We start from the raw sequence: 115343 nt of genomic DNA, 5'->3' as shown, positions 1-115343 counted from the left end.
GTGAATGTTCCTATTCTTGGTCTGGTGGAAAATATGGCTTGGTTCACTCCGGCAGAACTTCCGGAGAACAAGTATTATCTTTTCGGGAAAGAAGGTGCCAAGAAGCTGGCTGAAGAGATGAATGTTCCGTTGTTGGGACAGATTCCGATTGTACAGAGTATCTGCGAGGGCGGCGATAACGGTACCCCTGTTGCTTTGGATGAGAATACGGTTACCGGCCGTGCATTTCTTTCGTTGGCTGCCAGTGTAGTACGACAGGTGGACAAACGGAATGTGGAAATGGCTCCCACGAAGATTGTAGAGTTGCATAAGTAACGATAAGCGCTTTTAAATGATGAACGATCGGTTCCTTGTCCCATAGGCAGGAGCCGATCGTTCTTTGTTTATTGTTTGTTGTCCGGAGGGTTAATCATATACTTTCATCAATTCCTCTTTTATTTGGGCTACACCCGGGAATCCTGTCTTTTGGTGTTTGACATTTCCTTCCCGATCGATGATGAGATAGGTAGGTACGCCCCTTATGTCGAATTTATCACCTAAGAAACTCCATTGGGCATCCGTTAAACGGAAATGCTCACCGTGGATATCCGGAATCATGTTCTCCCATGTTTTCAGGGGTGAAGTTTCGCCGGTAATGTAAAGGTAAACGATATCCTTTCCTTTCAACTCTTCCTTTAGCGGCAGCATTGCTTTATTGGCCATGCGACACGGGCCACACCAGGTTGCCCAGAAATCGGCCAGGATTACTTTACCCCGGAATTTAGAGATAATGGATGTAAACAGGTTTTCATCACTGACTTCTCCTACTTCATGAATAGTATATCCGGTTTTCTTTTTATTGGCTTCAATGGTTTTCAGAAGTTGTTCATTGCCCTCCCGCAGTTCATTTTGGCAAGCGGGTGGAAGAGTGGCAAGCAGGACTTCCTGTTCGGCGGTCAGGGGTGTAAAGTCTTTGATAGATGAATAGAGTTCGTTTGCTTTATTAATATCGAAATAAACTCCTTTGTCGGTTCCCCATGCTTTAACCAGTTCATCTCTCCAATGACGCAGGTAATACGGAACCAGTTCGGTCAACCGGGGATTGTAAAGTAATGCCATGGTGTTGAGGGAGCCAAGTGGTCTGAAAGCATCCGCGTAATAGTTTTCAGGCAGTTTTATTTGAGTCGTTTTAAAGTATTCCCTAACTTCTTCGTTTTTCATTTTATGCTCCATGGCATAAGCCTGCTTGATGGCCATTTCCGTTAAAGAGATAGCCTGGGCAGTACCGGCGTCTACCTGATTGATTAATACCGTTTTGAGTGCTTGACTGATTGAGGCTTTCTGTATGGATTCAAGAATAGTAGCCCGTTTGCCATAAATAAAGTCTTTATAGGCTTGGGCGTCCATTCCTGCTATGTCACGGAATAGTTGACGGTAATTATCCATAACGGAAGGATTTAGGTTACATTTAAAAGATTCCTGTGACAGCCCGGCTAATGCGCCGCCAAAGTAAACAGCTTCGCCATAAGGTTTGTCGTCCTTATGGAACTTGGATTGTTGCCGGCATAGTTCGCGGGTATTGATAATGATACTGCTCTCTTCACCCGGTACCACGTAGGAAGAAATCATTTTACCGAAAATACGGAGGGCGACCGGAGTAGTGGCAGGTACTTTTATTTGAGTGGCAAATGTGCCGTCATTGTTTATTTTTACTTCCGCTCCTTCGTAGGCACCCTTTACCGGGTCAAATACAATCGGTGCTATTTTGGAGATGAGCCCCGGGCGATAATCCAGAATCTTTCCTTTGAAAGTGGCTTCCTTGTATTCGAATTTCGGTTCGGGCAATGTATTATTTATATCTACTTTCTGCACAATGGCTTCTTGGGGTAACAAAAGTTCGGGAAGAGCTTTTCCTTTAAGTTGAATGCCCCATATCTTGAATGCCCCTTGAACATTGTCCCCTTCGGAGAAATCGATAGAAGTGGCTGAGGCCGGTACTGGCGGAAAAACTAAACGGAATTCTGCTTCACCGGATTCGGGCATCCAGAATTCCGTGTCGGGTTTAATACCGATCCCCGAACGTAGAACGTAGGTTTCCCCGTTATTGTCTTTCAGGAAACTTTGTCCGGAAATCCGGATCCATTGTTTGGGTTGATAGAATGCTTTGATATAAAGTACTGTAGCCGTGTCGCTGAGGACGACTTTTTCTACTTGAATCGAGGTACTGCTCCAAGCTATGAATGGCGGCTGTTCTATGACTTTTTCTTTGGCCTTTGCAAGGTTGCAGATGCACAACAAGAGAATGGCAATAAATGTGATTTTTCTCATACTATTTTTATTAAAGTGATTTTCAGGTTGGGAGTACGGTTAGGTCAGACGGAACCGGATGGGGAGTGTGAATCGGGTCGCTACGTTCTTGCCTTTTTGTTTCCCGGGTATCCATTTGGGCATACCGCTTACTATGCGGAGTGCCTCGGCATTCAGTTCCGGCGATACTCCCCGCACTATTTTGGGGTCTCTTATATGCCCGTCTTTATCGACAATCATCTGTATGACAACCTGCCCTTGTATGCCCGCTTCCTGTGCAGCTGTAGGATATTTTATATTTTTGTACATATATGCTAAACAAGCTTTCATTCCACCGGGGAATTCCGTAGCCTGTTCAACTACATCAAAAATTTTATTTTCAAGATTCTTATCGGAAGTACTTGCCGGATCGGGCGCCTCATCTATCAGGTGAAACCGTACCGGGACGGTCATTCTGGTGGCTACAGCTATTCCTCTTTGTCTTCCGGGACGCCACTTAGGCATTTCTTTTATTACACGTAATGCTTCGGCGTCCAGTATTGGATGTACACTTTTTGCTACTGTACAGTCGGTAATCGTTCCGTCTGCCCGGATTATGAATTGGGTAACGACTTGCCCATGTATTCCGTTTTCCTGAGCGATAGCGGGGTAGCGGAGGTGACTGCTGATGAACCTTTTCATTTCTGTCACTCCTCCCGGAAATTCCGGCATTTGCTCAACTACTTCAAAGACAGTTTGTTCTTTTGGTTTTTGGGAGGTTGTTTGTCCGGCTGTATTGTCCGTTTGAGGTTGCGAAGCATCTGCCGTATGGGATGGGGTATTTTCTTCAGCCGGAACTTTCTGTTCAATCTGCTCTTCCACTGTTTGCATCATTTCTTTTGCGATGTTTTTAGTAGTACGTGCCACGGCTTCAATGTTGCTTACTATCATTAGGGCAAGAGCCAGCGGGAGAAATAACAGATATTTGGTCCGTCCTATCTCTTTGGTTCTTTTTTTATTCATCATTGTGATGCGATTCTTCAGTGGCAACACATTGAAACTGTTGGAGAGAGTGATTGTACTTTTTTGATGGGCCAATCCCAATAAGTGATACTGATAAGATTTTGAATCATGCCCGGCTTCCAGTACACGGTTGTCGGCCATATACTCCAGGTTGTTCCGTACTTCCCGTTTCATCAACCATGCAAACGGGTTGAACCAACAGGCGATACACATCAGTTCGCTGATGATAACATCTATGGAGTGCTTTTGTCGGGCATGCGTTCCTTCGTGAGTAAGGATTTCGCTTAACTCATTGTGCGGATGTGCTTGCGGATGAATGAAGATCCAATGGAAAAAAGAGAACGGACCACTTTCTTTGTCAAGCAAATAGACAGGAATTCCTTCTATCTGATCTTTCTGACAATGAAAACGCAACCGCAAAATACTGGCAAACTGGGCAACGAAGCGTATTAAAAGTAATACGACTCCTGCCCAATAGATGATATTTACTGTAGATAAAATAATGTTTTGCCAATCCGTAGTCGCAACTTCAGGAGTTATTTCAATTTCGGGCAATACAATGGTTGCGTATAAATCGGCCATTGCTACCATAGGTTCGTGCGATCTGATCCACTCCTGAATATTCAACACCGGGTAGAGTGGAGAAATGACAAAGAAGCAAAGCAATACAGTCCGTCGCCACTGAAAAAAGGTGTCTTTGTAGAAAAACAACCGATAGAAGGCGTAGAATAAAGCAATTGCTATATTTATCTTCAGGAAGTATGCCAGTTCGGGAGTCATGTTTTTCAGGGTATTAGCGATTAGTTTTCTTTTCCTTTCTCGATCATGTCGATGATTTCTTTCAGGTCGTTGGTCGATATCTTCTGGTCTTTTGCGAAGAAAGAAACCATTTCTTTGTAAGAGTTCTCAAAGTAGTTCCTTACGACTCCACTCATGAAACTTCGTTTATATTCGCTTTCTTTAATAGCCGGAGTGTACAGGTACGTATTTCCTACGCGCTGTGCCTTTACATATTTTTTCCGTTCGAGATTCTTCACGATGGAGGCCACCGTAGTGTAAGGAGGTACGGGTTGCTCAAATTTGGCAACGATGTCTTTCACGTAGCAACTTTCCAGTTCCCAGATGTAAATCATCACTTCTTCTTCTTGCATTGTCAACTTTTCCATGGAGTATGTTTAATTACGTTTATATCACAAAGCTACGAAACGGTCGTAACTAAACAAAGCGAAGTGTGTTAAATGATGTAAACTATGTATACTATGTTAATGTCTTGCGCATATAGTTTACTTATGCAAATACTCAATAAAAGGCAGAAGGAGACAAATGACTTCATGATTTTAATTTCAATGGTTAGCGTATCGTTTTGTTTATGGCTTGCTGGATTAGCTTTTCCATCACGCCGTACCCTTCAGAAGTAGGGTGTACTCCATCTTTGGTATAGGCGGGATTCAGAGCTTTGTCATTACCGCTTACCATCGATGAATAATAGTCTACAAACGGAATCTTGTTTGCTTTGGCGTATGCTTTCAGGCGTGCATTGAGTGAGGCTATCTTTTGTGGTGCATCTTTGATGGACGGATTCCAGCCAAAGCCAGCAGCCGGTAAAGTGGTAGTCAATATCACTTTTATATGGTTGGCTTTTGCCAGTTCCACCATCGAAACGATATTGCCAAAAGTCCGGTCTTCATGGTACGTTCCTGTATTCTCGGCAATGTCGTTGGTGGCGGCATTGATCACTACTAATGCGGGGGATAAATTGATCACATCTTCTCTGAAACGTACCAGGAACTGGTAAGAAGTCTGTCCACCGATGCCCCGGCCGATATAACCGTTGTTTTTGAAGAAATCAGGATGTGTGTTAACCCATCCTTCCGTGATGGAATTGCCTATGAAGACTACTCTCTTTTCATTTTTCTCCGGCTTGGGGAGTTCGGCATTTTGTTGCGCATAGCGTTGCAGGCTGGCCCAGTCTTTTTCTTGGGCATTGATTCCTATAAATGATGCTCCGAGGCAGAAGACAGCCATCAGCATCCAGCGGTGTATTATTTGTTTTTTCATTTTTGTAATATGCTATATCACTACAGAGTGACACAGAGTCCCACAGAGAAACTTTTTTCATAAATATTCCATTAGCAAGAGATGAAGACTCTGTGTGTTCTGTGGTGAACTTGATTTATATTCTATTTCATTTTAATTGTTCCGGCCCATCCCCCGTTGCGTACCATTTTCAATGTCATGCGGGTTTGATTGTTCACGGTAGACTCTTTTTTCTTGTAATCCATTGCTTGACGGTCAGCGTTAATGCCATCTTCAAATGAGGTTAACGTGAATGATTGTTCTGCCGGAAGGAATCCAAGGTCGATCTTGATGTTTTGTGGTTGATTGCCGGTGATACCTCCGATGAACCACTGTTCTCCTTTTCGTTTGGCTACGACGACTGCTTCACCTACTTTAGCATAAAGGACCTTGGTTTCATCCCAGGTGACGGGAACACTTGCGATAAATTCGGTACAGGGAAGTTCCCTGTAATAGTAAACCGGGTTGTCGGCTAACATTTGCAGACCACTTTCGAAGATGATGAAAAGAGCCATTTGGAAAGCACGTGTTCCTGAGCCCATGGCGTTGGCGCGGGTAGAACGGTTGTCTTCCGGCTGAGCGGAAATCATTGACCCCGGAGTGAAGTCCATCGGACCCACAGCATTACGCATAAAGGGTAAATAGATACTGTTTTCGGGTTTGCAGTTGCCACCTTGTTCCATGCCCAATACACCTTCGTAAGAGAGTACGTTCGGGTATTTCCGTTCCAGTCCCGCAGGCTTGAAGGCACCATGGAAATCCACAAATAGTTTATGTTTAGCTGCTTCTTGGGCTACACGTTCGTAGTAGTTTACCATCCACTGATCGCTGCGGTCCATAAAGTCTATCTTTACTCCCGCGATGCCCCAGTCGGCAAAAGTCTTAAAGAGATCGAAGTGATTCTCGACGGTAAGCCATGGTAGCCAGAGTACGATTTTCACGTTTCGTTCTTTTCCGTACTGAATTAACTCAGGGAGGTTGATAGTAGAATTGGGAGTAAACGGATCACGTGTGTTTTTGGCCCAGCCTTCATCCATGATGATGTAGGGGATGCCGAATCTGGAAGCAAAGTCAATGTAGTATTTATACGAATCCATGTTGTAGCCGGAACGGAAATCTACCCCATAGAGACGTGCATCGTGCCACCACTCCCAGCTCACCTGCCCCGGTTTGATCCAACTGTAGTCTTCAAGGACACAAGGAGTGGAAAGGTTATATACCATTTCGTTTTCAATAATCTCTTTGTCTTCTTTTGAGATTACCATCATTCGCCAGGGGAATGAACGCTTTCCGGTTGTTTTGGCAATATAATCAGCTTCTTTAGTGATCTTGAGGCTACGGTCACCATCTTCGCCAAATGCCAAAGGTGCTTTTGGGAAAAGAGATTGCATCCCATTCTTGCCGGTGCCTTTGAGGAACATACAAGGATAATCGAATAGGTCAGCTTCGGATATCAGGATTTTATATGCTTTGTCCGTTTCTATCAGTACGGGCAGGTAACTCATACGATCGGTGGCAGCATAGTTTTCCGTATCTATATGAGTATATGGATATTCGTAAGAGGTTTTAAAACCATCCGGTTGTGATAAGTGGGCTTTGTAGTTGGCAGGAAAATTAATTGCGAAATCTTCTCCCATTACAATGTTATCCTCTTTTTTGTCTGTAACAAAACGGTAAGCCATACCGTTATCGAATACCCGGAACTCAACGGCATAGTTTCCGCTGAAGTTCATCCTCAGCGTGTTACAGTGGTTCTTTACAATAGCATTTTTAAAAGGTATCTCACGTTTCACACTTTCGTCAATGGTTCCACGTTTCGTGCTCCGCAGCCTGGGATTGTCCCCCAGTGTTTCATTTTGCAGTTGGAGGTTGAGATAACAATCCTTTAATAGTTGGTTGTTATCATAAGACACTGAATAGTAGATTCGGTCCTTGATATCTACCGATACTTTAATGGCTCCGTTGGGAGACATTATGTCAATCACTTTAGCGTACACGCTATTTCCGCTTATTACTGCCAATGCGAGCAAAAGGGACATCATTTTTCTTTTCATAACATGTGTTTTATTATTGTATGTGTTGTGTTTACATCTTCCACTTGAAAATATAAACGCCTCGAATGTACTAATTATCTTTGTTTCAGACAATAGCTGTCCGATATATTTTCGGGTTGAATTGCAATAGCAGGTATTTCCGGATAAATCCGGAATAAATATGTGTATGTGATTATGAAAGAATAGGTTTTCCTTTGCCTTTCATTTCTTTGTATTTATCAATGACATGCTTACGGCTCTTGATGATCTGCCAGCGATATACCCAACAGGTAGTCAGGAAGTAGAATCCCGTTTGTATCCATAATGCTTTATATTCAAATGGGATCTCACTCAGTGTCGCCCCCATGTTATTGATCCGCACAAATCCGTTAATGCCGAAAGTAGACGGGAATATATAAGAGAAATATTTCCAGAACGGCGGTATGGCTGCTCCCGGCCAGGAGATTCCCGAAATAAACAGTAACGGAACAGACGTGAAGACGAATATCAGCATGCACGTTTCCCGGTTACGGATGGCAATGGACGCAGTCATGGCAAAGAAGATGCAAGCCATCAGATAGGGAAGGATAAATAACGCTAATGTACCCGGTTGTCCGATCTGGTTGAGGCTGAACATGCGGGGAACCGCACAAAGTACGTAAACAGATACGAGCGAATAGACCATGAAATAGCTTAGTCCTTTACCTATTACAATACGCAGCGTGCCGTTGTAATGCCGGTTGATGGGCACCAGATCTTTGAAGCGGTTGTTTTCGCGGGCGGTGCCGGCAGAAAGTCCGATACCCAACAGTAAAGTCTGCTGAATAATCAGGATTAGTACTGCCGGTATCAGAAAAGCGGCAAAACCGTTAGTCGGATTGAACATTGCCACGTCTTCATATTCGATGGGGTAGGCTGTGATCTCATCCTGGCGGTCGGTGGTATTGCCCGAACGGGTTATTTTGATATCTTCGTTCATGTCTAAAGATACGGCTGTGTTAGCCAGAAGCATACTTTTGTAATATAGCAGTCCGCTCATATCACAATAAATACTTACCTGAGTCTGTTTACCTTGTGCTATGTTATCACTAAATTCTTTCGGAATATAAATGATGCCATAAGCCAGACGGTCTTTCAGCATTTGTTTGGCTTCTTCCATATCGGCACAATACGCTACGATTTCTATATCGGGAGTGGCGTCCACTTTGCGCAGATATTCGCGGCTGAGTGAAGAGCGTGAATCGTCTACTACCACTGCGGGCACTTCGCGCACCACTTCGTTGGTATAGATGAAGCTATAAATCAACGGATATACCAATGGCACGAGTACGAAGAAAATCAATACTCCCTGGTCACGGAAGGTGGTTCCAAACTCCCGTTTCCAGATATAAAACAGGTCGTTGACTCCTTGTGCTATTTTATCTTTTAATTTTATATCTTTCATTAGGGCATGTATTTATAGTATATCAAAGCTTCCTTCAACCGGTGAACCACGAAGAAAGGAAGTAACATAAAAATCAATAACGCCATATAATTGGACCAGGAATAAGCCATACTGTATCCGTTGAGTGCCTGGTCTACGTAAATGAGAAAGTAATGCCGTAGTGGGAACAGGTTGCTCAATGCCTGCAATACCGGATTCATAGCCATTACCGGGAAAGAGAACCCCGATATGGAGAAAGAGATGACTCCCCATAATGATGCAAAACTCAATCCGAGGCGGAGTGTAGGCAAAGTGCCTATCATCACGATGCCACAACATTGTGAAGCCAGTACAAGGCACAAAGTGGCCAGCAGCATAGGGAGGATGCCACTGTTGCATGGAAAATGCAGGAATCCGTACAGGTATACATTATAAAATATACCCATGATGAAGAACACTACCGTTTGTGGAAAAAGTTTACCTGCCAATGCGATATAAATGGAGTTATTGCTCAGCCGCAACCACTCACGTGCGGTACGGTCTTTGATTTCCACGCCGATGGAGAATACCGTTACCATGAATATCATCAGCATAAGTACTCCCGGTACAAGGGTGTTGCACAAGTAGACCGAGTAGTTCAACCATGGATTCTGTATCGGGTGTGTATCGATGACTATTGGTTGGAGGTATCCCATGGCTTGGTCCTCTGTTGCACCTTTAGCGTACAGTACCGAACGGCTGACTGCCCCTGATGCAAGCTCGGACATCATCTTCATGTCTTTGAAAAGCAGTGAGCCGGCAATCAGGTACGAGTTGTTGGTATAGAAAGATATTTTGGGTTGTCGTTGGCTTTGAGCATCGGCCGACAACCCTTTGGGAATATAGAAGAACCCATAAATTTTGCCTTCCTGCATTGCAGTGCGGGCTTCATTCACACTTCCATAACGGGCCACGATAGCCGTTTGCCCGAAGGCATCCAAATTGCGGAGGATATTTCTCGAACTGGTTGAGTTGTCCAGATCGACAGCGCCGACAGGCATGTCGGTGGGTAGCCCCGAGTCCATCAGCGTGGTGAAGAAAATATAGCAGAATAACGGGGCTATCACCATGCAGAAGAGATAGAGCGGACGGGACACAAGACGGCGACATTCGCGCTTCATGACCAGCCAGAGGGCTATATATTTCTTTTCTCTTTCTTTCATTTTTTAAGGATGACTGACATTCCCGGACGCAGATTGTCTACTTTTTCAACCGGAGTAGCTTTTACTTCGAAAGTTTTCAGATCGAACTGTCCTGTAGTTTTAGTTGCTTTCCAGGCAGCGTAAGTACCCAGATCCTTCATGTAGTATACTTTCAGGCGAATCGTTTTGTTGTCCAGTGCGGGCACGATAGCGTCAAATTCAGATCCCATTGTCAGGTTCTTCAATAAATCCTCGCGCACATTGAATGTCACCCACATGTCATCCATCACTGCAATGTTCATAATCGGTGCGCCTGTGCCTACCAACTCGCCCACTTTGGGAAATATCTCAGAAACCTCTCCGGCTGTCTGAGCAATCAAATAAGTCTCTTTGATGTACGATTCCACTTCGGCAACAGCTCCTTTGGCACGGTCTACCAAAGCGGCGGCAGCCATTTTGTCCTCACGTTCGGCACCGTTCTTAGCCATGGTATATTGGGCCTTTGCTGCTTTTTCTGTGGCGATGGCTGCATTACGTTGCGCAGTGACTTCGTCCAGCTTTTGCGCAGGCATGACTCCCTGGTCGAACAGATTTTTAACACGCTTGTATGATTTCTCTGCTATATCGACACCGGCTATCGCCTTTTGCCACATTTCATAAGCTGCCTGGATCTGTTCCTGACGTGCCCCTTTGATTGCTTTTTCGTTTTGTGCCTGAGCAGCGGCTTCAGCTGCACGTGCCTGTTCCATTTTTGCCATTACGTCCGGAGCTTCCAGTATGGCGAGAGTGTCTCCCGCTTGTACTGTTTGTCCCTCTTTCACACGGAATTCCAGAATGCGTCCGGGAACTTTGCTCGAAACGCGGTATTCGGTCACCTCGGCCTGTCCCTGAATAATTTCCGGACCTTTGCGGAGCATGAAGAAACCGACAACTGCAACCAGTACAATAACTCCCAGCAGAGTGAGGAATGCAAGCAGCATATTGCTGTTCTGTGATTTTTGTGATGTCATCTTATTTACGATTTTACGATTTACGATTGAGATTGGCTTTCTCTAAATTTACTTATTCATTTTATTTCAGTGTTCCCAATGACTTCTGCAGGTAGATCTCTGTTAACTTCACATCAATCTGTGCATCGATCTTTTCCGATTGGGCCGACAACCAGGCAGTATGGGCTTCAAGTACGTTGCTTGGAGCAATTACTCCTTCTTCGAATCCAAGGGTGGCGTAGCGCAGGTTTTCGTCAGCTTTCTCAAGGTTCTTTTTCGCCATGGTCAGTTTCTTTGCTGCCTCGTTCACTTTGAAAGCCGATTGGTTGACCTGCAACTCTATTTTTTCTTTGGCATCTTCCAGTTGATACTGGGCGATGCGTGCTTCTGCTTTGGCTGCCTTTACTTTATAGAGGCCCTCTCCCCAGTGCCAGATGGGTAATTGGAGCATGATGCCTACATTCCACATTCCTTTGAATTTATTTTCAAAGCTGTTGAATACGGAAGGGTTAGTAACCATATAGTTTCCCATCAGTGCTAAAGACGGAAGATGCTCGGAGCGGGTTACGTTTATTTTTTGTTGATAAATTTTGGTTGCCAGTTCCAGGCTCCGTATTTCAGGCCGGTTGGCATAGGCTGTTTCAACCTCAAAGTCGGTAGTAACAGGCATTAAAGGAATGTCGTCGATGTCTTCGTCGGCCAATACGACGGGGGTACTCAGGTCGATGCCGCACAGTTGGCACAGTAGCATCCGCGAAAGGCTTAGCCCGTCTTCAACCTTTGTCAGTGTCATTTCGGCTTCGTTTACCTTCACCCGAACCGAGAGTCCGTCCGCTTTAGTGGCTACCCCTTCGGCAATCATCTTTTCTACATCACTGTCCAGTTTCTGCAATAGCTTCAGGTAGCTTTCCGCGAGTTTTTTCTTGTTGACCAACGAGATAACCTGCCAATAGGCCTGATCCGTGCTGAGAATCACCTCTTGCATACCCGAATTGTGCTGTTGGCGAGCCAACTCTTCAGCGTATTTAGTGATTTTGTTGTATGCCCGGATTTTGCCGCCCATGTATAATGGCTGTGTCAGGGTGATGACTCCTGCATATACATTGCGGGTATCGGTACGGAATGCGTCTATAATAGAACTTCCGGCTTCGTTCAAGGCCGGTACGATAGCCCCTCCCAGTTGCGACAAAGCCGGGGCCAGTTCAGGATGGAGCTGTCCGATGACTTGTGCAGCCTGCTGCAGTGGTCCGCTTATACTGTTTCCTAAGCCCGATAGGGCAGCTTTCTGATCACTGTTGAGCAGCGAGAATTCTTTTTGGTTACGCATATAGGCCCCTGTAGCAGAGAAGTTGGGTAAGTAGTTCGTAAAAGCTGCTTTGTTTTGATAGTGTGCAGCATTTATTTTCTCTCCGCTTATCAACAACTCTTTGTTGTTGGCAATGGCCAATGCACGGCAACTATCTAAGGATAGGATTCCCTGTGATTTCAGAGAGAAAGTAGTTGTCAGGAGAAAAAACAGAAACAGGATTTTTTTCATCGCATCTTATACATTATAAAGGTAATACTTCATTTTAAAGAACAATGCTTGCGGGTTGTTTGTTTATCCGGTTTTGTTCTTGTTATCCTTGTTAGGACAAGAAACAATAATTGCATAAACAACGATGCAAATATAAAGGGTTAATCTTAAAAAGCAAAACGATTTAATTTTTTTTGTTATTTAGGCCTGATGTTTGAATACCGGGCGATGTATTCTCGCTTTTTCAATTAACATTGTTAATCGCATTCTGGGGCTTCTTCTTTTCCAAATGCAAATAACAAGCCTTTTGCATTTAAATGACTTGTTATTTGAATCTAAAGAGCAAGCTTTAACACTGTGTTAAAGCAAGTCTTTTCCCAGCAAGAGTTTAGTGCTTTGAATGTCTTGTCTTTCATCTGTTTAAGTATCATCGTGTCTTTTTCTATCCAATAAGACTTAGCAGGCTGAAAGCCTGTATACTTGCTTATTTATCAACTATGGATTGATCCTGTCTTCCCGAATCATTTTTTTTCGTAATATTGTGTACCCGATTGCATACTTTAGTTGTAGTATAATAAACAACTATTGCGAATTGGTATTTAGCTTACTGGTTCAAAAGCCTTATTTAAGGTTTCTGTTTTTCAATAACACGAACAGAGAAGCAGAAAGGAAAGTTTCGTGGCAATAGTAGACAATAACCTTTTTATTCTTATATCTGGAGATTTCCAGATTGCGTTTTGAGCATCTTCGCATAACTGGGCCGGGAGCAACCCAATAGGGGGTATTTACCCGATTTACTGATATGGTTCGGATCAAAAGTGGCAGTAGCACGAATATTTAATTAAAAGGAGCAGAGGAATTATTTATTCTCTGCTCCTTCAATACCTATTCTTAATTGCTCCCTCCTTCTTTATTACTTTTGGAAAAAAGAGCCCTTGCTTTTTTCTGAACGATAGTACATTCCATCACCAAAAGTAAGATAATTATCTCCCACTGTTTGTCTGAATGCACCATTGATTATAATTTCATTACCTTCCTTTACATAGTTAAATGTGTTCAAAAGTTTTAATGCTTTGTAGTCTTTATCAAGGCTATACTTTTCAATTGTTTTTGCTCCGAAGAAAAGTCCTACTGCTTTTACACCACCTTCTACCCGTTCTTCAGCTTGAAATTGATGTATCCAGATTGAATTATTTAAAGAATAATCTGCTTCCTTATGACAAGACGACAAAGTCAACAAAATAATTGTGCAGATAAAGAAAGTTACTTGTTTTTTCATCTTTTAAATCGTTTAAATGTAAAGAAACTATTCATGCTTCTAAGATTGTAGAGAAAAAAGAAATAAAAATAAATCGATTTTCACTTTTTCATGTTTGTTTTTTTTGTTTATAATATTTTTTTTATCATAATTACTCTTCTGTTTTTTTTAATTAGAATCTATCAAAAATTAATAGTTCATGTTACATATAATACAATCCATATTAAAACCCTACTCAACTCGAAACACGAAAAAGAAGTTAATATATTATCATTCTTTCAATATATATGAAGCAGGCTTAACATTGATTTATTATAGAGACAGTTTTTTTACGTAAATTCCCTATTGAGCCAAAGCAATATCATTTAAACAAATGACTTCGTTCCCTATCAAATGAAAAATGTGCCTTGGGTAAATTCTTTTTCATTAACCCAGTGCCGGAAAGTGTATAAATGGATGTATCTAATTTATAAGACTTCGGGAGTAACTTCATCAATAAGATAGAATTGAAGTAATAAAAAAGAGGATGTGCCAGAAGCCGGTTACTTAGTAACCATTCTGGCGCATCCTCTTTTAAAGTATATGGTTTTAAAGTTTTAGTCCAATGTGAACTTCTGCGATCCAATCATCGTTCCGTCAGCAAAGATGTCTACCCGATAGTCGCCGGCATACAGAAACTCTTCCACATCCCAGAATACGTTAATAGTTTGTTCTTCCCCATTGTATTCGATGTACTTTTTGATAGAGTAGCCTAACGTGCGGTTTTCATAAGGGAAAGTATTTGACGGGCTTTTGGTCAATACATCGTTATCCGGTTTCGTTATCCGGATGTAGAGTGTCCGTTCTCCGGTTTCGGCAGTGATATTTTTGACAATCGTAAAACCGATGGCCAGTTTTACGATATCCTTTACTTTTTTAGCTTTTTTGCCACGTTTGTTGCGAGGTTCAATCCAGATATTGGTTGCATCCAACTGAGCAGCTAATGTAACTTTTTGATTAAGGTTCTTCTTTTCTTCAGACAAATTATTGATCTGGCGTGAAGCCGCATTGTATTTCTGCGTTACTTCTGCTATTACTTGTTTTTGCTGGGCGGTCAGTTTATTCAGCGAGTCAATCTGATTGATGTAACCGATCATTACTTTTCTCAGTGTTGCCAATTCTTTTTTCAGGCGTCTTATCTCTGTGGCGTTACTGCTCTTTACCGTACGGAGTTCTTCAAGCAGGCGTTGCGTCTTGACCTGCTCCTGAGCCAGCAAGTCTGCCAAAGAGTCGTTCGATACAGTCAGTTTCAGTTCGTCATATTGCTGTGCAAAGCGAGTGTACTCATTTTCAAGATCTTCTTTATCCAATTGGAATTCCTGAACCAGTTCACGGTTAGTCTGTTTTTCGGAGAATAACAGATAAGTAAGACCGATGAGCGCGAGCACCAGAACAGATACGGCAATGATCAGCAGATTCTTTTTATTCATATTCTATAAGGTTGAATGATAAAACGCTGCAAAAGTAATCATTTCAATACAGAGTAACACAGTCTATTCACTTTTCTTTAACTAAAATTATTATGGAAAAATTTCTTTAATTTCGATTATCGTTGTACTTTTGCCGTCACGAAAACGATACGAACTAATTATCAACTTTATTAAAATATAAGTATTATGTCAAAAGTAACCGTAGTAGGCGCAGGTAACGTAGGTGCTACATGTGCAAATGTACTGGCCTTCAATGAAGTGGCAGACGAAGTAGTAATGCTGGACGTAAAAGAAGGCGTTTCAGAAGGTAAAGCAATGGATATGATGCAGACTGCTCAGTTGTTGGGTTTCGACACAACAATCGTTGGTTGCACAAATGATTATGCTCAGACTGCTAACTCTGACGTGGTTGTGATCACTTCTGGTATTCCTCGTAAACCGGGCATGACTCGTGAAGAACTGATCGGGGTAAATGCCGGTATCGTGAAATCAGTAGCAGAAAATCTTTTGAAATACTCTCCGAATGCTATTATCGTAGTTATCTCTAACCCGATGGATACAATGACTTATCTGGCATTGAAATCACTCGGATTGCCGAAAAACCGTGTTATCGGTATGGGCGGTGCTTTGGATAGCTCACGTTTTAAATATTTCTTGTCTCAGGCTTTGGGTTGCAATGCAAACGAAGTAGAAGGTATGGTGATCGGTGGTCATGGTGACACTACTATGATTCCGTTGGCTCGTCTGGCCACTTACAAAGGACAGCCGGTCAGCACACTGCTGAGCGAAGAAAAGCTGAACGAAGTAGTTGCTTCTACTATGGTAGGTGGTGCTACTCTGACTAAGTTGCTGGGCACTTCTGCATGGTATGCACCGGGTGCAGCAGGAGCTTATGTCGTAGAATCTATCATCCACAACCAGAAGAAGATGATTCCTTGCTCAGTAATGCTTGAAGGTGAATACGGTGAATCTGATCTTTGTATCGGTGTTCCTGTAATCTTGGGTAAGAACGGTATCGAGAAAATCGTTGAACTGGAATTGACTGCTGACGAAAAAGCAAAATTTGCGGCAAGCGCAAAGGCTGTTCACGGAACTAACGCAGCTCTGAAAGAAGTTGGTGCTCTCTAATTTGAATGCCGGATTCTTAATCTGAAAATAGAATATGCGGACCTCACAACTCTTTTCAAAAGGGCTGTGAGGTTTGCTTTTTAATATACTTAAATAATACATTATGAGAAAACTCTTCATGAGTGCTGCGGCTCTTTTGTTTGCCGGAGCACTTTGGGCACAAGAGGGTCCGTTGTGGATGCGTCATTGTGCTATCTCTCCCGATGGAACTACCATTGCTTTCACCTATAAAGGTGATATTTTCACAGTACCGGTGTCCGGTGGCAAAGCTACACAGATCACTACCAATCCGGCTTTTGATACAACCCCGATTTGGAGTCCCGATAGTAAACAGATTGCATTTGCGTCCGACCGTATGGGAAGTCTGGATGTATTCATTGTGTCGAAAGAAGGAGGCGAGCCTCGCCGCCTGACCACTTTCTCGGGCAGCGAAACTCCGGTAGCTTTCAGTGATGCGGGACAGCTCTTATTTACTGCCGACATCATGCCTTCTGCCGAAGATGCTGGTTTTCCTTCGAATGGACAATTCCAGCAGATATATCAGATTCCGGTTACGGGAGGACGTCCTGTGATGTTTTCATCTATGCCGATGGAGTGCATCTCCATTAATAAGGAAGGGGCTATTCTTTATCAAGATAAAAAAGGATATGAGGATTACTGGCGTAAGCACCAGAAGTCACCGATTGCCCGTGATATATGGATGCTTCAGCCTGGACAGACTCCACGCTATGAAAAACAAACCACTTTCATCGGTGAAGACCGTGAACCGGTATGGGCACCGGACGGAAAGTCGTTCTACTATTTGAGTGAAGAGAATGGTTCGTTCAATATCTACCAGCGTATTCCGGGATCGAATGCATCCAAGCAGGTGACGCATCACACGCAGCATCCGGTACGTTTCCTCAGTATGGCTTCCAATGGTAATCTTTGTTATGGTTTTGATGGTGAGATTTATACGTTGACTCCCGGTGGTAAGTCGCAGAAAGTATCTGTGAAAATTCTGTCAGACAGAAATGATAAAGATTTGATTCGCCAGATAAAGACCAGTGGGGCTACTGAAATGGCTGTATCTCCTGATGGTAAAGAGGTTGCTTTCATTTTGAGAGGAGATGTGTATGTGACTTCGGTAGAATATAAAACGACAAAACAGATAACGAACACTCCTTGCCAGGAACGTGGAATCGATTTTGCACCCGACGGGCGTAGCTTGGTGTATGCTTCGGAACGTGGCGGACTCTGGCAGCTCTATACTTCAAGTATCGTGCGGAAAGATGAGAAACAGTTCACGTATGCTACAGAGTTAAAAGAAGAACGTCTGACCAATTCGGATATAGCTTCGTTCAATCCGAAGTATAGCCCGGACGGAAAAGAAGTTGCTTTCCTTGAAAACCGTACGGCAATTCGCGTCATCAATCTCAAAACTAAGAAGGTACGTACGGTAATGGATGCCCAGTATCAGTATTCGTACAGTGATGGTGATCAGTCGTTTGAGTGGAGTCCGGATAGTAAATGGATTCTTTCCGAATTTATTGGTATCGGTGGCTGGAACAATAAAGATATTGTGCTGCTGAACGCCGACGGTAAGGGAGAAATGCATAATCTGACCGAAAGCGGTTACTCAGACGGAAATGCGAAATGGGTTCTGGGTGGCAAAGCAATGGTCTGGTTCAGTGACCGTGCCGGATACCGTAGTCATGGCAGCTGGGGTGCTCAATATGACGCTTACATCATGTTTTTTGATGTAGATGCTTACGATCGTTTCCGCATGAATAAGGAAGACCTTGCTTTGCTTGAAGAAGCCGAGAAAGCGGAAAAGGCTGAGAAAGAAAAAGCTGAGAAGAAAAAGAAAGAAGATAAAAAAGGTGATAAGAAAAAAGACGCCAAAGGTAAGAAGGATGGAGAGGAAGAAAAGAAGGAGGAAGTGAAGCCACTGAAATTCGATCTTGATAATCGATTCGATCGTATTGTGCGTCTGACTGTCAACTCTTCTTTCATGGGTGATGCTGTTTTGACTCCGAAAGGTGATAAGCTCTATTATCTGGCAGCGTTTGAAAGCGGTTATGATTTGTGGGAACACGATTTGAAAGAGAATTCAACAAAGATTCTGTTGAAAGGTGTCGGAGGCGGTTCGCTGTTGCCCGATAAGAAAGGTGAGAATATCTTTATGTGTACCGGTGGAGGTATGAAGAAAATTGAAATAGCCGGTAGCAAGACAACGCCTATTGCATTTGAATCTTTCTTCGACTATCAGCCGGGTGGTGAACGTGCTTACATTTTTGATCATGTTTGGCAGCAGGTAGACGATAAGTTCTATGTGAAGGATTTGCAGGGAGTAGACTGGCCTTTGTATAAGAAGACTTATGAAAAGTTCCTGCCACATATCAACAATAATTATGACTTTGCCGAACTGCTGAGCGAGATGCTCGGAGAGTTGAATGCTTCACATACCGGAGCTCGGTACTCTGGTGTAGGAGGGGCGTTACCTACAGCTTCATTGGGGGTATTTTATGACGATACTTATACCGGTGACGGGTTGAAAATAAAGGAAATCATAGAGCAGAGTCCTTTCACTTTGAAGAAAACAGATGTAAAGCCGGGTTGTATCATTGAAAAAGTAGATGGTACTCCAATCAAAAAAGGAGAAGATTATTTCCCGTTATTTGAAGGAAAAGTAGGGCGTAAAGTGCTGCTTTCTGTTTACGATCCTGCTACAAAAAAGCATTTTGAAGAGACAGTGAAGGCGATTAGTTACGGTGCGCAGCGCGAATTGCTGTATAAACGATGGGTAGAGCGCAATCGCAAGAAAGTAGAAGAGTTATCAGGCGGTCGTTTGGGATATGTACATATCAAGGGCATGGATAGTCAGAGTTTCCGTAAGATGTACTCCGAACTGTTGGGGCGCTACCGTAACAAAGAAGCCGTAGTTGTAGACGTTCGCCACAATGGTGGTGGTTGGTTGCACGACGATGTGGTGACTCTCCTTAGTGGCAAAGAATATCAGCGTTTTGTTCCTCGCGGACAATATATAGGTAGCGATCCGTTCAATAAGTGGCTGAAGCCCTCATGTATGCTTGTTTGTGAAGACAATTACAGTAATGCGCATGGTACTCCTTATGTATATAAGACATTAGGTATCGGTAAACTGGTAGGTACTCCTGTAGCCGGAACTATGACAGCTGTATGGTGGGAACGCCAGATTGATCCGAGTCTTGTATTTGGTATTCCGCAGGTAGGCTGCATGGATATGCAGGGTAACTATCTGGAAAATCAGACACTCGAACCGGATGTGCTGATTTATAATGAACCTTCTGCTTCGTTGAAGGGAGAAGATGCACAATTGAAAGCTGCGGTAGATTGCTTGTTGAAGGAGCTGCCGAAGAAATGATGGGGTAATTGCGTTTTATGCTCGATTAAAATGGAGAGGTCACCTTTGTTTAAAGGTGGCCTTTTCTTATTATGTGGATAAAATGATCTATTTATTGTTAAATACTTGCTTTTTAATGTGAAATACTATAAATATAGTTTTGTGTCTATATTTATAGTTATATATTTGTGCCATTCCATTCAGGTTGTATCCCAAATACTTGATGAATAGAAGTATAATCTAAAATTACTTGGTATGAGTGAACAGAAAGAATTGACAAAAGCAGAACTCCAGATCATGCAGGTGCTTTGGCGGAAAGAAAATGCTTTTGTGAATGAAATCTTACAGGATTTGGAAGAGCCGCGTCCGGCGTATAATACAGTGTCTACCGTACTGCGTGTATTGCAAAACAAAGGCTTTGTAGCTTATCGTAGTTTCGGAAAGAATTATCAGTATTATCCGTTGGTTTCAAAAGAGAGCTATACGAATCGTTTTATGAACCGGGTCGTAGATAACTTTTTCAGTGGTTCGGTGAAGGCGATGGTTTCGTTCTTTACCAAAAAAGAAAAGATGTCGGTACAGGAGATCGACGAACTGATTGAAATGTTGAAGGAAAACAAAAAGGAATAAGGTATGATCGATATTGATTGTAACGAATGGGCTATTCTTCGTTTCATAGGAGCTTCATTTGTGTTATGGCTGTGCTATTACTTGTTGTTCGATCGAAAAGCCCCGTTTAACCAGTGCCGGAATTATTTGCTTTTTTCGGTACTGCTGGCCGGAGCTGTATCGGTGGTACGCATCCCGGTTTATCCGGTGGAGGTGGTGCGGCCGATAAAGATGGAACGGGTGGTTGTAAAGCAAGAAATACAAATGGATAAGACTTCATTGGTACAAGTAGAAAATGATGGGATACAACCGGATACGCTCGCAGCAGTGCAGGCGGAGGTTAGTGAAGCAATTGTACCCCGAGTGGAAGAAGAAATAGCGGAAGAACCTTTTTATGCTTCGTGGGATTACTGGCAAATAGTCTGGATTGTATATGGATTGGGAGTATTTGTCCTTTTGATGCATTTATTGGTCGAAATGGCACGTATCTGGCGTTTGAAGCGTTGGGGAAGTTGTACGATGGAGGCTGATGGGATTTGTATCGTGCGTAACAATGAAGTCGTTTCACCATTCTCGTTTTACCGGATGATCTTTATCAATCGGAAGTTAGAAGGAGAAGTGTTGCGTATAGTTCTGCTCCATGAAAAGGCACATATTCGTAATCATCATTATCGGGACACTTTATTTATTGAAGGTTTATCCATCTTATGTTGGTTTAATCCGTTTGTCTGGCTGGTAAAGCGTGAACTGCGGGCTCTCCATGAATTTCAAGTGGACCGTTGTTTGCTTTCCGGTGAGATTGAATTATTTGAATATCAAAGCATCTTATTCGAAGAGTTGATGGGATACAGCCCGAAGGTTGCAAATGGTTTTCATAATTCATTAATTAAAAAACGATTTATCATGATGAAACATCAATATAAAGAACGTTTCGCCGGAGTGCGCAAAATAGCGTTGCTTCCTTTGTGTGCGGGTGTATTGGCTTTATTTTCTTTTACGGAAAAGCCGGTTCTGATTGAACCTGTATTGCCGATGGTATCTGTTTCGATGAAAGCAGAAACTCCCGAAGTCGTATCTAACGAAAAAAAGATGGATAGCGTAGGTGATGAAGAGTGTTTTCTGCTTTTGGACTCCCCAAAGATAGTTCATTACATACAGTCGGGAGAGGCGCATTTAGTTAAATCCGGATCCAGTCAACTACTTGCTAAGGTTACAACTCCTGTATCGAAAATGCTGGATACGCTCTCGGAGGAGAAACCGAATCAGACTTCTCTGCACGGAAAAGAGGCTGATTATACTGTTGGCGTCGATTTACCTGCAGATCAGGTTGTATTGTCGCGTGCACCGTATAAACGAAGTATATATGTACGCTTTATTGAACGGACGAAAGAAGATACACGCGTTACTTTGGCCATACCGATATATTATGACCGGCACTGGTTACAGTTCGAAAAGGGATTGTCCATAGTAGACGAAGATACGAAAGATGTTTATAAGATTCGTTCACTTACCCGCGGAATTGAACTAAATCAGACTTATTGGGTTGTGGGACAAGAAAAGCAAATGCTGGAATTTACACTGGTCTTTCCTCCTCTTGACCGAAAGGTAAAAAAGATTAGTATCCGCGATTGTTTCCCGGAAGAAAGGGGATTGACACCTCCCAATGGCAGTTCATGGAGGTTGGAGAATCTGAAAGTTGACGATTTCCTTCCGACTGCCGCCCGAATAGCTGAGTATGATAGAGAGGGGCGTCCACTGCGTTCCGATAAATTGGAAGAAGTAACTCTTAATGCAAGTCAATTAGCCGTTTCTTCACGCCGGGGTGACGGAAGGTCTCGAATTCAGAAAATTGAAACTTTACCGGAGAAGACGTTGGTTGTCTTGAATATACCTATTCATTTTGACCGTCATTGGTTGGTCATAGGTAAGGGATTGTGTCTTGTTGATTCCAGAACAGGTGATGAATATCCGATTCTGGAAGAGGCGCATGGCATTGCAATGAATAAATTACTGTGGGTAGAAGGCTGTGAAGGACGTTCTGTGTTGTTGACACTCGTTTTCCCGAAGTTGCCAAAGAAAGTAAAAACAATCGATCTTTATAATAAATATCCGGATGCCGGAGTTATTTCACCAAGCAATGGAAGCAGCTGGGATTGGCGGAAAGTAAAGATTAAAGATTATCAGAAGGAACCCTATAAACGCATTATATTGTAGCCTGCTCTACAGTATTGATCTATTTTAGGCACGGATGTGGCAGATAAACAGATACTCTTGATTCTGTGGAATCTGCACGATCCGTGCTTATCATTTTATTCAACCTCAAAGACGGTAAGTACCGCTGCATGGTCTGATGCCCACACATAATCTATCTCGGGAGCCGTACGTACTATTTTGGATGATAATACTTTCAGCCCTCCTTTATAATAGATGAAATCGATACGGGACATTTGCATTTGCCCGTAGATGGCGGCAACAGTGCCTCCCTGATATGCAACTTCGTCCGGATTCTTCTCACGGAAACTATCTTTGAAACCATTTTCCAACATATAGCGGGAAGCGGGGAAAGCCACCGGACCGTATCCGTGATGCAATGGTTTGGCTCGTTCTGTCCAGTCAAGATGGCTACACGAGTTGAAGTCACCGGTGATAATGACCGGCATGTCTGTTTCCTGGTTCGGTACAATATCCTTTGTATAGATATTGCGGATATCGGGCAGTGCCAATATGGAATCTTCAGCGACCCAGACAGAAGGATCCAGTCCTTTCTCAGCGTAACCACTTGTATATTCCGGGCGGTAGGCATAACGAAGCCAACAGTCTACAAGCATTATCCGCTTACCGTTTGGTAAGGTTATTTTGGCTGGGTTCGATTTGAAGGGTTCCCGCCATGCTATGGGTTCCAACGGAAAGCGGCTGTACATGGCCAGGTTGTCTTTAAGAGAATGGGTTTTGAGATGATACCCTAATGAATCTGCCAGCATTTGTTGGATGCCATATGCTTCTTGCATCATGATCACGTCTGCATGGGTGCTTCGGATCAGGTCGAATACTCGCTGCTGCCCCTCGTTACCCAGATGAATACCTCCATGCCAGATGTTCCATTGAAGCACTTTTACTATATTGGAATGTGTTTGGTTGTTGCAAGTCACTTGTTTACGGACCTCTTCGGTAGCTGTTTCGGGAATATACTGTTTTCCGTTTAGGCGGAAAGAAGGTACGGAGGCATATAATGTATGTCCGGGAGTTGCCTCTTTTCTGACGTCGAATGTAAGAAGGAAATAGTTGATCCCCGGTTGTAACAGGATCTCTTCTCCCTGCTCCGGGCAGAGAGTCATTGACTGTTCGGGGGTATGCCCGTTGCCAAACAGTTCTTTGCGTTGCACGGATCGTGCCTCACTCCCGGTAGAATAAATATGGATTTGCTCAATATCTGCAAGAGTGGTCGTGCCGGTGAAATCGAGTTTCAGCTCTGTCAGTTTCAGCGGTTTCCGGGAACCTTGTACGGCTATTCTCAGTTTTAGTGCCTGGTCGTCTTTGCTTCCTTGATCCACATCCCATTCACTTTGGATGACTACGGCATTGAATAACTGTTGTTTTCCGTCATACTCTTTAAATGCGGTATTATCGTTAGAGACTGCATAAGCCAGCGGAGCTTTTCCATTGTATTTGTTGCGCCCATTGCGGATATGGTAAGCCTGATGTCCTTTGCCTACCCAATTGATGGATGTTTCTTCTTTCAGGTCGTCGAAGTTATAATATCCCCACAAGGATTTAAAAGCGGGATGACTGGCTTCTACGGGGCGATTCATCCATTGACGGATCGTTTGTTCCGGTAAAGCTTTGCGCCAAATGCGTACTTCATCAATCAATCCGCCGAAAGTATAATATACATCGTGAACTCCGATAGCACCGGGAAGGATGGAAATTGCCGTATCGGCTTTGGCCACTTGTTTTCCATCAAGATAAAGTATGGTCTGCTTTCCGTCACAAGCCAGTGCCACATGGTGCCATTGGTCATCCAATGCTTCCGGTGCCGAAAGATTGGCACGGGTAGAGTGAAGTTTGCCTTCTTTTACGACCAAAGGCAGATAGTCCACCCAGTTCAATTCACTGTATTCACCTCCTCCGATGATAACTTCAAGACTGTCCCATTTACAGTCGTTACCTTTAATCCAGGACTCCAAGGTCCACGAAGGTTCCAGAATTCCCATACCTGTCCGTACGTTATTGTCTTTCCCGTCGAGGCAGAGGGCGAGATTAGACTTCCCGCCTTTTGAGGCAGGAAGTTTACCCTGCATCTGCAGGGAGCAGCAGATGCAGAGGATGAATATTATTACATATTTCATTATGAATTTATTTGGTTTTGAAAGTCACGGTCCATGGTTTTGAACGTTTACCACTGGCCGAAATTACAGTAAACTCTTTGCTCAGTCCACTCCAGTCCTGATAGCCTCCGAGTGAAGGAGACAGGGTGGCTCCGGAAGAGAGTGTGCAGGTGGCAAAGACATTGGACAGGTCAGTGCCGTTTTCTACGGTAATGGAGACGATACCTTCATCCGAAAGAATAACAGGGGTACCGATCTCTTCTTTATCCTGGTTATACACTTTAAAAGTCAATATTTCCGTTTTGTCATAATTCGGTACGTCCGGTATGTCGGGTTGTTCACACGAGACAAAGAGGCAGCCGGCAACAAAGCAGCAAATCAGTATAGAAATTATTTTATTCATAATCATGCTATATTTAAAATGTGATGAAATCAATCGTTAATATCCCGGGTTTTGTGTCAGTACGCTGGAGCGGACAATCTCGTCGTGAGGAATCGGTGTCAGGTACAAACGGTCATTCCAGGTACGGATGTCTGTTTTGGTTATCTTAAATTCCGTCGGTGAGACAAAGCGCACTCCATGCAGGGTCGTTTGGGTTTCGGGACCGACTTTCCAGCGGCGTACGTCGTAGAAACGTTGTTCCTCGAAAGCAAACTCGATGCGGCGCTCTTTCCGAATCAGTTCACGCAATTTTGCCGGATCGGATTCCGTAAGCGCAGGTAAGCCTACTCGTTGACGAATCACATTGACAGCTTTCCGGGCACCTTCTACATCACCGGTTTCAAGGCGCGCTTCTGCATCATTCAGATAAATCTCTGCGTAACGGAGGATGATCCAGTTGGTACTGAAGTCCGGACTGCTGGCGCCTGCGTACGGATAGTTATAGTTATCATAATCGATCCATTTCCAAACATTGTATCCGGTAAGTGAACCATCGCCTTTATCAGGAGTATCCATCAGATAGCGGTCTACAGTTACAGCACCCTTATCTGCATTGAAGAAAATCTGGGAACCATGGAAAACGATGTTGGCATAGAATCTTGGTTCACGTCCTTCATAGATGCCACAAGTATTGATGTCGAATACCTGATCGGCGGGAGCCTGTGAGTATTGCGTGGCAGGTGAGCCATCTGCCATTTCAAATGCGTCAACCAGTTCTTGGGTCGGGCCGAGGCCACCCCATCCGCGATCACCATATTTATCGTTGATATACGTCACCATGTTGCACACCATCATGTTGTTGTAGACATCCGGGCTTTTGTATTGGATGTCGAAGATGATTTCTTTGTTATCTTTGTTGGTAGTCCACCAGATAGAGCGGTATTTTTCCGGAGTAGTGCCATCTACCAGTTCATATCCCAGTTTGTATACTTCGGCACAACTCTTGATCACGTCTTCGTAGCGTTTGTCATACAGTTCCACTCTTGATTTCAGTGCATAAGCAGCACCTTTGGTGGCACGTCCCTTTTCTCTTGAACCATAAGACGCCGGCAACATTTCGGTTGCCTTTTTGAGGTCGTCCAGAATGAAGTCATAACATTCTTTCTCGGACGAACGGGGAATTTCCCAGTTATCCTCCATGGTGAGTACTTTATCCAGTAGAATGACACCGCCATATCGCTTTACCATTTCGAAATAGAACATGGCACGCAAGAAGTGAACTTCTCCCGTAAGTCTTGACTTCTCGCTTTCTTCGATGGTAGACGTACCGATTCGTTCGAAAAAACGGTTGCATTTACGTACCTTTACGTAATAATCTTCCCATACATCGTCATCCTGAGGGTCGGAAGCGCTGACCATATCATAGTTGAATTTGAAATAGCTTGCACGCCATTTATCCCGTTGTGCTGAGACAGAATTGTCACTTCGGTTTTCCTGTAATTGCTGTCCGTCTACGGAAATTTCACTATATAGATCGTTCACGTAATATTTCACCAGTGTTTCGTCCGACCAGAAAGAATCGTCGGCGATTTCGTCCAGTGGAGCTTTGTTCAATACATCGCACGAACAGAAGAGCAATACAAATATGCAGAACAGGGCTGTATTTATCTTTTTCATAATCACGTTTCAATTTTTAAGTTTAGAATGTAATGTTAGCACCAAACACAAAGGTTTTCATTTGAGGATAAGCACTTCCGTCAGTAGAGCGCAACTCAGGATCGAAATATTTTATTTGCGACCAGGTCAGCAGGTTAGAACCGCTGAAGTAAAGACGCAATCCTTGAATTTCGGATACCTTGGACAGTAGCAGTTTCTTGAAGTCGTAACCTATTTCTACATTCTTCAGGCGGAGGTATGAACCATTACGCATCCAGAAGGAAGAAAACAACTGGTTATTGGCGTTGCCTCCGTAATACAGGCGTGGAAATTCCGCTTTCGGATTCTCTGGTGTCCAGGTGTTACCGATGTGATGTTCAAGCAAAGCTCCTCCGCGTCCCTCTATGTATGGGAAGGCCAGGTAACCATTGTAGTAAAAGTCTGCCAACGCTGCCCCCTGGAAGAAGAAGGTTACATCAAAACCTTTCCATTCGGCATTCAGGTTTAGTCCGTATACCAATTCCGGATAATTGCTGCGTCCGATAGCTATTTTATCTTCTGCGTCGATGATGCCATCTCCGTTTTGGTCTTTGTATTTAATGTCGCCTGCCTTGGCTTTGCCGAATTGCGGTTGAGGCCAGTTATTGGCTTCCTCGTCAGATTGGAACAGTCCCAGTGCTTCGTAACCGAAGTACTGACTCATGGAGTGTCCGGTACTGCGCTGTCTCGGGTTGTTTTTCTCTCCGGCAGGTTCCAGCAGGTCAATCACTTTGTTTCTGGCCCAGGTCAGGTTACCTGCAACGGAATAATTGAAATCGCGCAGATGATTGCGATGCGTAATGTTCAGGTCGATACCTCTGTTGTCTACTTTACCTACATTGGCAGCCGGTAATTTATATCCCAGGATAGCCGGCATATCTGTACGTTCACGCAGGATGTCGTTTGTCTTTTTATAGAACCAATCCGCTTCCAGATTGAGTTTTCCGTTGAAGAACGAGGCATCTATACCGATATTGAACATTTCAGAAGTTTCCCATGTAATGTTAGGATTCGGGAAACGGGTCTCAGTATATCCCGGAGCGATTTCCGGATTCTGACCGCCGAATACGGCATCGCCGCCTGTACCATAAGCAGACATATATTGGAACTGTCCGATGTTGTCTGTGCCGGCACGTCCCCATGAAGTTCTTAGTTTCAGATTGCTAAGCACTTCCGAGAAGGGTTCCATAAAAGGTTCTGCCGATATACGCCAGGCAGCCGATACAGAAGGGAAGAAGCCATAACGTTTGTTTTTCGGGAATTTTTCCGAACCATCGAGGCGTCCGTTCGCTTCCAGCATATATTTCTCTTTATAGTTGTAGGTCAGACGGAATACCGAACCGATCTTACCGGTTTCGGAAGCACTGCCGCTATTATCCTTGTCTTTGTCTGGTCCGGCAAACAGTTGCTGGATGGAATAAATACGATATTTGGTACGTGAGGCCCAGAAGTTTTCGTCGGCTCCTTCCGAACGTGAGAATACAAATAATGCTCCCAATTGATGATCCTGCGCAATGGTTTTATTATAGGCTGCTTGGAACTCAAACGTCATGGCCTGACTTGTAGAGTACGTTTGTTTCAGTTCCGCACCTTCGCGGTTCGGTGAGTGTCCGTCATATTCTCCTGTAATTTTGTTCCACACATAGAAGTCTACCGGAGTGGTCCATCTCTTGATGCTGTTGAATATTTTGTCATAGGAGAAAATACCCTTCAGATTCAGGCCTTCGAGTCCCGGGACATTGAAATCCAACATGAAGCGTGTGTTTAATACACTTTTACGATCTTTGACCCAACCTCCTTCGGTAGCCAGGCCGATAGGATTGACACCCAGTGACACTTTACCTAAGTTGCCGTCCGGAAAGCGTCCCGGATCTGTCTGCGGGTTACGGTGCATATTATTGAATACATCGGAAGTACTACCGGCAATACTGTTTCTGTCTTCCTGGCGATAGGCCATATCTGCCGATAGATTCAGGTATTTGTCCACAATGTTGGCGTCTATATTCACACGTGCGTTATATCGGTTGAAACCGGAGGTCGATTCATTGGTACGTGTGTCACCATAGAGGGCATCCTGTTTCACATAGCCGAATCCTGCAAAATATTTCACCTTATCAGAACCGCCGCTTGCCGTCAGGCTGTGCATCTGTTGCCAGGCGCGAGGGAGCAATACCTCTTTGTTCCAGTCCGTGTTAGGATAACCGTAGGGGTCGGAACCATCTCTGAACTTCTGTAACTCCTCTTCATTATAAATGCCATACATACCCGGGTCTTCGCCCAAATCCATTTCTTTGTTGCGCCAAGCCTCATTCATGAAGCGTGCATGATCATAAGAACTGGCAATCTCAGGCATACGGGTGGGGGTACCGAAACCTACTTTGAAGTTATAGTCTACTTGTGCTTTGCCACTTTTACCACGCTTTGTAGTGATAAGGATTACACCGTTTGCTCCGCGTGCACCGTAAGGGGCTACGGCAGAGGCGTCCTTTAATACCGTCATGCTCTCGATTTCACTGGGGTCGAGTTGAGCCATACTGCGTCCGATGATACCATCCACTACAATCAAGGGAGAAGAGGAGGTAGGTGAGCTGGAACCACGGATAATGATGGTCGGGTCATCGTATCCGGCTTCACCGCCGGTTTGCTGGATCAACACCCCGCTGACACGTCCTCCGAGTGAGGAGGCCAGATTGGCAGTAGGTACATTCTTGAGCGAAGATACCTTTAGCGTAGAGGCTGAAGCAGTCACAGTCTGTTTTTTCTGTGAGCCATAGCCTACTACCACTACTTCGTCCAGGGTTTTAGTGTCTTCTTTCATTTGGATATTGAAAGACGATTTGCCATTCACCGGTATTTCCTGAGTCAGGTAGCCGATGTATGAAATCACTAATACTGATTTCTCTGGCACTTCCAGCGTGAAGTTTCCTTCAATGTTTGTAATATCTCCTGTTCCCGGTTGCCCTTTCAGCGAAATGTTGGCTCCGATAATCGGGTCACCGATCTGATCGATCACCACACCTTTGATTTTGATTCTGCGCTCTTGCTGGGTGATTGTCGTTTCGGACGCTTTTTCTTTGTCTACATACAGAGAAATGTAGTTATTGGAGAACTTATACGTCAGTTTTTTGTTTCTGAGTGCCGTTTTCAGGATTTCCGTTACAGTGGCATGGGTGTTTTTTACCTCGACTTCCTGTGAAAGGTCAATTTCGGCATCACGATACATGAACAGATAATTAGTCTGTTTCTCGATTTCACGCATTAACTCACCGAAAGTCAGACTACTCTTGGAGAGAGTTACACGAGCCTCCTGCGATTTTACGTTACCAGCCTGGAGCTGAAAGAGAAAAACGAATATAAAGAACACGGACAGTTTCATAATTCGTATAATATGTGTTAATTCAAGTTGTTGATGGACATACCATTGCTGCAACAAGTTTTTTTTCATAACTTTGTCGTACGTTTAAAGATTAATACTATAGGTCTATTTCGAGATGGATAAAAGATAGTATTGACTCTTTCGGGGGTGAGTGTTGGTAGCGCTCACCCTTTTTTGTCACACTATCCATTGTTGGGGTGAAAAATATCTAAGTCATAGTGCTGATTTGTTTTTAAAGGTTAGACATTGGTATTTAATAAATCTCATAATGCTCGTCATCTGTTTTTTTGAATTTGAAGTGGTATACTCCTTGCAGGGCTATCAGGATATTGTCCACATCCTCGCTTTGCCGGATTTTACCGGAGATTCGTTCATCCAGCTTCACATCTCCGGTGAATTTGAACTGTACGTTGTACCACAGGGTCAGGTAATTCAGAATCTCTCCGAAGGGTTTTGAACGGAAACTAAAGATGCCGCTTTTCAGGTATTCTTCATTATCGAAGTTAGAGGTCGACACTACCATGCGGTTGTTTACCAACGATACTTTCTCGTGAGGATTGAGGTATACCTTCTCGTTCCTGTTGGTTTTGTTATAGACCAACACACGGCCTTCTACGAGGCAGGTCTCAAACTTATTCTCTTTTCCGGCATAAGCGAATACGTTGAATCGGGTACCCAATACTTGTATGTTGAACCGTTGCGTTTTTACGATAAAAGGTTTTTTGGCATTTTTGGTCACCTCAAAATACCCTTCGCCATTTAGCTCTACCGTACGGCTCTTCCGGTTGAATGCATTGGGGATTTTGATTTTACTCTGAGGGCTTAGCCATACGGAAGTACCGTCCGGAAGAGTCATGTTGACTCGCTGCCCTTTAGGGACATTGATTTCTGTATATAAGTCTTTTTGTCCGATCTGTGCATATCTGTTGCTAATAAACCAGGTAGTGGTGACCAGCAGACAGATTGCGGCTGCATACTTTAAAAGCCCGATACGGAAGCGGCGTATAGAACGTCGTTTCAGTCGTTTGTCGAATTCAGCTATACCTGTTGCGGTCTTTTCCCGGTCTCCTTCCTGTGATGTTAGTCCGGAGATGGCCCATACAGCTTTCATGCGTGCAAATTCTTTTTTAGCTTCCGGATTATTCCGGAGTCTATTCAAAAATTCCGCTTTTTCGGCGGCTGACATGGCACCTGTGAAGTATTTTTTTAGTTCATCATTCATGGTTCCTTGAGTGGTTTTACAGTAAAGACAATCGGGGATGCATTTACCACCAAAGGAAATATAAAAAAATCTTCTAAATAATAAAAACAAGTAAGGGAAGATAGTCTTTAAGTTCTGATCTGAGTTTACGCAATGCGATAGATATTTGATTTTCAACAGTATTGACGGATATGTTCAGACGCTCGGCTATCTCTTTATATTTTAATCCTTCTATCCGGCTGAGGAGAAAAATTTCTCTGCAACGTTCAGGTAACTTTTGCATTGTCTGGCTTAATAGATTTTCTACTTCCGGAATGGAGGAGACAGCTTCGTCGAACTGTTCCAAAGCATATAGGTTCAGTTGATATTCCAACTCTTCGTCTGCTTTCAGTGAACAGGTTTTAGCCTGAATATACGACTGGTGTTTCAGAAAGTTTAAACATCTGTTTTTGATCAGTGTGAAAAGAAAGGCATCCAGATGTTCTATGTCTTTCAGTAGGTCCAGATGTTCCCACAGATAAAGAAAGGTATCCTGCACTATGTTTTCTGCATCCTCTTCTGCAATGACATAGGTTTGTGAGAAGCGGAGCATTCTTACATAATATATAGAATATATGTCTGAAAAGCTTTTCTGTGTTTCCAGTAGATGATTAGGCTGCATTCTTTTTAGCGGACTTATTTCTTTTGTCTATAGTATAAGATATGTTTAGATTGCAAATCTAACTAAATAGTTTGCAATGTAGGAGAGTAGTTTTAATTTTTATTTTGCTTATTGTGAAGCATCTTTCTTTAATATGTTTTTTCGGAAAATGCTCTTTTTTATTGGAATACGGTTGAATAGGGGTAAAATCGTGGACAGTGCCTTTTCTGTCCTCTCATCCGTGAAAGGTATTTCTATCTTCCATCTTCCACCTTTTCCAATCTTTTGGTCTGATTATCATTTAGTTGATACGGTGGAAGATCGCGTTTTTAGGTCATTTATCTTCCACCTTCATCTTCCATCTTCCACCCTCTGCCATCGCTTGAAAAACTTTCCTAATTCACTCGTATTCAGAAGTATACTTTCTGTTTCTTGTCAGTTTTTCCCTTAAAAAGCATTTTCATATCCCCGCTTGTTTGCTTGAAAATGTTCTGCTTTTTTCCGGAAGTCCTTTGTTATTTGCCGCTTGGGATATTCTTTGTCCCCCGTCCGCCCCATTCCCTGTCCGCTATTCCCTTTCTTCCGCCTTTCCTTTCACCGGCGCTTTCCCTCAAGCATGGTCTGTCCGAAGAATGCGTTGCCTTGACGCTAACTCCCAATGTGGACCCCCGTAACCTCGAATGCGGGTTCCATTTACCAACCGGGGTAAACGCTTTTACATGCCGAGGTAAATGGCTTTACATGCTGAGGTAAATGCTTTTACATGCCCGGGTAAATGGCTTTACATCAAGAATAAAATTCAGGTAAATATACTCTTCTGATTATCAATGATATTTAACTGCTGACCCAGCTACACATTTATCCTGGTGCCTCCTGAGAATCCCTTTCCCATATCCCCCGGAGAAATTTGAAACCGCCTGGCGGTTCGTTCCCAACACAGAGATTCCCCTCCCTCCCCAATGAATCCCCCCCTCCTTGTTTTCCAAGTATTCCCCCTCTATATATTATAATAATGTGTCTCCCTTGGCCCTCCCTTTTCCCTTCTTTTTAAAGTATGCTCTAAAACCTACCTCTCCCTCAGTCCTTTACATCTAAATTTATATTTTTATTCAAAAAAACTTCCTTATATATTTGCCTTGTATTGGTAAATCGCGTATTTTTGCACCCGCTTTCCAAGAGAGGGAGAGCCGATTGAAATTGACATGTTGCAAGTGCGTATTGATTGCCTTAACGAACAACAAAAATAATCTCCTTTTTCTTTGGAGTTTAATATTAAAATTCGTTATCTTTGCAGTCCGATTCGCGATAAAAGGCGTTTATTCCGGTGCCTTTTCCTTTCGCTAAGAGAGCCAGAGAACAGACCGGGAAAAACATTTAAAAAAAACTTCCAAAACATTTGGTGTTTTAAAATAAACCTTTTACCTTTGCACCCGCTTTTGAAACGAAGCACAATCGAAAAGAAGAGTTCTTTGAAAAATTGATAAACAATACAAGTAGTACAAGTAAATTTAGAACCGTCAATACTTATTATATAGGTATATGAAAAAATGACCGTCAATAAATTTTCGACATCCTGAACAGAGCTAATATTATCCCTTACGGGATATATAACAATACTTTTACAATGAAGAGTTTGATCCTGGCTCAGGATGAACGCTAGCTACAGGCTTAACACATGCAAGTCGAGGGGCATCAGGAAGAAAGCTTGCTTTCTTTGCTGGCGACCGGCGCACGGGTGAGTAACACGTATCCAACCTGCCCTTTACTCGGGGATAGCCTTTCGAAAGAAAGATTAATACCCGATGGGATAATGATTCCGCATGGTTTCATTATTAAAGGATTCCGGTAAAGGATGGGGATGCGTTCCATTAGGTTGTTGGTGAGGTAACGGCTCACCAAGCCTTCGATGGATAGGGGTTCTGAGAGGAAGGTCCCCCACATTGGAACTGAGACACGGTCCAAACTCCTACGGGAGGCAGCAGTGAGGAATATTGGTCAATGGGCGTGAGCCTGAACCAGCCAAGTAGCGTGAAGGATGACTGCCCTATGGGTTGTAAACTTCTTTTATATTAGAATAAAGTGCAGTATGTATACTGTTTTGTATGTATAATATGAATAAGGATCGGCTAACTCCGTGCCAGCAGCCGCGGTAATACGGAGGATCCGAGCGTTATCCGGATTTATTGGGTTTAAAGGGAGCGTAGGTGGACTGGTAAGTCAGTTGTGAAAGTTTGCGGCTCAACCGTAAAATTGCAGTTGATACTGTCAGTCTTGAGTACAGTAGAGGTGGGCGGAATTCGTGGTGTAGCGGTGAAATGCTTAGATATCACGAAGAACTCCGATTGCGAAGGCAGCTCACTGGACTGCAACTGACACTGATGCTCGAAAGTGTGGGTATCAAACAGGATTAGATACCCTGGTAGTCCACACAGTAAACGATGAATACTCGCTGTTTGCGATATACAGTAAGCGGCCAAGCGAAAGCATTAAGTATTCCACCTGGGGAGTACGCCGGCAACGGTGAAACTCAAAGGAATTGACGGGGGCCCGCACAAGCGGAGGAACATGTGGTTTAATTCGATGATACGCGAGGAACCTTACCCGGGCTTAAATTGCAGTGGAATGATGTGGAAACATGTCAGTGAGCAATCACCGCTGTGAAGGTGCTGCATGGTTGTCGTCAGCTCGTGCCGTGAGGTGTCGGCTTAAGTGCCATAACGAGCGCAACCCTTATCTTTAGTTACTAACAGGTCATGCTGAGGACTCTGGAGAGACTGCCGTCGTAAGATGTGAGGAAGGTGGGGATGACGTCAAATCAGCACGGCCCTTACGTCCGGGGCTACACACGTGTTACAATGGGGGGTACAGAAGGCAGCTACCTGGTGACAGGATGCTAATCCCAAAAGCCTCTCTCAGTTCGGATCGAAGTCTGCAACCCGACTTCGTGAAGCTGGATTCGCTAGTAATCGCGCATCAGCCACGGCGCGGTGAATACGTTCCCGGGCCTTGTACACACCGCCCGTCAAGCCATGGGAGCCGGGGGTACCTGAAGTACGTAACCGCAAGGAGCGTCCTAGGGTAAAACTGGTGACTGGGGCTAAGTCGTAACAAGGTAGCCGTACCGGAAGGTGCGGCTGGAACACCTCCTTTCTGGAGCGATGTTGAAAACGACGTTCATTGGTTCTAAAATTGTACTACTGGTACTTGTTTATTTATAGAATATAGATCGACCATCTATAGCAATATAGATAGAGATAAACAAGAGAAAAACAGAAGCCGAGTCTAAAAACAGGACACGGTTGAACTAGTCCTATAGCTCAGTTGGTTAGAGCGCTACACTGATAATGTAGAGGTCGGCAGTTCAACTCTGCCTGGGACTACCAAGACGAGATTGATATCTTGTATGATTGGGGGATTAGCTCAGCTGGCTAGAGCATCTGCCTTGCACGCAGAGGGTCAACGGTTCGAATCCGTTATTCTCCACCATTGATACGCTGGCAACGCAAGTTGCTGAATGTTATCATACGATCTTTGACATGATGTACAAAAAAAGTAAATTTAGTAAGAGCTAAAAGTATATATCGAACCATTTGGTTCAGATCCTTTTTAAGAAAAGGAGATGAACCTGGCGATAAAAGAAAGTAAATAAGGGCGCATGGCGGATGCCTTGGCTCTCGGAGGCGATGAAGGACGTGATAAGCTGCGATAAGCTTCGGGTAGGTGCAAATAACCTTTGATCCGAAGATTTCCGAATGGGACAACCCGGCATTCTGAAGGAATGTCATCCAACCAAGTTGGAGGCTAACGCAGGGAACTGAAACATCTTAGTACCTGCAGGAAAAGAAAATAAATAATGATTCCCCTAGTAGTGGCGAGCGAACGGGGAATAGCCCAAACCACCCGTGTTACGGCATGTGTGGGGTTGTAGGACCACGCTCTCGCAAGAAAGTTATTGAGAAGAAGCGACTGGAAAGTCGCGCCATAGACGGTGATAGCCCGGTATTCTAAGGTAACTGAAGCGTAGTGGTATCCTGAGTAGCGCGGAGCACGAGGAATTCTGCGTGAACCAGCCGGGACCATCCGGTAAGGCTAAATACTCCCGAGAGACCGATAGCGAACCAGTACTGTGAAGGAAAGGTGAAAAGCACTTCGAATAGAAGAGTGAAATAGTCCCTGAAACCATGCGCCTACAAGCGGTCGGAGCAGCTTATGCTGTGACGGCGTGCCTTTTGCATAATGAACCTACGAGTTACTTTTTCCGGCAAGGTTAAGCATCTTGAGATGTGGATCCGAAGCGAAAGCGAGTCTGAACAGGGCGGATAGTCGGAAGGAGTAGACGCGAAACCAAGTGATCTACCCTTGGGCAGGTTGAAGGTTAGGTAACACTAACTGGAGGACCGAACCGATAAGCGTTGAAAAGCTTCCGGATGACCTGAGGGTGGGGGTGAAAGGCTAATCAAACTTGGAGATAGCTCGTACTCCCCGAAATGCATTTAGGTGCAGCCTTGAGAATTACTAATGTGAGGTAGAGCGACTGATAAGATGCGAGGGCTTCACCGCCTATCAAGTCTTGATAAACTCCGAATGCGCATTAGTTCGATCTCAGGAGTGAGGGCATGGGTGCTAAGGTCCATGTCCTAAAGGAGAAGAATCCAGACCATCAGCTAAGGTCCCCAAATAAACACTAAGTTGAACTAACGAAGTCAGATTGCTAAGACAGCTAGGATGTTGGCTTGGAAGCAGCCATTCATTTAAAGAGTGCGTAACAGCTCACTAGTCGAGGAGTTTGGCGTGGATAATAATCGGGCATTAAGTGTTTTACCGAAGCTATGGGATACGTAAGTATCGGTAGGGGAGCATTCCACTCTGCGTTGAAGGCGAAGTGTGAGCTTTACTGGAGCGTGTGGAAAAGCAAATGTAGGTATAAGTAACGATAAAGGGGGTGAGAAACCCCCTCGCCGCAAGACTAAGGTTTCCTGATCAACGCTAATCGGATCAGGGTTAGTCGGGTCCTAAGGCTCAGCCGAACGGTGATGCCGATGGCAGAACAGGTTAATATTCCTGTACTAGCATTAAGAGTGACGTGGAGACGGAGGAGTGACAACGCCGCGGACTGACGGAATAGTCCGTTAAAGGGTGTAGATGTTGATTATCCCAGGCAAATCCGGGATAAGAGTCGAACCTGATAGTATACCAATTTCCTCGGAAAACGGTAATAGTGCGTGTAAACATACTCCCAAGAAAATCCGCTAAACTTAATCTTAATGGTACCCGTACCGCAAACGGACACACGTAGTCGGGTTGAATATACTCAGGCGCTTGAGTGAATCACGGTTAAGGAACTAGGCAAATTGACCCTGTAACTTCGGGATAAAGGGTCCCTACCCGGTGACGGGAGGGCGCAGAGAATAGGTCCAGGCAACTGTTTAACAAAAACACAGGGCTGTGCAAAATTGAAAGATCACGTATACAGCCTGACACCTGCCCGGTGCTGGAAGGTTAAGAGGAGATGTCATCGCAAGAGAAGCATTGAATTGAAGCCCCAGTAAACGGCGGCCGTAACTATAACGGTCCTAAGGTAGCGAAATTCCTTGTCGGGTAAGTTCCGACCTGCACGAATGGTGTAATGATCTGGACACTGTCTCAACCGTGAGCTCAGTGAAATTGTAGTATCGGTGAAGATGCCGATTACCCGCGATGGGACGAAAAGACCCCGTGAACCTTTACTATAGCTTAACATTGAATTTGGGTAATTGATGTGTAGGATAGGCCGGAGACTTTGAAGCAGGTACGCCAGTATTTGTGGAGTCGCTGTTGAAATACGGCCCTTTGATTATTTGAGTTCTAACTCGCTGTTGCGAGGACACTGTTTGGTGGGTAGTTTGACTGGGGTGGTCGCCTCCAAAAGTGTAACGGAGGCTTCTAAAGGTGCCCTCACGCCGATTGGTAACCGGCGGCAGAGTGTAATGGCATAAGGGCGCTTGACTGGGAGACTTACAAGTCGATCAGGTAGGAAACTAGAGCATAGTGATCCGGTGTTTCCGTATGGAAGGGACATCGCTCAAAGGATAAAAGGTACTCCGGGGATAACAGGCTGATCCCTCCCAAGAGCTCATATCGACGGAGGGGTTTGGCACCTCGATGTCGGCTCGTCACATCCTGGGGCTGGAGAAGGTCCCAAGGGTTGGGCTGTTCGCCCATTAAAGTGGCACGCGAGCTGGGTTCAGAACGTCGTGAGACAGTTCGGTCTCTATCTATCGTGGGCGCATGAAATTTGCGTGGCTCTGACACTAGTACGAGAGGACCGTGTTGGACTGACCTCTGGTTTACCGGTTGTGCCGCCAGGTGCATTGCCGGGTATCTAAGTCGGGATTGGATAAGTGCTGAAAGCATCTAAGTACGAAGCCAGCCACAAGATTAGATTTCTTTTAGGGTCGTTGTAGACTACAACGTTGATAGGACGCAGGTGTACAGGTGGTAACATCACAGCCGAGCGTTACTAATTGCCCGATGACTTTCTTTTATTGTCTTTTATGGTTTATATATCCGTTTAGCTTTACTATCGGTTTGATAGACGGCTAAGTTTACTTTTGTACATTATGTCTGCCTTATTCAGGTGACTATAGCATCAGGGTTCCACCTCTTCCCATTCCGAACAGAGAAGTTAAGCCTGATCACGCCGATGGTACTGCGTAACAGTGGGAGAGTAGGTAGTCGCCGTTTTTTTCAGAGAGTTCATCCCCTCGGGTCAGAAGACACGAGGGGATGACTTGTTTATAGACGTAGGAAAAGAAGGAGGGAGGATAACAACCGAACTGATGCACTCGTTTATAAATAAAGAACTTTACTCTTCCGGATAAACAACATCCCCTGTCAATCATTTTATCAGCTTTATTCGGAATGTTTCTGGTTAAAAGAAGCTGTGTGGGACAGAACCCTAATGGCGAAAGTCAAGGAGGCTATGAGAAAAGCCTCCCTGTTATTAGTGATAAATGAAATATTATACTCTGCTGTCAGCTCCCCACATCATTTTAGTGCGAAGAGTGTCGAAAAAGATGTGATTAAAGCGTTTTACTACTTTAATGCTATAGTCAGCTCTCCGGATTGTGAGGCGGGTTGTTTCCTTACAGGTTTCGCTACTGCCGTCAATTGCAACCAGGAAATTGTGGCTACGACTTTCTACATCTAAAGTGATTTCCCAGTCATCACAGATCACTATAGGCCTTACGTTTAAACTGTGTGGAGCAACCGGAGTAATTGCGATGGTTTTGGAATGGGGAACAATGATAGGACCACCTACGCTTAACGAATATGCAGTGGAACCTGTTGGAGTGGCGATAATGAGCCCGTCAGCTTGGTAAGTCGTGAGATGTGCTCCGTTAATAGCAGTACGGATACTGATCATGGATGAACTGTCCCGTTTTAATACGGCTATTTCATTGAGCGCATAAGGTGAATCTTGCAAATGTTTGTCGTCACAAAGCAATTGGAGTACACTCCGTTCTTCAACTGTATAATGGTTCTGGTAGATTTCTTCAATCGTTTCCTCCATTTCTTCCGGGGATACATCTGCTAAGAATCCTAATCGTCCGGTATTGATACCCAAAATAGGGATTCCTTTGTTACCTACCCGTCGTGCCGCTTTTAGAAAAGTACCATCTCCGCCGATACTGATCACCATGTCTGCATCAAAATAGTCTTCATCGAACAAATTATCCGCCTTGACGTTCAGTTTTAAGTCGGATTTCAGGAAACGATGAAATTCTCTGCATACACAGATTTCTGCTCCATGTTTTTCGAGCAAATTGAACAAAGTAGCAGCATGTGAAGACTTCTTGGCTTGGTATGTATTTCCGAAAATGGCAAATTTCATGTTGATAAAAGTTTCTAGTGTGTCGCAAATTTGGGATTTTTTTTCGGTATTGCTGTTATCTTATCGCTAATATTTGTACTTTTGCGCAAAACATATGGGTAAAAGGTCCGTATTATATTAAGACATAGAACTATGACTAAATTAAGTGTGAACATAAACAAAGTGGCTACCCTTCGGAATGCCCGTGGGGGAAATGTTCCGAACGTGGTTAAGGTGGCGTTGGATTGTGAGAGTTTCGGTGCTGACGGCATAACGGTTCACCCACGTCCGGATGAACGTCATATCCGTCGTTCGGATGTGTATGATTTGCGTCCGTTGCTTCGGACTGAATTTAATATTGAAGGATATCCTTCTCCGGAGTTTATCGATTTGGTGTTGAAGGTGAAACCTCATCAGGTGACTTTAGTGCCGGACGATCCTTCTCAGATAACTTCTAATTCAGGATGGGATACAAAGGCTAATTTTGATTTTCTGACGGAAGTCTTGGACGAGTTTAACGGAGCAGGTATCCGTACATCTGTATTTGTGGCAGCCGATGCGGAAATGATTGAGTATGCGGCAAAAGCAGGTGCCGACCGTGTAGAGCTATATACCGAACCTTATGCTACTGCTTATCCGAAAGATCCGGCAGCGGCTGTTGCTCCTTTTGTTGAAGCTGCTAAAGTGGCCCGCCGGTTGGGAATTGGTCTGAACGCCGGTCACGACTTGAGTTTATTGAATCTGAATTACTTTTATAAAAACATACCCTGGCTGGACGAGGTCTCTATCGGTCATGCTTTAATAAGTGATGCGCTGTATCTGGGATTGGAACGTACCATTCAGGAATATAAAAACTGTCTTCGCTAATGAATGCAATGCTACTATTAGCCCAAGTGGCTACCAACCTGGCTGATTCCGTTGCATCGGCCAACCCTGTACTGACTCCTGTATCTGCTCCGGCTGAAATGAATATGCTTGATATGGCTATTAAGGGTGGATGGATTATGATTGTTTTGGGAGTACTGTCTGTAGTTTGTTTCTACATCCTGTTTGAACGTAACTATGTGATCCGAAAAGCCGGTAAGGAAGATCCGATGTTTATGGAGAAGATCAAAGACTATATCCATAGTGGTGAGATTAAGTCGGCTATTAATTATTGCCGAACGATGAATACCCCTTCCGCCCGTATGATCGAAAAAGGGATTAGCCGTCTGGGACGTCCGGTGAATGACGTACAGGTTGCTATTGAGAATGTGGGAAATATTGAGGTGGCTAAGTTGGAAAAAGGCCTGACTGTGATGGCTACTATTTCAGGTGGTGCTCCGATGCTCGGTTTCCTGGGTACAGTAACCGGTATGGTGCGGGCTTTTTATGAAATGGCAAATGCCGGAAGCGGTAATATTGATATCACACTGCTTTCAGGAGGTATTTATGAAGCTATGATTACTACCGTAGGTGGTCTGATTGTCGGTATTATTGCTATGTTTGCTTACAACTATCTGGTGATGCTGGTAGACAGAGTGGTCAATAAGATGGAGTCCAGAACCATGGAGTTTATGGACCTGCTTAATGAACCTGCACAGAAATAAGGTGCTGAGATAAAATAGAGTGCGTAGCCAATTGGCACATTGACATATTGGCATATTGAAGAATTATTTTATGGCATTAAAGCGTCGAGCAAAAATATCACCCAACTTTAGTATGGCATCTATGACGGACGTCATATTCCTGTTGCTTATCTTTTTTATGATAACTTCAACTGTTGTGTCGCCCAATGCGATTAAAGTGTTATTGCCACAAGGCAAACAGCAAACTTCGGCTAAACCGTTGACAAGAGTTATCATTGATAAGGACCTGAACTATTATGCAGCGTTCGGTAATGAAAAAGAGCATGCTTTAGGCTTGGAGGAATTGACTCCATTCCTGCAAAGCTGTGCGGATAAAGAACCTGAGATGTATGTTGCTCTCTATGCGGATGAAACTGTACCTTACCGTGAGATCGTTAAGGTGCTGAATATCGCGAATGAGAATCATTTTAAAATGGTGCTGGCTACCCGCCCGCCGGAAACAAGGAAGAAATGAACATAAAAAGAAAGAGTGAATATATAGGGGCGTTGGGTGCATTGTTGGTGCATGTGGCTATTATTGCTCTTTTGATTCTGGTAAGTTTTGCTGTTCCACGTCCGGACGAAGAAGCCGGCGGTGTACCGGTGATGATGGGAGATGTGGATGCGGCTTATGGAAATTATGATCCCTCCACTATGGTGGACGTGGAAGTAATGCCTGAAGAAGTGCCGGCTCCGCAACCCGTACCCGAAGTGGAAGCCGAACAGGAAATGATTACGCAGACCGAAGAAGAAACGGTTGCTATAAAACCCAAGGTCGAGCCTAAGAAGGAGAAGCCGAAAGTAGAGAAGAAGCCTGAAAAAACAGCCGAAGAAAAGGCTGCCGAAGCTAAAAAACTTGCTGAAGAAAGGGCAGAGCGTGAGCGCAAGGCCGCTGCAGAAGCTGCCAGTAAACGAGTAGCCGGTGCCTTTGGTAAAGGCTCGCAGATGGGGGGAAGCAAAGGTAGTGCTACTTCGGGTGAAGGAGTAGAAGGAAGTAAAGATGGCAATTCGTCGACCGGAGCAAAGTCCGGAGTCGGGGGATATGGAACATTTAATCTTGGCGGACGTTCTATAGGAGAGGGAGGTTTGCCCCGTCCCGTATACAACGTTCAGGAAGAAGGGCGAGTAGTTGTTTCTATTACCGTGAATCCAGCTGGTCATGTGATTGCTACCAGTATCAACCGATTGACTAACACGGTAAATTCGACTTTGCGTAAAGCTGCTGAAGATGCGGCTAAAAAAGCACGTTTTAATGCCGTAAACGGAGTAAACAACCAGACTGGAACGATTACTTATTATTTTAATTTGAAATAATTAATGCTTAAAGTACCGTGTTTTTAGAAAGGTGGGCTTTGAGTTTATAACATCTAAATGATATAGATTATGGGAACAGTTTATGCATTTTTCGCAGACGGATTTGAAGAAATTGAAGCGCTTACTACAATTGATACATTGAGACGCGCTGGTTTAGATGTAGAAATTGTATCTGTTACGCCAGACGAGATTGTAGTCGGTGCGCATGATGTATCTGTGCTTTGCGATAAGAATTTTGAGAATTGTGATTTCTTTGATGCTGAGTTGCTGTTTTTGCCGGGAGGAATGCCGGGTGCTGCCACTCTGGACAAACATGAAGGGTTGCGTAAGTTAATTCTTAGCTTTGCGGAGAAAAACAAGCCTATTGCCGCTATTTGTGCCGCCCCGATGGTACTTGGAAAACTGGGACTTCTGAGAGGTCGCAGAGTAACCTGTTATCCCAGTTTCGAACAGTACCTGGAAGGTGCGGAGTGTACTAACGAGCCGGTTGTCAGAGATGGTAACATCATTACCGGTATGGGACCGGGTGCTGCGATGGAATTTGCATTGACTATTGTAGATACATTGTTAGGCAAGGAAAAAGTAAACGAGCTGGTAGAGGCCATGTGCGTAAGACGTTAAGCCTATGTATCGGACTGCTTTGATTGTAGCCGGGGGGAAGGGACTCCGCATGGGAAGTGAACTTCCCAAACAGTTTCTTCCCATTGGCGGAAAGCCTGTATTGATGCATACGTTGGAAGCTTTTCATCGATTCGATAAGAGAATGCAGCTTATTCTCGTATTGCCCCGGGAACAGCAGGGGTTTTGGCGGGAACTGTGTGAAACGCATGGATTTAACATCAGGCATGAAATTGCCGATGGAGGTGAAACCCGTTTCCACTCGGTTAAAAACGGATTGGCTTTGATAAACGGTATCAGTGGTATGGTGGGGGTGCATGACGGTGTTCGTCCTTTCGTATCGCAGGAAGTGATTGCCCGTTGTTTCCGGGAAGCTGCTGTGCGAAAAGCCGTAATTCCTGTCATCGATGTTGTAGAAACCGTGCGCCATCTCACAGGATCAGGCAGTGAGACTGTAAACCGTAATGATTATAAACTGGTTCAAACTCCCCAGGTATTCGATGCCGATTTACTGAGAAGAGCTTATGAACAAGAGTTTACTCCCTTTTTTACTGATGATGCCTCCGTGGTAGAGGCTATGGGAGTTCCTGTCCATCTGGTGGAGGGAAACCGTGAAAATATAAAAATAACTACTCCATTTGATTTGAAAGTAGCTTCAGCCTTGTTGTAATGTTCGATTTAGCTACACGAGACATAAAGTACTTATCCGGTGTTGGTCCGCAAAAAGCTGCGGTTCTGAATAAAGAGTTGGAGATTTATTCATTGCATGATCTGCTCTATTATTTTCCTTATAAATATGTAGACCGGAGTCGCATCTATTACATTCATGAAATAGATGGTAATATGCCGTATATACAGTTGAAGGGAAAGATACTTGGCTTTGAAACTTTTGGTGAAGGGCGGCAGAGAAGATTATTAGCACATTTCTCGGATGGCACAGGAGTCGTTGACCTCGTGTGGTTTCAGGGTATAAAGTATGTCACAGGTAAGTATAAACTTCACGAAGAATATATTATCTTTGGTAAGCCGACCGTGTTTAACGGAAGAATTAACGTAGCCCATCCCGATATAGATAATCCCGCTGATTTGAAATTGTCATCAATGGGACTCCAACCTTATTATAATACAACGGAGAAGATGAAACGTAGCTTTCTCAACTCCCATGCCATTGAAAAGATGATGGCAACCATTATCGGACAGATTCAGGAGCCTTTGCCCGAGACACTTTCACCTAAACTAATTGCCGACCATCATCTGATGCCTTTGACGGAAGCTTTACGGAATATTCATTTTCCTTCTAATCCGGAACTGTTGAGGAAGGCGCAATATCGTCTTAAGTTTGAAGAGCTCTTTTATGTACAGCTCAATATTCTGAGATATGCCAAAGACCGGCAACGTAAATACCGCGGTTATGTTTTTGAAACAGTCGGTAAAATCTTCAATACATTTTATTCTAAGAATCTTCCTTTCGAACTGACCGGGGCTCAAAAGCGAGTTTTGAGAGAAATCCGGCAGGACGTCGGTTGCGGAAAGCAAATGAATCGTCTGTTGCAGGGGGATGTGGGAAGTGGGAAAACACTGGTGGCCTTGATGAGTATGCTGATTGCCCTTGATAATGGTTTTCAGGCTTGTATGATGGCGCCTACTGAGATTTTGGCTAACCAACATTACGATACAATCAAAGAGTTGTTGTTTGGAATGGATGTGCGGGTGGAACTCCTGACAGGTTCGGTGAAAGGAAAGAAACGGGAAGCTATCCTTGCGGGACTCCTGACCGGAGATGTACATATATTGATCGGTACCCACGCCGTTATTGAAGATACTGTAAATTTTGCTTCTTTAGGATTGGCCGTAATTGACGAACAACACCGCTTTGGTGTGGCACAGCGTGCCAGACTGTGGAGCAAGAGTATTCAGCCGCCCCATGTATTGGTTATGACTGCTACTCCGATTCCACGTACGCTGGCAATGACACTTTATGGTGATTTGGATGTCTCTGTCATAGATGAATTGCCTCCCGGACGTAAGCCGATCTCTACTATTCACCAGTTTGATAACCGGAGAGAAAGTTTATATCGTTCGGTACGTAAACAAATTGAAGAAGGGCGCCAGATTTATATTGTATATCCCTTGATTAAGGAGAGTGAAAAGATTGATTTGAAAAATCTTGAAGAAGGGTATTTGCATATTTGTGAGGAGTTTCCCGACTGTAAGGTTTGTAAAGTGCATGGCAAAATGAAACCTGCCGAGAAAGATGCGCAGATGCAACTTTTTATTTCGGGTGAAGCGCAGATTATGGTAGCTACTACAGTGATTGAAGTAGGAGTGAATGTGCCTAACGCTTCGGTGATGATTATCGAAAATGCCGAACGCTTCGGACTTTCACAGTTACATCAGTTGCGTGGCCGGGTAGGGCGTGGAGCCGACCAATCATATTGCATTCTGGTCACTACCTATAAGCTGACTGAAGAGACCCGGAAACGTCTGGAAATAATGGTACGCACCAATGACGGATTTGAAATAGCTGAAGCCGATCTTAAACTCCGGGGACCAGGTGACTTGGAAGGTACACAGCAAAGTGGTATTGCTTTCGACTTAAAGATTGCGGATATTGCCCGTGACGGTCAACTCTTGCAATACGTGCGTAATATCGCAGAAGAAATAACGGATGCCGATCCGGGCGGCGTGTTGCCGGAGAATGAAATTCTATGGCGGCAGCTGAAAGCATTGCGCAAGACGAATGTTAACTGGGCTGCCATTAGCTGAAAAACGGTTAAACATGTAGCTTTTTTACATAAACATGTTGCATAACATATTTCTCTTTATTTCCTCTGTTTATGGAGGTTTAGAGAAATATTTCTTTAATTCTGCTATTTATCCTTATAAAAAATAGTTAAGAGGATACCTGCCGTTTCGCTTAGAAATGCTATCTTTGGGGGAATTTTAAAATAAATGAGCACTTTAACCTTTTGAAACTGTACGTTATGATGGAAAAAACATTGGTCATTCTGAAACCTTGTACTCTTCAGCGAGGACTGGTTGGCGAGATTACTCGTCGTTTTGAGCGTAAAGGATTGCGTTTGGCAGGAATGAAAATGATGCAGTTGACAGATGAAGTGTTAAGTGAGCATTATTCACACCTTAGTTCGAAACCATTCTTTCAGCGAGTGAAAGATTCTATGATGACGGCTCCCGTTATCGTTTGTTGTTTTGAAGGTGTGGATGCTATTCAAGCCGTTCGTGCATTGGCAGGACCAACTAACGGACGTCTGGCAGCCCCGGGGACCATTCGCGGAGATTATAGTATGAGCTTTCAAGAGAACATTGTTCATACCTCTGATTCGCCGGAAACCGCAGTTGTCGAATTAAACAGATTCTTTAAACCGGAAGAAATATTCGATTACAAACAGGCTACTTTTGACTACCTGTATGCAAATGACGAATATTGATTGAATTGAATTAAACAAGACGAATGAATTTCAATTGCATTAAAACAGTAATGATTGCCGCTGCGGCTATGATCAGCCTGAACTCTTTTTCTCAGGATTTGATTGCCCGTCAGGCACCGATTGACAGAAAATTAAAAAGTGTAGATTCATTAGCATTGCAGAAACAGATTCGCGCAGAACAGTCTGAATATCCTGCACTGAGTCTGTATCCTAATTGGAACAACCAGTACGTACATGCTTACGGAAAGGATGCTATAATTCCCGATTCTTATACAATCGATCTCACGGGTTTCCATATGCCTACTCCCAGTACCCGTATCACTTCTCCCTTCGGACCACGTTGGAGAAGAATGCATAATGGACTTGACATCAAAGTGAACATTGGAGATACCATTGTAGCTGCTTTCGACGGAAAGGTGCGTATTGTGAAGTATGAACGTAGAGGTTATGGTAAATATGTCGTTATTCGTCACGACAATGGACTGGAAACCGTATACGGTCACTTATCCAAACAGCTTGTAGAAGAGAACCAATTGGTAAAAGCCGGTGAACCTATTGCCTTGGGAGGAAATACCGGACGTTCAACGGGATCTCACTTACATTTTGAGACCCGTTTCCTGGGTATTGCCATCAATCCTGCATTAATGTTCGACTTCCCGAAACAGGATATCGTTGCCGATACATATACATTCAGAAAAACAAGAGGTTACGAACGTAACAAAGCCGGTTCACATGATACTAATATAGCATCGGACGGCGAAATCAGATATTACAAGGTTAAGAAAGGCGACAGTTTGTCCAGAATCGCTAAACTGCGCGGTGTTTCAGTTAGCACACTTTGCAAGTTGAATCGTATTACCACGAAGACAACACTTCGTCCGGGTCAAGTATTGCGCTGTTCATAATAGTTATATTACATAGGCGGAAGAGGGCACTTTAATATTATTTAGAGTGCCCTCTTTTCATTTTTCTTTAATTATTGTTACCTTTGCACACTATTTGTAAGGAAATGAAAGATACCAGGCAACAATTTGAACATGTCATAGCATTATGCCGTGACCTATTCTCTAAGAAACTGCATGATTACGGTCCTGCATGGCGTATTCTGCGTCCTGCTTCCGTAACAGATCAGATATTTATCAAAGCCAACCGTATTCGTAGTATTGAAGTAAAAGGGGTGACTCTTGTCGACGAAGGAATCCGTTCCGAGTTTATTGCTATTGTCAACTATGGTATTATCGGGTTGATACAATTGGAACTCGGATATGCAGAGTCGGCTGATATAACAGTAGATGAAGCATTGGCTTTATACGATAAGCATGCAAAGGAAGCATTGGAATTGATGCTTGCCAAGAATCATGATTATGATGAGGCATGGCGCAGTATGCGCGTTAGCTCGTATACTGATTTGATACTGATGAAGATTTATCGTACCAAGCAGATAGAGAGCCTTGCCGGTCAGACATTGGTATCAGAAGGCATTGACGCTAATTACATGGATATGATTAACTATTCTGTTTTCGGATTGATTAAGATAGAATTTGAAGGATAAGGAGCTACATATTATTCAGAAAGTATGGACCAATCTGTGCCGCTTCGTGCTGGCAGGGGTGTTCATCTTTTCAGGATTCGTGAAAGCAGTCGATCCGTTGGGATCGGAATATAAGATACAAGATTATCTGGATGCTTTCGGGATGGGAACGTGGTTTCCGGCCTTTTTCCCTTTGTTGGCGGGTATTGTTTTGTCAGCTGTCGAGTTTTCGGTAGGTGTGTTTCTGTTTTTTGGTATCCGGAAAACAACCGCTACCTGGTTGGCTTTGTTGCTGATGATCTGTATGACTCCTCTTACTCTGTATTTGGCATTGGCTAATCCGGTATCCGATTGTGGTTGTTTCGGTGACGCCTGGGTATTGACAAACTGGCAAACATTTTGGAAGAATGTTATTCTGCTGATTGCAGCAATTTCCGTTTTCCGGTGGAAGCATCAGATGATCCGTTTTATCAGTGCTAAGATGGAATGGCTCGTATCTCTATATACTTTCCTGTTTGTGTTTGCGCTTTCGTTCTATTGTCTGGGCAACTTGCCGATACTGGATTTTCGTCCTTATAAGATAGGGAAGAATATTCCGGAAAACATGAGTATCCCGGCAGGGGCAAAGCCGACGGTTTACGAGAGTGTTTTCGTGTTGGAGAAGAATGGTGAAAAGAAAGAGTTCTCGTTGGAAAATTATCCCGATAGTACCTGGAAATTTATTGAAGCGCGGACCATTGTGAAAGAGAAAGGTTATGAGCCTTCTATCCATGATTTCTCAATGACTAATCTTGAAACAGGTGAAGATATTACAGATAAAGTACTGGCAGATAAAAACTATACATTCTTATTGGTAGCCCATCGGATTGAAGAGGCAGATGACAGTAACATCGATCTGATAAATGAGATTTATGATTATGCGGTAGAGCATGGTTATGGCTTTTACTGCCTGACCTCTTCGCTGGATTATCAGATAGAACAATGGAAAGATAAAACCGGAGCGGAATATCCGTTCTGCCTGATGGATGATATTACGTTGAAAACGATGATACGTTCCAATCCGGGACTGATGCTGATTAAAGAAGGTACCATTTTAAATAAATGGAGTGATAGTGAATTGCCTGATGAATATGCCCTGACTGACAAACTGGAAAACCTTGAACTGGGAAAACAGAAACAAGAGAGCGATGTGCATACGATCGGTTATGTACTCCTTTGGTTTGCTATCCCTTTATTGATGGTTTTGGGAGTTGATATTCTGGTTGTGAAGCGTCTTGAAAAGAAACGTAAAAAGGCTGCAGACAAAGCTGCCGGAAATTCACAAGTCTCTTCTGAAACGCAGAAGAATGAATAATTGAATCGTAAATTTATTAACCCTTTTAATAAAAAACAAAATGAGAAAAAACATTGTTGCAGGAAACTGGAAAATGAACAAAACCCTCCAGGAGGGTATTGCTCTTGCAAAAGAACTGAATGAAGCATTGGCTAACGAAAAGCCTAACTGTGATGTTATCATCTGTACTCCGTTTATCCACCTTGCTTCTGTAACTCCTCTTGTAGATGCTGCCAAGATTGGTGTTGGTGCTGAAAACTGCGCTGATAAAGAATCAGGTGCTTACACAGGTGAAGTTTCAGCCGCTATGGTTGCTTCTACAGGTGCTAAATATGTCATCCTGGGTCACTCAGAACGTCGTGCTTACTACGGTGAAACAGTTGAAATCCTGAAAGACAAAGTGAAATTGGCTTTGGCTAACGGTTTGACTCCTATTTTCTGTATCGGTGAAGTTCTGGAAGAACGCGAAGCTAACAAACAGAACGAAGTGGTTGCTGCTCAGTTAGAATCTGTATTCGATCTTTCTGCAGAAGACTTTGCTAAGATCGTTTTGGCTTACGAACCGGTTTGGGCTATCGGTACAGGTAAAACTGCTACCCCTGACCAGGCACAGGAAATCCATGCATTTATCCGTTCTGCTGTAGCCGGAAAATATGGAAAAGAAATTGCCGACAACACTTCTATCCTTTACGGTGGTAGCTGTAAACCTTCTAATGCAAAAGAACTGTTTGCCAACCCGGATGTTGACGGTGGCTTGATCGGTGGTGCTGCTTTGAAGGTTGCCGATTTCAAAGGTATCATTGATGCATTCAACTAATTAAAAGATTAAGAACTGGAAGTTGGGAATGTTGGTTATACCAATCAATCCATTCTCAATTTTCAGTTCCCCATTCCTCAATTGACAAGCTTATGAAGAAATTGAGCTTACTGTTTTTACTATTGGTTCTTGCGGCAGGTGTACAGGCTCAAAGCGATATTGTGAAGAGTCTGGAACGTAATGTGCCGGGACAAGGGAAAGTGACCATTCATCAAGATCCACGCATTGCAGCTTTATTGGGTAGTGTTCCTCCCAGTACCGGTGAACAGAAGATACTCAAGTCTTCCGGATACCGGATACAGACTTATGCCGGCAATAATACTCGCCAGGCCAAGAACGAGGCGCATAACGTAGGCTCCCGGGTTAAGGAGTATTTTCCGGAACTTTCCGTTTATACCTCTTTCAATCCTCCCCGCTGGTTGTGCAGGGTAGGCGATTTTCGTAGTATCGAAGAAGCTGATGCCATGATGCGCAAGCTGAAAGCAACCGGTGTGTTTAAGGAAGTCTCTATTGTTAAAGATCAAATCAATATCCCCCTGTAATTATGTTAGAAAAAGAAGAAATCAATTCTCCGGCTTTGGAGGATTTAAAGAAGCATTATCGCAGTATTATCACTCTTTTAGGTGAGGATGCCGAACGGGAAGGTTTACTGAAGACCCCCGAACGTGTTGCTAAAGCTATGTTGACTCTGACCAAAGGTTATCACATGGATCCGCATGAAGTGCTTCGTTCGGCTAAGTTTCAGGAAGAATACAGCCAGATGGTGATTGTGAAAGATATCGATTTCTTCTCTCTTTGCGAACATCATATGCTGCCTTTCTACGGCAAAGCGCATGTGGCTTATATTCCTAACGGTTATATCACCGGACTTAGCAAGATAGCCCGGGTGGTAGATATTTTCTCTCACCGGTTGCAAGTGCAGGAGCGCATGACGCTCCAGATTAAAGAGTGCATCCAGGAAACCCTCAATCCATTGGGAGTGATGGTTGTCGTTGAAGCCAAACACATGTGTATGCAGATGCGTGGTGTTGAGAAACAAAATTCTGTAACTACTACTTCCGATTTTACAGGTGCTTTCAACCAGGCTAAAACCCGCGAAGAGTTTATGAATCTGATTCGTCAGAGATAAGTCTGGTGTAGTATATTATTGGTATATAGGGGCAATCGCGCTGAATTTATTAGTATTTAAGTTTGTTTATATAGCTTTTGTTTTTTATTTTTGCGCTGAATGAATTAATTTGTATTTCCAGCGTATGCCCTCCAATTCCAGTGACTTAATCCGGTTCAACAAGTTCTTTTCCGAAAATCAGCAACGGTTTATCCGGTTTGCATGGACTTATACGCGTGACGAGATCGTAGCCGAAGATATCGTTATGGAGGCTTTAATGTCCTATTGGGAAAACCGTCTTAAGATCTCTTCTGAGATCAATCCTTCTGCCTATGTCCTTACGGTCGTAAAGAATAAGTGCCTTAATCATCTCCGCCATTTACAATTGGTCAATGAAGTTTCCGATCGCGTCAGTTCTCATTCAGAATGGGAGTTGTCCAATCGTATCGCCACTTTGGATGCCTGTGAACCCAGTGCTTTATTTGCCGGAGAGGTGCAGAACATTATCGATCATGTGATTTCCCGTCTGTCCGCCAATACCGCCCGGATTTTTGTTCTGAGCCGTTACGAAAATAAATCCCACAAAGAAATAGCCGAGATAATGGGAATGACTGTAAAAGGCGTTGAATTTCATATCTCCAAAGCCACTAAAGAGCTTCGTGTAGCTCTGAAGGACTATCTGGTCTTGTTCCCTTTCTTATATGACTTCCTCACTTAAAAACCATTCAGAAAAATGTATTACGGGTATCCGAAGAAGGTACTGCCCATAAAAAAAAGAACTTTTTTACTAGGGAGGCAATCTGTTTGCGTGTTATTAAGATGAATGCAGATAAAAACAGACCTATGAAAATAGAAAAAGAAATATTCTATCGCTACTTTAACGGGGATGCCGGTCCTGAAGAAGAAAAGAAGATCCGCCAGTATATTGAAGCTTCCGAAGAAAACTGGAAGGAATATCTTCGGGAGAGGAAATTCTTCGATACGATTATTCTGAAGGAGCGGGCCGTTTCTGCCCAAAAGCAGGCCGGGCGACGACGGATGATCCGTAGAATCGGTTTTGAATGCCTGAAGGTGGCGGCTGTTCTGCTGATTGCCTTGGGGACAACGTATTTTTGGCTTAACCGACCCTCCGAAACAGAATCGAGAAGTGTGGTCAGCACTTTGAAGGGACAGATGGCGAACATCACTCTTCCCGACGGCAGCCGTGTCTGGCTTAACTCCAATACCCGAATTGAGTATCCGCAAAACTTTGCAGATAAAAGACGTGACGTAGAGATAGACGGCGAAGCCTATTTTGAGGTAACGCATGATGCAAAGAAACCCTTTGTGGTACATACTTCCGAAAAAGAACAGATTGAAGTACTCGGCACCCGGTTTTATGTAGAAGCCTATTCGGGTACCAAGGAGTTTGAGGCAGCCTTGATAGAGGGAAGTGTCCGTGTGAAAGCAGGCAATTCCCAGTTAACGCTGCGTCCTTCGTACAAAGCCGTACTTAAAGGGGGCAAAATGACTGTCGAAAAAATCACTGATTTTGATACTTACCGTTGGCGTGAAGGACTGATTTGTTTTAAGAGTAAACGGTTTACTGAAATACTGCGAGAGTTTGAAAAGTATTATGGTGTCGGGATAGGATTTGATGCCGCCAAAGTAGACAATCCGGTACTCACTGTCAAGTTCCGCTTGTCCGACGGAATAGAATATGCATTACGTGTTTTGCAGAGGGACGTGAACTTTAAGTACGTCCGGGATGATGAGAAGAATACATTTACCATTAAATAAATTGTTGAACCTTTAATAAGAATACTGCCTATGAAGAATACCGCTTAAATCTGATTGAAACAAAAGGCCGGTAAGTACTGCAATACCTACCAGCCTAAAGGAGAAACATTCTTCTTTTACCTGAAAAAGAAAAATATTAAATGAATTTATAAAGCAAAGATATGAAAAATACTCGTTGCACGGATTTTTATGTACCTAAAAATTCGTCAATCAAACCATTATTTAAAACTATGAGAGTCACTACATTCTTACTTTTCTTTTGTGTATTCGGTGCCATGGCAGGTACTGTCAATTCTCAGAATGCAAGAGTGTCCATTAAAAAAACGAATGTCCCTTTAGAGGAAATACTGAATGAGATAGAACGTCAGACAGATTACCTGTTTATGTACTCGAATGCTGTCGATGTGAAAAGACACGCATCAATCCATGTTTCAGAGAAACCCGTATCGGAGGTCCTGAATCAGCTGCTTGGAAATCAAGTCTTGTACGAGATGGAAGGAACACACATCATTTTGTCCGACAAGCACAGCCCCCGGAATACGATAATCGTACAGCAGGAAGACAAAATTCCGGTGAAAGGGAAGATTACCGACATGGCGGGTGAGCCCATCATAGGTGCCAGTATACTTGAGAAGGGCACTACCAACGGAATTATAACAGATCTCAACGGCGGCTTTTCGTTGGATGTATCTCCGGGAGCCATACTTGTCATCTCGTATATCGGATATGCCAAACAAGAAGTCAAAGTGATTTCCGGCAAGACTCTGAATATAAAGATGAAAGAAGATGCCGAGTTGCTGGACGAAGTTGTTGTCGTGGGTTACGGTACGCAGAAGAAAGTAAACCTGACAGGTGCTGTTGAGACCATCGAGTCGGATGTCATTGAAAACCGTCCCATCCGTAGTGCCACGGATGCACTTCAGGGAACAGTATCGGGGCTGACAGTCAGTTCGGGTACCGGAAAGCCCGGAGAGTTTGCCTCTTTCAAGATACGTGGAAACACTTCCATCAATAGCGCCGGTGCTTTAGTGATTATCGACGGTATGCCGGGAGATATTAATGTGGTAAATCCACAGGATATTGAAACCATTTCAATATTGAAAGATGCCGCTTCTGCTGCTATTTATGGTGCACGTGCTGCCGAGGGAGTGGTATTGGTGACTACTAAGAAGGGGGCTTCGGAGAAGGTGAAGGTAGAGTATACCGGTAATTTTTCTTTTAATTCTCCTACGCGTTTACCTGAAAGCAATACGGGATTGGACCATGCATTATTATCCAACGTTGCATTTGCCAATGCCGGACTGGCCGCTCCTTTTTCACAGAAAGCAATTGATGCTATTAAAGATCCCAATACCATTGCTATTCCTAACGGTAAAGAGTGGATATATACTTCGGATGTGGACTGGATCGGTCTGATGATGGATCATAGTTTTCAGCAGACCCATAACCTAACTATTTCGAAAGCATCTGATCGTTTGAAGTATCTCTTTTCCATCGGCTGGCTTGATCAGAATGGAATGTTTTCTGAATATGGTCCTGACAATTATGACCGTATTAATCTCCGCTCAAATATCAGTGTTGAATTGATAAAGAACAAGCTGTCGTTTGATAGCCGTATCAGCTATTCACGGGGAGTAAACCTCTATCATGCTGCCGAAGGTTCGTGGTCAATTCCTTATATCACTTTTATACAGGCCGGTCCCAATATGCCTATTTATGATCCGAATGGAAATTATTCCCGCCACCGAATGCAGTTGAATCCGATTCAGGCCTTGAAAGAAGGCGGTGAAGGGCGTACCCGTAATCAACGGATTGAAGGAGTATTTACTTTAGAGTATAAACCGGTGAAAGGTCTTTCTCTACGGGCCGTCGGAGGTGCGAATATTCTTGACGGACAAAAAAAGGAATGGCGTAGAGCTTATGGAAAATATGGTGTGGAAGGTTTAATCTCGACTGCTTTTGGACAGAAAAGCCCGAACTCTGTAACGCAGAACAATTCCCATCGACAATATCTGACCGGGCAACTGATTGCCGAATACAAAGGTGTATTTGGAAAACACGATATTAATGTTCTTGGAGGATGGTCGGCAGAAGAGAATCTGTATGAAGATCTTCAGGGAAAACGTACCGATATCATAGGAAATGAACTGCCTGCGCTTAATCTGGGTGATACGGACGGATGGTCGAATGGTGCCGATGAAAATGAATGGGCATTGGTTTCAGGATTCATGCGTATGAATTATGCGTTTGCTTCCAAATATCTGGTTGAGGCCAACTTCCGTGCGGACGCTTCTTCACGTTTTTCAAAAAAGCACAGATGGGGTGTATTTCCTTCCGCTTCGGTCGGCTGGCGAATTACGGAAGAGAAGTTCATGAAGAATCAGCGCATCTTCGATAACCTGAAGCTGCGTATTTCCTGGGGACAGTTGGGAAACCAGAACGGGTTAGGAATGTATGACCATATTGCCAGTTATAATATTAAGGGGTACTATCCGTTTAAGTCGGAACTCGGACAGTGGGCCGTCATTTCCAAACTGCCATCGGAAACAAGAACCTGGGAAACGGTAGAAATGAATAATTTTGCGGTAGACATGGCGTTTCTCAGAAACCGTCTGACAGTGACCGGAGAATATTTCATCAAACGGAACAAGGACATGCTGGTCAATGTCGAGGTTCCGAGTGTGATTGGAGTCGATGTGCCTACCGGCAATTATGGAGAACTTGAAGTGAAGGGCTGGGAAGTGACCGTAGGCTGGCAAGACCGGATTAAAGACTTTTCCTATAGTGCCCGTTTCAACTTATCCGATCAGAAAGATAAGCTCGTCGATTACGGAGTGGAGTATAACGGATTTGTGGCCGGTGTCAATCAGAAAGTTCAGGGATATTCTCTGGGGTCAATCTTCGGATACCGCACCGACGGATATTTCACGTCTGAAGAGGAAGTTAAGAATTCGGCTGCTTATAATAAATCTATTACCGGTGTAGGTGATATTAAGTATGTTGATAAAGACGGAGATGGAAAGATTTCAGCTCCTAACGATCTGGAATATCTGGGGACTACCACTCCGCGGTACACCTTTGGATTGAATCTGACTGCGGCATGGAAAGGGTTCGACCTGGGAATACTGTTCCAGGGCGTAGGCAAAAGAAATTTCTATTTGTCGAGTGAGGTGATGAATCCCTATTATGCTACCTGGAATAACTTCTCCTATAAGATGCACAATGACTATTGGACTCCGGAGAATCCGAATGCAGCCTTTCCGCGCTATTATGCCGGAGCCAATCATAACTATCAGATTTCCGACCACTGGTTGCAGAATGCGGCTTACGTACGTCTGAAAAATCTGCAACTGGGATATACGATAGACCCGAAACTGACCAAATCATGGGGCATCCAGCGCTTGAGAGTCTATTTTAGCGGCGATAATCTTTGTGAATATAGCAAACTGAACGATAACTTCGATCCGGAGCTGTCTAATGTAGACGGATATGTATATCCTATCATGAGAAACTTTTCATTTGGACTAAACGTGACATTTTAATTCTTGAATTATGAAGATGAAAAATATATATCTTTGGTTGCTGACTGCAATCGTATTGTGTGGCTGTAGCGATTTCCTGGATCGGGAACCTAAAACCAATCTTTCACCTGCCAGCTTCTGGAAGTCGGAAAGCGATTTGAGACTGGCCACCAATGTGTTTTATCAGAATATGAATCGTTCGTATACATTAGATAACCAGAGTGCGGACGGTTTTGCTAACGTGAGCAATCAAGTCAGTTCGGGAACTCAGAGTCCGGGCAATACAGATGCTATCTGGACTGCGGCGTATAAGCAAATCTGGAATGCCAATAATTTTCTGGAGAATTATCAGAATGCCGAAGTCTCGGATGCCGTCAAGAACCGTTATGCCGGTGAAGCCCGGTTCTTCAGAGCCTATTTCTATTTTAATTTAGTGAAGCGTTTTGGCGATGTTCCCTATGTACTGAGCACGCTCGATATGGACTCGGAAGAATTGATGGGCCCCCGCACTCCTAAAGAACAAGTGATTGCAGGTATCATCGAAGACCTTGAATTTGCGGAGACCCACATTCCGCTGAAAAGCAAATTGTCTACCGACGTGGGACGACTGACCAAGGGAGCCGCCCAGGCAATGCTTGCCCGTGTGGCGCTCTATTGCGGCACGAGAAATAAGTTCCACGGTGACGGAGAGTATAAGAAATATCTTCAGATAGCCAAAGAAGCCAGTAAGCGGCTGATTGACACGAAAGAATATTCTTTGTATAAAGATTACCGCGATCTGTTCCTGCTTCCCGGAGAAGACTCGGGCGAGCACATTCTTTCATATCGTTATTCTGCTGAGGCCGATACATACAATTCCCGTATCCGCGCTACGATAGCCGATCCCTCTCACACCCCTACCAAAGTGCTGGCCGATGCATTTCTCTGTAAAGACGGGCTTCCTGTGGAGAAGTCTGCTTATAAAGTAGAATATCTGCCTGCCGGTAAGGAGTTTGAGAACCGCGACCCGCGTATGGCACTTACTCTCTGGAAACCGGGAGATCCGTTCCTGGGAAAACCGTTTGTGCCCAACCTTTCGAGCCAGACACGTACCGGATACATGTTCAAGAAGTATGGTGACGAAGAATCTTACTCGAATATGAAGTCGCGGATTGATGAAATACTGATTCGTTATGCCGAAGTGTTGCTTATCTATGCTGAGGCCTGTTTTGAACTGGAAGATAAGATCTCGGATGCCGACCTGAACCTTTCCGTCAACCGGCTCCGTGCCCGTTTCGAAGGTCATCCCGACCAATTGCCTGCTTTGACCAATGCTTTTGTAGAACAGCACGGTTTGAGCATGCGCGAAGAAATCCGCCGGGAACGCAGGGTGTAACTGGCTGCCGAATCGTTCCGTTACGATGACATTATCCGCTGGAAAACAGCCGAATCGGAATTACCGGTAGCCATCTTGGGTGCGAAGTTTGACTCGGCGCTCTATCCGACAACTATACCGGGAAAAGACGTAACTTTGGATAAGAACGGATTTTTGTTGGTACAGAAAGCAGAAAGCCGTACATTTGATGTTTCGAAACACTATCTCTTCCCATTGCCGCTTCGTGAGGTATCATTGAATCCGGCATTGGTGCAGAACCCCGGGTGGTGAGGCCGGATGACTGATATCGAGGATATATTCCATAAATAAAAAAGTATGTAATGAAAACAAATCGAGCTTTTAAAGAATTTTGTGTGTTAGGCGGCTTGGCATATTCCGTTTGCGGAGTGGCTCAGGAGCGTCCGAATATTATTGTTTTTCTGGTTGATGATATGGGACTGATGGATACTTCCGTTCCCTTTCTGACAGATGAAAATGGTCAGCCGACGCGCCATCCCCTGAATGACTGGTATCATACTCCGAATATGGAAAGACTGGCTAAACAAGGTATTTGTTTTTCTACTTTTTATGCGCAAAGTGTAAGTTCCCCCTCCAGAGCTTCAATTATGACCGGACAAAATGCGACAAGGCACGGTGTCACCAACTGGATTAATGCCGAAAGCAATAACCGGACTCCTTTCGGGCCGCCCGAATGGAACTGGAAAGGTCTCAGGGAAGATATGCCCACTATGCCGAAAGTTTTGCAGCAGGCCGGGTATAAGACCATCCATGTCGGAAAGGCACATTTTGGTTGTATGGGTAGCGAAGGAGAGAATCCGCTGCATCTTGGTTTTGATGTAAATATCGCCGGTTCCGGCATAGGACATCCCGGCAGCTATTATGGCGAATGGGGATATGGGCATATCAAGGGGGAAAAGGCAAGGGCGGTTCCCGACCTGGAAAAGTATCATGGGACGGACATCTTTCTAAGTGAAGCTTTGACGATAGAAGCGAACCGGGAGATAACCAAGGCGGTAGAAGAAAAGCGTCCTTTTTATCTGAATATGGCTCATTATGCGGTCCATGCGCCTTTTCAGGCAGATAAACGCTTTTTGTCACGGTATACCGATCCGGATAAGAGCGAACAGGCAAGGGCGTTTGCTACTTTAATAGAAGGCATGGATAAATCCTTGGGGGATATTATGGACCAACTTGAGAAGTTGGGAATTGCCGAAAACACCTTGATCTTCTTTTTAGGAGATAATGGTGGCGACGCCCCTCTGGGCGATGAACGCGGATATGGCTCTTCTGCTCCGTTGAGAGGGAAAAAAGGTACGGAGTTCGAAGGAGGCATGCGTGTTCCTTTTATTGCGGGCTGGGCAAAGCCTGAGAAAGAGAGTAAAGTGCAGAAGCGTTTACCGATTGAAGCGGGAGGTATGCAGACACAGTTGGGGACAATAATGGATATTTATCCGACAGTGTTGGCCGTGGCCGGATGTAAAGCTCCTCAGGGCTATGCGATAGATGGATTCGACCTCAAAAAGCAATTAAGCGGTAAAGTAAACCGGAGGCGTCCCGAGTCTTTCTTGATGCACTTTCCGCATGCTCACCGTGGCAATTACTTTACGACATATCGTATGGGGGACTGGAAACTGATTTATTATTATCTTCCCGAGACCCCGCAACAACCGAAGGCTCTGCTTTACAATCTGAAGGATGATCCTGAAGAAAGGAATGAACTCTCTTCTGCGTATCCCGATAAGTGTAAAGAGATGATCCGGAAAATGTCTGACCAGTTGGTAAAGGAAGGAGCTCTTTATCCGGTAGATAAGCAAGGAAATGAACTGAAGCCCTTTGTCTACTTCTGACAAGTGAAGGTTTACTGATACATCAAGAGGGTGTGTCGAGACTCACATTTTTTTCGACGCACCCTCTTTTTTGTTACAAACTGTATGTGTATCCGCTTCTTTAAGAAAACGATGGCGGTGCATAACCGGATGTGGTCAGCGCAACACCACCCGGTCGCCCAGGCGTTTGGCCATCAGGTTCTGTATTTCCTTCATCTCCTTATACCGTTGCATGACGGCGTCACATTGAGCGTTGTCATTGGCTATCGCAGGATCTTGCAGCGCATACATGATGTGCTTCAGTTCTTCTGCCACGATGGCATTCTTGAAGTTGATCATCAGCATCGGGACCATTTCGTACAAACGTTCTTCGTCCGTTACCAGCTTTTGTGTTTTCGAGTGATATTTACTCAGTTGATACCGGTCGCTTGCCAGTTCGGTGGCTATTGTGCTGATAGCCGGATCGGGGTGCGCCACAAAGAAACGTTCGGAGGCGAACTCCTGTTCGCGGATATGTTCGGCGGCTTCCGAGAGGATACGGCGGTGCAGCGGGTTATGGAACGCCAGTTCGTCTTCTTTCAGGTCGTTGATGACATACTCCACCACTGTGACCGGTACTTCGTTCCCCTCTTCATCCGTCATGTTGCACATCACCCTTTCTCCGTAGCGGATGATCATCTGGATGATAAGGCGTTCGTATTTGTAGAACTCCTGTCCCTCTTTGCCCTCCTGGGGGATAAACGACTGGTAGGTATCGATTTCTGCCTCTTCCGGCGGAAATGGAGAAGGTATCTCGCTTGCTTCCGGTACCGGAGCATGGTTGGCGACGGCCGGTTTATTCCCTTTCTCGGCCTGAAGTTCACGGCGCTTGGCCACTTCCGAAACCAACAGTTTGTCTTCTATCCGCAATAACTGTCCGCACTCTTTGATATAAACATCCCTGACGATGGCTTCCGGAATGACCGCGATGCTGCGTACGATGTCGTTTATCAGTTCCGCCCGTTTCATCGGATCTTTGCCCGCATCCTCCATCAGGAGTTGTGCCTTGAAACGTATAAAGTCCGTTTCGTGTTCCTGTATAAAGTTCTGGAACTCCGTGGCGTTGTGTTTCCTTGCAAAAGAGTCCGGGTCGTCGCCGTCGGGCAAGAGGCATACTTTGATGTTCATTCCCTCTTCGAGCAACATGTCTATGCCTCGGATCGACGCTTTGATTCCCGCCATGTCGCCGTCATAGAGCACGGTGATATTGTTGGTGAAACGGTGAATCAGCCGGATCTGTCCCGGTGTCAAGGACGTACCGGAAGAGGCCACTACGTTTTCCACCCCCGATTGGTGCATCGAGATCACGTCCGTATATCCTTCCACAAGGAAGCAGCGGTCCTGCTTTACAATGGCCTGTTTGGCAAAGTAGATGCCGTAAAGTTCGTTGCTTTTATGATAAATTTCCGACTCCGGAGAGTTGACATACTTGGCGAGTTTCTTGTTTTCCGTACTGAGCACACGCCCGCCGAACGCAACCACTTTGCCCGAAAGCGTGTGGACCGGAAACATGACACGTCCCCAGAAGCGGTCACGCAGTTTATGGTCGTCTGTCTCATAACAAAGCCCCGTCTTTACGAGAAACTCTTTTTTGAAGCCTTTGCGCATCGCCTCCTGTGCCAGAGCGTCACGCCCTTCGGTGCTGAACCCCAGTTGGAATTTGTCGATAATATCATCACGGAAGCCTCGCTGGCGGAAGTAAGCCAGTCCGATGCTGCGTCCGTCTACGTGGTTTTTCAGGATGTTCTGGAAATAGTCGCGGGCGAAGTTGTTGACAATGAACATACTTTCTCGGTTGCTCTGCACCTCTTTCTCTTCATTGGTCAGCTCCCGTTCCTTGATTTCTATATTATATTTCTTGGCCAGATAGCGGAGCGCTTCGGGGTAGGACATCTGTTCGTGCTCCATGATAAAGTGCACCGCGTTACCGCCCTTACCACAACTGAAGCATTTGCAAAGTCCCTTTGAGGGAGACACGCTGAACGAGGGTGTTTTCTCGTTATGGAAAGGGCAAAGTCCCACGTAGTTCACACCGCGTTTGCGCAGCGTGACGAAATCCGAAACCACTTCTACGATTTGTGCGGCATCGAGTATACGGTCTATGGTTGCCTGGTCTATCATTGTTTTATCTCCTTGCGGATGCAAATGTACGTGATATTTCTTGGATAATCAAATGGCTTTTCAGTGGATTCGGCAGGCCGTGCCGATTTATCGGATATTTGCTTTATGTCGCAAATACGGATTGTTTTGCATTAAAAAGTCAGCCAATAAGGCTTTTGTCTGGCGGATGCCCGATTGTTTTTGATCCAACGGGAGGAAGAAAAAGGAAATCGGCGGGCTTTTTCGGTTGGAGAGCCGGGCTTTTGAGTGGGCAGAGCCTTTGTCCGGGGTAAAAAGAGCCTTTGTTTTCCGAAAAAGACGGTTGCATTTCCACCGAAAGACGGTTACATTTTCCAAAAATGATTACTTCTTTTTCAAATATCTCTATATGTTTTTCATAATTACATATATTGTTCCGTTTAAGATCCGGATTTTCCCTGTTTTTCTCTCTGGTTGCTTGCCCGTCCCGGAACTTCCTTTTCTGCCAGAAAGGTACTCTCGTCACTCCTGAGTGGATAATATGATACAGGAAGAGCTCTTTGCTGCTCAATATGCTTCTTATATCGATAAATGCGATCAATCGGATCGGAGGAAAAATGAATTAGAGCCGTTTTTTCCTTTTTGCCTTTCCCTCGGGACTAAAGAATGAAAACTGAGCGTTTCTTATTATCATTTTGACATTTTGCTTGTTGTAGGGAGAATCCTGTTTCTGTTTCACGTTTGTGTTACTGTGTGATATGGGGAGAGTCAGTATTATAAAGGAAAGTGATGATTATCCGGGCGTAATATATGGGGCTCTTCCATTGATTCTGATGATTGTCCGGAAGAATTATATAAATAGATTTGTTATTGTTTATTATTTTTCTTTCCTTTGTGAGATACGGTCTAATACTTATTTTTATGAGGAAATACATTTATTTGATTCTATTATTACTGTTTTGTAATTTCGGATGTACAGACAGTAAAATCTGTGACAATGTTACGGTATTGCCTAATTCTGTTGCGATGTCGAGGTCATCCGATACTTCTCAAAGGCTATTTAAGTTTCCCATAAAACCGGGCAGTGCACAGTGGATGAGTTTTGAAACCCATCAGCAGAAAATAGATGCTTGCCGGATACCGGATAATTTATTACCTCTTCTTTCAACAGAAGAGTTGGTTGAAATCTGCATGGAATACCCTTTGCTGATAGATGCCTACGCATATAATAATATCGTTGAAGGCATGCAACAGGTCACTTCGACGTTTAATGGATTTCAGGAACTCTTCAAAAGGAAGGATAATTGTATTTGTTTGTTTGACTATTTAAAGTCTAATGATTTGAGGCAAGAAAATACTTTTGGCCTGGATGAAATAAATTTGGCGAAAAAAACTATTTATTATGCTTTGGCAGAGGTACTTCTTTCTTTTGACCGGATTATTCAAAATGCGGATGATGATCAAAAGAAACATATTGCTTTATTCTCCTGTGATTTAATAGAAAGTCAGGAACAGAAGCCTTCCGTATATGGTCTGTCTTCTATAGGAGCTTCAGCCTATCTTGCGGGGAGCGTCATTGCTAAAAAGAAATCCGTCACGAGAGCCGGTAATGTTCTTTCTGATTTTCTGATTCGTAAAATGATTCTGAATAATGAAGAGTTGCAAGAACTGAAAGATGTTTATAAGAATTCAATTAATAATTGGTGACTATGAAAAAATATTTGTTATGTTTAATGGTAGGCATTACGCTTGTTATGGCATGTAGTAATGAGGATGCCGATGGTGATTGTTATGGAAATTGGAGCAGTGAAAACAAACCGGTTTGGCTACAGGATAGAGTAAATGATATTGTTCATAAGGAATCCGGAGTCAGTTCTTACTATCCGCTATTGATCATGAGTGCTTATTCTTACGTGTATAAAAAGAATACCTATGTTGCCATTCAATATTTCGGAATACTGGGTGAAAAAGTTGTGCAGAATATTGAGTGTTATACAAGTTCCGGTGGTAAGGTAACTTCTGAAAAGGTCCGGAAAGCATATGATAATTCTGAGTCCGTTTTGTTATGGACCAATCGATTGGGAGATAAAGAGCTTAAAATAACCGGAGTGACGATTGGCGGTGTTGAAAATCCCACGTGGTTACAGGCTGAAATAGAACGCTTATCGGATAAGAAGATTCTGAATATAGGTATTTATTCCATAGAGTATGGTTCCAATATGTATGTGGCTGTTAAGCATTTCATATTAAGTGAGAACAACGAAATAGAAAGCCGTGTGGTGTATTATTCCGACGGTGGTGACTGCATTGAAACTTCAGATATGGTATTTCAAGAATTGGATAAATTGTTTAATCACGGAACTAATCTAAATTTATTATGGAACGTCTTTTTAGAATACAAGGTTTAATATGTTTATTATTATGTATTACTCCTGATATTGTCTGGGGACAAGTGTACACCCCGCAGGGTAGTTTAGTTAGCGATACATATGCAATTCCCGGATATTATTCGCCTGCCCAAAAGTTGGCTATCAAACAAGAATATGAGCAGGCATATCCTCGTGCCATTTATATAGATGAAGCTGATCCTACTTATAATTGTCATGCATATGCCTGGCATATTTCAGAGGGAGGTTCACATGTATGGATGGGGATGTCTACAAATCCAACGAGTATATATTGGGAGGATGGGAGCTATATTGAAACAACTGCTTCTGATCCGGAAGCGACAAAGGTTTCTTATCCGGATGATAATCATTCAGCTATTGTGTCTACTCCGTCTTATTATTTCATATCTAAATGGGGGAATACTTGCCTGTTCAAACATACAAAGAGTGATTGCCCGTATCAGCGTTCAAAAACACTTCGGTATTTTAAACTTTCGATGAAGATTTCCGGAAAGCAAGTTTTGGTTATTCCTCCGAGTGGGAATACTGTTACCTCTGAATATATTTTGTCTCGAGTACCTGTCGGAGCTTCTGTAGAATGGGTAGTAGATCGAGGGGCGGCAACTATTGTCAGCGGTCAAGGATCAGACAAAGTCCGGATAGCTTTTAGTTATAATTCTTCTGTAAGTGCCATAGTACATTGTAATACAGGTTTAGATGTAAAAATACCCTCTTTGCATGTTATTGCTTCTAAGTACCCTATTGTTACAGACATTGATCTGTTTAAATATGGGCAAGGAAATGGGGAATACACAGTGAAAGCTTTAGTCACGGACCCTACTTCCGTTTGTACATGGGAGTGTAGTGGACATTCGCGATTATATGAAATCCCTTATCCGGATGATGCCTCTTTCATTGAAAATCCCAATTTGTTTAGGGCAATTGATTTCTATGAAAGAGGGTCATATACTATTTCGGTATATGCGGCAAATGCGGTAGGAATAGGAACTTCTTTTAGTAAGACTTTTGATATACAGGATGTCAAATCTTCTTTTTCTTTCTCTGTCTCTCCCAATCCTGTAATAGGAAATGTTATGCAATTAGAAATTGTTAATAGGGTGAGAAGTGTCGAACAATTCACTATTTCGGTTTATACAGCCGACTACAGCCAGGTGGTAAAAGAGTTGGTAACTCCTTTAAGTAGTTTGATTGTAGATATCTCTTCCTTGGAGGATGGTGAGTATTGGGTGGAAGTAAAAGAAGGGGATAGAGTGTGCAAACAAAGGCTGGATATAAAGCGACAGTAGCTATTGCCCTTAACGTAAAAAAAGTAAGAAGGGGAGCAAGAAGAGTTAATTCTCTCTTCCTGCCCCCCTCAATCACATTTAGATGTAAATTTGAGCGTATGCCGAAACTCACCACAGAGGACACAGAGTAACATAGAGTGATTTTTAAGTTATTGACTATCAATATTCTTATTTTGTGATAATCCGTGTAATCTGTGGTGAAAAGGGTTTTGATACAATCCCTTATTTAATCTTTTCCCGTATCTTCGTCAGATACTTTTTCATTCCTTCCGCATCTTTACTCGTGATAATTTCAAGCAACTGTTTCAGCTCTGTGCGGATGTTCTCTACCTGTGACGGCGTGCGCGGATTGAACAGGATTTCCTGCAATAAGTAATCATCTTCGCTCAAAAGCCCTTTTGCAATAGCCATGTGCTTCTTGAATGTGGTTCCCGGTGCCTCTTGGTGTTTCATGACAGCTGCGAAAACAAACGTCGAAACAAACGGGATGGACAAGGAGTAAGCCACTGTTTCATCATGCTCGTCGAAGGTATACTCAAAAATATTCAGGTTCAGGCTATTGTATAAGTCTTTAAAGAATACTTTCCCCAAATGATCGCTCTCACTGATGATGATGGCACTTTCGCTGCTCAGATTGCTCAGACTGGCAAAAGTAGGGCCAAACATCGGGTGAGTGGAGACATAACGGAATCCGCTTTCTTCGTAGAACTTCTTCAGTCCGGTTTTCACCGAAGCGATATCACTCAGGATACAGTCTTTGGGCAAAACAGGCAGAATTTTGCGGAAAGCGTCCAGCGTATACTTCACTGTGGCAGCATTGATCACCAGTTCCGGTTCGAACTCCTTGATCTCCTCCAATGTTGTGAAGCGATACGTGTTGTACACGAACCGAAGCTGATGCGGGTTGACGTCGAACACGGCCGTCTCGTGCTGGAAACTTAGTATGTCAGTAAAGAAGGAGCCCATCTTGCCGGCTCCCAAAATTAGAATTCGCATAATATGAATGATTTGCTATTTATTGATAATCTCCATCTGTTGACGAACCGATTCTTCGTGGATGGCTTCGAAGATCACTTTCACAAACTCTGCACTCATGCCGCACTGTTCGCCCTGGGCACCGCGTTTCTCAAGAATCTCGTTATAACGTCCGGTCTGAAGCACTGTGATGTCGTGTTCTTTTTTGTAAGTACCGATCTCACGTGCTACGCGCATGCGTTTTGACAGTTCCTGAATGATGTTATCATCGCATTCGTCAATCTGTTTACGCAGTACGTTCAGGTTCTCCGTTGTCTGTGTCTCTTTACGGATGACGAGCAGGTTGAGGATGTAGTCCAGTACGTCCGGAGTCACTTGTTGTGAAGCGTCGCTCCATGCACAGTCCGGGTTACAGTGACTTTCCACTATCAGTCCGTCGAAGTTCAGGTCCATGGCCTGCTGGCAGAGAGGAGCTACCAGTTCGCGCTTTCCGCCGATGTGGCTCGGGTCGCAGAAGATAGGCAGTTCGGGGATGCGGCGGCGCAACTCGATAGGAATGTGCCATTGCGGCAGGTTGCGGTACAGCTTCTTGTCGTAGCTGCTGAAGCCGCGATGAATGGCTCCCAGACGTTTCAGTCCGGCATTGTTGATACGTTCCAGAGCACCGATCCATAATTCCAGATCCGGATTTACCGGGTTCTTCACCAGCACAGGGATGTCTACACCTTTCAGTGCATCGGCTATTTCCTGTACGGCAAAAGGATTGGCAGTGGTACGTGCTCCTACCCAGAGTACGTCGATACCCGCTTTCAGGCATTCGTACACATGTTTGGCTGTAGCCACTTCGGTAGATACGTACATGCCGGTCTCTTTCTTCACCTCTTTCAGCCAGGCGAGGCCTTCTACGCCGATACCTTCGAAACCTCCCGGTTTGGTGCGCGGTTTCCAGATTCCCGCACGGAAGATTTTTACTCCTTTGGCTGCCAGTTGTGTGGCGGTTGACATTACTTGCTCTTCTGTTTCGGCACTGCAAGGGCCGGCTATCACCATCGGGCGTTTATCTTCCACGCCCGGCAATAAGATTGATTCGAGTTCCATATCGATCTAATTCGTTTAGTTGTTATTTCATTATTGATTTGATTCTTTCCAGCGCTTCTGCTAACTTGGCGTCTTTGCAGCAGAGAGAGATGCGGATGTATCTCGCTCCGTTGCTTCCGAAAATAAATCCCGGAGTGATGAAGACGCGTGCCTCCTGCAGCACTTTCTCTGTCAGTTCTTCTACATCGGCGCAACTTGCGGGGATTTTTCCCCAGAGAAACATGCCCACTTGCTTTTCGTCGTACGTACATCCTAACGTTTTCATAATCTCTCCGGCCAGGTGGCGGCGGTTCCGGTAGTTGACATTGTTGCCTTCATACCACTCTGCATCCGCTTCGAGTGCTTTGGCAGCTGCCAGTTGCATGGCACGGAACATTCCGCTGTCGATATTGCTTTTCACCTTCAGAATCCATTGTACAAACTCTGCGTTCGAAGCTAACATACCGATACGCCATCCCGGCATATTGTGACTTTTACTCATGGAGTTGAATTCGATACAGCATTCTTTGGCGCCCGGAACACTCAGGATACTGATCGGCTTATCGTTCAGGATAAAGCTGTACGGATTGTCGTTCACAATCACGATGTTCTTGCGGCGGGCAAACTCCACCAGGCGTTCGTAAAGTTCCGGTGTGGCATTGGCACCGGTCGGCATATTCGGATAGTTGGTCCACATCAGTTTCACGCGGCTCAGATCCATCTTTTCCAGTTCATCGAAGTCCGGCATCCATCCGTCCTCTTCTTTGAGGTTATAGTTCACCACCTCGGCACCCAGTATTTTGCTTAACGAAGTGTAGGTGGGATATCCCGGATTGGGTACCAGTACCTGTTCTCCCGGATTGACAAAAGCGAGTGTCACGTGCAAGATGCCCTCTTTCGATCCGATCAGCGGCTGAATTTCTGTTGCCGGATTCAGTTCCACTCCATACCAGCGTTTATACCAGTCGGCAAAACCCTTGCGAAGTTCCGGTATGCCCACATACGGTTGATAGCCGTGTCCGTTCGGGTCGTGAGCATTGTTACACAGCGTTTCGATGGTCTGCTCCGAAGGGGGCATGTCCGGGCTTCCGATTCCCAGGCTGATTACGTCTTTACCTTCTGCGTTCATCCGTGCCACTTCTTTCAGTTTCTTCGAAAAGTAGTATTCGCTTACACCGCCCAGTCTGTCGGCCGGCGCTACTTTATACGTTTGATTTTCCTTCTGCATATTCGCCTAATATTTTAAGTTCTTTCGTCAATGGAGTGATTGCTGTAATCGATTGTTTGTATCTCAGGTAATCGTTGAAAGCCACATCTACGTAGAACTGGTATTCCCATTCCCGTCCGATGATAGGGAGCGATTGTATTTTTGTTAAGTTGATATTGTAAAAAGATAAGATAGACAGAACCTGTGAGAGGCTTCCTTCGGAGTGGGGGAGAGTGAAAACGATGTTTGCTTTGTTGAGAACGGTGTTTTGTTTTCGTATCTCGTCCACCTGCCATGGATCTGCCACTACCAGAAAACGGGTGAAATTATGTTTGTTCGTTTCTATGCCTTCCTGCAGTACCTTCATTCCGTACCGTTCGGCGGCGGCATGTGAGCAGATGGCGGCATGTCCTTTCAGGTTTTCCCGTTTGATGATTTCAGCACTCAAGGCCGTATCTTCAGCTTCTACCACTTTGATACGCGGGTGTTGGTTCAGGAATTCCCGGCATTGCATCAGGGCGATCGGGTGTGAGTTCACTTCGGTGATGTCATTCCAGTCCTCTTCGGGCAGGCAAACGAAGCTGTGCGAAATGCGTAATTTGTATTCGCCGATAATCTGCGTGCCGCTTTGGCGCAACAGTTCGTTGTTGTGCAGCAGGCTTCCTGCAATCGTGTTTTCAATGGCCAGCATCCCGATTGTCTGACTATCTTTCCGGATGGCAGCAAACACATCTTCAAAGTTGGCGCAACAGATTAACTCTATTTCTTCCCCTTCGAAGTACTTGTGTGCGGCTATATCGTGATACGAGCCCAGTGTTCCTTGAATTGCTATTCTTTTCATTCCTAATTGAGTATATGGTATAAAAAAATCCCGCGTCCATGTCGGAGCGGGATTCATATTATTAGTTTCTCTTAATCTCAGTTCTTAAGCACCCTGTCACTTGATACATACAAACTCCCGCTCTACTTTCTGGCTAAAGTAAAAGTAAAAAAAGAAGTAATATGTAAAAGTGAATACGTTCATAACGTTTTGCTTTATTTCTTTGTTTCAGGGGACAAAAGTAATACTTTTCTTTTAAATGCAAGCAAAAAGCCACTTTTTTTTCATGTTTTCTTGCTTTTGCAGTATTAAACCGTCCTATGCAGCGGGCGGATTACAATCCCAATATGTTTGGAGTAGTCTCTGCCTGCTGATTATTGAACTGTCCGTTCAGGTTCTCCCCCTCTTTCGGGTTCAGTTCCAGCGATTTCTTCATATCTTCTACTGAGCCTTCTTTGTCACCGTTCAGCAGTTTGGCACGTCCTCTTTCGTGGTAGGCCGCAGCAAAGTTCGGATTCAGGTCTATTGCTTCATCGAACAGTTCGATAGCCGCAGACAGTTTCTTCTGTGTAATGAACAATTGTCCCAGATATAGATAGGCCTGTTCGTTGAAAGGGTTCATTTCCGTCACACTGAGGTAATCGTTTTCCGCTTCTTCCTGCTTTCCGGTGGCTTCTTTTATTTTGCCACGTAACAGGAGGGCAGCTTCTTCGTCCGGATTCTGCGCAAGTATGGCTTCAATATCTTCCATAGCCTCTGCGAATTGCTGCATTTTGTACAGTGCTTCGGCACGGAGCAGCCGTGCTTCCGTGAAATCATCTTTCAGCACAATGGCCTTTGTCAGATGGGTAATGGTCATTATTCCGTTATCCAATCCATGATTGGCTTTACCTAACAGGTAGTGTGCCATTGCGTTACCCTCTTCCAATGCGATGGCCTTCTGGGCAGCATCGGCCATTTCCTGATAATTTTCTTGCATGAAGCACAGATTGGCCAGCGTCAGGTACGTGCTCGTCAGTTCCGGTTCCAATGCAATCATACGTTCCAGCAGTTCATGTGCTTTCACGAACTCTCCGGTCTGCATGTAAATCTGGCTCAGATAGTTCAGTGTTTCGAAATCCTCTTCGATGGCCAGAGCTTCGTTGAAGCATTTAATGGCATAGTCCGGGCGTCCCATACGTTGAGCACGCAGGCCGTCATATTTAAATATCTCAAAGTTCTTTTTGGCGTTTTTCTGTTTTTCCTCCTCAGGGTTTTCTGTTTTACCTGAGAAAAAAGATTTAAAGAAGTTTGGCATGATCGATGTTTTTTTAGTTTGGTTGCAAATGTAGTAATTTCATCACATACCCTTACTGCTTTTCAGGAAGTTTTTTCGGTGAGCAACCCGTTCTCTGAACTTAGCAAGCCCTCGTCCAGCATAAACCGTACCACTTCGCCCAACTGTTCTTTATCTGTATTTATGTGCGAAGCTATCTCTGCCGGAGTCATCGGGTGTTCTTTCAGCAGGGTCGTTATTTGTTCCTTTAGTTCGTCGAAGCTGCTTTGTGGCACGTCCGGTTGTGTGCGGTGGCTGAGGCAGACATCACATTGTCCGCAGTTGTGTTCGTTCTTCTCTCCGAAGTAGCGGAGCAACATCCGGCTGCGGCAGACATTCTCTGAAGTAACATACTCCACCATGGCATGAATACGTTTCTCGTAGCGCTCTTTCCTTTCTTCGTATACCGCCCGGGGAATCTGCAGATAATGCAAATCTACCCGTTCGCGCGTATATATAATGTAAGGTGTCTTTTTATGCGGAATGTAGTCGACGATACGGCGCTTGCTCAGCATCACCAGCAAGTCGTAAATCTGCTGCCGGGTCAGTCCTGTGCGTACCGACAACGTTTGTTCGCTGATGTAGGCATAGTCTGTAAAGACACCCGTGTAAGATCGCAGAATCATTTGTATCAGTTTCTCCGCAGGCTCACCCATCTCGCGGAGTTTATACAACTCATCCCGGCGGATCGTGAAGATGATTCGTGAAGCATTGTCCTGTTCGTCGGTATATTCCAGGTATCCGGCCTGTGTGAGTATCTTCAGAGCACTGTCGGCAGGTACGGGGAAGTATTTGAATTTGCGGCAAAACTCTTCCAGACTGAAGTCATACATACATCCCAGTCCGTCGCCCATCGCCATTTGATAGTGGTATTGCAGATGTTCGTACACATCTTTTATATAATCCTTATCCGGAAAGGTATCCGCAATACGTTTGTTGAGTGTCGTTTTATCCGATTTTGCGTAGAGTATGACTGCGTATGCTTTCTGACCGTCACGCCCTGCCCGTCCGGCTTCCTGGAAATAAGCTTCGGGGGAGTCGGGGAGGTCCAGATGGATCACGATGCGTACATCCGGTTTGTCAATACCCATACCAAACGCATTGGTGGCTACTATCACCCGGCTCTCACCGTTTTGCCATCGTTTCTGGCGGAGATCTTTGGTTGCATTGTCTAATCCTGCATGATAAAAGTCGGCAGTGATTCCTTCATTTACCAGTAGCTCGGTGGTCTCTTTGGTTTTCCGCCGACTGCGTACGTATACGATTGCACTGCCCTGTATCCGGTTCAGGATGTGAAGCAATTCTCCGTTTTTATTATCGGTGGAGCGGACAATGTATGCCAAGTTTTTCCGTTCGAAACTCATACGGAATACATTTTCCCGGCGGAAGTGGAGACGTTCCTGTATGTCTTTCACCACTTCGGGGGTGGCGGTAGCGGTCAGTGCCAGCACCGGAGCATCCGGCACCAGTTCTCTGATATCTGCTATTTTCAGGTAGGCCGGACGAAAGTCATATCCCCATTGCGAGATGCAATGGCTTTCGTCCACGGTGATCATGCTGATTTTCATTGACCGGAGTTTGGCCCGGAAAATTTCCGTATCCAGTCGTTCGGGAGAGATATAGAGAAACTTATAGTCTCCGAAGATACAGTTCTCTAATGCCACTACAATCTCTTGCCGTGTCATTCCGGAATAGATGGCTACCGCTTTGATTCCGCGTTTTTTCAGGTTCTGCACCTGATCTTTCATTAAGGCGATCAGTGGAGTGATGACAATGCACAATCCCTCTTTGGCAAGGGCAGGAACCTGAAAGGTGATTGACTTTCCGCCTCCGGTGGGCATCAGTCCCAGTGTGTCTTTGCCATTGCCAATGCTGGTTATGATGTCCTCCTGCAAATCGCGGAAGGAATCATAACCCCAGTATTGTTTTAAAATCTCTTGGTAAGTCACTCTATCGGCATGATATCTTCAATCTGCAACTGTACTTCCCCTCGTTTGTGGGTGTTCTCCTCAATGGTGTAGCAGATATCAAATGAGCGTTTGGTTTTGATGTATCTTACGTGCGAACTTTGTCCGAAAGCGATTCCGTTCATCACGTTGTTCGATTTGTTATCTACCAGTTCCAGCTTGATATGTTCCTGATCGCGTCCGACCACTTTGCTTGTTCCATAATCGTACACGTGGTGTGTGCAGAACACCGGTTTCTGGTTGTCGGGACCGAACGGGTTGAATCGTTTCAATTCATTGAAGAACTTCGGAGTGATGTCTTTAAAGTCTATTTCGGCATCGATGTCGATCACTGCACTGGTCTGTTCAGGCAGTATGTGTTCCGACACGAAACTTTCGAATCGTTCGGTGAATGCCTGTACGTTTTCCACTTTCATCGAGAGTCCGGCAGCATAGGTATGCCCTCCGAAGTTTTCGAGCAAGTCGCGGCAATGCTCAATAGCTTTGTAAACATCGAAGCCGGATACCGAACGTGCCGAACCTGTCGCCATGTCATCTGTCCGCGTCAATACCACTGCCGGACGATAGTAAATTTCTGTCAACCGTGAGGCTACGATTCCGATCACTCCTTTATGCCAGTCTTCATTGTAAAGCACTATCGAACGGCGATCCACTAATCCTTCCAGCTCGGCTACAATCTTATTGGCCTCTTCCGTCATGCTTTTATCCAGATCCTTCCGGGTTTCATTGTATTGGTTGATTTGTCCGGCTTTCTCAAGTGCTGCCGAGAAATCCTTTTCAATCAACAGGTCTACAGCCTCTTTCCCGTTCTGTATACGTCCGGAAGCGTTGATACGCGGACCTATTTTGAATACAATGTCGCTCACCGTAATTTCTTTCTCCGATAATCCGCATACATCGATAATCGCTTTCAGCCCTACGCTCGGATTGCTGTTCAGCTGTTTCAGTCCATGATAGGCTAAGATACGGTTTTCGCCCATGATCGGTACAATATCCGATGCAATGCTTACAGCGGTCAGGTCGAGCAACGGAATCAGATGATGAAACTCGATGCCGTTACTGATGGCAAAAGCCTGCATGAATTTGAACCCCACGCCACATCCCGAAAGATGGGTGTATGGGTATGTATTATCCAGTCGTTTGGCATTCAGAATGGCAACGGCCGGCGGCAATACATCGTCCGGTACATGATGGTCGCAGATGATGAAGTCAATTCCCTTCTCTTTGGCATACGTAATCTCCTCCACTGCTTTAATTCCGCAGTCCAGCACAATGATAAGTCCCACTCCTGTCTCTGCGGCATAGTCAACTCCTTTTTTGGAAATTCCGTATCCTTCGTTGTAACGGTCGGGGATGTAATAGTCAAGGTTCGAGTAGAACTGTTGAATGAACTTGTAGACCAGTGCCACAGCGGTGGTACCGTCCACATCGTAATCTCCATAAATCAGAATGCGCTCTTTCTTTCCCATTGCCATGTTCAGGCGTTCCACTGCTATGTCCATATCCTTCATCAGGAATGGATCATGCAAATCGGGCAATTGTGGACGGAAGAATTTCTTGGCATCCTGTGCCTTTGTAATTCCCCTTTGCACCAAAAGTTGTCCCAGGACCGGGCTAATACCCAGTTCCTGAGCCAGTGCCCGGCTTGTCTCTGCCTGTTCTTGTGTAATGGGTCGATAATTCCATTTGTGATTCATTTTATATATTGTTTTTTCTTTTTATCTGTTCTCAGATGCCGGAAGTGCATAACTTTCCAACAAGCTGTAAAAGTACGAAAAAAACCGGAAGTGAGGGGTATATACTGAAAAAAATAATTGCCATTGTCTGAGATACAAAATACTATTTGCGCACATTTTAGAAAGATATTACCGGGACTTCGAGGCTTTTATACCGATATGGGCGAGATGTCCGGGCATTCATACGCCTTGGAAAAGAGAAGTGATGCAGGAATTGTCCGAAAGCCAAATACAAATCGGCTGGGGCAACAATGCGTTGGAGCAGTTGTCCGATTGTCTTTCATAATTCTTTATTTCAACAGCTTACGATTCCGATTATTACCATTTTCCAATATGCTCATTTGATGGATAGCTATTTGGTTTAGCTTAACAAGACGTTCCCTTTGTGTCATATTCTGTTCGATAAACACAGCATTTAGATTCTCCATATTCGACAAACAGATAAGTTCATTGATAGTAGCATAATCACGGATATTTCCTTTCAGCTCGGGATTCGCTTCTCTCCATTGTTTTGCTGTCATACCAAACATTGCCACGTTCAGCACGTCGGCTTCATTGGCATAAATAATGCTTGCTTGTATCGGTGTGACTTCCATTGGAATAAGGTTTTGCTTTATGGCATCAGTATGTATGCGGTAGTTGATTTTCGACAATTCACGTTTCGCTGACCAACCGAGCAGCCTTTGTTCTTCTGTCTTTAGCCGCTGATACTCCTTAACAAGAAGTAATTGGAATTTAGGAGAAATCCACATACCAAAATGATATGCTATATCCCGATGTGCATATGTACCGCCGTAGCGACCAGCCTTAGAATGAATCCCGATTGCACTAGTCCGTTCTATCCACGTTTTCACCGAAAGTACAAAATTATTGCTTCCTGCCGCATTTTTAATTGTACCGAATTCGGTACAATTAAAATCGGGATTATACAACATTTCCCATTCGCCAAGATACTCGATAGTGCTTTTAAGGCTAAGCCAACGGAAGATAATATGCTCTTGCAGTTGGCTTCTTGCCATGTCTGTAAGGCTGATGTAGTCTTCTTCATTGTACTTGACAACGCTAATATCTGTATTTTGAACGGTAATTTTTGCCATTGTAATTGATGCATTGAGTTTCAATCACAAAGGTCGCTATAATTTGTGAGACTGCATCCTTTTTAATGGACTATTTACAAAGATAGGATGCCGTTTTTTCGATAGTAGGCATTATTTTCCGAATAATTGTTATACCTTTGTAAATGCAAAGAGTTATTTGACAGTATAGCACCGTGAATCGCTGAAAATTGCATGGCTGCTAAATCGTTACCTCTATATCTCAAATGCTCCGTTAAAAGTTTATTCGGTTGAGTCCGAATCCCCGTGCCATTTGCACCTGCTTGTCTGACAAGTGATGCCTCTTTTGAGCTGTCAGCCATTTTTCAATTTGTAAATATCACAAATATGGTTCGTTTATTCCAGAGATTTCTGTAAGTTTGTATCGTACTATTAAGTGTTATGATTATGCAAGATATAATAAACGGACGTTGCGGTTGGTGCGGGAGTGACGAACTGTATGTGAAGTACCATGATCAAGAGTGGGGGAAATTGGTGACCGATGACAAGACGCTGTTTGAGTTTCTTGTATTGGAGAGTGCTCAGGCTGGCTTGAGTTGGATAACCATCCTTAAGAAACGTGAGGGGTATCGCAAAGCCTTTTGCAATTTCGATGCTGAGTCGGTGGCACAAATGACCGATGAAGATGTTGAACGGTTGATGCACTTTGATGGCATTGTGAAAAACCGTCTGAAAATCAAATCGACAATCACAAATGCAAGGTCATTTCTCGCCGTACAAAAGGAGTTCGGTAGTTTTTATAACTATACACTGTCATTCTTTCCCGACAGAAAACCAATAGTCAACAGTTTTCAGTCATTAAGTGAGATTCCGGTATCATCTCCCGAATCTGATGCCATGAGCAAGGATATGAAAAAACGGGGATTTAAATTCTTCGGAACTACGATTTGTTACGCCCACTTGCAGGCCTCCGGATTTATTAATGATCATCTGGCGGATTGCATCTGCTGGAAGAGGTAAATAGCAATATAACTATGTACAGTGGGAGAGGATATCTTATGCCTTTTGCCCGTTAACATTGTTAATGCCATTTTCCGATGGTTTTGTTCTTGTCTGCAAATAACAAGTCTTTTGCATTTAAAGAATTTGTTATTTGCAGACGAAAAACGAACTTTAACTCTGTGTTAAAACAAAGCTTTTACTGACAGATATTTTGTACTTTGAATATCTTGTTTTTCAGTTTGTTAAGTTCGATCTTCACTTCTTAGCCTTACTGAAGGTCTTTGCGGGCTATAACTGATATACTTGCTTTTTTATCAACTATAAACAGAGATCTTGCACTATCCGTTTATTTCCTTTTTGCCTTATTCAGTGCCGCAATCAGATACCTTCCTTTCGTCCCAATGTCACTCCAGCAAGTGTTGGCAATCAGCCGCCACACCGTTGTTCCCTTTCTTCCATAGTCCGACAGCCTGAGAATGGCGTTTACTTCGCTCACCTCGTTTATTCCCAATCTTTTCAGCGTGTCCGTCAGTCCCGGATAATTGTGCGTCATCGTATTGAAAGCGTATCCCGGTATCGGGAGAGAAGCAGAATCCTCCTTCCTTTCTTCCTCCTTCCCCTTGGGGGGAGCTGAGGGGGGAAATTCTTTATTTTCCTCTTCTTTATTTTCTTTTACTTTACTTTGTCCGGAATTGCATGCATTTTTTGCGTTAACGGCTACATCATGTACTACATTTCCCGGATTAACGGTTACATTTTCACCTTCCGGCGCTTCATCTTCCTGCAGAGTCAAGTTTTTCACCAGCAGATAGGACAATGCTTTCAGATCCCTTTTTCTTCGCTTTGTCGCCTCCATCCATACCTTCTGTATGTTTGCCGAAGTCAGTATTCCGTTTTCCAGATAACTGTTTCTATCCAATATTCCTTTGATGAACAGGATTTCAATGATCCCCTGTACCTCCTTGGCTTGCACCTCTCTTCCCGCCTTGTTGGCAAAGATCAGACACTGTTCTTCATCCCAACGGATGAAGTATCCCTCCTTGTATATTTTGCACAGCAGTTTCAGTACGATTGCCGGGCCTTTTATTCCATATTTTGCTTCTATCACTTCCATTGCGTTCTCTTCCATGAAGTTTACGCCTACCGGGAAATAGTTGATCCCGTCGTATGCTATTGCCATATTGTTTTTATAGATTAGTTGTTTTTTTATCTGTAATACTTTTATCACAAATTACCCCGGATTCCCAAAGATGTTTTCATTTGATTCCTCAAAATATAAATAATTCATCTGTGAAAATCCGTGTAATCTGTGGTGTCCACCCTATACGATCGGTCTCCACTCCATGAAGTTCTCCACCTGGAATGTTGTCCATCGCTGTTCGTCCACATTCCAGTAGACTACGGCGCCTTCTATTTTTGTGGGATCATACTTCTTGTGGAATTCCGCTTCATAGTAGATTAGTGTCGCTTTCACCAGCTTGAAATCTCCGTTCTGTTTTCGGTAAGCCAACGTCGCATGCCCGTATAGCATATGATCTAATAACGCTTCCAATCGTTCCGCCATCCATTCTGCACAGGACTCTGTGTATCCTTTTTCGAAGATGATGCGTCTTTTCCATTTCAGTCTCAGTGATTCGCTTTGTGAGGCGTGTCTTTTTCTCTTTTTCATATTCCTATGATTTAAAAGGTTAATAAATAGATTGTTGCCTCAAAGATAAGTCGGTCCGGACGTACTCCGGTTCAATAAAATTCATTGTATGTATTTCGGCGGTTGATCTTCGGTTTCGTATTTTCCTTTTCTACCTCTTTCCACAGGTTATTTATATAAGTCTTGATTGTGCTATAATCCAGTGGTTTGAATACTCCACCTCTGAGCTTTCCGAAGAGCTCTTTTTCATAAATGTAGCGTGTTAGTGAAGCCTGACATGTATTGATGTTTTGTAGCTTTGCATCTATGATATAGGATCTTATCAACGCTTTTATGATCCCTTCATTGTTGGAGATAATCCCTTGTATCGGTACTCCCTTTTTTCTTCCTCTTGTTTCTATAACTGTTTCTGTTATAGTTGATTGTGTCTTCTTATTGGCGTTTTTTTACACTTTTGTTCATGACTTGAGATAATACCTTTTCTTTCTTCATTGGATGATTTATTTAGTTAATATTTAAATGAAGTTAATATGTTGCAAAGGTAGAAAGGAATCTGTCAGTGAACAAGTAAATGTGAAATTAAAGGGGAAATGAATACTCTTCTATAATTTAATTATTTGATATACAATGTCGTATTGGCTAAAAAGATAAGTGTTTCAATAAACGTTCGTTTAATTGAACGCAAAGATAGAGGGTATTTTTAGAACTACAAAATGTTTAATAAAAAAAATGATTTTGCTCTTTTAATTGTTGTCTTAATATGCTAAACAATAGGTGTTTATGAATTAATAAAAAACGGCTTATTATCTGTCTGATTTTGTTTTCTGCCCTCTTCTGATTTATATACAAAAATCATGTGTTTTTAAACGAACGTCTATTGAAACATTTCTGCTTCATAATACGCTTGTTTACAAAATCTAAGATCAAAAATTCCCTGCTTCTTTATGAAGATGGCCTTTTTTGCTCTGAATCCCTTTTCAAACCGTCTCTCCTGCGATAGGGGAGTACCTGATGAAATGATATACGCTACAAGGCAAATAACAGAATTAGCAAACTTGACCGGAAGGTATTTCACTACCCCGGTGTCCCCCAATCATATCCTTTCGTGAACAACAGCATTGATAAATCCTGGTACGCCCTTCGTATCACCTATAGCCGTGAGCTTGCCTTTAAGGAATACCTGGACTCCCGTGGAGTGAAGAATTTCCTTCCCATGCGCTACGAATACGTATTCCGTGGTGAGCGTAAGATCCGCAAACTGGTTCCTGTTGTTCACAACCTGGTTTTTGTTTATGCCACCCGCAGTGAAGTTGACGAAATGAAATCCACTGTCGGCGCTTCTCTTCCCATTCGTTATATCATGGACCGTGAGACCCGTCAGCCCATTACCATTCCTGAAGTTCAGATGCGTAGTTTTATTGCTGTTGCCGGTAATTACGATGAACAGGTTGTTTATCTGGATCCTTCCACCGTTTCCATGAAGAAGGGAGACCGTGTCCGTGTCACCGGTGGCATCTTTGAGGGTGTCGAGGGTGAGTTTGTCCGTATTAAAGGTGACCGTCGTGTGGTGGTTTCCATCCAGGGGGTTATGGCAGTTGCCACTGCTTTCATTCATCCCTCTTTAATCGAGCTAATAAAGAATTAAAAACTCAGTGAACTCTGTGCCCTCTGTGGTACATATTCCAATACGTAAATAAATCACCATGTTGTCTTTGCAATCAGAAATCGATTCTTTGTGCGCCGTTTCGCACGAACTTCTCTATTTAGGTTTGGATGGCGAACCCATCTACTCCGACCGTTTCCGCCAATTGAATACGGATGTGTATCATCGTTGTGAGCATCTTTTCGGTTCACATGGACGTACCCTCGAAGAGGAAGCTTCTCTTTGTATCGCTTTGTTGACCGGCTATAATGCTACCATTTATAATCACGGTGATAAGGAAGATAAAATCCAGTCGGTTCTCAATCGTAGTTGGGATATCTTGGATACACTTCCCGCCTCGCTTTTGAAATGCCGTTTGTTGGTAGCCTGTTACGCCGAGGTCTTTGACGAAGAGTTGGCGGCGGAGGCACACGTAATAATAGACGGTTGGAAGGATCGGGAATTGACGAGGGAAGAGTTTGAGATTGTAGAGCATTTAAAGAGTTTGGAGGAAAATCCGTATCCGAATATGGATATGGAATAATATCACTTGTGAAGTATTTATCTCGTTTAATAGTGAAGTCACTTATTGGCTGAGGCCTCGCCGGTAATGATTTGTCTATATAATAAACTTTGTTACTTAACCATTAAAATTTAACATCATGGGTAAACAATGGTTTGTATTTACTTCTCTTGAGAATCCACAAGAGACGAAAACGGCTTCTCCGTATCTTGATTATTTGACTTGGAATACTAAAGGCCGTTGGACGGCAGAGTATAAAAATGGCAAGTTCTATCATTATGAAAATGGTGCTAAGGATAAATGCCATACAGACTCCATCCTGAATTATATTTCAGATGCGGGTGAGAACTGGCAGATGAAGATTGAAGGCGATCATTTTGTCCATGCTCCCAATGGAGACTATTCACGTGCGCATACAGACCTAGAAAAATATTATCTTCTTTGGAGACTTCCGTTCTGAAGTGCCAGTCGTTGGTGTACTGTTTGAAACAGGCAGGATTTAATAGAAAAAATAGAAAATAAATAATTAATTACTTTATTCATTTGTTTTTGAATAAAGTAAATTCATCTTTTTATACAATATGTTAAATAATAAATCTGTCTTAATTACCGGTGGAACAGGTTCTTTTGGTAAGAAGTTTGTGGAAACTATTCTTCGAGATTATCCTCAAGTGAAAAAAATAGTGATTTATTCTCGTGATGAACTTAAACAATTTGAGTTGAAACAGAAATATCCTGAGTCAATATATCCCCAACTTCGTTTTTTTATAGGAGATGTCCGTGATGGTGAACGCCTAAAGCGTGCTTGTGAAGGTATTGATGTAATTATCCATGCTGCGGCAATAAAGCAAGTGGATACAGCTGAATATAATCCGGAAGAATGTATAAAAACTAATGTTCATGGTGCTCAGAATGTAATTAATGCAGCATTGCAAACAGGAGTGAAACATGTTGTTGCTCTTTCTACGGACAAAGCTTGTGCTCCAATAAATTTGTATGGTGCAACTAAACTAACTTCTGATAAGTTGTTTGTTGCCGCCAATAATATAAAAGGCGCAAGAGAGCTAAAGTTTTCAGTAGTTCGCTATGGAAATGTGATGGGGTCTCGTGGTTCTGTGATTCCTTTTTTCATAAACAAAAGGGATTCTGGAGCTAAAGAGCTACCCATAACTGATATGCGTATGACTCGTTTCAATATTTCTCTTCAAGCAGGCGTGGATTTAGTCATGTACGCTATAGGGCATCATTTAGGAGGTGAAATTTTTATACCTAAAATACCTTCTTATCATATAGCAGATGTAGCAAGAGCAATTGCACCTGAATTACCTTTAAAAGAGATTGGTATACGTCCTGGAGAGAAACTTCATGAAGAAATGATTACTCCTACGGATGCTCTTAACACGATTGATCTAGGTCCTTATTATGCTATACTCCCTTCTGTCTCTGATAGGTATACTAATGAAGATTTTGTAAAATATCATAATGCGATATATGTTCCACAAGATTTCCATTATAGCTCGGATAAAAATACAGATTGGGAGACAGTTGAATCTATGCGTGAAAATATAAAGAAATATATAGATCCTAATTTTGTGGTGAAATGAAAATAGCCGCTATTATTCAGGCCCGATGTGGGTCTACCCGATTTCCCAATAAAGTTTTCGCAGATCTTTGTGGACATCCTTTGATATGGCATGTCGTTAATAGACTGAGGTTTGCGAGTACAGTGGATGAAATCGTTTTGGCTACAACAATTAATTCTGGCGATCAAAAATTGTATGATTGGGGAATAAAGAATAATATAACTGTATTTAGAGGTAGTGAGAACGATGTTTTAAATAGATATTATAGAGCCTCTGAGGAAGTTAATGCAGATATTGTAATTCGTATAACCGCAGATGATCCCTTTAAAGAACCATCTATTATTGATAAAGCAGTTCAAAAACTCTTAAAGGAGGGGGCAGATTTTGTTTGCAATAATTTTCCTCCGAGTTTCCCAGAGGGGCTAGATGTTGAGGTTTTCACAAAAAGAGCTTTGAGTATTGCAGAACAAAACTCAGAAAGTAATTTTGAACGTGAGCATGTTACACAATACTTTTATCACAATCCTTCTCTCTTTAAGATTTTGAATATTAGTAATCATAAAAACTTATCCGGATTACGGTGGACCCTTGATACGGAAGAGGATTTTCTGATGACGCGACAAATTTATTCTTTACTTTACAAAGATGATTCTTCTATTTTTTATATGGATGATATTCTTGATTTATTAGAACGATTTCCAGAGATTTCTAGAATGAATTTAGGTGTTACTAGAAGTGAAATGTATAAATTAAAATGATTATGGAACGTATAACCCAGTTAGAAAGGGACTATGTAAATCAGGTCCTTGACAATGCTTTTGCTACTTCGTTAAATTCTGTTTTTAATAACAGGTTAGAGGCTGCATTTGCTAAACAATTTCATTCGAATTACGCTATCGGGCATTGTAATGGCACTGAAACTATGCATACTGCTTTGGCATCTTTGGGAGTTAAGCCTGGTGATGAAGTGATTGTCCCGGCTTTGACAATGACCAGTACATCGTTAGCAGTATTACATAATGGTTCTATACCGGTTTTTGCAGATGTTGATCCTGATACTTTTGTGCTGACGGCTGAGAGTATTGCTAAAGTGATAACTCCTAAAACTAAAGCTGTCATAACGGTTTCTTTATATGGCCTTTCTCCTGACTATGATTCCATATTGGAACTTTGTCAAAAGCATAATCTTTTTCTGATAGAAGATAATGCTGAATGTTTTATGGGCAAATATAAGGGAAAACTGGTTGGCGAGTTTGGTGATTTCGCAAGTTTTAGTTTTCAGGCAAGTAAACATTTGACTACAGGTGAGGGAGGAATGTTAATATGTAAGGAAGAGAAATATGCGGATAATGCTCGTCGTTTTAGTTGTTTAGGCTATGCAGGAGTAAGTGCAAAGCAAGGAAAGATTACTCGTAATGATATTCAAGATCCCACTTATAGTCGTCATGTTGCTATTGGTTTTAACTATCGTATGTCTGAATTGCAAGCTGCTGTTGCACTTGCTCAGTTGGAGCGTATTGATGAGTTAGTTGGAAATCGTATTGAGGTTGCTAAAATTTTTGATGAAGCAATTGAAGGAACTGATTTGTTGAGAAGGCAGCACGAGCCGGAAGATGTTTCAAATTCATATTGGTCATATAGTCTTGTTTTAAACACGGATCATCCGGAAAAAGATTGGTATATATTTCGCGATTTGTTTCAGAAGAATGGTGGCGATGGTTATTATGCAGCATGGAAACTTTCTTATAACGAACCGTTATTCCAAAATATAGTCCAGGGCATGGATGGGATTTGGCAAAAATATGACTCTCTACTTTGTCCTGTTTCTGAGTATCTTCAACCAAGAATGATCCAGTTGAAAACTAATTACTGGAATTTGGACGAGGCCAAAGAGCAGGCAGCTATATTAAAGAAAACGATTAAAGAATTTAAACAGATTTGATTATGGGCTTTTTTAACAAAGAGATAAAGATTGGACAAAAGTGGATAGGTGAAAATCATCCTACTTATTTTATTGCAGAAATCGGTGCAAATTTTGATGGAAATCTTGAAAAGGCAAAACGTTTAATAGATGCAGCAAAAAGTGCGGGTGCCGATTGTGCTAAATTTCAGACTTTCTCTACTTCTAAAATAGTTTCAGAAGGAGGCTTCTCACGGATGCAGTTGAAGGGTGTACATGGCTCTTGGGGCAGAACTGTAAGTGAGGTTTTTAAAGATGCAGAATTTCCTGTATCCTGGCACAGGGAAATAGCTGAGTATTGTCATAAAATAGGTATTGACTTTTCTACATCTCCCTACTTTAAAGAAGCTGTTGATTTATGCGTTGATTTGGATGTGCCTTTTATAAAAATAGGTTCTGGTGATATAACTTGGTTAGAAATGATTGATTATATCGCTCGTAAAGGGATACCCGTGATGTTGGCAACCGGAGATGCAACAATGTCTGAAATAGATGAAGCCGTACGTACTATTGAGGCAGCAGGGAATAAAAATCTTGTATTGATGCAATGTATAACCAATTATCCTTCAAAAATAGATAGTGCTAATGTAAATGTTTTGAAAACTTATCAATCGGCTTATGAAGTATTAACTGGTTATTCGGATCATGCTCCAGGGCATGTTGTGGCATTGGCTTCTACTGTAATAGGTGGTAGGGTGATAGAGAAACACTTTACTTTATGTAAGACAGACAAGGGACCTGATCATCCACACTCGATGGAACCAAACGAGTTTAAATATATGGTTGATTCTGTTCGTGAGGTTGAACGTGCAATGGGGAGTACTCGTAAAGAGGTTGTTGCGGAGGAGGCCGAAACGGTTTTTGTGCAACGACGTTGTCTGTATGCAAAGAATACTCTGCAAAAGGGACAAATAATAACAGCAGACGATATTGATGTACTTCGTCCTGCTTTAGGTATTCCTCCTAAATTTAAGTCTGTCATTATTGGTAAAACTTGTAACGAGGATATTGAAAAGGGACAGCCTTTATTCTGGGAAAATTTCTGAAAATGACTGAGCGGGAAATTTTTATGGCTTTGGTTGATGGTGATTCAATACAGCCTTCTGATGCAATTATTTTATTAGAAGGCGATGGCTTTAACCGTTATCACCATGCAACACAATTGTATAAAGTTGGTTTTGCTCCTATGATTGTATTTAGTGGAGGAATAACGAACTATGATTATGGTAGCTATCCGTATGAAAAAATTAAACCTTTAATATTAGAACAGGGAGTCTTGGAGTCAGATTTATACCATGAATCAGCTTCATTAAATACTAAACAACAGGCAGATGAGATAATGCAACTCTGTATGAAAAAAAACTGGAAACGAATAATTCTAGTAGGTTCTCACTACCATCAATATCGAGCTTATTTGACCTTTTTGAAATCTATGTTTGAAGCAGGTAGTGAGATTATAATTTATAATTCACCGGTTAGAGATTTGAGTTGGTTTTCAGAAAATAGGTGGGGAAATAGGCTTACTTGTTTGATAAGTGAATTTGAACGTATTGATAAATATATGATTCAAGGTGATTTGGCATCTTATAAAAATGCAATAGAATATCAAAAATGGAAAGAGTTACAATAGAACAAGCCAAAAATATATTTGGTAAAAATTTTATCGGACCTAATGAATTGAACTTTTTGTTTTCAAAACTGAATTTAGGAGATATCTCAAGCATTCCTATTCCTGAAATAAATTATTCTATTGCAGAATTGGAGAAATATTCTCATGAATATATTTTGATATTAGGATTATCTGAAGTCAATGGTTTTTCGTTATCAATAAGAACTTTTCGTGACATTTTGGGGATGGATCCAGTTGCTTTTGAACCTTGTTTTTATAATCAAGATTGGTATTTGAAAGAGTCTTTTATTGATAAAACATTGGAAAATAGGTGGTATTTGTTAAAAAGAAAGGTTTTGGAGGATTCTCGTGCAATACAACCAGATTTACTTTTAAAACACAGTGTAGTTTTTCCTTCGGCGATATTATGTACATATACCTTTTTTGCTTATTATATTATATTTAATGAACTGTTATGGCGATATGATTTTATTTGGTGTAGTGATGTTGATCATAATGGTGATAGAATATATGTTGGTAGATATCATGATATTGATGGGATGAATAAAAATGGATTTAGTATTCATAGACACTTAGCTTTAAGGAATTGTTATTGTGCTATTCAAACAAAATGATATCTTATATAGATATATTATTATACTTGTAAATGTTAAAACGTTTGTTGTTAAATAGTGCTGTTTTTGGATTAGCTCCATATCTTCCAAGAATACTCGCTGTTTTTTTATTACCTGTGTTGACGAAGTATCTGACAGAAGATGATTATGGAATAATAGGGACTGTAACGGCCTATACGTCTGCGTTGTCTGCATTTACTACATTAGGATTAACCCAAGTGTTATTTAATTCTTTTTATCATTCAAAATGCCAATATAAATGGATATGGAGGGAGCTGTATGGGTTTCTTCAAATCTGGATATTGTTATTTGGAATAATTCAAGCAGTTATATTATATTTTATTTTGCCTGAAGAAGCTGCTGATAATAAATATTCCATTATTTTACTTTCTAGTTTTACGTTATTGTTTTCTGGGACAGCTTTGCTAGGTAATACTTACTTTCAATTAAAGCAGAATCCTCTACCTATTGCTATAAGAACAGTATTTTCGGGAACTGTTACTATTATAGTTAATTATTTTTTGGTGGTGTTTTTGAGAATGGGGTATTTAGGATTTTTTTGGGCAACATGTATTGGAACGGTTTTGGTGAATATTTCTTATATACGTGTTGTGTGTATACAATTAGGATTCTCTCCAATTTATAAATTTAAATTAAAAACGATAAGCCGTAGTTTACGTATATCATTGCCTATTATTCCACATACATATTCAGCATATATGTTGAATACTTCAAATCGTTTAGTAATGGATCGATTTCATATGCCGATTGCTATTATTGGAGAATTTAATATTGCACAGCAATTTTCTAACTTGATAGACTCATTTACAGGGGCTGTTAATCAAGCTATTAATCCTATGACATTGGATGAAATTAGAAATAATAATCATGAAGGAATTCATAGATTAATATATATATATATGACTATTACTTTATTAGTCACATTTTTAGTTTCACTTTGGCTTAAAGAGATATTTTATCTTTTAATAAGTAACGATGTATTGAGAAAGACCTATCCTTATGCCATTATTTTGATTATGGCTCAAAATGCTAAACCAATGTATGTAGCTTCTTCCAATGTTTTTTTCTATTATGAAAACACGAAAAGTTTACTGAAAATAACTTTTGTTGCTGGAATAATGTCGTTGTTTGGTTATATTATTTTTATACCTCTATTAGGTGTTTGGGGGGCAGTCGTTGTTTATTATGTGTCTATGATTTATATGGGATATGCTGGGTTCTTTTTTGATTTTTTTCGAATGAAAACTCTTGTGTTATTCCCTATATTTAAAATTCTAATTACTTCTGTCATATTTACAATTGTTGCCTTTGTTTTGGTTGATTCACTTTTGTTGGTAAAAGTTGTAACTTCATTAATGCTGTTGACAGCAATGTTTGTTTGGGTATATAAAATGAAATTATATAAAATCTGATGAAAAAGATATTGGATGTGATAAACTATCATTGTAGGTGTTTTATAAGATCGTTATTTTGGATATTTATACAATGTAAACAAGCTAATTTTAAGAATTATTGTGTAAGAAAGATTCGTTGTCATAGATTGATTATTTTAGCAAATGGTCCTTCATTAGCTGAAGAGTTGTCTAAAGGGGAATTGGATATGAAAGAGGCGGATATATGTGTCGTTAATGATTTTTGTAAATCTTCCTTTTTTTATAATTTAAAACCAGCTACTTACGTTCTTGCAGATCCGATGTATTTTTATGATGAATTGATGAGAGAAACTGAGCGTGAAACTATAGACTTAATTATGGGTGTTAATTGGGAGATGAATTTATATGTTCCTTTTATTGTTATAAATCAGGCAAAAGCTAAGATAAATAATCCATTTGTTACTATAATTCCATATCACTCAAATTCATATGAAGGGTGGCATAGAGTACGATATTTCTTATTCCATAAAGGATTGTCTATGCCTAAAATACAAAATGTATTAATACCATGTATTTTTAATGGAATTAATCTTGGTTATACAAAAATTGAATTGTACGGCGTTGATCATTCTTGGACTAAAGACATTATTGTAAACGAAAAAAATCAAGTTTGTTTGGCAGATTATCATTTTTATGATTTGCATGTTTCAGCCAATCCGTGGTTGAAATCCAGTGGTGAAGCATATACAATGTGTGAGGTGTTGCGTGATTTGGCGATTATGTTTGAAGCTTATTATGTACTTAGAAATTATGCTGAAAAAAACGGATGTGAGATAATTAATATGACGTACAATTCTTTTATAGATGCTTTTCAGCGAGGAAGTTATAATGATACTAACTAAATTAAAAAAAATAATACACTTTGTTTTCTGTATAATAAAATTTGATTTCTCCGTGTTGGAGTATTTTAATATTCTTACAAATTCTAAGATAAGTTCTCATGCTAAACTTTTAGGTTCATTTCATATAGATAATTCAGTCATAGATGATTTTACTTATGTGGCATTAAATGCTCATATTTCATATACTATGATTGGTAAGTATTGCTCTATTGGTCCAAATTTTATGTGCGGTTGGGGAATACATCCAATTCATGGTGTGTCAACTTCTCCAATGTTTTATTCAACAAAAGCTCAAAATGGTTATACTATTTGTGATAAGGACAAAATAGAGGAAAGAAGATTGATAAAGATTGGAAATGATGTCTTTATTGGTGCTAATGTTACTGTACTTGATGGAGTTGTAATAGGTGATGGAGCTGTAATCGGAGCAGGTTCTGTTGTATCAAAGAATATTCCACCTTATGCAGTCGCAGTTGGTTGCCCTATTAAGGTTGTTAGATACAGATTTGACGAAGAAACTATTGAGCGGTTTTTAAATGTTAAATGGTGGGATTATGGTTTCAAGTATCATAATTTGCTGGAACAAGAATTTTTTAATTTACAATCTTTTCTTGATAAGATAGAAAAAGAAGAATGGAAAAGACTGAGGGAGAACGACCGCTAGTTACAGTTATTACTATCTCTTATAATGCGGAAGCTATAATTGAGAGGACTATTCTTAGTGTCATTAATCAGACTTATCCAGCGGTAGAATATATAATTATCGATGGAGGAAGTACTGATTCTACGGTTGACATAATTGAAAAGTATGCAAACAAGGTTACTTATTGGATTAGTGAACCTGATAATGGTATTTATGATGCTATGAATAAGGGGCTTGATATTGCCACAGGGAAATGGGTTAGTTTTATGAATTCAGGAGATTATTACTATTCTAATAATGTTTTAGATGCAATTTTTTCTAATGGGAAGAATTATTTTGCGCAAATAATTTATGGAGCCGTCGAAAAGAGATATGCATTTAGAACTGTGATTGAAAAACCTTATCCATTACCAGATATTACTCATAAGATGATATTTTCACATCAATCAACATTTGTTGATTTGGATTTGATGAAATTATATAAATTCGATCTTAGTTATCGTATAATAGCGGATTATGCTTTCTTTTTTAAAATGTATAAGGAGAAGATTGATTTTGTGGAAGTACCAGATATAATTTCATCATATGATTGTTCTGGGATTTCTTCTTCGGCAACATTAAGTTCTTTTTTGAAGCAAAAGAGGGAATTGAATCGTCTTCATGGAGTAAATGCCAGATTGCTTAATTATTATTATTCAGGATTAGTTTATTTACTTAGAAGCCAGATAAAAAAGATTATTCCTAAATATTTATTGAATAATATTCAATATTATCGATGGAAAAAAAAGTATAATTAATTGTTTTTAGAAATGAAAAAAAAATATGACCAAATAGTAGTTATTGATTCTTTTTCTTTTGATAGTTTCCATGAAATGTTTAATGCTGAAATGTTATGTATTTATTCTCATCTTTTCTTGAAAGTAAAATACTATGGGCAAAATAGGAATATTGAGAATATCTTGAAAATTAGACCTATATTAGATAATGTTTCTTTTGACTTATTGAAGTCATTTTCAGGTAGAGGACGCTGGACGCTATTGGGAAGATATATTTGGGCTGCTTTAGTGACTGTGAAGGTTATATTGTTAAATAGAAAAGAGAAATATATTGCTTTGAATAATAATAATCCCTTTTTATTACCTTTATTGTATGTTATAATGCCATTTGTAAAGTCTAATATATTTGTTTGTTGTCATGGGGAATTAGAACTTTTGTTACCCAATAAAAGTATCGGGATTTTGGCTGGAATACAAGGAAAAATATTAGAATTGTTCTTTTTGAAGAAAAAGGTTGATGAAAAACTCTCTTTTATTGTACTTGGTGATTCTATTATGTTGCATTTGAAACAGTTGCTTCCTAACTATAATTATAATAGATTTGGGGCAATAAATCATCCTTATAAGTTTGATGATGACGAAGTGAAATTTACTCCTCTATCTACTACAGAAATACGTATAGGCATTATAGGTCAAACTAATGTGGCAAAAGGATATAGTTCATTGTTACAACTAGCTCAGACGTTGAAAAATAGGGAAAATAATATAAAAGTTATCCATATTGGAAAATTAGTTGGTGATGTTGCTCTTATACGCTCACTGGGAATTGAGGTTGTCGATCGTGATTCTAATGGTGAATTACCTAGAGAAGAGTATAAAAGGTGGATAGCTTCTCTACATTATACTCTGTTTTTATATCCTGTAGATAGTTATAAACTAATTGCTAGTGGAGCTCTTTTTGAATCAATAGCTTCTGGAAAACCTATAATAGCTCTTTGTAATGATTATTTTAAATATGTGTTCAATCTTACAGGAAATATTGGATATTTGCACTCCTCAATAGGAGAATTATGCTCTTTTCTAGAAAATATGCAAGTTGATGCAAAAGAATATTGTTTGTTAAAACGTAAACTTATTGCGGCACAAAGTTTATTTTCAATTGAAAGTGTAAAAGAGGAAGTTAGATTTATTATTGGATAGTTATGTATTTACATATTCTTTTCTTTATATTATCTTTCTTTTCTTTTTTAGAAATATTTACTTCTTTTGGGAGGGATAAATCTAAAATAAAACTACTTTTTATTCTTATAATGTGTATCCTATTTCTTTTTGCTGCAATTAGATGGGAACGGGGTACTGATTGGCAAACATATTATCTTTTTTTTGTTGAACCAGAGCGTTTTGGACATAATTCTTTTGAATATGGATTTACTTTATTAAATAAATTAGTTAGAACTATTAATGGAAATTTTACACTTTTGTTATTAATTCAATCTTATTTATATTATACATTAATGACGAAAGTTATTTTGAAAGTTAGTATATTTCCTTTATTTTCACTTTTAGTTTTGTTCATTGTAGGTTCTTATGCAGGCCTTTTTTTTGTGCGTCAAACAGTAGCAATAGCTATTACAACCTATTCTTTTCTTTATATTAAAGAGCGAAAATTATTAAAATTTATTTTATGTGTTTTAGGGGCTACAATGTTGCATGTTAGCAGTATATTATTTATATTGTCATATTATATTTATAAATTAGAGATTTCTACGAGGAAATTATTAATTTGTTTATTCATAGCCTTTATGTTGGGGTATTTCTTATCGATATTTATGGAGAGATACACTTTGTTAGGAGGGGTTCTTATGGCAAAATTTAATGGTTATATCGAAGAGGGAACAAATATAGATATAGTGGGTATGAGTGCATCTTCTCTATATTTAAGAGGTGTTTTAAGTCGTTTTTTTTCTTTTCTTTTGATTTTTTCTTTCATTTTTTCATATAGAAAACAAGACGCTGTATGTCGTGGCTTATTTAATATATATTTGTTGGGAATTGTTGTGTATATATTAGCTGGAGCTTTTAATATTACATTATCTAGATTGGCAAATTGCTTTGATGTTTTTCAAATATTTCTATTTTGCTATGCTTTTCGATTATCTCAAAACTTGAAAACACGTTTAATTTTCTTTGTCCTTCTTGTGAGTTTTTTATGTGTAAGATTAGTCTCCAAGAATCCATATGAAAATTTGTTTGTACCATATAAAAGTATTTTTAATAAAGAATTACCTGTTGAAGTAGGATGATTACAATAGAAGCGTCCCATGTGAATTGGGGAGGAAGTTTGGTCTTGTTGATGTATTTGATAAAAACATTAGATGGGATGGGAATAAAGGCTGTTGTCTACTTAAAATATGAACATATTTTTAAGGAGATGTCTTCTTTAAATTTGAGAAATGTGATAGTTGTTAAAACAACAACTTTTAGAACTATTTGTCGTTATATGAAAAAAAGAAGGAATGCTCTATTTTTTTGTTCATTACCCCCATTTGTCATTTCCCAGAATTCTATCGTTTACTTTCATAGTGAATATTATTCACAAAAGTTTAGGTGGAATTTAAAAGATAAAAGTTTTAGAGAAAATCTAAAGAGTTTTATTTATTATTATTGGATATGTATAGGGAAATATAAAGCAACTTTTTTTTGTCAAACAAGTTTGATAAAAAATAGACTGTGGGATACTTATCGTATACAGGCCGTCCTATGTCCTTTTTTTGAATTGACTCCAGTTCTTTCTAATGGTGTTAATGAAAAAAAATATGATTTCATATATCCAGCGTTAGATAGTTATCATAAGAATCATTTAGTATTATTGAATGCTATTAGAGAATTGCGAACAAAGAGAGCTTTTTCTATTGTCTTAACAATCCCACAAAACAATAAGCAACTGGTTGATATAATAAATAGTATTAATGTTATTTATCCAAATACTATTGTTAATATGGGAATTTTGACATCGGAAGAAATAAGAAAAATGTATTCTTTATCGAAAGCATTAATTTTTCCTTCTACAATGGAGTCTTTGGGGCTTCCACTAATAGAAGGCATTCATAATGGGTTAGTGGTTTTGTCTTCTGATATGGATTATACTTACAATGCTATAACTAACCCTGTTGTATTTGATCCGTATAATCAATCAGAAATAGTAAAAGTAATGGAAGGTTTTTTAAATGGAAAATATTCAGGTATAAAACAAGATGTAAAGATTGAAAATGCTATTGATTATTTAATAAAAGTATTAACTTGTCATTAAGATTATGAAGCCTGTCTTTTTTCGTATAACAACCGTTTCTCTTAGTCTTAAAACATTATTAGGTGGACAACTTTCATTTCTAAATCAATATTATAATGTTACGGGTATTGCTTCTGGAATGGGTGATGAGTTACAAGAGGTATCTTTGAGAGAGGGGATTCGTACAATTGATGTTCCTATGTGTCGTCAAATTAGTCTTATGTCTGATTTTCAATCACTAATTGTTATAGTTTTTCTATTCCTTAAGGAGAAACCGTATATCGTTCATGCCAATACTCCCAAAGCCAGTTTGTTATCTATGATTGCCGCATGGATAACGAGGGTTCCTCATCGAGTTTACACTGTTACCGGCCTACGTTTTGAAACGGCAACAGGAAATTTACGTCGTTTATTAGTTATTATGGAAAAAATAACCTGTTGGTGTGCAACTAAAGTAATTCCGGAAGGTGAAGGGGTGAAAAGGACATTGATTCGGGAAAAAATAACAAATAAACCATTGAAGGTTATATTGCATGGAAATATTAGTGGCATAGATGTTCAGCACTTTAATCGAACTCAACATGTAGAGTTACTTGCTTCCGAGATAAGGAAAAAAGGCAAATTTACGTTCTGTTTTGTGGGACGTATTGTTAAGGATAAGGGAATTAATGAGCTTGTCTTAGCCTTTGTCCGATTGACAAAAGTATATCCTGAAGTTCGATTGTTGTTGGTTGGTTCTTTTGAAGCGGATTTAGATCCTGTCTCTTCTGAAATAGAACATACTATTTTGAATCACTCTTCAATTTCTTTTCTTGGTTTTCAGCAAGATATACGTCCTTATTTAGCGGCTTCCGATGCATTGGCTTTTCCTAGTTATCGCGAGGGTTTTCCAAATGTTGTTTTACAAGCAGGAGCCCTGGGACTTCCTTCTATTGTTACGGATATTAACGGGTGTAACGAAATAATAGAAGACGGTGTTAATGGAGTTATTATCCCTCCGCAAGATGAGGAAGCGCTTTATGGCGCTATGAAGTTTTTTGTGGAACATCGTGATACAGATGTACGAGCTATGGCAAAGAAAGCACGTCCAATAATTGTAGACCGTTTTGAACAACACAAAGTTTGGGAAGCCTTGTTGGCGGAATATCAATCACTTGAAAAATGAACTGCATATATTGTTCGCTTCTGAAAAGATTTTTTGATTTATCAATATCGTTGGTTGTCATACTTTTTATTTGGCCTATTTTACTTTTTATTTTTCTTTGGCTCCATTTTGCCAATAAAGGTGCCAGTGCTTTTTTTCTTCAGGAGAGGCCCGGACGGCATGGTAAAATTTTTAAAGTCATCAAATTTAAAACGATGACAGATGAACGTGATGCAGAAGGAAACTTACTTCCGGATGATAGACGATTAACTAAGATTGGTAAGTTTGTTCGTTCTACTTCGATTGACGAGCTTCCACAATTAATCAATGTTTTGAAAGGCGATATGTCCTTTATTGGTCCCCGTCCGTTGTTACCTCAATATCTTCCTTTATACAATAAAGAACAGGCTCGTCGGCATGAAGTCCGTCCTGGAATAACCGGTTGGGCCCAGGTGAATGGACGAAATGCTATTTCATGGACAAAGAAGTTTGAATTGGATGTCTGGTATGTAGATCATTGTTCATTTTTTCTGGATCTGAAGATCTTTTTTTTGACTATTAAAAAAGTTTTTGTGCGTGAGGGGATTAATTCTAATACAAGTGCAACTATGGAATATTTTACGGGAAACAATTAAATTATGCGGAATATATTAATTACTTCGGCTGGGAAAAGAGTTACGTTAATACATCTGTTCCAGCAAACGATAAAAAATAGTGGCTTAAATACAAAAATATACACTACGGATATGAATCCTCAATTGGCTCCGGCAGGTATAGTCTCTGATGGATGTTTTTTAGTACCTCGTGTAACTGATAGAAGTTATACGGATATATTGTTGGATTTATGTTTAAAGAATGGAATATATATTATTATTCCTACAATAGATACAGAATTGCAGTTGTTGGCGGATAAGAAAGATTATTTTAGCAAACGTGGAATTGAAATTTTAGTTTCTGATTCTTCTTTTATACAGATGTGCAGAGATAAAAGGAAGACGAATGATTTTTTACAATCTATAGGTATTAGGACTCCTCACCCTATAAACAAGTTAGATCCCACTTTCCCATTGTTTGCTAAACCTTACGATGGATCTTTGTCTAAAGATATATTTGTTATCAGGCATAAAGAAGAACTGACCGCAGAAATTTTAAATCATCCAAAATTAATGTTTATGGAATACATTGATAAAGATGAATACAAAGAGTTTACAGTTGATATGTATTATGGTAAAGACAATTATGTGAAATCCATAGTCCCTCGTGAACGTGTAGAGGTGAGAGCTGGAGAAATAAATAAAGGGTATACTCGAAAGAATTATCTAGTTGAGCTCCTATATGATAAAATGAAATATCTGCCTGGTGTAATTGGATGTATATGCATACAGTTATTTTATCGTGAATGTGATAAGGATGTGGTAGGAATTGAGATAAATCCACGTTTTGGAGGAGGATATCCATTGTCTTATTATGCAAAGGCTGATTTTCCTAAAAATATAGTGAAAGAGTATTTTGAAGCACAAATGTTGAAATATACAGCTGATTGGCTTAGTAATACGTTGATGTTACGTTATGATTCTGAAGTAATAGTGTATGAATAAGGTCGTCGTTTTTGATTTGGATGATACTTTATATAAAGAAATTGATTTTCTTAGATCCGCATATCATGAATTATCTATAGTCTTGGAGAGTAAATATGCACTAAGTAATGTGTATAGCTTACTTTGGGAATCGTATAGTCAAGGTTTAAATGCATTTAATGAGTTGAATAAAAGTTATGGTATTGATATATCTTTAAATGATTTTTTATCTATTTATCGGCTTCATATTCCTAAGATAGCATTGAGTATAGATACTCGCAAAGTGCTAGAAGCTTTGGTGCAAAAGGAAGTGTGTTTAGGAGTATTGACTGATGGGCGTGCAATTACTCAGAGTCAAAAAATGAAGTCATTAGGATTAGATGAATATATTCCTATGGAGAATTGGATTATTTCAGAAAATATAGGATTTGAGAAACCCTCTTTGAAGGGGTATTTGTATTTTCAAGAGAAGTATTTTTCAGATTCTTCTTCTTATTATTATGTTGGTGACAATACAGATAAAGACTTTAAGGCTCCCAATAAATTAAAATGGGAAAGTTTTTGTTTATTAGATAATGGAAGTAACATTCATAAACAAAATTTTTCTCAGTCTAAAGAAATGCTTCCAACACATATTTTAAATAATATAGTGGATTTACTCAAATATATCTGATGAAAAAAATACTTGTTTGGATAAGGAGCTTTTTTGTCTTTCTTTTTCTCCCTTACTATATTAGAAAATCTAATCATTATAAATAGTTATGAATAAGCGAATCTGGCTTTCGCTTGCTCACATGGGTGGCCGTGAGCAAGACTTTATAAAAGAGGCCTTTGATACGAACTGGGTTGTCCCTTTGGGGCCTAACGTGGATGCTTTTGAGCAATCTTTGGCCGAATACTTGCATGAAGACCGCCATGTGGTGGCCTTGAGTGCTGGAACGGCTGCACTTCACTTGGGCTTGATTCTTCTGGATGTAAAACCCGGTGATGAAGTGATTTGCCAAAGCTTTACTTTTGCCGCCTCTGCCAATCCGATTTCTTATCTGGAGGCCAAACCTGTTTTTGTGGACAGTGAGAAGGATACCTGGAATATGGATCCGGTATTGCTCGAGGAGGCTATAAAGGACCGTTTGCGCAAGACGGGTAAGCTTCCGAAAGCGATTATTCCGGTTCACCTTTATGGCATGCCTGCTAAGATGGACGAGATCATGGAGATTGCCGGTCGTTATGGGATTCCGGTTCTGGAAGATGCTGCCGAGGCGTTGGGTTCGGAATTGAACGGACAGAAGTGTGGCACTTTTGGCGAACTGGCAGCGCTTTCTTTCAATGGGAATAAGATGATTACCACTTCCGGTGGAGGTGCTCTGATTTGTCGCACGGAGGAAGAGGCCCGGCAAACAAAGTTCTACGCTACGCAGGCTCGTGATGTCGCTCCACATTATCAGCATACCCACATCGGTTACAACTATCGGATGAGTAATATTTGTGCGGGTATCGGTCGTGGGCAGATGTTTGTCCTCGATGAACATGTTGCCCGAAGACGGGCTATACATACTCTTTATACGGAGCTGCTTAAGGACGTTCCCGGTATAACGGTTCTTCAAAACCCTGATGGGAGGTTTGATTCAAATTTCTGGTTAACTTGTATCCTGGTTGATCCGAGTGTTGCCGGTAAGACTCGTGAAGACATTCGTTTGAAATTGGATGCTGAGAATATAGAGACTCGTCCGTTATGGAAGCCTATGCATCTTCAGCCTGTATTTGTAGATGCTCCATTCTATGGAAACGGTACGAGTGAACACTTATTTGATATCGGCCTTTGTCTGCCTTCGGGACCGACATTGACGGATGAAGATATCAAGAGAGTAGTAGATACGATCAGAATGGTATAAATCAAATAAATTTAATTACTCATGGAAAACTTAACAGAGAATGATTTTCAGCGTGTGGCAGATTGGCTTGGCGTTAAAGTGGCAGTGGTAAAAGCCGTAAAGACAGTTGAAACCGGTGGTCGTGGGGGCTTTGTGGCTCCGGGGCGACCGATGATCTTATTCGAAGGACACATCTTTTGGCGTGAACTCCATGGGGAATGTTTCAGGTGATGGGCTTTAACTATGTGATGTGCGGGTATGGCTGTGTAGATGAAATGGTGAAAGATATGTGTACCGGAGAAGATAAGCAACTGGAGGCATTTGCGAGGTTTGTTAAACTTGCTGAGTTACGGCCCAATCTGGAGCGGAAAGACTGGACCGGTTTTGCCAAAAGATATAATGGTTCCGGATATGCTCAGAATCAGTACGATAAAAAATTAGAAGAGGCTTATCGGAGATTAGCGAAGTAGAAAAGAGATATACCCGGTTTTCGGGTATAGATTTTTGTTTCGTCCCCAGCTTTATACTATATCGGGTATAAACCTGGGGACATTCCGTTAAACGGATATAATATGAATAATCGAACAATGGCAGAGTATGTGAAGTAGATGTATGAGAAAGAATTAAGTAATAACTCTGATAATGTGATGATTATAACTTGTTCTGTATAACTTGATCCGGACGCCTCATTTTCCTTTGTCATCTTCCTGCAAATGTGCACCTTTGCAATGTTGATCAACGCAATGTGAATAAAATCAGTGGTAATAACATTAAAAAAGGAGATTAGGAATATGGCATTATTTTATAAAGCAGTAAAATCGACTATGGCAACTAAGGCCGGTGATAAGAAATGGCACTTGAACTTGGTGAAGGTAGGTAAAGTGGTATCTACTCAGCAATTGGCTGAAATGATTGCGGAAAAGTCGTCGTTGACTCCGGGTGATGTGCATAATGTGGTTCGGAACTTGATGACAGCGATGCGTAGTGCACTGCTGGACAGTAAGACGGTACGTCTGGACGGATTGGGTACTTTTACGATGAAAGCGCGTACACGGGGAAGGGGAGTGGACAAAGAGGAAGAGGTGAATCCGAATCAGGTGGCAGCCCTTCTTTGTCATTTTACTCCTGAATATACTCGTCCTGCGGCTATCGGTACTACTCGGGCTTTGTTTCAGGGTGTTGAGTTTCAGAAGGCGAGTGGGATCGGTGCTTCGGGCAATAATGGTTCCGGAGGTGGTGATGGAGACATAGTAGATGATCCGACTGCGTAGTTGCATTTTTAATAGGATGAAAAAGATGAAGAAAAATAATTGGAACGTTATTTTGAAAGTGATTATTGCTGTAGCAAGTGCTATTGCCGGGGTGATCGGAGGGCAGGGATTGCTTTGATAGGCGGCTGACAGCTTCGGTTGGAATGATAAATGCCGGTGTCCGTTTGGAAGAGTGGATGCCGGCATTTTATTATATTACCTGTAGAACCGGGAATGCAAAAGAGCATTAATAATAGGGCCTATATAGTGGTGTGAATGATATTATAAGATAAAGGAGAATAAAATCTACATTAAAATGATCAAATTTTGTAAGTTTCTGTTTTTTTTGATATTTTTGTACAGTGGAATGGATTACTGAGATTACTGATATATGGTGACCTCGCACAAACGAACAAACAGAGTCTTATGGGAAATAATGTATCATTGCTGAAGTATGCACTGCTGATAGTACTTTTTTGCACCTCATGTGTAAAAGAAAAAGATTTGTATGAACCGTCGGGTAAGAATCCTGATGATACGGAGGAACTGGATTTATCATTTAAATTCTCTTTGAGAACCGATAAGCAGATCGGTGTGATGGCTACCTCTGCGAATGAGAAGGTGGCTGAAGGCATCTTGATAGGGATTTATCCCCAACAACCTTATGAGGAGGATGGGACTATTGTCATTAAGCCTCTTTATGTTGGTTATACAGATGTGGATGGATGCATTTATGCTATTATATCTGTTCCGGTAAATGTCGATAAGGTATATATAACTTCATTGACTGCCGGTTTTCCCGGTGTGCAGGAGGTTGATGTGCAACCGGGAATGACGTGTGTCTTGTCTGCCGTACCCTTTCAAGTCAGTACCAATGCTTCTACTCGCATGGCTGTTGCCCGGGGCGGGGCAGAGTTGGCGATTCCTGTCAGCCAGAAGCTAAGCAATCTTTATGAACTGTATAGTCCATATGCGGATGCAGAAGTTGGGAAAGACGGCATCCCGCTTTTAAATGCTTCGCCGCTTGTTTCAAAAGAAGAATTGTCACCTAAATTTTTAAACCGGGTGAATAGTTGGTATCCGGAACAGAAGAATGTACAGGATGTGGATCTGAATAAGAGTTCGGATCTGGTGGTTACTGACGAACTGGGAGCAGAAGTGTGGGCTACATATGTTGGTGATGGGGGATTCTATGTAAATAATAGGACTGTTTACAATGTTTTGACTTACTATAGTTATAAAGAAGGGGAACTCAATAAACGCGAAGATATACAGGGACATCGTATGACCTTACTGTTGCCGAACACCCATCAGGAAAAATGTCCGTCGGGACTGAAAGTGCAATTATTATATTGGGACGGAAACAAGTATGATACAATATTTCCGAAGGGTACACGTATCGGTTTTGCCGTGGCACGTGACGGGTTAAACATGACGAATATCGCTACTGGCGGTGTAAACTCGAAGAGCGCCTATAAATTCCAGAATCAGACATTTCCTAATGCGAATGTAAACGGATTCTATTATTCTACTCCAACTTTGAATACAACTAAAAAAACAAATGCCGTGATCCGTAGCATGTCCGATTACAACTGCTGCATTATGGGGTTTGATATCCGTCCTTATGGCGATGCGAAGGCTGATTATGATTTCAATGACGTGCTGATAAAGCTTACCGCATCACCGGTATCTGCCGTTAAACCGGAAGAAGATATTCCGGTAATTGATGAATTCGCTCCTTCGGAGGCTGTTTATGGAACACTTGCTTTTGAAGACCAGTGGCCTAAGATGGGAGATTATGATTTCAATGATTTTGTGATGAATTATGCTTATGAGCTGGAGAAAGGAGATGGTAATTCTATTACTGCCGTGAAATTGACTTTCACACCAATTGCGAAGGGGGCAGCCCCGTGGACGCATATTGGGGTCGGGATTGAACTTCCGCTTTCCGAGGACATTATTGATCGGTCAAAACTGGAAGGTGCTATTATTGAGGAAGGGAATGAATGGGCCACTTTCATTGTGTGGAACGATGTAAATGTAGCTTTGGGGACTACTGAGGGATATGTGAATACGGAAGGGACGGCAACCGGAATTTCCGGGACTCCCGCTGAAATAACCGTTCGGTTGAAAACTCCTGTCAGCAATCTGCAGACTCAAAAATTTAATCCGTTTATCTTTGTCAACAGCCGTCAAAAAGAGATTCATCTGGTAGATTATAAACCGACAAAGCATGCGGATGTTTCACTTTTCAAAACAGAAAATGATCGCTCGGATCCTAAGTCCGGAGTTTACTATCGCATGGACAACCGCTATCCCTGGGCACTTGATTTCCCACGTAAAGAAGCCTCCTCACCGGCATGGAAGTATCCGAAGGAGAGAATTAATGTCATACAGGCATATCCTAATTATGAAAAATGGGTGCTTGATCAATCGAACCTTTCGTGGTTTGATGCGAGTGTGTCGGGGAACGTGAATAAGGAATTCTTATATTAAGGAGAAAATAAAATCCTCCGTAGAAAAAGGCATCTACGGAGGATTATTTATTTTTTCTTTCTTAAGTCTCTTCCTTCAAATCGGCAAATTGCCTCTATCCACTCTTCGGTCAGTGGCTTGGATTGATGTTTCTCCAAGTCGAATGTCACCATGACCGAGCGACAAATACATTTCACTTCCATTGTTTCGGTATCGATAACCCGTTGCATCAGATGAAAACTTTTGGTTCCGATCTCACAGACGGCGGTTTGAACGGCAATATGGTCGGATGAAAAAATCTGTGCCAGAAAGTCGGCTTCAATGTGTACTACTACAATACCATCTTTTTCCCAGTCAACCCCCGGACAAACCGAAGCAAAGTATTCTGTTTTGCCGAGGTCGTAGAATGAAAAATAGACGGTGTTGTTGACGTGTCCGAACTTGTCTACGTCATTGAATCGTAGTTGTATAGGTAAACTGTGATGAAATTCGATTTCTTCCATTTGTTTTCTCTTAACCTTTGTTATTATTGGGCAAAATTAGTATTTTTGCACGTTATTCTCACAAGAAATAGATCAAGAAATGATAGAAGACATTAAAAAAGCTTGTCAAGTGATGAGCGAAGGCGGGGTGATTCTCTATCCCACCGATACGGTTTGGGGAATTGGCTGCGATGCTACCAATGAAGACGCTGTGCGCCGGGTGTATGAGATAAAACAACGTGCTGACAGCAAGGCGATGTTGGTATTGGTGGATTCGCCGGTGAAGGTCGAATTTTATGTGCAGGATGTCCCTTCGATTGCTTGGGATTTGATGGAAGTTGCCGATAAACCATTGACTATCATTTATTCCGGTGCTCGTAATTTAGCTTCAAATCTGCTTGCCGAAGACGGTAGCGTAGGCATCCGGGTGACGAACGAAGCATTCTCCCGTCGTTTGTGCCAGCAGTTTCGTAAGGCTATTGTTTCGACATCTGCCAATATCAGTGGACAGCCGGGAGCTGCCAATTTCAATGAAATCAGCGAAGAAATAAAATCGTCGGTAGACTACATTGTCAATTTCCGGCAGGATGATATGAGTCGTCCTAAACCATCGAGTATCATTAAGCTGGATAAAGGTGGAGTGATTAAGATTATTCGCGAATAATGGAAAAAGAAAAGATAAGTTTATTACAGCGCTTTATTATTTGGCGCGAGAATAAGATTAAAGAAAAGCAGTTTATTCTCATTTTAAGTTTTCTGGTAGGTATTTTTACAGCTATTGCTGCATTGATCCTGAAGTTCTTCATTCATACGATACAGAACTTTCTCACAGATAATTTTAATACGACAGAGGCCAACTACCTTTATCTGGTCTATCCGGTAGTCGGTATTTTCCTTGCCGGATGGTTTGTGCGCAATATCGTAAAGGATGATATCAGTCATGGGGTTACGAAGATCCTTTATGCAATTTCACGTCGTCAAGGACGTATCAAACGCCATAATATCTGGTCGTCGACCATTGCCAGTGCCATTACCATCGGCTTCGGCGGATCGGTAGGAGCCGAGGCCCCTATTGTACTTACCGGATCGGCTATCGGATCGAATCTGGGAAGTATGTTCAAGATGGAACACCGTACGTTGATGTTGCTGGTGGGATGTGGTGCTGCCGGTGCCATTGGAGGTATTTTCAAAGCGCCGATAGCGGGATTGGTATTCACTTTGGAAGTATTGATGATTGATCTTACCATGTCATCCTTGTTGCCGTTGTTAATCTCGGCTGTTACGGCTGCTACTGTTTCGTATATTACAACCGGGCAAGAGGCTATGTTTAAATTTCATTTGGATCAGCCTTTTGAGTTGGAACGTATTCCTTATGTGATTCTTTTAGGTATCTTTTGCGGATTGGTATCACTCTATTTCACACGTGCCATGAGTTCTGTAGAAGGGGTATTTGGTAAACTGTCCAATCCGTATAAGAAGTTGGCATTGGGTGGTGTGATGTTGAGTGTACTCATCTTTCTTTTTCCGCCTCTTTACGGTGAAGGTTACGATACGATTGAATTATTGCTGAACGGTACGAGTAATGCCGATTGGGATACGGTATTGAATAACTCCTTGTTCTATGGATATGGCAATCTGCTGTTGGTTTATCTGGTATTGATTATCCTGTTGAAGGTATTTGCATCGAGTGCGACTAACGGTGGAGGCGGATGCGGTGGTATTTTTGCTCCTTCGTTGTATTTGGGATGTATTGCCGGTTTTGTTTTCTCCCACTTTAGCAATGATTTTGATTTTACTTCCACTTTACCGGAAAAGAACTTTGCTCTAATGGGAATGGCAGGAGTCATGAGTGGGGTCATGCATGCCCCGTTGACCGGTGTGTTTCTGATTGCTGAACTGACCGGTGGATATGACCTTTTTCTGCCTTTGATGATCGTTTCGGTCAGTTCTTATCTGACAATCATTGTGTTCGAACCCCACAGTATTTATTCCATGCGTCTGGCCAAGAAAGGACAGTTGCTGACCCATCATAAGGATAAGGCTGTACTGACATTGATGAAAGTGGAAAATGTAGTCGAAACAGACTTTGTCTGTGTACGTCCGGAAATGGATTTGGGTGAATTGGTAAAGGCTATTTCGACCTCCCATCGTAATATGTTTCCTGTGACAGACAAGGATGGAATTCTATTAGGTGTCGTGCTGCTGGATGATATCCGGAACATCATGTTCCGTCAGGAACTTTATCATCGTTTTACCGTTAGTAAATTGATGACTTCTGTTCCTGCCCGTTTGTATGATACCGACAGTATGGAACAGGTGATGCAGACATTTGACGATACAAAAGCGTGGAACTTGCCGGTAGTCAACGAAGAAGGAAAGTATCTGGGATTTGTTTCAAAATCTAAAATATTTAATTCGTATCGCCAGGTATTGGTGCATTTCTCGGAAGATTGACGGGTTACAATTTCCGGAAACTTATAACTCATAGCTTTTTAAATATGAAAAAAGAAGATTTAAGAATCGTATATATGGGGACTCCTGATTTTGCAGTGGAGGCCCTGCGCTGTCTGGTGGAAGGCGGCTATAATGTAGTCGGGGTGATTACAATGCCTGATAAACCTGCCGGCCGTGGACACAAAATCCAATATTCTCCGGTAAAGCAATATGCGCTGGATCATCAGTTGCCTTTATTACAGCCGGAGAAACTGAAAGATGCAGAATTTGTTCAGGCACTTCGCGAATGGAAGGCCGATCTGCAGATTGTTGTGGCTTTTCGGATGTTGCCGGAAGTGGTATGGAACATGCCTCGTTTTGGAACTTTCAATCTTCATGCTTCTTTGCTTCCGCAGTACCGTGGGGCAGCTCCTATCAATTGGGCGGTTATCAATGGAGATACGGAGACGGGGATTACTACTTTTTTCCTGAAACATGAAATCGATACAGGTGAGGTGATCCAGCAGGTGCGCGTTCCTATTGCTGATACGGACAATGTGGAAGTGGTGCATGACAAATTGATGCAGTTGGGCGGACGGCTGGTGATAGAAACGGTAGATGCTATTCTGGAGGGAAATGTAAAGGCAATTCCCCAGGAAGAAATGGTAGTGGTCGGCGAGCTTCGTTCAGCTCCGAAAATCTTCAAAGAAACCTGTAGGATTAATTGGAATCAGCCGGTGAAACGGGTTTATGATTTTATCCGCGGGCTTTCTCCTTATCCTGCTGCGTGGAGTGAATTACTTAATCCGGAAGGTGAAGCGGTTGTAGTGAAAATCTTTGAGAGTGAGAAAGAAGAGAAAGTACATGCACTGACTCCGGGGAGCATTATTACAGATGGAAAGCACTTCCTGAAAGTAGCCGTGTCGGATGGGTTTGTAAATATCCTTTCTTTACAGTTGCCGGGTAAAAAGAGGCTGAAGACAGATGAACTTTTGCGTGGGTTTCATCTGACTGAGGCATTTAGGATGAAGGCGGAATAATTGACGGTGAGGCTCTCTATCTTATGCTTTGATAGTGTAAAGGCAACGTACTGGAAAGCAGAGTCTGTCATTTGCAATTGTGGAATTGGAATAGAAGGAAAGAATTTCTGCCAAATAAACTGTTATAGAAGAGGGAGCTCTGATGTTTTTTTGTTAATTTTGTGCTATTATTAAAATATTGATGAAATGAAACCTATTATATCCCCTTCTATCCTTTCGGCAGATTTTGCATATCTGGCAAAGGATCTTGAGATGATTAACCGTAGTGAAGCCGACTGGGTGCACATTGACATTATGGACGGAGTATTTGTTCCGAATATATCCTTTGGCTTTCCGGTGCTGAAGTATGTTGCTAAGTTGACTCAGAAACCGTTGGATGTACATTTAATGATAGTCAATCCTGAGAAGTTTATTCCTGAAGTAAAGGCATTGGGGGCGCATATTATGAATGTACATTACGAAGCATGTCCACACCTTCATCGGGTGGTGCAACAAATCCGTGAGGCCGGTATGCAGCCTGCTGTTACCATAAATCCGGCCACTCCGGTAGCTTTGTTGCAGGACATTATCCGGGATGTATACATGGTGTTGATCATGAGTGTAAATCCCGGTTTCGGAGGACAAAAGTTTATTGAGCACTCGGTAGAGAAAGTACGTGAACTTCGTGAACTGATTGAGCGTACCGGATCGAAAGCGCTGATCGAGGTAGATGGTGGAGTGAATCTGGAAACAGGTGCCCGTCTGGTGGCTGCCGGGGCGGATGCGTTGGTAGCAGGAAATGCCATTTTTGCTGCTGAGAATCCGGAAGAGACGATTCATGCCATGAAAGGGCTGTAAGGCCGGCTTGTGAGCTTCCGGTATTTACATCGATATCCATTTTTACGCCTGCTATTACCTCTGATAGCAGGCTTTCTTGTTGGTAATTATTTGTTTTTCAAGGAGGTGTATGTTCCGGATACCGTGTTGGTGGGAGTTTCTGCCGGATTATTTTTTCTGCTGCTGGCAGTCTATTTTTCACGTCGCTATTCGTTTCGGTGGATATTCGGCAGTGTTGCCTATCTACTTGTTTTTGGGGCCGGAACCGGCGGCATGAATCAGGTTTTACAACAAACTGTATATGCTTTCCCAAAACAAGAATGCGTTTATCGGGCTATCCTGACTGATCGGCCCGACGAGAAGGAACATACTTTTCTCTGTCCGGCATTTCTGACAGAAAAACAAGACTCAGTGGGAGTCGTACCGGTGAATCGGAAAGTATTGCTTTACATTTCGAAAGATTCACTCGCCGGAAGTTTACATAATGGGGACGAATTAGTATTGATGGCGCGCGTATCTCCACCTTCCAATAATGGTAATCCCGATGAATTTGATTATGCCCGTTATTTACGTTACAGAGGGATTGGAGGAGTTGCTTTTGTTGCAGAGGGAAAATGGCAGATAATCGGACACAGGATGTCCCGTTCCTTTCGGCAGATTGCATTGGACTGCCAGGACCGGATTCTGGATAAATATCGTGCTTTGAAGTTCGAACCGGATGAGTTTGCCGTACTTGCCGCGCTTACTGTTGGCTACAAAGAGGAATTAGGTGAAGATATTAGGGAGACTTATTCCGTGTCAGGGGCCAGTCATGTACTGGCACTTTCCGGACTTCATATCGGATTTTTATATATGCTGCTTCTTTTACTTCTGAAGTGGTTGCCGGGGAATGTTTGGGGGGTGAGGCTGTTTCGTGCGATAGTGATAATTACTGCATTGTGGGGATTTGCTTTCATTACAGGGCTGTCCCCTTCTGTGGTTCGTTCGGTTATTATGTTTTCATTGTTGGCTTTGTCGGTCTTATCCGGGCGTACGGGTATTTCACTTAATACGCTTGCGCTGACTGCATTTATTATGTTGGCGGTTCATCCTTTCTGGCTGTTTGATGTTGGATTTCAACTCTCTTTTTCGGCTGTTACTGCCATTCTACTGATATATCCCCGGTTGTTCAGGTTGCTTCCGATTGGTAATGGAGTATTAAAAAAAGTCTGGGCATTAATGTGTGTTTCGCTTGCTGCGCAGATAGGTACAGCCCCTTTGGTATTGTTGTATTTTTCCAGATTTTCCACCCATTTCTTATTGACTAATCTGTTGGTAATTCCACTTGTGTCGGTGATTATGTATTCAGCGGTTATTCTGCTGGTGGTCAGCCCTTTTTCTCAGCTTTATACCTGGTGTGCTGTGGCGGTGAAGTTTCTTATCGATTTACTGAATGCTGCGGTTCGTTGGGTAGAGCATCTACCGTTGGCATCTATCGATAATGTTTGGATTTATCCGGCGGAAGTTCTTGCCTTTTATCTGGCTTTGTTGGCCTGTATGCGTCATATGATGGTTCGTAGTGCGAAAAGTTTGTACCTTGTAGGTGTTTGCCTGTTGGTTACAGGTAGTCTTCATTGGGCATGGAGGATGGCTGACCGACCAGTGCAGAGCATTGTTTTCTATAATGTCCGGGGATGTCCGGTTGTACATTGCATTGAGTCTCAAGGTAAATCCTGGCTTGCCTATGCAGATAGCATTCCGGATGAAAGACGGCTTTCGCGTGCGGTAACCGGCTATTGGAACCGGTTACACCTAAATACCCCGATACCCATAACAAAAGACTATTGCTCTTCCGGCTTCTGGATGCAGGACCACCTGCTCCTGTTCGGTAATAAACGTATTTGTATGGTCAGTGATAACCGTTGGCGAAACAAAACTGCCGCTGAACCGTTAAACATAGATTATTTGTATTTGTGTAAGGGCTATACAGGACGATTGGAGTCATTGGCCCAACTGTTTCATTGCCGGGAGGTTATTCTGGATTCTTCTCTGTCCGCTTATTATAAGGGAGTGTTCAGTGAAGAATGCCGTCGGTTGGGATTGCATTTTATCTCCCTTTCCGACGAAGGTTCTGTGAGGTTTTTGCTCTAAGTACAAAGATTTATCGTATTTTTGCCAACTCATATTTATACAAACAAGTTATGCTGACTAAAGTAATTGCTCAAACCCATATTGATCATTTTACTAAATGGTTTGAACGGGCCGACAAAATAGTAATCGTATCCCATGTGTCGCCTGACGGAGATGCCATTGGCTCATCGTTGGGATTGTATCATTTTCTGGATTCTCAAGATAAAATTGTAAATGTAATTGTCCCTAATGCTTTCCCCGATTTCCTGAGATGGATGCCGGGTAGCAAGGATATTTTGCTGTATGACCGTTATAAAGAGTTTGCCGATAAGTTGATTATGGAAGCAGACGTCATCTGCTGTCTTGATTTTAATGCATTGAAGCGCATTGACGAGATGGCTGATATAGTAGCTTCCTCACCGGGACGTAAAATAATGATAGATCATCATCTTCATCCCGAAGACTTTTGTCGGATCACTGTTTCACATCCTGAAATTTCTTCTACTTCCGAATTGGTGTTTCGCCTGATTTGCCGGATGGGATATTTCAGTGACATTTCCAAAGAGGGGGCTGAATGTATTTATACTGGTATGATGACAGATACCGGAGGATTCACTTATAACTCTAATAATCGTGAGATTTATTTCATTATCAGCGAACTGCTTTCAAAAGGAATCGATAAAGATGATATCTACCGGAAAGTCTACAATACTTATTCCGAAAGCCGTTTGCGTTTGATGGGATATGTATTATCGAATATGCGGGTGTATAAAGATTATAATTCTGCGCTTATATCGCTGACCAAAGATGAACAGGGAAAATTTGATTATATCAAAGGCGATAGCGAAGGGTTTGTAAACATCCCGCTTTCGATTAAGAATGTCTGTTTCTCTTGTTTCCTCCGTGAGGATACGGAAAAGAAAATGATTAAGATTTCACTTCGTTCCGTAGGTAAGTTTCCTTGCAACCAGTTAGCTGCCGAGTTTTTCAATGGTGGTGGGCATCTCAATGCGTCAGGCGGAGAGTTTTACGGTACGATGGAAGAGGCTGTGAAAGTGTTTGAACAGGCATTGGAGAAATATAAGCCGCTTCTGAAACAATGAGGTCGCGGGTTGTCGGTTACAATTTATGAATAAGGAATGACAAGTGTATAACTTCTTGTTACTTTTGACTTATAGTCCATGGCTCCTTGCTCTTCCGTTAAAAGTTGAAAGTCAAAGGTTAAAAGACTTGAACTTTCTGCTTTTAAATCTAAAGATTCGACTAATTTAAAATACATTTGTACGGAATATACATAAGATACAGAAATGAAAAAACTTCTATTGTTATTTTTTTCCTTGTTAGCCTTCGGATATATGTTCCAGGCTTGCGACAATTCGAAGACTTATGCAGAAATGCTGGATGAAGAGAAAGATGCGGTAAACGCTTTTATTAAAAAGCACGATATCCGTACTATTTCTGAGAGTGACTTTGAAGCAAACGGATATAAGACGGATACGACCAAGAATGAATATGTAGCTTTCTCAAACGGAGTCTATATGCAGATTGTGGATAAAGGTATTGTTACCGATAAACCGGAGAACGATTCTATCAAAAATAATAATATTGTAGCCGTACGCTTCGTGGAGCATGATATTAAGGCCAATGATACTACTTGCTTCAATGTGGTGCTTCCCGGTTTTGAAAACTATCCGAACTACTATACTTATCCGGATGTATTCCGTTACGTAGATAATGGAACTTCGGTGGCCGGTGTATTCACAGAAGGTTCGATGTATGCCAAATATGGTACGACAGACGTTCCTCCCGGATGGCTACTTGCTTTGAAATATGTTACCAACTATGCCCATGTGAGAATGATTGTACCTTCAAAGATGGGGCATCAGAGTGCTAACCAATATGTAAACCCCTATTTCTACGATATTCGTAAATTCCAGAAAGCATTGAACTAAAACTACTAAATAACCAATTTTCTAAAACAACAACCTATGACTCTAATCAAATCTATCTCTGGTATCCGTGGAACCATTGGCGGAGGCGCAGGCGAGGGACTGAATCCGCTTGACATTGTAAAATTCACGTCGGCTTATGCCACTTTGATTCGCAAGACATGCAAATCGAACAGTAACAAGATAGTAGTGGGCCGCGATGCCCGCATCTCGGGTGAGATGGTGAAGAACGTTGTAGTCGGTACCTTGATGGGTATGGGCTGGGACGTGGTTGATATCGACCTTGCTTCTACCCCGACAACAGAATTAGCTGTGACAATGGAAGGGGCTTGCGGAGGGATCATCCTGACTGCATCACACAACCCCAAGCAGTGGAATGCACTGAAATTACTGAACGAACACGGAGAATTTTTGAATGCAGCCGAAGGACAAGAAGTGCTTCGCATTGCTGCGGCTGAAGAATTCGATTATGCAGATGTTGATCATCTGGGTTCTTATCGCAAAGATCTTACTTATAACAAAAAACATATCGACAGTGTATTGGCGCTTGACCTGGTAGATGTAGAAGCTATCAAGAAAGCTAACTTCACTGTAGCCATCGATTGCGTAAACTCCGTAGGGGGTATTATTCTGCCTGAACTGTTGGAACGTCTGGGAGTGAAACACGTAGAAAAACTCTATTGCGAACCGACCGGTAATTTTGCCCACAATCCCGAACCTCTGGAAAAGAATCTGGGTGATATCATGAACCTGATGAAGGGGGGAAAAGCAGATGTCGCATTTGTTGTTGACCCTGACGTAGACCGTCTGGCCATGATTTGCGAGAACGGTGTGATGTATGGTGAAGAATATACATTGGTCACAGTGGCTGACTATGTACTGAAACATACTCCGGGTAATACGGTATCTAATTTGAGCTCTACACGTGCTTTGCGCGATGTGACCCGCAAATATGGTATGGAGTACAATGCTTCTGCAGTAGGTGAAGTGAATGTAGTGACCAAGATGAAGGCAACCAATGCGGTGATCGGAGGTGAAGGTAATGGTGGAGTGATTTATCCTGCCAGCCATTACGGACGCGACGCTTTGGTAGGTATCGCATTATTCCTTAGCCATTTGGCTCACGAAGGCAAGAAGGTGAGCGAGTTGCGTGCAACTTATCCTCCTTATTTCATTGCTAAGAATCGTGTAGATCTGACTCCGGAAATAGATGTAGATGCTATCCTTGCTAAGGTAAAGGAAATCTATAAGAACGAAGAAATCAATGATATCGACGGTGTGAAGATTGACTTTGCAGACAAGTGGGTACACTTGCGTAAGAGTAATACCGAAGCCATTATCCGTGTATACAGTGAAGCATCGACTATGGAGGCTGCTGAGGAAATAGGACAGAAGATTATGGATGTAATCAATGAATTGGCTAAGTAAAGATTCTAAAAAATAATCGAAGGGCTGCATTGACAACGATGCAGCCTTTTTTATGAATTATAATGGAATAATCTTTTAAAAATCATAAGATTGTCCATCTTTTAAGAAATAAAGTCTATTTTTTGCGAATGATATTTCTTGTTCCTTTGTACCTTTAATTAACCCTCTTATATCGTATATCATGAAATTGAGACTTTCTTTGTTTACTGTAGTGGTCGGTCTATTTTTCTTGTTTTCTGCTATGTCGGCTACTGCTGCACCTTTTACCTCTTCTTCGTATCCTGCTTATACTATCCCTGTGGAACAGGAAGGAGTTCGACAGCCTGTAATACTGCTAAATGGAATCTGGCAATTTAAATATTCACCCCAAAGCAAATGGACTACAATTAAAGTTCCCGGTGAGGCAGCTATGCAAGGATATGCCATAGAACACGACAAGCCTTTTTTCTACCGGAAATCGTTTACTATTCCTGCCGATTATGCCGGAAAACGTATTATTCTCCGTTTTGACGGGGTTTACAGCCATGCTAAATTAAGTGTCAATGGGCAGTTGGTGCGCGAACATCACGGTGGATTTACTCGTTGGGAAACCGATATAACAGCACAGGCTCGTCCAGGGAAGAAAAATGAAATACAGTTGGAAGTGACCGACCGGCTGGACGAAATCTCTTATGCTTCGGGATATGCACATCACCCTGTTGGAGGGATTCTTCGGGATGTGACTTTGTTTACGTTACCTGTTACCCATCTTTACGATATTAGTGTAGAGACTCATTTAGACTCATTGTACCGGGATGCTGTCCTTCGTTTTGCCTGTACATCTGCCGGAAATGAACCTACTGAAGTCCGGTTGCAGCTGACAGCTCCTGACGGAAAACCTGTACAACTTCCTCAGGATTGTTTTCCGTTGAAGGCAGGAGCAGAAGAACAGGTCTGGTCACTGCCTGTTTCAAGTCCGTTGAAGTGGGATGCTGAACATCCGAATTTATATACCCTGACTGTTGTACTTCTGCAGGATCGGAAAGAAATCAGCCGTTTTATCCGTAAAGTGGGATTTCGTGAAGTTAAAATAACAGGTAATCGTATGTTGGTGAACGGACAGCCTGTGAAATTGCGCGGAGCTTGCCGGCATGATATTCATCCCACTCTGGGACGAACCACTACCGCTGAATTGGACAGCCTTGATGTACTTCTGTTCAAAGAGGCGAACATGAACTTTGTACGTACGTCGCACTATCCTCCTTCTGAAAGATTCCTGGAATACTGTGACCGTTATGGGGTGTATGTAGAGAGTGAGACTGCTGTCTGTTTTGTAGATACTTATCGGCAGAAAAATTATGCTCCCGGTAAAACGCAAAGCAATCCCGAATATACTGACCGTTATCTGGGACAGTGTCAGGAGATGGTGAAGAGTTTCCGCTCTCATCCGTCTATTTTGTTTTGGAGTATCGGTAATGAGAGTGTGTATGGTACTAACTTTCAGCTTTGTTGGGACTGGGTGAAGGCAACAGACACGACTCGTCCCGTTATTTTCAGTTATCCGGGATCGGTAGACACAAAGGAGAAAATTTATGATATACTCAGTATGCACTATCAGGATGTGAACGGTAACCTTTCGCAATGGGGAATGAATACCCGCCACTTTCAGGGACATGGGATTCCTGCTCTTTTTGACGAATGGGCACATCCGGCCTGTTATACTTATTCTACTTTGCAGACTGACCCGAATATCCGTGAGTTCTGGGGAAAATCACTTGACATGATGTGGAGTGGACTGTTTGATGCGCCCGGAGGGTTGGGAGGAGCTATTTGGGGATATGTAGATGAAACTTTTGCTTTGCCTGTGCCCAAGGCCGGTACTTCGTTCTGGAAAGAGTTTGCCCACACAGCCAAGCCCGAAGGCTATCAAGGTAATTGTGTAGGTTATGGTGAGTGGGGAATCGTAGATGTATGGAGACGTCAGAAACCGGAATTTTGGGCTACGAAGAAAGCGTATTCGCCGGTGCGTCTGTTAGTTGATGATATTCGTAACTTCACTTCCGGACAGCGTTTGGTGCTTCCGGTTTATAATCGCTTTGATCATACGAGCCTGAACGAACTTCAGATGAGTTATACTTATCGGGGGGTGAAGAAGAATCTTGCACTTCCGGCCATTCCGCCCCATCAGAAAGGGAGCATAGTGATCCCCGCTGGCCGGTGGGAAGAAGGTGAGCATCTGTTGATTGAATTTAGGACGGCCGATGGAAGCCTGATCGACACTTACCGTCCGATACTCGGAACGGAGAAGATTGTTTTTCCACCTGTGCTTGACGGAAATAAGCTATCGGTGGAAGAAACCGGTGATTGGGTGATCATTCGTGGGGAAGGTTTTGAAATACCGTTCAGTAAAGAGACAGGGTTGATTACACAAGCCAAAGCCGGCGACCGGGTACTGATAGAAAAAGGACCTTTCCTGAACTTGTATATTAACCTGAATCATTTGACAGGAGCGGAAGTACGCAAAGCAGCTACGCGGTTTATGATTTTGGAAGAGGACTGGAAGAAAAGTGCATTCAGTTACCGGCAGGAAACAAACGGAGATGTATATATCGACCTTGCCGGAAATTATAAGGAGGTAACTGTTGATTTTTCGATAAAAATAACTCCCGATGGACAGTTGGAGGTGGATTACCTGACAGATGGAGCTCCCAACGGATTTCTGCGTGAAACAGGTTTGTCTTTCCATCTGGCAGATGCCATACAGCAGTTGGACTGGAAACGTAAAGGGTATTGGAACTATTATCCGGAAAAAGCTTTTGCTGGAAATGAAGGAAAGACTGCTTTATACATTTCGAAGCAGGCTGCTTACGGTAAAGAACCCCTTCAACCTTGGGGAGACGATACACACAACTATTATTATTGGGCAGATGCAGGAGCCAATTGCCGCTACCCGTTGACTCAAACCGCTAAGGGGATGAAAGAAAACATCTATTATTATACTCTTTCGACAGCTTCCCCTTCTATCCATCAGCTTTCGGTTTTGTCTACAGATGCTTCGGTGGCATGCCGGATCAATAAACAACCGGATGACCAACTGATCCTGTATGTCAACAATTGCTGGGATTATCCCGAAATAG

General features: G+C 42.3%; 92 protein-coding genes, 2 tRNA genes, 3 rRNA genes and 2 pseudogenes (2 of these 99 cut by a window edge). 67 read left to right on the top strand and 32 right to left on the bottom strand.

The window, feature by feature from the left end:
- Positions 1-315, top strand: partial view of an Mrp/NBP35 family ATP-binding protein gene (locus R3O62_RS01030; RefSeq protein ID WP_005782459.1) — the end only. It extends 792 nt beyond the left edge of the window; the window shows 315 of its 1107 coding nt (coding positions 793-1107); its start codon lies beyond the left edge, outside the window; it ends in the stop codon at positions 313-315.
- 90 nt (positions 316-405) lie between these two features.
- Here R3O62_RS01030 and R3O62_RS01025 read toward each other — a convergent pair whose 3' ends face one another.
- The 11 genes from R3O62_RS01025 to R3O62_RS00975 form a co-directional block, all read right to left on the bottom strand.
- Positions 406-2307 carry a thioredoxin-like domain-containing protein gene (locus R3O62_RS01025; RefSeq protein ID WP_269110378.1) on the bottom strand — a complete coding sequence of 634 codons (1902 nt, stop codon included), beginning with the start codon at positions 2305-2307 and terminating at the stop codon, positions 406-408.
- 39 nt (positions 2308-2346) lie between these two features.
- Positions 2347-4068, bottom strand: coding sequence for a M56 family metallopeptidase (locus tag R3O62_RS01020; RefSeq protein WP_005811139.1), 1722 nt, complete (start codon positions 4066-4068; stop codon positions 2347-2349).
- 20 nt (positions 4069-4088) lie between these two features.
- On the bottom strand, positions 4089-4454 hold the full coding sequence (locus R3O62_RS01015) for a BlaI/MecI/CopY family transcriptional regulator (RefSeq protein ID WP_005782465.1): 366 nt from the start codon (positions 4452-4454) through the stop codon (positions 4089-4091).
- A 184-nt stretch (positions 4455-4638) separates the two neighbouring features.
- Positions 4639-5319: an SGNH/GDSL hydrolase family protein gene (locus tag R3O62_RS01010; protein ID WP_005811136.1), complete on the bottom strand. Its 681-nt coding sequence runs from the start codon at positions 5317-5319 to the stop codon at positions 4639-4641.
- 149 nt (positions 5320-5468) lie between these two features.
- Positions 5469-7418 carry a glycoside hydrolase family 97 protein gene (locus R3O62_RS01005; RefSeq protein WP_005811134.1) on the bottom strand — a complete coding sequence of 650 codons (1950 nt, stop codon included), beginning with the start codon at positions 7416-7418 and terminating at the stop codon, positions 5469-5471.
- A gap of 172 nt (positions 7419-7590) precedes the next feature.
- Positions 7591-8841: an ABC transporter permease gene (locus R3O62_RS01000; RefSeq protein ID WP_317473003.1), complete on the bottom strand. Its 1251-nt coding sequence runs from the start codon at positions 8839-8841 to the stop codon at positions 7591-7593.
- Positions 8841-10022 carry an ABC transporter permease gene (locus R3O62_RS00995; protein WP_317473002.1) on the bottom strand — a complete coding sequence of 394 codons (1182 nt, stop codon included), beginning with the start codon at positions 10020-10022 and terminating at the stop codon, positions 8841-8843. Before R3O62_RS00995 ends, R3O62_RS01000 begins: the two co-directional genes overlap by 1 nt.
- Positions 10019-11011, bottom strand: a complete 993-nt coding sequence (locus tag R3O62_RS00990) for an HlyD family secretion protein (protein WP_005782476.1) — start codon at positions 11009-11011, stop codon at positions 10019-10021. The genes R3O62_RS00995 and R3O62_RS00990 overlap by 4 nt, the downstream gene beginning before the upstream one ends.
- A gap of 61 nt (positions 11012-11072) precedes the next feature.
- On the bottom strand, positions 11073-12527 hold the full coding sequence (locus R3O62_RS00985; protein ID WP_317473001.1) for a TolC family protein: 1455 nt from the start codon (positions 12525-12527) through the stop codon (positions 11073-11075).
- 892 nt (positions 12528-13419) lie between these two features.
- A complete protein-coding gene (locus tag R3O62_RS00980) occupies positions 13420-13785 on the bottom strand; it encodes a hypothetical protein (protein ID WP_005782482.1) in 366 nt (121 codons plus the stop codon).
- A gap of 575 nt (positions 13786-14360) precedes the next feature.
- The gene (locus tag R3O62_RS00975; protein ID WP_005782494.1) at positions 14361-15233 is read right to left on the bottom strand and encodes a hypothetical protein; all 873 of its coding nucleotides are present in this window, start codon (positions 15231-15233) and stop codon (positions 14361-14363) included.
- A 186-nt stretch (positions 15234-15419) separates the two neighbouring features.
- Here R3O62_RS00975 and mdh point away from each other — a divergent pair, with 186 nt between their 5' ends.
- From mdh to R3O62_RS00955, 4 genes are all read left to right on the top strand, one after another.
- Positions 15420-16361 carry a malate dehydrogenase gene (mdh, locus tag R3O62_RS00970; RefSeq protein WP_005782497.1) on the top strand — a complete coding sequence of 314 codons (942 nt, stop codon included), beginning with the start codon at positions 15420-15422 and terminating at the stop codon, positions 16359-16361.
- Between the two features lie 103 nt (positions 16362-16464).
- The gene (locus R3O62_RS00965; RefSeq protein WP_250746867.1) at positions 16465-19746 is read left to right on the top strand and encodes a S41 family peptidase; all 3282 of its coding nucleotides are present in this window, start codon (positions 16465-16467) and stop codon (positions 19744-19746) included.
- A gap of 234 nt (positions 19747-19980) precedes the next feature.
- Entirely contained in the window at positions 19981-20355 is a 375-nt protein-coding gene (locus R3O62_RS00960) for a BlaI/MecI/CopY family transcriptional regulator (RefSeq protein ID WP_005782501.1), read from the top strand.
- Between the two features lie 3 nt (positions 20356-20358).
- On the top strand, positions 20359-22548 hold the full coding sequence (locus R3O62_RS00955) for a M56 family metallopeptidase (protein ID WP_250746868.1): 2190 nt from the start codon (positions 20359-20361) through the stop codon (positions 22546-22548).
- A gap of 95 nt (positions 22549-22643) precedes the next feature.
- On the opposite strand, the gene R3O62_RS00950 is transcribed toward R3O62_RS00955, so the two are convergent.
- The 6 genes from R3O62_RS00950 to R3O62_RS00925 all read right to left on the bottom strand — a co-directional run bounded on the left by R3O62_RS00950 (position 22644) and on the right by R3O62_RS00925 (position 31974).
- Positions 22644-24680, bottom strand: a complete 2037-nt coding sequence (locus R3O62_RS00950) for a BNR-repeat neuraminidase N-terminal domain-containing protein (protein WP_250746869.1) — start codon at positions 24678-24680, stop codon at positions 22644-22646.
- Positions 24681-24687: 7 nt separating this feature from the next.
- Positions 24688-25062, bottom strand: coding sequence for a hypothetical protein (locus R3O62_RS00945; protein WP_005811122.1), 375 nt, complete (start codon positions 25060-25062; stop codon positions 24688-24690).
- A gap of 36 nt (positions 25063-25098) precedes the next feature.
- Entirely contained in the window at positions 25099-26718 is a 1620-nt protein-coding gene (locus R3O62_RS00940; protein ID WP_250746870.1) for a RagB/SusD family nutrient uptake outer membrane protein, read from the bottom strand.
- Between the two features lie 22 nt (positions 26719-26740).
- Positions 26741-30181: a TonB-dependent receptor gene (locus R3O62_RS00935; protein WP_250746871.1), complete on the bottom strand. Its 3441-nt coding sequence runs from the start codon at positions 30179-30181 to the stop codon at positions 26741-26743.
- Between the two features lie 184 nt (positions 30182-30365).
- Positions 30366-31334: a FecR family protein gene (locus R3O62_RS00930; RefSeq protein WP_032531340.1), complete on the bottom strand. Its 969-nt coding sequence runs from the start codon at positions 31332-31334 to the stop codon at positions 30366-30368.
- 73 nt (positions 31335-31407) lie between these two features.
- The gene (locus R3O62_RS00925) at positions 31408-31974 is read right to left on the bottom strand and encodes an RNA polymerase sigma-70 factor (RefSeq protein WP_005782513.1); all 567 of its coding nucleotides are present in this window, start codon (positions 31972-31974) and stop codon (positions 31408-31410) included.
- Positions 31975-33574: 1600 nt separating this feature from the next.
- On the opposite strand from R3O62_RS00925, the gene R3O62_RS00920 reads away from it, so the two are divergent.
- From R3O62_RS00920 to rrf, 5 genes are all read left to right on the top strand, one after another.
- Positions 33575-35103: ribosomal RNA gene (locus tag R3O62_RS00920) — 16S ribosomal RNA — on the top strand.
- Between the two features lie 156 nt (positions 35104-35259).
- Positions 35260-35336 (top strand) — tRNA-Ile (locus R3O62_RS00915).
- Positions 35337-35362: 26 nt separating this feature from the next.
- A tRNA-Ala gene (locus R3O62_RS00910) sits at positions 35363-35439 on the top strand.
- Between the two features lie 149 nt (positions 35440-35588).
- Positions 35589-38476 (top strand): 23S ribosomal RNA (locus R3O62_RS00905).
- An 89-nt stretch (positions 38477-38565) separates the two neighbouring features.
- Positions 38566-38676, top strand: a 5S ribosomal RNA gene (gene rrf, locus R3O62_RS00900).
- The 16S, 23S and 5S rRNA genes sit together here with 2 tRNA genes alongside, the layout of an rRNA operon.
- 277 nt (positions 38677-38953) lie before the next feature.
- On the opposite strand, the gene R3O62_RS00895 is transcribed toward rrf, so the two are convergent.
- A complete protein-coding gene (locus tag R3O62_RS00895) occupies positions 38954-39826 on the bottom strand; it encodes an NAD kinase (protein ID WP_005781629.1) in 873 nt (290 codons plus the stop codon).
- Positions 39827-39958: 132 nt separating this feature from the next.
- Between R3O62_RS00895 and R3O62_RS00890 the strand changes: the two genes are divergently transcribed.
- The 19 genes and pseudogenes from R3O62_RS00890 (at position 39959) to R3O62_RS00800 (ending at position 60104) form a co-directional block, all read left to right on the top strand.
- Positions 39959-40672: a pyridoxine 5'-phosphate synthase gene (locus tag R3O62_RS00890; protein ID WP_005781628.1), complete on the top strand. Its 714-nt coding sequence runs from the start codon at positions 39959-39961 to the stop codon at positions 40670-40672.
- A complete protein-coding gene (locus tag R3O62_RS00885; RefSeq protein ID WP_005781627.1) occupies positions 40672-41394 on the top strand; it encodes a MotA/TolQ/ExbB proton channel family protein in 723 nt (240 codons plus the stop codon). Before R3O62_RS00890 ends, R3O62_RS00885 begins: the two co-directional genes overlap by 1 nt.
- Positions 41395-41464: 70 nt before the next feature.
- The gene (locus tag R3O62_RS00880) at positions 41465-41887 is read left to right on the top strand and encodes an ExbD/TolR family protein (RefSeq protein WP_005808668.1); all 423 of its coding nucleotides are present in this window, start codon (positions 41465-41467) and stop codon (positions 41885-41887) included.
- Positions 41884-42726: a cell envelope integrity protein TolA gene (locus tag R3O62_RS00875; RefSeq protein WP_005808666.1), complete on the top strand. Its 843-nt coding sequence runs from the start codon at positions 41884-41886 to the stop codon at positions 42724-42726. Before R3O62_RS00880 ends, R3O62_RS00875 begins: the two co-directional genes overlap by 4 nt.
- Positions 42727-42795: 69 nt before the next feature.
- Positions 42796-43347 carry a DJ-1 family glyoxalase III gene (locus R3O62_RS00870; RefSeq protein ID WP_005808664.1) on the top strand — a complete coding sequence of 184 codons (552 nt, stop codon included), beginning with the start codon at positions 42796-42798 and terminating at the stop codon, positions 43345-43347.
- 4 nt (positions 43348-43351) lie between these two features.
- On the top strand, positions 43352-44014 hold the full coding sequence (locus tag R3O62_RS00865) for a 2-C-methyl-D-erythritol 4-phosphate cytidylyltransferase (protein ID WP_032531416.1): 663 nt from the start codon (positions 43352-43354) through the stop codon (positions 44012-44014).
- On the top strand, positions 44014-46110 hold the full coding sequence (gene recG, locus R3O62_RS00860) for an ATP-dependent DNA helicase RecG (protein WP_122143640.1): 2097 nt from the start codon (positions 44014-44016) through the stop codon (positions 46108-46110). The genes R3O62_RS00865 and recG overlap by 1 nt, the downstream gene beginning before the upstream one ends.
- A 218-nt stretch (positions 46111-46328) precedes the next feature.
- Positions 46329-46793, top strand: coding sequence for a nucleoside-diphosphate kinase (gene ndk, locus R3O62_RS00855; RefSeq protein WP_005781616.1), 465 nt, complete (start codon positions 46329-46331; stop codon positions 46791-46793).
- Between the two features lie 23 nt (positions 46794-46816).
- On the top strand, positions 46817-47698 hold the full coding sequence (locus R3O62_RS00850) for a M23 family metallopeptidase (protein ID WP_005781615.1): 882 nt from the start codon (positions 46817-46819) through the stop codon (positions 47696-47698).
- A 104-nt stretch (positions 47699-47802) separates the two neighbouring features.
- The gene (locus tag R3O62_RS00845; RefSeq protein ID WP_005781613.1) at positions 47803-48345 is read left to right on the top strand and encodes a DUF1599 domain-containing protein; all 543 of its coding nucleotides are present in this window, start codon (positions 47803-47805) and stop codon (positions 48343-48345) included.
- On the top strand, positions 48335-49678 hold the full coding sequence (locus R3O62_RS00840) for a BT_3928 family protein (RefSeq protein WP_022011063.1): 1344 nt from the start codon (positions 48335-48337) through the stop codon (positions 49676-49678). The genes R3O62_RS00845 and R3O62_RS00840 overlap by 11 nt, the downstream gene beginning before the upstream one ends.
- A 40-nt stretch (positions 49679-49718) precedes the next feature.
- Positions 49719-50474 carry a triose-phosphate isomerase gene (tpiA, locus tag R3O62_RS00835; RefSeq protein WP_005781610.1) on the top strand — a complete coding sequence of 252 codons (756 nt, stop codon included), beginning with the start codon at positions 49719-49721 and terminating at the stop codon, positions 50472-50474.
- A gap of 92 nt (positions 50475-50566) precedes the next feature.
- The gene (locus R3O62_RS00830) at positions 50567-51016 is read left to right on the top strand and encodes an SPOR domain-containing protein (RefSeq protein ID WP_005781608.1); all 450 of its coding nucleotides are present in this window, start codon (positions 50567-50569) and stop codon (positions 51014-51016) included.
- A gap of 2 nt (positions 51017-51018) precedes the next feature.
- Entirely contained in the window at positions 51019-51603 is a 585-nt protein-coding gene (gene folE, locus R3O62_RS00825; RefSeq protein WP_005821937.1) for a GTP cyclohydrolase I FolE, read from the top strand.
- Positions 51604-51727: 124 nt separating this feature from the next.
- A complete protein-coding gene (locus R3O62_RS00820) occupies positions 51728-52300 on the top strand; it encodes an RNA polymerase sigma-70 factor (protein ID WP_005781604.1) in 573 nt (190 codons plus the stop codon).
- A 125-nt stretch (positions 52301-52425) separates the two neighbouring features.
- Positions 52426-53361 (top strand): FecR family protein, encoded by a 936-nt coding sequence (locus R3O62_RS00815; protein ID WP_005781602.1) that lies wholly within the window; start codon positions 52426-52428, stop codon positions 53359-53361.
- Positions 53362-53522: 161 nt separating this feature from the next.
- A complete protein-coding gene (locus tag R3O62_RS00810) occupies positions 53523-56903 on the top strand; it encodes a TonB-dependent receptor (RefSeq protein WP_005808647.1) in 3381 nt (1126 codons plus the stop codon).
- 10 nt (positions 56904-56913) lie between these two features.
- Positions 56914-58527: pseudogene (locus R3O62_RS00805) on the top strand (RagB/SusD family nutrient uptake outer membrane protein).
- Positions 58528-58577: 50 nt separating this feature from the next.
- The gene (locus tag R3O62_RS00800; protein ID WP_032531407.1) at positions 58578-60104 is read left to right on the top strand and encodes a sulfatase; all 1527 of its coding nucleotides are present in this window, start codon (positions 58578-58580) and stop codon (positions 60102-60104) included.
- A gap of 135 nt (positions 60105-60239) precedes the next feature.
- Here the strand turns inward: R3O62_RS00800 and dnaG are convergent, their stop codons facing one another.
- Entirely contained in the window at positions 60240-62243 is a 2004-nt protein-coding gene (dnaG, locus tag R3O62_RS00795; RefSeq protein ID WP_317473048.1) for a DNA primase, read from the bottom strand.
- Between the two features lie 1053 nt (positions 62244-63296).
- Between dnaG and R3O62_RS00790 the strand changes: the two genes are divergently transcribed.
- The 3 genes from R3O62_RS00790 to R3O62_RS00780 are packed head-to-tail and all read left to right on the top strand — an operon-like array spanning position 63297 to position 65895.
- Complete coding sequence (locus tag R3O62_RS00790) at positions 63297-63908, top strand: hypothetical protein (protein WP_032531403.1); 612 nt, start codon at positions 63297-63299, stop codon at positions 63906-63908.
- A 2-nt stretch (positions 63909-63910) separates the two neighbouring features.
- The gene (locus R3O62_RS00785) at positions 63911-64609 is read left to right on the top strand and encodes a hypothetical protein (RefSeq protein WP_005808640.1); all 699 of its coding nucleotides are present in this window, start codon (positions 63911-63913) and stop codon (positions 64607-64609) included.
- A complete protein-coding gene (locus R3O62_RS00780; RefSeq protein ID WP_005808638.1) occupies positions 64579-65895 on the top strand; it encodes a hypothetical protein in 1317 nt (438 codons plus the stop codon). Before R3O62_RS00785 ends, R3O62_RS00780 begins: the two co-directional genes overlap by 31 nt.
- 222 nt (positions 65896-66117) lie before the next feature.
- Here the strand turns inward: R3O62_RS00780 and R3O62_RS00775 are convergent, their stop codons facing one another.
- The 9 genes from R3O62_RS00775 to R3O62_RS00735 all read right to left on the bottom strand — a co-directional run bounded on the left by R3O62_RS00775 (position 66118) and on the right by R3O62_RS00735 (position 76409).
- Entirely contained in the window at positions 66118-66891 is a 774-nt protein-coding gene (locus R3O62_RS00775; protein ID WP_005781592.1) for a prephenate dehydrogenase, read from the bottom strand.
- Between the two features lie 15 nt (positions 66892-66906).
- Complete coding sequence (locus tag R3O62_RS00770) at positions 66907-67968, bottom strand: bifunctional 3-deoxy-7-phosphoheptulonate synthase/chorismate mutase type II (protein WP_005808636.1); 1062 nt, start codon at positions 67966-67968, stop codon at positions 66907-66909.
- Positions 67969-67990: 22 nt separating this feature from the next.
- A complete protein-coding gene (locus R3O62_RS00765) occupies positions 67991-69175 on the bottom strand; it encodes a pyridoxal phosphate-dependent aminotransferase (protein ID WP_005781588.1) in 1185 nt (394 codons plus the stop codon).
- Positions 69150-69995: a prephenate dehydratase gene (locus R3O62_RS00760; RefSeq protein WP_005781586.1), complete on the bottom strand. Its 846-nt coding sequence runs from the start codon at positions 69993-69995 to the stop codon at positions 69150-69152. Before R3O62_RS00760 ends, R3O62_RS00765 begins: the two co-directional genes overlap by 26 nt.
- Positions 69996-70308: 313 nt before the next feature.
- Positions 70309-71271: a tetratricopeptide repeat protein gene (locus R3O62_RS00755; RefSeq protein ID WP_317473049.1), complete on the bottom strand. Its 963-nt coding sequence runs from the start codon at positions 71269-71271 to the stop codon at positions 70309-70311.
- A gap of 62 nt (positions 71272-71333) precedes the next feature.
- Positions 71334-73238, bottom strand: coding sequence for a RecQ family ATP-dependent DNA helicase (locus tag R3O62_RS00750; RefSeq protein WP_032541139.1), 1905 nt, complete (start codon positions 73236-73238; stop codon positions 71334-71336).
- Positions 73235-74953 (bottom strand): single-stranded-DNA-specific exonuclease RecJ, encoded by a 1719-nt coding sequence (recJ, locus tag R3O62_RS00745; protein ID WP_005808615.1) that lies wholly within the window; start codon positions 74951-74953, stop codon positions 73235-73237. The genes R3O62_RS00750 and recJ overlap by 4 nt, the downstream gene beginning before the upstream one ends.
- A 329-nt stretch (positions 74954-75282) precedes the next feature.
- Positions 75283-76089 (bottom strand): KilA-N domain-containing protein, encoded by an 807-nt coding sequence (locus R3O62_RS00740; RefSeq protein ID WP_032531397.1) that lies wholly within the window; start codon positions 76087-76089, stop codon positions 75283-75285.
- Positions 76090-76163: 74 nt separating this feature from the next.
- A complete protein-coding gene (locus tag R3O62_RS00735; RefSeq protein ID WP_137568974.1) occupies positions 76164-76409 on the bottom strand; it encodes a hypothetical protein in 246 nt (81 codons plus the stop codon).
- Positions 76410-76494: 85 nt separating this feature from the next.
- Between R3O62_RS00735 and R3O62_RS00730 the strand changes: the two genes are divergently transcribed.
- A complete protein-coding gene (locus tag R3O62_RS00730; RefSeq protein ID WP_220391273.1) occupies positions 76495-77067 on the top strand; it encodes a DNA-3-methyladenine glycosylase I in 573 nt (190 codons plus the stop codon).
- Between the two features lie 328 nt (positions 77068-77395).
- Here the strand turns inward: R3O62_RS00730 and R3O62_RS00725 are convergent, their stop codons facing one another.
- The 3 genes from R3O62_RS00725 to R3O62_RS00715 form a co-directional block, all read right to left on the bottom strand.
- Positions 77396-78229, bottom strand: a complete 834-nt coding sequence (locus tag R3O62_RS00725; protein WP_186993753.1) for a DUF4373 domain-containing protein — start codon at positions 78227-78229, stop codon at positions 77396-77398.
- Positions 78230-78370: 141 nt separating this feature from the next.
- Entirely contained in the window at positions 78371-78718 is a 348-nt protein-coding gene (locus R3O62_RS00720; protein WP_186993752.1) for an SH3 beta-barrel fold-containing protein, read from the bottom strand.
- Between the two features lie 71 nt (positions 78719-78789).
- Positions 78790-79023, bottom strand: a complete 234-nt coding sequence (locus R3O62_RS00715) for a hypothetical protein (RefSeq protein WP_032531393.1) — start codon at positions 79021-79023, stop codon at positions 78790-78792.
- 779 nt (positions 79024-79802) lie between these two features.
- On the opposite strand from R3O62_RS00715, the gene updY reads away from it, so the two are divergent.
- The 25 genes and pseudogenes from updY (at position 79803) to R3O62_RS00590 (ending at position 101991) form a co-directional block, all read left to right on the top strand.
- Positions 79803-80342 (top strand): capsular polysaccharide transcription antiterminator UpdY, encoded by a 540-nt coding sequence (updY, locus tag R3O62_RS00710; RefSeq protein WP_005781567.1) that lies wholly within the window; start codon positions 79803-79805, stop codon positions 80340-80342.
- 58 nt (positions 80343-80400) lie between these two features.
- A complete protein-coding gene (locus tag R3O62_RS00705) occupies positions 80401-80883 on the top strand; it encodes a UpxZ family transcription anti-terminator antagonist (RefSeq protein ID WP_317473075.1) in 483 nt (160 codons plus the stop codon).
- A 118-nt stretch (positions 80884-81001) separates the two neighbouring features.
- Positions 81002-81322, top strand: a complete 321-nt coding sequence (locus R3O62_RS00700) for a DUF4751 family protein (protein WP_186993750.1) — start codon at positions 81002-81004, stop codon at positions 81320-81322.
- A 121-nt stretch (positions 81323-81443) separates the two neighbouring features.
- Positions 81444-82466: a UDP-N-acetylglucosamine 4,6-dehydratase (inverting) gene (gene pseB, locus R3O62_RS00695; protein ID WP_186993749.1), complete on the top strand. Its 1023-nt coding sequence runs from the start codon at positions 81444-81446 to the stop codon at positions 82464-82466.
- Entirely contained in the window at positions 82463-83203 is a 741-nt protein-coding gene (locus R3O62_RS00690; RefSeq protein ID WP_186993748.1) for a cytidylyltransferase domain-containing protein, read from the top strand. Before pseB ends, R3O62_RS00690 begins: the two co-directional genes overlap by 4 nt.
- 2 nt (positions 83204-83205) lie before the next feature.
- Entirely contained in the window at positions 83206-84387 is a 1182-nt protein-coding gene (locus R3O62_RS00685) for a DegT/DnrJ/EryC1/StrS family aminotransferase (RefSeq protein WP_186993747.1), read from the top strand.
- Between the two features lie 2 nt (positions 84388-84389).
- Entirely contained in the window at positions 84390-85451 is a 1062-nt protein-coding gene (locus tag R3O62_RS00680; RefSeq protein ID WP_186993746.1) for an N-acetylneuraminate synthase family protein, read from the top strand.
- 2 nt (positions 85452-85453) lie between these two features.
- A complete protein-coding gene (locus R3O62_RS00675) occupies positions 85454-86035 on the top strand; it encodes a YdcF family protein (RefSeq protein WP_186993745.1) in 582 nt (193 codons plus the stop codon).
- The gene (locus R3O62_RS00670; RefSeq protein WP_186993744.1) at positions 86017-86649 is read left to right on the top strand and encodes a hypothetical protein; all 633 of its coding nucleotides are present in this window, start codon (positions 86017-86019) and stop codon (positions 86647-86649) included. Before R3O62_RS00675 ends, R3O62_RS00670 begins: the two co-directional genes overlap by 19 nt.
- Before the next feature lie 32 nt (positions 86650-86681).
- On the top strand, positions 86682-88082 hold the full coding sequence (locus tag R3O62_RS00665; protein WP_186993743.1) for a lipopolysaccharide biosynthesis protein: 1401 nt from the start codon (positions 86682-86684) through the stop codon (positions 88080-88082).
- Positions 88082-88945, top strand: coding sequence for a hypothetical protein (locus tag R3O62_RS00660; RefSeq protein WP_186993742.1), 864 nt, complete (start codon positions 88082-88084; stop codon positions 88943-88945). Before R3O62_RS00665 ends, R3O62_RS00660 begins: the two co-directional genes overlap by 1 nt.
- A complete protein-coding gene (locus R3O62_RS00655; RefSeq protein WP_186993741.1) occupies positions 88932-89609 on the top strand; it encodes a CatB-related O-acetyltransferase in 678 nt (225 codons plus the stop codon). The genes R3O62_RS00660 and R3O62_RS00655 overlap by 14 nt, the downstream gene beginning before the upstream one ends.
- Positions 89579-90385, top strand: a complete 807-nt coding sequence (locus R3O62_RS00650; protein ID WP_186993740.1) for a glycosyltransferase family 2 protein — start codon at positions 89579-89581, stop codon at positions 90383-90385. The genes R3O62_RS00655 and R3O62_RS00650 overlap by 31 nt, the downstream gene beginning before the upstream one ends.
- 12 nt (positions 90386-90397) lie before the next feature.
- Positions 90398-91564, top strand: coding sequence for a hypothetical protein (locus R3O62_RS00645; RefSeq protein ID WP_317473077.1), 1167 nt, complete (start codon positions 90398-90400; stop codon positions 91562-91564).
- A gap of 2 nt (positions 91565-91566) precedes the next feature.
- Entirely contained in the window at positions 91567-92667 is a 1101-nt protein-coding gene (locus R3O62_RS00640; protein ID WP_220577085.1) for an EpsG family protein, read from the top strand.
- Positions 92664-93674, top strand: coding sequence for a glycosyltransferase (locus R3O62_RS00635; protein ID WP_186993737.1), 1011 nt, complete (start codon positions 92664-92666; stop codon positions 93672-93674). Before R3O62_RS00640 ends, R3O62_RS00635 begins: the two co-directional genes overlap by 4 nt.
- A 4-nt stretch (positions 93675-93678) precedes the next feature.
- Positions 93679-94818 carry a glycosyltransferase family 4 protein gene (locus tag R3O62_RS00630; protein WP_186993736.1) on the top strand — a complete coding sequence of 380 codons (1140 nt, stop codon included), beginning with the start codon at positions 93679-93681 and terminating at the stop codon, positions 94816-94818.
- 5 nt (positions 94819-94823) lie between these two features.
- A complete protein-coding gene (locus R3O62_RS00625; RefSeq protein ID WP_186993762.1) occupies positions 94824-95432 on the top strand; it encodes a sugar transferase in 609 nt (202 codons plus the stop codon).
- A gap of 3 nt (positions 95433-95435) precedes the next feature.
- The gene (locus R3O62_RS00620) at positions 95436-96395 is read left to right on the top strand and encodes an ATP-grasp domain-containing protein (RefSeq protein ID WP_186993735.1); all 960 of its coding nucleotides are present in this window, start codon (positions 95436-95438) and stop codon (positions 96393-96395) included.
- Positions 96388-97047, top strand: a complete 660-nt coding sequence (locus tag R3O62_RS00615; protein WP_186993734.1) for an HAD family hydrolase — start codon at positions 96388-96390, stop codon at positions 97045-97047. The genes R3O62_RS00620 and R3O62_RS00615 overlap by 8 nt, the downstream gene beginning before the upstream one ends.
- Before the next feature lie 88 nt (positions 97048-97135).
- The gene (locus tag R3O62_RS00610; protein ID WP_186993733.1) at positions 97136-98266 is read left to right on the top strand and encodes a DegT/DnrJ/EryC1/StrS family aminotransferase; all 1131 of its coding nucleotides are present in this window, start codon (positions 97136-97138) and stop codon (positions 98264-98266) included.
- A 21-nt stretch (positions 98267-98287) separates the two neighbouring features.
- Positions 98288-98715 (top strand): annotated as a pseudogene (locus R3O62_RS00605) (N-acetylmuramidase family protein).
- Between the two features lie 321 nt (positions 98716-99036).
- Positions 99037-99516 (top strand): HU family DNA-binding protein, encoded by a 480-nt coding sequence (locus R3O62_RS00600; RefSeq protein WP_032541833.1) that lies wholly within the window; start codon positions 99037-99039, stop codon positions 99514-99516.
- Between the two features lie 25 nt (positions 99517-99541).
- Entirely contained in the window at positions 99542-99634 is a 93-nt protein-coding gene (locus R3O62_RS00595; RefSeq protein ID WP_005781518.1) for a smalltalk protein, read from the top strand.
- A 287-nt stretch (positions 99635-99921) separates the two neighbouring features.
- Positions 99922-101991, top strand: a complete 2070-nt coding sequence (locus tag R3O62_RS00590) for an LruC domain-containing protein (protein WP_269109939.1) — start codon at positions 99922-99924, stop codon at positions 101989-101991.
- Between the two features lie 47 nt (positions 101992-102038).
- On the opposite strand, the gene R3O62_RS00585 is transcribed toward R3O62_RS00590, so the two are convergent.
- On the bottom strand, positions 102039-102473 hold the full coding sequence (locus tag R3O62_RS00585; protein WP_005781514.1) for an acyl-CoA thioesterase: 435 nt from the start codon (positions 102471-102473) through the stop codon (positions 102039-102041).
- 79 nt (positions 102474-102552) lie between these two features.
- Here R3O62_RS00585 and R3O62_RS00580 point away from each other — a divergent pair, with 79 nt between their 5' ends.
- The 9 genes from R3O62_RS00580 to R3O62_RS00540 all read left to right on the top strand — a co-directional run.
- A complete protein-coding gene (locus R3O62_RS00580) occupies positions 102553-103116 on the top strand; it encodes an L-threonylcarbamoyladenylate synthase (protein WP_005781511.1) in 564 nt (187 codons plus the stop codon).
- Positions 103116-104906 carry a chloride channel protein gene (locus R3O62_RS00575; RefSeq protein WP_005781508.1) on the top strand — a complete coding sequence of 597 codons (1791 nt, stop codon included), beginning with the start codon at positions 103116-103118 and terminating at the stop codon, positions 104904-104906. Before R3O62_RS00580 ends, R3O62_RS00575 begins: the two co-directional genes overlap by 1 nt.
- Positions 104907-104950: 44 nt before the next feature.
- Positions 104951-105925, top strand: coding sequence for a methionyl-tRNA formyltransferase (gene fmt, locus R3O62_RS00570; protein ID WP_269109938.1), 975 nt, complete (start codon positions 104951-104953; stop codon positions 105923-105925).
- Positions 105926-106111: 186 nt separating this feature from the next.
- Positions 106112-106762 (top strand): ribulose-phosphate 3-epimerase, encoded by a 651-nt coding sequence (gene rpe, locus R3O62_RS00565; RefSeq protein ID WP_005781503.1) that lies wholly within the window; start codon positions 106112-106114, stop codon positions 106760-106762.
- A gap of 9 nt (positions 106763-106771) precedes the next feature.
- Positions 106772-108871, top strand: coding sequence for a ComEC/Rec2 family competence protein (locus R3O62_RS00560; protein ID WP_317473055.1), 2100 nt, complete (start codon positions 106772-106774; stop codon positions 108869-108871).
- A 50-nt stretch (positions 108872-108921) separates the two neighbouring features.
- Positions 108922-109953 (top strand): DHH family phosphoesterase, encoded by a 1032-nt coding sequence (locus R3O62_RS00555; protein ID WP_005781501.1) that lies wholly within the window; start codon positions 108922-108924, stop codon positions 109951-109953.
- Positions 109954-110157: 204 nt separating this feature from the next.
- Entirely contained in the window at positions 110158-110802 is a 645-nt protein-coding gene (locus R3O62_RS00550) for a DUF4827 domain-containing protein (RefSeq protein WP_005781500.1), read from the top strand.
- 36 nt (positions 110803-110838) lie between these two features.
- Positions 110839-112227, top strand: a complete 1389-nt coding sequence (gene glmM, locus R3O62_RS00545; protein WP_005808542.1) for a phosphoglucosamine mutase — start codon at positions 110839-110841, stop codon at positions 112225-112227.
- A 181-nt stretch (positions 112228-112408) separates the two neighbouring features.
- Positions 112409-115343, top strand: partial view of a glycoside hydrolase family 2 protein gene (locus R3O62_RS00540; protein WP_317473054.1) — the 5' portion only. 71 nt of this gene lie beyond the right edge of the window; the window shows 2935 of its 3006 coding nt (coding positions 1-2935); its start codon is at positions 112409-112411; its stop codon lies beyond the right edge, outside the window.

Origin of the sequence: Bacteroides hominis (genome assembly GCF_033042785.2) — a bacterium.
Lineage (GTDB): Bacteria > Bacteroidota > Bacteroidia > Bacteroidales > Bacteroidaceae > Bacteroides > Bacteroides hominis.
This window is presented reverse-complemented; position numbering and strand designations above follow the sequence as displayed.

Bases quoted from the DNA above. Each gene is read 5' to 3' on its own strand.
- R3O62_RS01025 (WP_269110378.1), bottom strand. From the start codon at position 2,307: ATGAGAAAAATCACATTTATTGCCATTCTCTTGTTGTGCATCTGCAAC.
- R3O62_RS01020 (WP_005811139.1), bottom strand. From the start codon at position 4,068: ATGACTCCCGAACTGGCATACTTCCTGAAGATAAATATAGCAATTGCT.
- R3O62_RS01015 (WP_005782465.1), bottom strand. From the start codon at position 4,454: ATGGAAAAGTTGACAATGCAAGAAGAAGAAGTGATGATTTACATCTGG.
- R3O62_RS01010 (WP_005811136.1), bottom strand. From the start codon at position 5,319: ATGCTGATGGCTGTCTTCTGCCTCGGAGCATCATTTATAGGAATCAAT.
- R3O62_RS01005 (WP_005811134.1), bottom strand. From the start codon at position 7,418: ATGAAAAGAAAAATGATGTCCCTTTTGCTCGCATTGGCAGTAATAAGC.
- R3O62_RS01000 (WP_317473003.1), bottom strand. From the start codon at position 8,841: ATGAAAGATATAAAATTAAAAGATAAAATAGCACAAGGAGTCAACGAC.
- R3O62_RS00995 (WP_317473002.1), bottom strand. From the start codon at position 10,022: ATGAAAGAAAGAGAAAAGAAATATATAGCCCTCTGGCTGGTCATGAAG.
- R3O62_RS00990 (WP_005782476.1), bottom strand. From the start codon at position 11,011: ATGACATCACAAAAATCACAGAACAGCAATATGCTGCTTGCATTCCTC.
- R3O62_RS00985 (WP_317473001.1), bottom strand. From the start codon at position 12,527: ATGAAAAAAATCCTGTTTCTGTTTTTTCTCCTGACAACTACTTTCTCT.
- R3O62_RS00980 (WP_005782482.1), bottom strand. From the start codon at position 13,785: ATGAAAAAACAAGTAACTTTCTTTATCTGCACAATTATTTTGTTGACT.
- R3O62_RS00975 (WP_005782494.1), bottom strand. From the start codon at position 15,233: ATGAATAAAAAGAATCTGCTGATCATTGCCGTATCTGTTCTGGTGCTC.
- mdh (WP_005782497.1), top strand. From the start codon at position 15,420: ATGTCAAAAGTAACCGTAGTAGGCGCAGGTAACGTAGGTGCTACATGT.
- R3O62_RS00965 (WP_250746867.1), top strand. From the start codon at position 16,465: ATGAGAAAACTCTTCATGAGTGCTGCGGCTCTTTTGTTTGCCGGAGCA.
- R3O62_RS00960 (WP_005782501.1), top strand. From the start codon at position 19,981: ATGAGTGAACAGAAAGAATTGACAAAAGCAGAACTCCAGATCATGCAG.
- R3O62_RS00955 (WP_250746868.1), top strand. From the start codon at position 20,359: ATGATCGATATTGATTGTAACGAATGGGCTATTCTTCGTTTCATAGGA.
- R3O62_RS00950 (WP_250746869.1), bottom strand. From the start codon at position 24,680: ATGAAATATGTAATAATATTCATCCTCTGCATCTGCTGCTCCCTGCAG.
- R3O62_RS00945 (WP_005811122.1), bottom strand. From the start codon at position 25,062: ATGAATAAAATAATTTCTATACTGATTTGCTGCTTTGTTGCCGGCTGC.
- R3O62_RS00940 (WP_250746870.1), bottom strand. From the start codon at position 26,718: ATGAAAAAGATAAATACAGCCCTGTTCTGCATATTTGTATTGCTCTTC.
- R3O62_RS00935 (WP_250746871.1), bottom strand. From the start codon at position 30,181: ATGAAAAAAAACTTGTTGCAGCAATGGTATGTCCATCAACAACTTGAA.
- R3O62_RS00930 (WP_032531340.1), bottom strand. From the start codon at position 31,334: ATGAATGATGAACTAAAAAAATACTTCACAGGTGCCATGTCAGCCGCC.
- R3O62_RS00925 (WP_005782513.1), bottom strand. From the start codon at position 31,974: ATGCAGCCTAATCATCTACTGGAAACACAGAAAAGCTTTTCAGACATA.
- R3O62_RS00895 (WP_005781629.1), bottom strand. From the start codon at position 39,826: ATGAAATTTGCCATTTTCGGAAATACATACCAAGCCAAGAAGTCTTCA.
- R3O62_RS00890 (WP_005781628.1), top strand. From the start codon at position 39,959: ATGACTAAATTAAGTGTGAACATAAACAAAGTGGCTACCCTTCGGAAT.
- R3O62_RS00885 (WP_005781627.1), top strand. From the start codon at position 40,672: ATGAATGCAATGCTACTATTAGCCCAAGTGGCTACCAACCTGGCTGAT.
- R3O62_RS00880 (WP_005808668.1), top strand. From the start codon at position 41,465: ATGGCATTAAAGCGTCGAGCAAAAATATCACCCAACTTTAGTATGGCA.
- R3O62_RS00875 (WP_005808666.1), top strand. From the start codon at position 41,884: ATGAACATAAAAAGAAAGAGTGAATATATAGGGGCGTTGGGTGCATTG.
- R3O62_RS00870 (WP_005808664.1), top strand. From the start codon at position 42,796: ATGGGAACAGTTTATGCATTTTTCGCAGACGGATTTGAAGAAATTGAA.
- R3O62_RS00865 (WP_032531416.1), top strand. From the start codon at position 43,352: ATGTATCGGACTGCTTTGATTGTAGCCGGGGGGAAGGGACTCCGCATG.
- recG (WP_122143640.1), top strand. From the start codon at position 44,014: ATGTTCGATTTAGCTACACGAGACATAAAGTACTTATCCGGTGTTGGT.
- ndk (WP_005781616.1), top strand. From the start codon at position 46,329: ATGATGGAAAAAACATTGGTCATTCTGAAACCTTGTACTCTTCAGCGA.
- R3O62_RS00850 (WP_005781615.1), top strand. From the start codon at position 46,817: ATGAATTTCAATTGCATTAAAACAGTAATGATTGCCGCTGCGGCTATG.
- R3O62_RS00845 (WP_005781613.1), top strand. From the start codon at position 47,803: ATGAAAGATACCAGGCAACAATTTGAACATGTCATAGCATTATGCCGT.
- tpiA (WP_005781610.1), top strand. From the start codon at position 49,719: ATGAGAAAAAACATTGTTGCAGGAAACTGGAAAATGAACAAAACCCTC.
- R3O62_RS00830 (WP_005781608.1), top strand. From the start codon at position 50,567: ATGAAGAAATTGAGCTTACTGTTTTTACTATTGGTTCTTGCGGCAGGT.
- folE (WP_005821937.1), top strand. From the start codon at position 51,019: ATGTTAGAAAAAGAAGAAATCAATTCTCCGGCTTTGGAGGATTTAAAG.
- R3O62_RS00820 (WP_005781604.1), top strand. From the start codon at position 51,728: ATGCCCTCCAATTCCAGTGACTTAATCCGGTTCAACAAGTTCTTTTCC.
- R3O62_RS00815 (WP_005781602.1), top strand. From the start codon at position 52,426: ATGAAAATAGAAAAAGAAATATTCTATCGCTACTTTAACGGGGATGCC.
- R3O62_RS00810 (WP_005808647.1), top strand. From the start codon at position 53,523: ATGAAAAATACTCGTTGCACGGATTTTTATGTACCTAAAAATTCGTCA.
- R3O62_RS00800 (WP_032531407.1), top strand. From the start codon at position 58,578: ATGAAAACAAATCGAGCTTTTAAAGAATTTTGTGTGTTAGGCGGCTTG.
- dnaG (WP_317473048.1), bottom strand. From the start codon at position 62,243: ATGATAGACCAGGCAACCATAGACCGTATACTCGATGCCGCACAAATC.
- R3O62_RS00790 (WP_032531403.1), top strand. From the start codon at position 63,297: ATGAGTTTTGAAACCCATCAGCAGAAAATAGATGCTTGCCGGATACCG.
- R3O62_RS00785 (WP_005808640.1), top strand. From the start codon at position 63,911: ATGAAAAAATATTTGTTATGTTTAATGGTAGGCATTACGCTTGTTATG.
- R3O62_RS00780 (WP_005808638.1), top strand. From the start codon at position 64,579: ATGGAACGTCTTTTTAGAATACAAGGTTTAATATGTTTATTATTATGT.
- R3O62_RS00775 (WP_005781592.1), bottom strand. From the start codon at position 66,891: ATGCGAATTCTAATTTTGGGAGCCGGCAAGATGGGCTCCTTCTTTACT.
- R3O62_RS00770 (WP_005808636.1), bottom strand. From the start codon at position 67,968: ATGGAACTCGAATCAATCTTATTGCCGGGCGTGGAAGATAAACGCCCG.
- R3O62_RS00765 (WP_005781588.1), bottom strand. From the start codon at position 69,175: ATGCAGAAGGAAAATCAAACGTATAAAGTAGCGCCGGCCGACAGACTG.
- R3O62_RS00760 (WP_005781586.1), bottom strand. From the start codon at position 69,995: ATGAAAAGAATAGCAATTCAAGGAACACTGGGCTCGTATCACGATATA.
- R3O62_RS00755 (WP_317473049.1), bottom strand. From the start codon at position 71,271: ATGCCAAACTTCTTTAAATCTTTTTTCTCAGGTAAAACAGAAAACCCT.
- recJ (WP_005808615.1), bottom strand. From the start codon at position 74,953: ATGAATCACAAATGGAATTATCGACCCATTACACAAGAACAGGCAGAG.
- R3O62_RS00740 (WP_032531397.1), bottom strand. From the start codon at position 76,089: ATGGCAAAAATTACCGTTCAAAATACAGATATTAGCGTTGTCAAGTAC.
- R3O62_RS00735 (WP_137568974.1), bottom strand. From the start codon at position 76,409: ATGGCTGACAGCTCAAAAGAGGCATCACTTGTCAGACAAGCAGGTGCA.
- R3O62_RS00730 (WP_220391273.1), top strand. From the start codon at position 76,495: ATGCAAGATATAATAAACGGACGTTGCGGTTGGTGCGGGAGTGACGAA.
- R3O62_RS00725 (WP_186993753.1), bottom strand. From the start codon at position 78,229: ATGGCAATAGCATACGACGGGATCAACTATTTCCCGGTAGGCGTAAAC.
- R3O62_RS00720 (WP_186993752.1), bottom strand. From the start codon at position 78,718: ATGAAAAAGAGAAAAAGACACGCCTCACAAAGCGAATCACTGAGACTG.
- R3O62_RS00705 (WP_317473075.1), top strand. From the start codon at position 80,401: ATGTTGTCTTTGCAATCAGAAATCGATTCTTTGTGCGCCGTTTCGCAC.
- R3O62_RS00700 (WP_186993750.1), top strand. From the start codon at position 81,002: ATGGGTAAACAATGGTTTGTATTTACTTCTCTTGAGAATCCACAAGAG.
- pseB (WP_186993749.1), top strand. From the start codon at position 81,444: ATGTTAAATAATAAATCTGTCTTAATTACCGGTGGAACAGGTTCTTTT.
- R3O62_RS00690 (WP_186993748.1), top strand. From the start codon at position 82,463: ATGAAAATAGCCGCTATTATTCAGGCCCGATGTGGGTCTACCCGATTT.
- R3O62_RS00685 (WP_186993747.1), top strand. From the start codon at position 83,206: ATGGAACGTATAACCCAGTTAGAAAGGGACTATGTAAATCAGGTCCTT.
- R3O62_RS00680 (WP_186993746.1), top strand. From the start codon at position 84,390: ATGGGCTTTTTTAACAAAGAGATAAAGATTGGACAAAAGTGGATAGGT.
- R3O62_RS00675 (WP_186993745.1), top strand. From the start codon at position 85,454: ATGACTGAGCGGGAAATTTTTATGGCTTTGGTTGATGGTGATTCAATA.
- R3O62_RS00670 (WP_186993744.1), top strand. From the start codon at position 86,017: ATGGAAAGAGTTACAATAGAACAAGCCAAAAATATATTTGGTAAAAAT.
- R3O62_RS00665 (WP_186993743.1), top strand. From the start codon at position 86,682: ATGTTAAAACGTTTGTTGTTAAATAGTGCTGTTTTTGGATTAGCTCCA.
- R3O62_RS00660 (WP_186993742.1), top strand. From the start codon at position 88,082: ATGAAAAAGATATTGGATGTGATAAACTATCATTGTAGGTGTTTTATA.
- R3O62_RS00655 (WP_186993741.1), top strand. From the start codon at position 88,932: ATGATACTAACTAAATTAAAAAAAATAATACACTTTGTTTTCTGTATA.
- R3O62_RS00650 (WP_186993740.1), top strand. From the start codon at position 89,579: ATGGAAAAGACTGAGGGAGAACGACCGCTAGTTACAGTTATTACTATC.
- R3O62_RS00645 (WP_317473077.1), top strand. From the start codon at position 90,398: ATGAAAAAAAAATATGACCAAATAGTAGTTATTGATTCTTTTTCTTTT.
- R3O62_RS00640 (WP_220577085.1), top strand. From the start codon at position 91,567: ATGTATTTACATATTCTTTTCTTTATATTATCTTTCTTTTCTTTTTTA.
- R3O62_RS00635 (WP_186993737.1), top strand. From the start codon at position 92,664: ATGATTACAATAGAAGCGTCCCATGTGAATTGGGGAGGAAGTTTGGTC.
- R3O62_RS00630 (WP_186993736.1), top strand. From the start codon at position 93,679: ATGAAGCCTGTCTTTTTTCGTATAACAACCGTTTCTCTTAGTCTTAAA.
- R3O62_RS00620 (WP_186993735.1), top strand. From the start codon at position 95,436: ATGCGGAATATATTAATTACTTCGGCTGGGAAAAGAGTTACGTTAATA.
- R3O62_RS00615 (WP_186993734.1), top strand. From the start codon at position 96,388: ATGAATAAGGTCGTCGTTTTTGATTTGGATGATACTTTATATAAAGAA.
- R3O62_RS00610 (WP_186993733.1), top strand. From the start codon at position 97,136: ATGAATAAGCGAATCTGGCTTTCGCTTGCTCACATGGGTGGCCGTGAG.
- R3O62_RS00600 (WP_032541833.1), top strand. From the start codon at position 99,037: ATGGCATTATTTTATAAAGCAGTAAAATCGACTATGGCAACTAAGGCC.
- R3O62_RS00595 (WP_005781518.1), top strand. From the start codon at position 99,542: ATGAAGAAAAATAATTGGAACGTTATTTTGAAAGTGATTATTGCTGTA.
- R3O62_RS00590 (WP_269109939.1), top strand. From the start codon at position 99,922: ATGGGAAATAATGTATCATTGCTGAAGTATGCACTGCTGATAGTACTT.
- R3O62_RS00585 (WP_005781514.1), bottom strand. From the start codon at position 102,473: ATGGAAGAAATCGAATTTCATCACAGTTTACCTATACAACTACGATTC.
- R3O62_RS00580 (WP_005781511.1), top strand. From the start codon at position 102,553: ATGATAGAAGACATTAAAAAAGCTTGTCAAGTGATGAGCGAAGGCGGG.
- R3O62_RS00575 (WP_005781508.1), top strand. From the start codon at position 103,116: ATGGAAAAAGAAAAGATAAGTTTATTACAGCGCTTTATTATTTGGCGC.
- fmt (WP_269109938.1), top strand. From the start codon at position 104,951: ATGAAAAAAGAAGATTTAAGAATCGTATATATGGGGACTCCTGATTTT.
- rpe (WP_005781503.1), top strand. From the start codon at position 106,112: ATGAAACCTATTATATCCCCTTCTATCCTTTCGGCAGATTTTGCATAT.
- R3O62_RS00555 (WP_005781501.1), top strand. From the start codon at position 108,922: ATGCTGACTAAAGTAATTGCTCAAACCCATATTGATCATTTTACTAAA.
- R3O62_RS00550 (WP_005781500.1), top strand. From the start codon at position 110,158: ATGAAAAAACTTCTATTGTTATTTTTTTCCTTGTTAGCCTTCGGATAT.
- glmM (WP_005808542.1), top strand. From the start codon at position 110,839: ATGACTCTAATCAAATCTATCTCTGGTATCCGTGGAACCATTGGCGGA.